The following is an 87,736-nucleotide window of genomic DNA, read 5'->3' as shown; positions in this document are numbered from 1 at the left end:
AAAATTGATAAAGAGTTCCAAGAAGTAAGTGGATATTCTATATACCGTGCGATTCAGAAGGCTAAAGAAATTGAAGAAGAAAAGCTTGTGAAAATGTAAAAAATATTTTGAAAAATAAAAACTGAAGTGATATAATGTGATAACAACTAAAAACGGACAATATAAATTGTCCGTTTTCTACTATCGATTACAAAGTGCATATAAAGGAAGGAGTGATTGCATCGTAGATTCAATCTTAGCAAGGAATTGTTCGTTGGTCATTGCTGAAAACTCCTCTGGTGATATATGAATACCAACTAATAATTCTGCTTTTTTTACAGTAGCTAGACGTTCAATCATCTTTTGTAAATCATTTGTTTCAAGTGTTTTATGTAATTTTACACTTGGTTTAGTATGGTCAATGGACCAAACGAAGTCCTTTGGAATATTTGTTTTTAAATCATTTATATGTTCTAAGAAGGCGTGAGCCGTCTCCACTTTTTGTGGACACTCATAGATTAAACCAAAGTATATGAAGGCATGAGTACCCCATAATCCAATTTGGAAATGTGGTAGCATTTTATATCCGCGTTTATTTGTTGAAAAAGCAACCCAAGTATCGTTTGGTGGATTGACTTTGCGACGTGCGTGTTTTGCTACATGATAAAAAAAGTTCTCATCAGTTTGTTTGGATAAATACGCTGCAAACTGTTCCCCTAAAGCTTCTAGCTTAGGATGAATGTTCGTTTTAATTGCACTCATTCGTTCTTCGAGACCATCAACTGTAAAGACCTCAAAATCAGTTGATTTGAATGTTTGTAGTGTCATGATTGTTCCTCCAACTCCTATTTTGCTTTTATTTTAGCATAGCTTGTACTATTCATAAAAAAAACAGCACAAAAAAATTTAAATAAAAAAATATAATTTTGTTGCATAGATGATTTATCCAACATAGTATAGTATAAAACAAAAAAATCAGAAAATTGAATCAATTCTAGTCCGAGGGCAGACGAATATTGGGAGGAGGCAAATAATATGAGACAGGTGATTAATGCGTTAAAGAGAACAGATGCTGAAAAGAGAATACCGGTGCTACGTTTGGAGCTAGATTATGAATTAGCGACTTTATATGATGCGATGATGGAAAATGATAAACAGAAAAAAGAAGAGTGTGTACAAAAGTTAGAAGTGTTAAGACTTGAAATGATTCGTTTAGAAGCGTAATAATAGTATATGTATAAAAAATTAGTTGGTGCGAACCTTATAAAGGGTTCGTTTTTTCTGTGAACAGTATAGATCGGAGTGTTTAAACATGCAAGAAGTATGGAAAGACATCGATGCACACGCCAAACAGTGGATTCGGGATGCGGGAGAGCGTTTAATGGCATCAATGAAAAAAGCACTTATTATAGAAACAAAATCAAATGCAGCTGATTTAGTAACAAATATGGACCGAGAAATAGAACAGTTTTTAATTGGGAAAATTAAAGAAACATTCCCACATCATCATATTTTAGGTGAAGAGGGCTATGGAGACGAGGTAACTTCTTCTGACGGGGTTGTTTGGTTAATTGATCCAATTGACGGCACGATGAACTTTGTTCACCAAAAAAGAAATTTTGCAATTTCAATTGGAATTTATGAGAACGGTATCGGAAAGATTGGACTTATTTATGATCCAGTTCATGATGAATTATATCATGCGTTAAAAGGGGCTGGAGCATTTTGTAATGAAGTACCAATACCTTTATTAGAAAAAGGTACTGTAGAGCAAGGTATTGTAGCTTTAAATGCGATATGGCTTACCGACAATCCATTGCTTAATATGGAAAGTATGATGGCACTTGTTAAGAAAGCAAGAGGCACGAGATCATATGGCTGTGCAGCTTTAGAGATGGTATACGTTGCAACTGGAAGAATTGATGCATATGTAACGCCTAGATTATCACCATGGGACTTTGGTGGGGGACAGATAATTGTAGAGGAAGTTGGAGGCAAGGTAACAACATTCTCCGGAGCGCCACTTTCTATCGTGGAGAAGAGTAGCGTATTAGTTGCGAAGCCAGGGGTGTATGAAGAAGTGTTATCGTTTATCCCGCTTTAATGGGCAGTAAGACCCCCACCTCAAATTTCAGCGAAAGCAAAGAAGTGAGGTGGGGGGCGGGCTATCCATAAAAGCCCGATTGGTAAGGGCTGATTAAAGTTTCACTTTATATCCAAGTAACAAAAAAAGTAAGAGGCTATATACAGGCTTCTTACTTTTTGACGTTATTGCGATTTACGCATTTTTCTTTTTGTTACAAAACCGTATCCAACTGTAACAAATGTGCCGATAATGCAAATAATAATACCGATTGGACTATTTTCAGCAATCATAATGCCGATACCGATTAAGAAAATAACACCGATAATTGCAGTTAATAAAAAGCGATATTGAATGTGTTCCATTTCTTCACCCTCCAATCTCATTTTACTTTCACAAAAGTAAGAATACAACTATATTTTCATTCTTGATTTTATTTTAATTGCTATTGTATCCCCTTCGCTCTTATAATAGAGAAGGATTAAAAAGACATTAGGAGTTGGACATGTTGAAAAAACGACAAGATTTACGCAATATAGCAATTATTGCCCACGTTGACCATGGTAAAACAACACTTGTTGACCAGTTATTACGTCAAGCGGGGACTTTCCGTGCGAACGAACACGTTGAAGAGCGCGCAATGGATTCAAATGATCTAGAAAGAGAGCGCGGTATTACAATTTTAGCGAAAAATACTGCGATTCACTATGAAGATAAAAGAATTAACATTTTAGATACACCGGGTCACGCTGACTTCGGTGGAGAAGTAGAACGTATTATGAAAATGGTTGATGGTGTTTTACTTGTTGTTGATGCATATGAAGGTTGTATGCCACAAACACGATTTGTTTTAAAGAAAGCTCTTGAGCAAAACTTAACTCCAATCGTAGTTGTAAATAAAATTGACCGTGACTTCGCTCGCCCTGATGAAGTAGTTGATGAAGTAATCGACTTATTCATCGAACTTGGTGCAAACGAAGATCAATTAGAGTTCCCAGTTGTATTTGCATCAGCAATGAACGGAACAGCAAGCTTAGATTCAAACCCAGCAAATCAAGAAGAGAATATGAAATCATTATTTGATACAATTATTGAACATATTCCTGCACCAATTGATAACAGCGAAGAGCCACTTCAATTCCAAGTAGCACTTCTTGATTACAACGACTATGTTGGACGTATTGGAGTTGGACGCGTATTCCGCGGTACAATGAAGGTTGGACAACAAGTTGCTTTAATGAAAGTAGACGGAAGCGTAAAACAATTCCGCGTAACAAAATTATTTGGTTACATGGGATTAAAACGACAAGAAATTGAAGAAGCAAAAGCTGGAGACTTAGTAGCTGTTTCTGGTATGGAAGACATTAACGTTGGTGAAACAGTATGTCCAGTTGAACATCAAGATGCGTTACCATTATTACGTATTGATGAGCCAACACTACAAATGACGTTCCTTGTAAATAACAGTCCATTTGCAGGTCGTGAAGGTAAATACATTACATCTCGTAAAATTGAAGAGCGTCTTCGTTCACAATTAGAAACAGATGTAAGTTTACGTGTAGATAATACAGAGTCTCCTGATGCATGGATCGTATCTGGACGTGGGGAACTACATTTATCTATCTTAATTGAAAACATGCGTCGTGAAGGTTATGAACTACAAGTATCTAAGCCAGAAGTAATTATTAAAGAAGTTGATGGCGTAAGATGTGAGCCTGTAGAGCGTGTACAAATCGATGTACCTGAAGAATACACTGGTTCTATTATGGAATCTATGGGTGCACGTAAAGGTGAAATGTTAGATATGGTGAATAACGGAAACGGTCAAGTTCGCCTTACTTTCATGGTTCCAGCACGTGGTTTAATTGGTTACACAACAGAATTCTTAACATTAACTCGTGGTTACGGTATTTTAAACCATACATTCGATTGCTACCAACCAGTACACGCTGGACAAGTTGGTGGACGTCGTCAAGGTGTTCTAGTTTCACTTGAAACAGGAAAAGCATCACAATACGGTATTATGCAAGTTGAAGACCGTGGTGTAATCTTCGTTGAACCAGGTACAGAAGTATATGCTGGTATGATTGTCGGAGAACACACTCGTGAGAATGACTTAACAGTTAACGTTGTGAAAATGAAACAACAAACTAACATTCGTTCTGCGACGAAAGATCAAACTTCAACAATGAAAAAACCACGCTTAATGACTTTAGAAGAATCATTAGAGTACTTAAACGATGACGAGTTCTGTGAAGTAACTCCAGAATCAATTCGTTTACGTAAAAAGATTCTTGATAAGAGCGAACGTGAAAGAGCTGCTAAGAAAAAGAAATCTGTAGAAGCGTAAAATAGTAAAACAGCTACCTTTAATTAAGGTAGCTGTTTTTTATGTTTATTTTTTAGAATATTTACTCTTTTTGTGGACAGTATTTTTTTCACAGGTTACTCTTGTATTAAGTACATAAAGAAAAATGGTTTGATTTATGAGGAAGGGGGATAAATGGTGTTAGAAAGAATGTCGTTTTTTGCGAAGTTATGTAAAGTTGATGAAAATCCAGAACTAGGGATGTGGTTACTGTATGGCGTCATTATTGTATTAAGTGCACTTGTGTATAATTTAGGTTTTGCAAGAAAACTATCTATAATAAAAAATATAGTGATATATGTATCGTTAGCGATTGGGTGTACAGTGTTAACTTTCTTTGCAGTTTTTTTACCTGTTGGAGAGGGGCTTGTTGTAGCAGCAATTGTACTTGGGATTTATAGGTTGCGATTACGTCAAGCAAGACAACAAAAAGCAGGATGAGGGGGGAAGTTTTATGCGTTCCGTACAAGATGCGTTATATAATTGGTTAACAATTAAAACAGTTGCTGAAGCACGTCCGGATGATAGTGCTGCAAAAGAAACGTATTTGTTATTTCAAAATATGATATATGAAGAACATAAATTGAGAAATGTGGAAGTTAAGAAGGACGAGGAAATGTATTTAGTTACATATGAAATAAATGGAGAAAGAAAATCTGTAAGGTTTCCATTAGAAGCTATTGATTGTTTTTTGGATCAAATGAATCGCGAACCTGAAAAATATAAATAAGTCCTTTATCATATTGATAAAGGACTTATTTATATTTTACCAATCGTCTTCGACTTTTTTATCACGATATAATCGGAAATTACCACTTGCATGACGTTCCATCGTACGTTCAGCAATTCGTTCCGAACATTCCATGCACATATATGTATGAATAGGGCGATTACGCAGTTTTTTTGCCATAGGATTTTCATCATCTAACATATCTTTTTTATCACAAATCATACATTTGACTCTCATTTCGTCACCTCAATACGAATTCTATCAGTATAAGTATATCATGGAAGTGTAATGTTTTTGAATAATAGCGGGAAAAAATAATATTTTCGCAATTCGAAAAATAGGTTATGATAAGGATATATGAAGTATATTTGGAGGTGGAAATATGGCGAATGTAGTAGAGCCCACATTAACAGATGATTTAGTACAAACATTACGTAAAGAGTGTATTGTTATGGTAGCGACAACAGATTTTGAAAAACAAGTTCCTAACGTAAGTGCTATTTCTTGGGTGTATGCAGTGAGTAAAACTAGTATTCGATTTGCAGTAGATCAACGTTCACGTATTGTGGAAAATATAAGACATAGTACTGGAGTGGTATTGACTATAATGGCGAATGAATCCGTATTTTCCATAAGTGGTGCAGGTGAAATTTTGACTGATAGAATGGAAGGCATTCCTCTAAAATTAACTGTAATAGAAGTAAATGTACAAGAAGTACGTGATGTTATGTTTTATGGTGCAAAACTTGCAATTGAGCCAACATATGAAAAAACGTATGATCTTCGTGCAGCTAAAAAGCTCGATAACCAAGTGTTAGCAGGAATGAAAGAATTATAAATGTGATAAATAAGAAAGTCAGTTATTAACTTTTGTAATCACTTATTGTGATTTTATGTTAATAATTATAATTAAAAGTAATATATTGAATAGAAATGAATAAAAAATAAATAAAAGGTTTAATGGCTATAAATTTCGATTCTACCTCGTTTATACGTTACATATAATTATAACAATGGTTCGTCCATATTTTATGGATGAAACCCTTGTTCTACAAATTTAAAAGTGGAGTCAGGGGGTAACAGGTTGGATAAAATTTATGTGTTAGATACGAATGTACTTTTGCAGGATCCTTTATCTATTTTTTCATTTGAAACCAATGAAGTAGTGATTCCAGCAGTTGTATTAGAAGAGGTTGATTCGAAAAAGCGTTATATGGATGAAGTAGGACGAAACGCTCGTTATGTATCTAAGTTAATAGACAAATTTCGTGAAATAGGAAAACTGCATGAAAGTATTCCGCTAGAAAACGGCGGTACATTTCGTATTGAATTAAATCATCGTTCGTTTGTCCAACTACAAGATATTTTTGTAGAAAAAACAAATGATAATCGAATTTTAGCTGTAGCAAAAAATCTATCTTTAGAAGAACAAGAAAAAGAGGACGGGAAGTCTGTTATTTTAGTAAGTAAAGACGTGCTCGTAAGGGTAAAAGCAGATGCAATAGGTTTAAAGGCGGAAGATTATTTAAGTGATCGGGTCATTGAAGTGGAAAATATATATTCAGGATTTTTAGAAGGATATATATCAAAAGAACAATTGGATTATTTTTATGAAAAAGGCGAATTGCCTTTATCCGAAATTGCAAATCATCCTTTTTATCCAAATCAGTTTGTAGTAATGAAAGATGCATTAGGTGGATCTAGTTCAGCACTAGGTATTGTGGATCATTTAGGTAAGAAGGTAAAAAAACTTATTTTTCACAATGAACAAGTATGGGGAATACGACCACGAAATGTGCAGCAAATTATGGGATTAGAATTGTTGCTTCGTGAAGATATTCCACTAGTCACGCTAACAGGGAAAGCTGGTACAGGAAAGACATTACTAGCTTTAGCTTCGGGCCTCATGCAAACGGAAGATTTAGGGTTATACAAAAAACTACTCGTTGCACGGCCAATTGTTCCAGTTGGGAAAGATATCGGTTATTTACCGGGAGAAAAAGAAGAAAAGTTAAGACCGTGGATGCAACCGATTTTTGATAATCTAGAGTATTTATTTAATACGAAAAAACCAGGAGAGTTAGATGCTATTTTAGCTGGAATGGGTTCGATAGAAGTGGAAGCTCTTACGTATATACGCGGGAGAAGTATTCCAGATCAGTTCATTATAATTGATGAAGCACAAAATTTAACGAAGCATGAAGTGAAAACGATACTAACGAGGGTAGGAGAAAAAAGTAAAATCGTATTAATGGGAGATCCTCAGCAAATTGATCATCCGTATTTGGATGAGTATAATAATGGTTTAACATATGTTGTAGAGAAATTTAAAGAGCAACGTATTAGTGGTCATGTGAAATTTGTAAAAGGGGAGCGATCTAATTTAGCTCAACTAGCAGCAGATTTATTATAAAAAGGAGTGAGCTAAAGCTCACTCCTTTTCTTTAAATAATTGTAAATTTGCGGATGTTACGGATTGGATTTTGTCTATTAGATCCATCATTGTAATATAAATGAACAGGTCCATCTTCTTTTAATGGTTTTCCTTTTTTTGAAAAACCAAGAATAGCATGTTTGACAGTTTCTAATGGAAGCGTTATTGTAGCATCTACTGTTTCGATCTCGACTTGCGTAGCGTCATCTGAAATTTCGGCGTTAGCAAGAAAAGGTTGAAATGGTATACCGAATGTTCCAGTAATTAGCTGTTCTTTTTTAAATTTCTTTACACTTTGTTGTATCGGCGGGAAAGCAGCACCATCACGGATTTCGCGATCCCAATGTTCCGAAGTGTTTTTTAAATAAGTTTCTAGTTCTGAAGTGTTTTCTCTCGTTTCATCAAAGTAAGTTGTCAAATCTACTTTTCGATCATCAAAGATCCAAACGGTTGGATCGATAGTGATTGGAAAACGAACTTTTCCATTAATAAATAAAATTTCGCTCATTGTTGTTCCCCCATTTGTGTTATACTCCCACTTTTCAGTATAATAGTATTAGACACTATTGTCACAAAAAATGTTTCTATTGCAATTTATTAAAACTATCGCTAATATTAATAGATAGGAGAGAGTAGGACGGAAACGGAGGGAATCAATTTGGCGTCTGAGACAGTATCAAATCATCAGGAAAAGGCACTAGCCCTTCTACAAGCGGATGCGGAGAAGATTTTAAGACTTATTAAGGTGCAAATGGACCATCTTACAATGCCGCAATGTCCATTATATGAAGAAGTGTTAGACACACAAATGTTTGGACTATCCCGCGAAGTCGATTTTGCAGTTCGCCTTGGTCTTATTTCAGAAGAACAAGGGAAAGCAATGTTAGGAGAGCTTGAACGTGAGTTATCTGCACTTCATGAAGCATTTACAAACAAACAACAATAACGGGTTCAAATAAGGGGGCTCAAACTGAAAAAGTTTGAGCTTTTTATTTGTATAATAAAGCAGGAAGAATCAATGTACATATGGAATACAACAATAATTAAATTGAAACAGAGAGAGGAAATGAAATGAAAAGAGTATGGAAATCAATGGATTATTCATTATTACTTCCTCTTGTTATCTTATGTGTGCTGGGAGTTATAATGGTATATAGTTCTAGTTCCATTGTTGCGATTTCGAGGTTTGATAAACCAGCAAATTTCTTTTTTAAAAGACAATTAATTACTTTAGCTGCTGGGACAATAGTATTAATAATTCTTGCTATTATTCCATATAAAGTGTGGAGAAAACGAATCTTTTTATTGGGAAGTTATGGAATTAGTGTAGCGTTATTAGCAGCAGCTGCCTTTTTTGCTAAAGCAGTAAATGGTGCAAATGGATGGATATTTGGAATACAGCCTGCGGAATTTGTTAAGATAACAGTTATTCTCGTATTGGCTCATTTCTTTGCGAAAAGGCAAGAAACGAATACGTCTGTTTTTAAAGGATCAGGACCAGTACTTTTGGGTGTTGGTTTAATCATGTTTTTAATTTTAAAGCAAAATGACTTAGGTACCGATATGTTAATTGCGGGAACAGTAGGAATTATGTTTCTTTGTTCAGGAGTTAATGTGAATTTGTGGATAAAGAGATTCTTGTTAACGTCTATAGTATGGGCTCCGGCGTTGTATTTCCTTGGGAGTTATAAATTAAGTCAGTACCAAAAAGCACGGTTTTCCGTTTTTCTTGATCCATTTAGCGATCCACAAAAGGATGGATTTCAATTAATAAATTCGTTTATTGGAATTGCTTCGGGAGGGCTAAATGGTAGAGGATTAGGAAATAGTGTACAAAAGTATGGTTACTTACCAGAACCACAAACGGATTTTATAATGGCAATTATATCTGAAGAACTTGGTTTTATAGGTGTGGCTATTATTTTAATCTGTTTATTACTTATAATTATTCGGGCGTTTAGAGTTGCACAAAAGTGTAAAGATCCATTTGGAAGTTTAATAGCTATCGGAATTGCAAGTTTGTTTGGAGTCCAAACATTTGTTAATGTTGGTGGTATGTCTGGATTGATACCACTTACAGGAGTTCCTTTACCGTTTGTTAGTTATGGCGGGAGTTCCTTATTAGCTAATCTACTCGCGATGGGGATATTACTCAATATTGCTAGTCATGTAAAACGACAAGAGAAACAACAGAACGAGACAGTTAAAGAAAGAGAACAAGGCGGACCACATCTTGTAGTTGTAAAATAAAACACATTGTGCTTTAGAGCGCGATGTGTTTTTTATTTTTAAGTATTTTTAAATATGATGTATTAATTTATCTTTTAGTTAAAGGGTATATCACATTAAGTTGAAAGTGATATACAATTAGGTTGTTACATAAGGAAGAGGTATGCTATACTATTTTTGTGAGACAAATTGCTCAGAAAACTTATCATTTGTTAAAAAATAAGGTATGATGGATAAAAATAAAGTGAAGCTTTCTAAGTATAATATAATGTAGAAAGTGAAGAACTTCACGCTCTTTATGGTGTGTATATATTTTATCTCTAGAGTGGTAGGAAAGTAGAGGGGGAAAATCATGACAAAGCTGCAACGTATTCAAAAAGTATTGGTAGCTAACCGTGGAGAGATTGCAATTCGTGTGTTTCGAGCTTGTTCGGAACTGGGATTAAAAACAGTTGCAATCTATTCTAAAGAGGATAGTGGTTCTTATCATCGTTATAAAGCCGATGAATCCTATTTAGTTGGGGAAGGAAAAAAGCCAATTGATGCTTATCTAGATATTGAGGGCATTATTGAGATTGCGAAAAGTAATCATGTAGATGCAATTCACCCTGGATATGGTTTCTTGTCAGAAAATATTCAATTCGCAAAACGTTGTGAAGAAGAAGGGATTATCTTTATCGGTCCAAAAAGTAAGCATTTAGATATGTTTGGAGATAAAGTAAAAGCAAGAACACAAGCGCAGCTAGCACAAATTCCAGTTATTCCTGGTAGTGATGGGCCAGTAGATTCATTAGAAGAAGTCGAAGAATTTGCCGAAAAGTATGATTACCCGATTATTATTAAAGCTTCCCTTGGCGGTGGCGGTCGTGGTATGCGTATTGTACGTACTAGTGAAGAATTAAGAGAATCGTATAATCGAGCAAAGTCAGAAGCAAAAGCAGCCTTTGGTAATGATGAAGTATACGTAGAAAAATTCGTTGAAAAACCTAAACATATAGAAGTTCAAATTTTAGCAGATGAAGAGGGCAATGTTGTTCATTTATACGAGCGAGACTGTTCTGTACAACGTCGTCATCAAAAAGTAGTAGAAATTGCACCTAGTGTGTCGCTTTCAGATGATTTGCGTCAGCGTATTTGTGATGCTGCTGTGAAATTAACGAAAAATGTAAATTATTTAAACGCAGGAACAGTTGAATTCCTTGTAAAAGATGATAATTTCTATTTCATTGAAGTAAATCCGCGTGTTCAAGTAGAACATACAATTACAGAAATGATTACAGGAGTCGATATCGTTCAATCACAAATTTTAATAGCTGATGGACATGCATTACATAGCAAAATGGTAGGTGTTCCAAAGCAAGAGGAAGTTGTTGTACATGGATTTGCAATACAATCTCGAGTAACGACTGAGGATCCACTAAATAATTTCATGCCGGATACAGGAAAAATTATGGCGTATCGATCAGGTGGTGGCTTTGGGGTTCGTCTTGATACAGGTAATAGTTTCCAAGGTGCTGTTATTACACCGTACTATGATTCTTTACTTGTAAAAGTTACAACATGGGCGCTTACTTTTGAACAAGCTGCTGCAAAAATGGAACGTAACTTAAAAGAATTCCGTATTCGTGGTATTAAAACTAATATTCCATTCCTAGAGAATGTAGTAAAACATAAAAACTTCTTATCAGGGGAATATGACACTTCATTTATTGATGCGTCACCGGAACTATTCTTGTTCCCCAAACGTAAAGACCGCGGAACGAAAATGTTAAATTATATCGGGACAGTAACAGTAAATGGCTTCCCAGGAGTAGGGAAAAAAGAGAAACCAATTTTCCCAGATGCTCGTATACCAAATGTATTACACTCAGAGCCAATCCAAAATGGAACGAAACAAATTTTGGATGAGCGTGGAGCAGACGGATTAGTAAAATGGGTACAAGATCAAAAACGTGTACTTTTAACGGATACAACATTCCGTGATGCGCATCAGTCATTACTTGCAACGCGTATTCGTACAAAAGATTTACACCAAATTGCAGAGCCGACAGCGAGAATGTTACCGAACTTATTCTCAGCAGAAATGTGGGGCGGTGCAACGTTTGATGTTGCATATCGTTTCTTAAAAGAAGATCCGTGGGAACGATTACTAGATCTTCGTGAAAAAATGCCAAATGTTTTATTCCAAATGTTACTTCGTTCTTCAAACGCGGTTGGTTACAAAAACTATCCGGATAATTTAATTCAAAAGTTTGTGGAGTGTTCTGCTCAAGCTGGAATTGATGTGTTCCGTATTTTTGATAGCTTAAACTGGGTAGAAGGTATGAGAGTTGCGATTGATGCTGTACGAGATACTGGTAAAATTGCAGAAGCAACTATGTGTTACACAGGGGATATCCATGATCCGTTACGTAGTAAATATGATTTAAATTACTATAAAAATTTAGCAAAAGAATTAGAAGCATCAGGAGCTCACATTTTAGGTATTAAAGATATGGCGGGCTTACTAAAACCAAATGCAGCATATGATTTAGTTTCAGCATTAAAAGAGACGGTATCGATTCCGATTCACCTGCACACACACGATACGAGTGGAAATGGTATATTAACGTATACGAAAGCAATTGAAGCAGGTGTTGACATTGTCGATGTAGCAGTAAGTTCTATGGCTGGTCAAACGTCACAACCAAGTGCGAACACGCTATACTATGCGTTAGGTGGAAACGAAAGACAGCCAGATGTTAATATAGATTCATTAGAAAAATTATCTCATTACTGGGAAGATGTACGTAAATACTACGCACCGTTTGAAAGTGGTATGAATGCTCCTCATACAGAGGTATATATGCACGAAATGCCAGGCGGACAGTATAGTAATTTACAACAACAAGCGAAAGCGGTTGGCTTAGGCGATCGTTTCGATGAAGTGAAAGTAATGTACCGCCGTGTGAATGACATGTTTGGTGATATTGTTAAAGTAACACCATCATCTAAAGTTGTCGGTGATATGGCATTATTCATGGTTCAAAATCACTTAACAGAACAAGATGTTTTAGAGCGTGGACATTCTATGGACTTCCCAGGATCTGTTGTTGAAATGTTCTCTGGAGATTTAGGACAACCATATGGTGGTTTCCCGAAAAAGTTACAAGAAATTATTTTAAAAGGGAAAGAACCATTAACAGTAAGACCAGGTGAATTATTAGAACCAGTAGATTTCGACGCGTTAAAAGAAGAGCTATTCCATAAACTTGGACGCGAAGTGACGATGTTTGATGTAGTTGCATATGCATTATATCCAAAAGTATTTATGGATTACGAAAAAGTTGCTGAGATTTATGGAAATGTATCTGTGCTTGATACACCGACATTCTTCTATGGTATGAGACTTGGTGAAGAAATCAATGTGGAAATTGAACAAGGTAAAACATTGATGGTTAAACTAGTATCAATTGGAGAGCCTCAGCCAGATGGGAATCGTGTTCTTTACTTGGAGTTTAACGGTCAACCACGTGAGATTGTTGTGAAAGACGAAAGTGTGAAAGCAACAGTTGCACAACGTGTGAAAGGAAACCGTGAAAATCCAAACCACATTAGCGCAACAATGCCAGGAACGGTTATTAAAGTAGTTGTAAAAGAAGGCGATGAAGTGAAAAAAGGCGATTCTATGGCAATTACAGAAGCGATGAAAATGGAAACGACAGTTCAAGCGCCGTTCAATGGTAAAGTGAAAAAAGTATATGTTAACGATGGAGATGCAATTCAAACGGGTGACTTACTCATTGAATTAGATCACTAAAATAAAAAAGAGTTGTGGAAACACAGCTCTTTTTTATTAAGAAAAAATACCTTGCCAATTCGGCAAGGTATTTTCATTTATTTTGTTTGTTTAGAAGTTGATGCAGCTTCTTTTGCATTCACTTTACTTCTTGTACCTAACATAACTAAATAGCATAGTACAGCAAACAAGCAAGAAATGAATAGTGAATGTAATAATGCCATTGATAAACTAGCATTTGTAAATACGACTAAAATTCCTACGATAGCTTGAAGTGTAACAAGGATAAATGAGATGATCCATCCCCAGTATACGACAGGCTGCTGTTTGTAATGGCGGATAGCGAGAATCATCGCGTATAGTATCCAAGCGAAAATTAACATCGCTGCAACTCTATGTCCCATTTGAACCCATTCATGTAATTGAGTTGGCATAGGTCTATTTTTGCTACATAAAGGAAAGTCTGGACAGGCTAAGCTAGCTCGTTCGTGACGTACTAAAGCCCCTGTGTAGACGACAATATAACTGTAAATTGTTACACCATAAATATGAAATTTCATTTTTTTATCCATAATAAGTGAACGTGCATCAAATTTTTGGTCAATTTCAAAGATAAGACACGTTAATAAAATGACAGAAGCAAATGAAATTAAGGAAATACCGAAATGGATAGCAAGTACAGCTGGCATTTGCCCCCAAACAACCGCTGCGGCTCCCATTAATGCTTGTGCAACTAAAAATACGAAGGATAAAATTGCTAACGTTTTTGTTTCGCGCACATGTTTATAATATTTCCAGGACAAAATACAAAGGAGAGTGACAAGAATTCCTGCTGATCCTGATGTAAGGCGATGACTTAGTTCAATAATAGTTTCCATTGATAAATTAGATGGAACAAATTCGCCGTTACAAAGTGGCCATGATTTACCGCACCCTTGGCCAGAGCCTGTTTTTGTAACTAAGGCGCCTCCTAATAAAACTATTAATAAATCAAGACTCGTAATGACTGCTAACCATTTAATAAAGCGTTGCAATCTCTTTCACCATCTTTCTGCTATGAAGTTATTGCGAAATATTTTCATTCCATTATGTATAGAATAAAACGCGCTAGTTCCTATGATATATAAAAAATAATAAAATAGCAAAGAAATGGAGGGGGAAGACAGGGAAGAGAAAACGGGTGTGGAAATAAGGTTTATAAGGAAATTTTTAGGTGAAAAATAGGCTATTTTGAAAAGAAATGGGGAGAATACGTGTTAAATATGACAAAAAAGTTTATTATAGAAGGTAACATCATGTTATGATATGGATAAGTAACAATTAAGTTTTTTATGTTCGACACAAAAAGTTCATGTTTTCTTCACAAAATGTTCGGGAAATATGATTTAATATATTGGAGTATGGGCGTAGATTAGTAGTAGAATGGGTTAACAATGTTTCTACTGTAATAATATTGCTATATAGAAGCGAAATATTTCAATTTGAAATAGGCGCAAAAAGAAAGATGAAAGTTTTAAGAGGGGGTTAAAGTGATGAACCATGCAACAAGTGAGCTGCATGATGAGTCTGCTGTTACAAGCGTACCGGAAACAACTCGGTTACAAGATTTAAAAGCGCTCGTTAAAATGGGGATTGTAAACTCAAATACACTTACTGTATTTACAGGATTTTGGTTGGCATTACACTTTAATGGATTAAGTGTAATGGACAATCTGGATAAGTTATTCTTTACAATCGTTGGTTCTGGATTAGTTATGGCAGGGGTATGTTGTTTAAACAACTACATTGATCGAGACATCGATCCATTAATGGAAAGAACAAAGACCCGTCCAACGGTTACTGGAAAGTATAAACCAGGATTTGCACTTACATTTGGACTAGTTATATTACTTCTTGGTTTTGTATTTTTATTATTAACAACACCAATGGCAGTCTTAATGGGATTTATTGGTGCTTTCACATATGTTGTTCTATATAGTTTATGGACAAAGAGAAAGTATACACTAAATACTGTTGTAGGTAGTATATCTGGTGCAGTTCCACCTTTAATTGGGTGGGCAGCAATCGATCCATCTTTAGGCCATCCAATTGCTTGGATGTTATTTTTAATTATGTTTATTTGGCAAATCCCACATTTCCTTGCATTAGCAATGAAACGTGTTGATGAATATCGAAACGCAGGAATTCCAATGCTTCCTGTAGTTCATGGATTTGAAATTACGAAACGCCAAATTATGATTTGGACAGTATGTTTATTACCACTACCATTTTATATGAGTGGACTAGGGATAACATTTATGGTAATTGCAACACTGCTTAACATCGGATGGATCGTTTTAGGTTTTTATGGCTTCCGTAAGAAAGATGACATCAAATGGTCTGTGCAAATGTTTGTTTATTCCCTAAATTATTTAACAATCTTATTTGTATCAATGATTGTAGTTACATTCTTCTAAGACAACGACATAATTGGATTTCTTTACGTTGAGATTTACTTTACTTAACTATAAAGTACAATCTAATTCACAAGGAAAGTGGGGGTTGTTTGTATGAAGAAACAGTGGCGACTGCTTTCGTTCGTTTCACTGCTGGCTTTACTGTTAGGGGGATGCGGTAAAGCCTTTCAATCTACTTTAATTCCGCAAGGAGAGGTAGCAAAAATGCAATATGATCTGCTCTTACTAGCAAGTGCGATCATGGTAGGAGTAGTACTAGTAGTTACTATTATTTTCTTATATGTAATTGTGCGTTTCCGACAAAAGAAAGGTCAGGAAGATTATATTCCGGAGCAAGTTGAAGGGAATCACAAACTAGAAATTATATGGACAGTTATTCCGATTATTCTTTTGCTAATCTTAGCTGTTCCGACGGTTACATATACATTCAAACTTGCTGATGTAAGTGCGATGGAGAAAAAGAATATTGATAAAGATACTATCGTTGTTGATGTAACAGCGAATCTTTATTGGTGGGAATTTTCTTATAAATCAGAAAAGATAGTAACTTCTCAAGATTTAGTCATCCCCACAGGTAAGAAAGTGTATTTGAATTTGAAGGGTGCCGATATTAAACATTCGTTTTGGGTTCCATCTTTAGCTGGGAAAATGGATACAAATACAGATAATGTGAACAAAATGTGGTTAAAGGCAGATAAATCGGGCACTTATAATGGTTTTTGTACAGAATTTTGCGGCCCATCACATTCTTTAATGCAATTCAAAGTGAAAGCTTTAGATGAAAGCGAGTACAAAAAGTGGCTTGCTGATATGAAGAAAATTGATGGGAAGAAAGAAGTAGCTTCAACAAAGGCGCAAGAAGGCCAAGAAATATTTAATAAAAGCTGTATTGGTTGTCACGCAGTTGGATCTAATGATAGTAGACCACCTTCCGCTCGTATCGCACCAAACTTAGCAAACTTTGCGGATCGCGATACAGTTGCCGGCATTGCTGAAAACAATGAAGAAAACTTAAAAAAATGGCTGAAAGATCCTGAAAATATGAAACCAGGAAATAAAATGACTGGTAAATATGGCAACTTAACAGACGATCAAATTGATGCATTAAATGCATATTTACAAACGTTGAAAGTTGAAAAGTAAAGAGGGATTATTCGCGAAGGGGAGGTTGAAAACGTGAGTTCTGTAGCAAAAAAACAGGGGATGGGTGCTGTCATATGGGATTATTTAACGACAGTAGACCATAAAAAGATTGCCATTCTCTATTTAATTGCAGGTGGATTGTTTTTTATAATAGGCGGAATAGAAGCTCTATTTATTCGCCTTCAATTAGCGATTCCTAACAACGCTTTTCTTGTTGGGGATGCTTATAATCAAGTATTAACTATGCACGGTACAACAATGATTTTCCTCGCAGCTATGCCACTCGTGTTTGCATTTATGAACGCCGCTGTACCACTTCAAATTGGTGCACGTGATGTAGCGTTCCCGTTTTTGAATTCACTCGGATTTTGGTTATTTTTCTTTGGTGGAGTATTTTTAAATTTAAGTTGGTTTTTAGGTGGAGCACCTGATGCAGGATGGACATCTTATGCATCTTTAGCTTTAGCCTCTAAAGGCCATGGTGTTGATTTTTATGTGCTTGGCTTGCAAATCTCCGGTATAGGTACATTAATTGGAGGTATTAACTTCCTTGTAACCATTATTAATATGCGTGCGCCAGGGATGACGTATATGCGTATGCCGATGTTTACATGGACGACATTTGTAACATCTTCATTAATATTATTTGCTTTTCCGCCGTTAACTGTAGGATTAGGCCTTTTAATGTTAGACCGCTTATTTGGAACAAGTTTCTTTAATCCAGCACTGGGCGGGAATACAATTATATGGGAGCACTTATTCTGGATTTTCGGTCATCCAGAAGTATACATTCTTATACTCCCAGCTTTCGGAATATTCTCAGAAATCTTCGCGACGTTTTCGAAGAAACGATTATTTGGTTATTCGTCGATGGTGTTTGCGACAGTATTAATTGGATTTTTAGGATTTATGGTATGGGCGCATCATATGTTTACCGTTGGGCTTGGTCCAGTTGCAAATGCTATTTTCTCGGTTGCAACAATGGCGATTGCGGTTCCGACTGGTATTAAAATATTCAACTGGCTCTTTACAATGTGGGGCGGAAGTATTCGTTTTACGACACCGATGATGTGGGCAGTAGCCTTCATTCCATCATTCGTAATGGGAGGAGTTACAGGTGTTATGCTAGCATCTGCACCAGCTGATTATCAATTTCATGATAACTATTTCGTAGTAGCTCACTTTCATTACGTAATTGTCGGCGGTGTTGTATTTGGTTTACTAGCAGGAGCCCATTATTATTGGCCACTGATGTTTAATAAAGTATTGAATGAAACGTTAGGAAAGATAACATTTTGGTTATTCTTTATCGGTTTCCATTTAACGTTCTTCATTCAGCATTTCCTAGGATTAATTGGTATGCCACGTCGTTACTACACATATCTTGAAGGTCAAGGGTTGGAAATGGGCAATATGATTAGTTCTATTGGAGCGGTATTTATGGCTCTTGGAACGATTGTTCTTCTATTCAATGTAATTAAAACAACAGTATCAAAAGAAAAGGCTGGTCGTGATCCATGGGATGGACGTACATTAGAATGGACAATGCCAGCACCTACACCAGAATATAACTTTAAACAATTACCATTTGTTCGCGGGTTAGATCCGTTTTGGATTGAAAAACGTGAAGGGAATAAAGAGATGACAGCGGCGGAACCAGTTGGTGATATTCATATGCCAAATCCATCATTTTCACCATTTATCATTTCTTTAGGATTGTTTATAGCGGCATTCGGTGCAATGTATATGCAGGGTGGAAAAGATAAGTTTTGGTTATTAGTAGCAATTATCGGTTTAATTATTACGTTTGGTACAATGTTCCTACGTTCAGTAATTGATGATCATGGATATCATATTCATAAAGAAGATTTAGAAGATAAGGGGGGCAAGGCGTAATGCATGTAGATGAAAAATTAACGAATGAAACATTTCCAGCAGAGCCTGAAAAAGCAACCCTTGAGGGGAAAAATAAGTTTGTCGGTTTTTGGTTATTTCTTGGAGGCGAAACAGTATTGTTCGCTTCCTTATTTGGCACATATTTAGCTTTAAAGAATTCTACAAATGGCGGACCAACATCTCAAGAGATGTTCCAAATGCCACTCGTTTTCATTATGACGATGCTTTTATTAACGAGTAGCTTAACGAGCGTATATGCGATGTACCATATGAAAAACTTTAATTTTAAGAAAATGCAACTTTGGCTACTGGTAACAGTGCTGCTAGGTTTAGGGTTTTTAGGATTTGAGATCTATGAGTTTTATCATTATACGCATGAATTTAAGCATACTATGAGAAGTAGCGCATTTGGTTCCGCGTTTTATGCTCTTGTTGGTACACATGGACTCCACGTATTGTTTGGATTGTGTTGGATTTTAACATTAATCTTTAGAAATGCGAAGAGAGGTCTAAATTTATACAATGCACCGAAGTTTTATGTTGCATCGATTTATTGGCACTTTATTGACGTAGTTTGGGTGTTTATTTTCACTGTAGTATATTTGATGGGAATGGTGGGATAAACAATGGCGATAAAGCAAACGAATAATCCTAAAGTTGATCTTGTTTATCGGAAAAGAAAAAGTGCGGAGGAAATGAAGCATCAAGTTATTACATTTGCATTAATGATTTTTTTAACATTAGTTGCATTTGTAGCAGTAGCATATCCGAAAACTTTTAGTCCGACTTTTTCAGTACCATTTATTTTACTATTAGCGGTGGTACAAGTAATTTTTCAATTGTATTATTTTATGCATATGAGTCATAAAGGACATGAAGCGGCAAGTTTCTTTCTTTATTCTGGTCTGTTGATCGGATTAATTACAATTTTAGCTTTTATGACAATTGTGTGGATTTGAAAAGTGGAGAATAAGGGAGCTTGTGTTGACACAGCTCCCTCTTCATGTTATGTGAACGGATAACCTTAAGAAGGTAGGTGTGAAAATGAGTAACTTGTGGATATTTGGTTTTCAAGCGCTATGGAGTCCAATCTTTTTACTATTTATGATTTCAATCCTTATTGGGTACTTTTTAATTATTGGGCCATATAGAATGCGATTTGAACATGCGACAAAGGTAAGTAAGAAGCAAGTTTTTTATTTTACGACTGGAATTGTTCTTTTGTATTTTGTAAAGGGAGGGCCTATTGATTTAATTGGTCATATTATATTTAGTGCACATATGTTTGAAATGGCAGTTATGTATATTGCCGTTCCGCCGTTATTGTTGCTTGGTATACCAGTTTGGTTATATCGCTATATTACTTCTTTTAAGTTCGTTCAAATTATATTGAAGATATTTGCTAAGCCACTTATTGCATTGTTTGTATTTAATGGCCTGTTTTCTTTTTATCATTTACCAGTTGTTTTTGATACAGTAAAACAAAGTCAAATTGCTCATCCTATTTGTCTTGCTATATTGTTCTTTACGGCAATCATGATGTGGTGGCCGATGCTAAATCCATTACCAGAATATCAAACGTTGAGTGATATAAAGAAACTTGGTTATATGTTTGCTAATGGTATATTATTAACGCCAGCTTGCGCGTTAATCATTTTTGCGACGGCACCATTATTTGCAACGTATACGGATCCGGCTGCTTGGATGAAGGCGATGGAATTATGTGTACCAGCGGGAACTTTATCTGATTTAAATATAACTGGACCAGAATTTTTACACTGGATGCCCGTCGTGCAAGATCAACAAACAGGTGGCATCATTATGAAAATTGTCCAGGAAATAGTGTACGGTACGATTATTGGTTATGTGTTCTTTCGATGGGCGCGTAGAGAGCGTGAAAAAGATAAAGAACAGTTGCAACAATTACCGCCATATTTACAAACGAAGTAAAAAGTGTATGGGTTTCCATACACTTTTTTAGTTTTACTAAACTTTTATAGATTGAATTTTCTGATTATTTATGTTAAGTTAGTGTAGGCATGTACTAAAAGTGGATATAAGATTTACTACTAGCTTTAATGCATAATAATTCCATGTGTAGTACAAGTTTTTTAGAGAGTTACAAATTTATATTGTTATCTTTAATAAAACAAGGACTATTTTAAGGGGGAATTTAAATGGGTAGTAGTGGAAGTATGGTAAAGCCAATTAGTGGTTTTTTAACAGCATTAATACAATATCCAGTACCGGTAGTAGAGTCACGTGCAGACATTGATAAACAAATTAAACAGATCATAAAAACAATTCATTCAACTAAAGCAGGGTATCCTGGATTGGAATTAATAGTATTTCCAGAATATAGTACGCAAGGGCTTAATACAAAAAAATGGACTACAGAAGAGTTTTTATGTACAGTCCCTGGGCCAGAAACAGACTTGTTTGCTGAGGCATGTAAAGAGTCTGAAGTATATGGTGTTTTTTCTATAATGGAAAGAAATCCTGATGGTGGAGAACCGTATAATACAGCAATAATTATTGATCCACAAGGTGAAATGATTTTGAAGTATCGTAAGCTAAATCCTTGGGTGCCAGTTGAACCTTGGAAGGCTGGAGATTTAGGTTTACCTGTTTGTGATGGACCTGGAGGAAGTAAATTAGCTGTTTGTATTTGTCATGATGGTATGTTTCCTGAAGTAGCTCGTGAAGCAGCTTATAAAGGCGCAAATGTCTTGATTCGTATTTCTGGATATAGCACACAAGTTAGTGAACAATGGATGTTAACTAATCGTTCGAATGCATGGCAAAATTTAATGTATACATTGTCGGTGAACTTAGCCGGTTATGATGGTGTATTTTATTATTTTGGTGAAGGACAAGTATGTAATTTTGATGGGACTACTTTAGTGCAGGGACACCGAAATCCTTGGGAGATTGTTACTGCTGAAGTATATCCAGAGCTAGCAGATCAAGCTAGATTAGGATGGGGTCTCGAAAATAATATATATAATTTAGGTTCAAGGGGATATGTAGCGACTCCTGGTGGGGTGAAAGAAAACCCATATACGTTTGTAAAAGATTTAGCTGAAGGTAAATATAAGGTTCCTTGGGAAGATGAGATTAAAGTAAAGGATGGAACTATTTATGGGTATCCAGTCAAAAAGACGATTCATTCTTAAGTAAGATAAATAGAACAAGCGCATCAATATGATGCGCTTGTTCTATTTACTCAATGATTTGGAATTCTTTTAACTCTTTTTCGACATTTTGTAGGAGTTGTTCGCTTTTTTGAAGTACATTCGTTGGGAAAATTTCACCATCACCATATTCAACGCCGTGAGGATAATAGTGTTTACCTAATAAAGGAGGAAGTAGCTTTATTTCAGCGTGTCTGCTACCAATGTCACCTTCAACAGCTAAACCTTGTACACGTAAATAATAAACATCGTTTAATATTTCGAATTTATAATCGTATGTAACTCGTTCATAATCCCACTGTCCAGCAAGTACAAAATGGTTCTTTTCCATAATCTCTGTTAATAGTGTTAAATCAACGACGGCTCCATTAAATTTTGTATTTGTAAATTGCATAAAATACCTCCTTTTTTAATGTTACATCATTATTTTTATAATAGTATGAATAATAAGAAAGTGCAATTCATATTGAGAGAAAAGGGATAATCCAGACTTTTTTTGCGAAAATATGATATAGTGAAAAGAGTACGGTACACACAAAAAAAGGAAAGAAAAGGATTTGTGTATATCTCAATTTTATGTTTTGTGCAGGAGGTATATCGATTGAAGAAATTATTGCGTATCGTAATGATTACAATTTTAATTTTAGCTGTTGATTTATACGGGAAATTACTCGTTTCACAATATATATTAACCCCATCTCAATCAAAGCAAGAAAATAAAATTGTGAAAAAGAAAAAACAAGTAAATGAAGACTCTTCCGATACGGTTTTAAATATGATTGGTGGGGACTCTGAAATTTTATTAGCGAAATGGGGCGAACCTTCTCGAATAGAGCCATCTGCTTACGGATATGAATGGTGGGTATACAATCAAGATTTATCTCAGTATGTTCAATTTGGGGTTGCTGAGCGTAAAGTTGTAACGGCGTATGTTGCTGGTGAGCAAGTTAAGGTGCCACCTTATTATATAAATGAAAAGTATGAAGATGTGTATAAAAAGAATCCACTCTCGCATGAGATTTCATTAAAAAGAGGGAAGAGTAGTTATCAATTTGAGTTATCTGATACTGAAGTGATGGAGCAACCATTAATACCAGTAGAAGATGGCTGGGCACAATTATATTTTGATCATTTTACGCATGAGCTTGTTGGTGTTCGTTATATGGATGACGAAACGTTATTACGTCAAAGACCGTATCAGCTCGTTTATTCAGGTGAATTACTGGCAGAACAACCATTAACTCCAGATAAAATGAAACAAATAGAGAATGGGAATATGCAACAAATTTTTGATTTAACAAATATTATTCGAAGTCGTCATAATTTACCGTTGTTAGCGTGGGACCAACAAACGGCAGAAGTGGCAATCGGTCATAGTAAAGATATGAAGGATAATAATTACTTTTCACACGATTCACCTACATTAGGTACGTTAGGAGATCGTTTACAACGCGGGAAAGTAGGATTTCAACTTGCCGGTGAGAACATAGCGGCGCAACATAGTGATGGAGTTGCTGCATTGCAAGGTTGGTTAAATAGTGAGGGACATCGAAAGAATTTATTGAATGAACAATTTACAGGATTAGGTGTTGGCGTATACGATAAGTTTTATACACAAAATTTTATTCGGAAATAAAATGAAACTGTAAATTGTGGATGGGAATCTTCCCCTATGCAAATAGTAGGATAAAAAGGTGCATGAATCGTCTAAAAATAGGCGAACCATGCGCCTTTTTTTTCTTATTATATAGTAGATATACATGAAGAGGTGAGGATTATGCCGACAACAAAAGGACCGTTACATCCATCGGTTCAACAGTTTAAAGAGTTTGTAAACCATCACCCTAAAATGGTTCATGAAGTTCGAAGTGGTCATAAAACTTGGCAACAGTTTTATGAGGAATGGTACTTACTTGGTGAAGAAGATCCAATATGGGCAACTTTTAGACCGGATGGAGCGCCTGCTTTTTCTTCGGTAAAAGAAAAGAAAAAAGAAAAAGGAAAAGAAAAGGATACTCGAACTGAAGAGGAAAAAACTGCTGATGTGATGGGACAAATGCTTTCTTTTTTTAAAAAGTTAGACGTGGAACAAATGCAACATCATTTAGCCAATGTGACGAGTGCTATTGGTAGTGTGCAACAAGTTTTTCAACAATTTCAAGGAAAACGCACGCAGCAAGAAGAGAGTACTTCCGAAAATAATCCATTTTTCTTTCAGAAGGATTAGGAGGAAAGCGGATGAGAGCAGAAATTATGGAGTTTATAAAGGCTGATGAGGATTTATCTCGCTATATTAGGGAGCAACCTTACTGGTATAGAAAACTAACGCGAAACCCTGAAGAAAAAGAGGCATTTGAGTTAGCAGCTATGCAACATTTCAAAAAAACGATACCAGATAAAGTTGAGAAATTCCAAAATCAATTGGCAGTTGCTTCCATTATGATTGATATGTTTCAGTATATGAAGCAGCAAAATGCAACATAATTGGAAGGGAAAACTATGTCCGTCATGCAGAACTTTTGATACAATAGAAGCGGATTATTTAAAAAGGAGTTGCAGCATGAGCATGACGGAAATTTGTTTAGTACGACATGGACAAACTGATTGGAATTTTCAAGAGATTATTCAGGGACGTGAAGATATTCCGCTTAATGAAGTGGGGAAGAAGCAGGCAAGTCAAAGTGCAGCTGCTTTGAAAGCGGAGGCATGGGATATAATTATAAGTAGCCCATTAATTAGAGCGCAAGAAACAGCTAAGGAAATTGCAGAGGCAACTGGATTACAATCAATTTTATTAGATGAGCGATTTGTTGAACGTAATTTTGGTGAAGCTTCTGGGAAGCCAGTTGCGACTGTTAGGGAATTAATTGCAGAAGGTAAAGTAGAAGGTATGGAGCAAGATGAAGAAATTGTAGCTCGTTGTTTTGCTGCGGTAAAAGACGTTGCAGAAACTCATTCTGGCAAACGTATTATTATTGTAGCCCATTCACATGCGATAAAAGCAATTTTACATGCAATTGCTCCGGAAGATATTTCGTTTAAGACACCGTTAAAAAACGCATGTATTAGTTATGTGAATGAAAATAGTGGGAAGTGGGATGTTCTTAAATACAACATTGCGGAACATATTAATGTATAAATGCGTACTGAAATTATTAAAAAATAGTTAGAATGATATCTTTCTGTTTAGTGAGACACTTCAATTAGTAGTTCTATTCTAAATGTGGTATGATAAATACTCGGAGGTGTCTCTCATGATTGTAGCGACGCTAGAAAGCGTATTAATATTAGATAAGGCAGAGCAGCTTGCAAAAGCGATCATCTGTTCAGATATAGCAGAAGATTACCGTAAATGTTATAAAGACTTGCATGAAGATATGGAAGTTCAGACGTTAATTCAGCAATTTACAGCGATGAAAGAACGATATGAGGAAGTGCAACGTTTCGGTAAATATCATCCTGACTATACTTTCGTTTCGACGAAAATGAGGGAATTGAAGCGTTCTGTAGACTTACATGATAAGATTGCAGCTTTTAAACGAGTAGAAACGGCTTTACAAAAGTTGTTAGATGAAGTGAGTGTAGCAATCGGTTCTGAGGTGTCCTCTTCCATCAAAGTTCCAACAGGAAATCCATTTTTTGATGCTGGTGGCTGTGGTGGCGGTTGTGGTACCGGCGGAGGTTGCGGTTGTAAAAAAACGGGGTAAATCACCCCGTTTTTTAGAAGATAGAAGAAAACGTATACAGAGTTTGTCCTGTAATGTCATAAATTTCTGATTGGTTTTCATAAAATATAAAATATATGTTTTTAAAAGGAGAAGATGGAGAAGATTATGTTCGGGCAACGACAAAGTATGATTGTTTATTTACATTCATTGAAACATGCCAAGATTTTAAGAAAATATGGTAACATACATTACATATCAAAACGTTTAAAATATGCAGTAGTATATTGTGATATGGAACAAATTGAGCATATGATGCAAAAGTTGAACAAACTTCCTTTTGTGAAAAAGATAGAACAGTCGTACCGCCCGTATTTAAAAACGGAATTTGAAAATTCACGTCCTGATCGGGCAAAAGAATACGATTATAGCTAATAGAAAAAATCCCCTGCTAATTTTAGCAGGGGATTTTTCATTTGAAATAACACATTATTTCATTGGAGGAATAAAATTATTCATTCGTAAAATACCAATTAAATGATTGAAAAACAGTTCTTTTTCTGGGAAAGTTGTGGATGGTTTTACCGTAAAGGTAGTCACTTTTTTTCCAAGTTGTTCTGCCGTTTCTTCAAATAAAATGACGCGTTTACTTTTTTTATTTTCAAGTACAGGAATGCCTTCACGACATATGTATAATGGTTGGAAATCACCAGTAGTAGTTGGTTTTAATATTACAACAAGTGAGCACACTTTTTTTTCATTTTTAATTGTTTCAAATTGTAACATATGTGTTATACGTTCTTGATTTGCTTTGGCAATTTCAAGTAATTCATATAAATCAGAGTAGCCCTCTCCGAGTTCTATAAAACGTTGAATCATATCTTTTCCTCCTCTTTCTTTTACTGTACCATCTCACTTTTTAAATGAAAAGTAGACAAAGAAAAAAAACCCTGCAAAGCAGGGCCCTTCTTATACTAGCATGTACTAGTAAGAAGGCAAAGGGAGAGGAGAAACCGGAGGAAGAACTTATGGGGAAACGTAAGTCTTCTCCGCGGTTGGCAACAACATCGAAGGTGATGTTGTTATAGTTATTTATGTCCAATCTAAATGAAGATATACATGATGAAATTAAATTTTATGTTGGGCTTTTTATTTTTCTTTTTTTTATTTTATGATAGGATAAAAAAGATAAAGTGAAACTTTAATCAGTGGGGGCATTTCCCACTGATTATTAGCCCGCACCAATCGGGCTTTTACTGCCCGTTAACGCGGGGTAAAGTGAAACGAATAGTTCGTGTTAGCGAATGGTGAGATGAATACATAAAAATGCAGAGCGGTTATTTTAAGTTAAGTTCTTCTAGTCTTCGTTGGAAGATGAATGGAATCGTAAAGTTTGGTAGCGGTTACCGAATGAAGAAGGGCTTTCTATAATTGCTCGATAGATTGAAATAAAGGTAGTGACAACAGATGAGAGTAGTTTCAGGAAAATGTAAGGGACACCCGCTTAAAGCGGTGCCAGGTAATACAACACGTCCAACGACTGATAAAGTAAAAGAATCCATTTTTAATATGATAGGCCCTTATTTTGATGGGGGTGTTGCTCTTGATTTATTTGGTGGTAGCGGTGGTCTTGGAATCGAAGCTATAAGTAGAGGGATTGATAAAGCGATTTTTGTTGATCGAGACAATAAAGCGATAAAGGTAATCCATCAAAATTTAGAAAGTTGTAGAATACAGGAACAAGCTGAAGTATATCGGAATGATGCAGAACGTGCGATAAAAGCACTTATAAAACGTGAAATATCATTTGATCTTATATTAATTGATCCTCCATATAAAGATCAAAAAATTATATCTTTAATTAGTGTAATGGATCAACATGGATTGCTACATAACGATGGTTTAATTATGGCGGAGCATGGTAATGATGTAGTTTTACCCGAGTCTATAGGAAGACTTGTAAAAGTGCGAGCTGAAAATTATGGTATTACAGCGATATCGATTTATAAGTATGAAGGTGAGGGGACGGAATGACAAGTATAGCTATTTCTTCGGGAAGTTTTGATCCAATTACCCTTGGGCATCTGGATATTATTAAAAGGGGAGCAAAAGTATTTGACGAGGTATACGTAGTAGTTTTAAACAACTCGTCAAAAAAACCGTTCTTTTCAGTGGAAGAGCGTTTAGATTTAATTCGAGAAGCAACAAAGGATATTCCTAATGTCAAAGTAGATTCACATAGTGGACTACTAGTTGAGTATGCAAAAATGCGTAATGCGAACGCGATTTTACGTGGATTACGAGCAGTTTCTGATTTTGAATATGAGATGCAAATTACTTCTATGAATCGAAAGTTAGATGAAAACATTGAAACCTTTTTTATTATGACAAACAATCAATACTCATTTTTAAGCTCGAGCATTGTGAAAGAAGTTGCGAGATATGGAGGAAGTGTAGTAGATCTTGTACCTCCTGTTGTAGAACGTGCTTTAAAAGAAAAGTTTCAAACCCCGTTAAAGTGAACGGGGTTTTTCTTTGTTGCTCCGAAAAAATAATAAGATGACATATACATATAAACAAAATAATGTAAATATCGGTCCGTAGTGTATAAAAGATGTCCAAATTTCATGCAGAATAGAAGAATGATTCGATAAAAAGACGGGGATATCTTTTTGCATAGGTGAAAAAGAGCTTACTTTTTCATAAAATGGTTTCCAAAATATAAAAGTAAAAATAGGAGCAAGAATACTTTGGATAATTCGTGCGAAAAAATAGGGCTTAAATCTAATGTCTGTTTCAGCTAATATGCTAGCGACTTGTGCCTGAATAGAAAGGCCGCTAAATGCTAAAATAAAGCTTGTTACCATAGCTTGCTGCAGGAGGGGTGTTTCAGTTATTTGACTAATCATTTGGCTTCCAAGTGTCATTTCAAACATGCCAGATAATATCGGGATACTAAATTCGGTAGTTAGTTGGAAGAATGATAAAATATGTTGCATAATAAAAGAAAGGGCTGCTGTAATATGAAATACAGTAATCATTTTATTTAAAACAGAGAATAAAATAATAAATCCACCAATCATAAGTAGCGTTTGAATAGAAGAAACGATAGCGTCCCCAAGTAATTTTCCTATTGGTCTTTTTTCTTGCATACGTGTCTCGTGTAGAATTGAAAAAGGGTTTTGAAAAGGTTGTTTTTTAGTAACATGTTTATCATGCTTGGAACTGTTGTTATTGCCGTAAAAACGCATCAGTAACCCGACAGCAAAATTACTTAAATAATGTGCAGCAGCTAATACGATTCCTAATTTCGGATTATTGAAAAAACCGATAGAAACAGCGCCAAAAATAAAAAGTGGATTGGATGAGTTTGTAAAAGATACGAGGCGCTCTGCTTCAATTTGTGTTAGCTGATTGCTTTTGCGCAGTCTAGCGCTTAATTTGGCGCCAGCGGGAAAGCCTGAAGCCATTCCCATTGCCCAAACAAATCCGCCTATTCCTGGAACGCGGAAAAGTGGTCGCATAAGTGGTTCTAATATAACGCCTATAAATTTTACAACACCAATACTAATGAGAAGTTCGGCAATGATGAAAAACGGTAAAAGTGAAGGGAATACAACTTCCCACCATATATTTAACCCTCGAATGGAAGCTTGTAAAGCAGCTTGGGGGTGGAGTACAAGAGAAAAGGTTAAAAAAAGTGTTGATATGGTAAGGAAAGCCGTTTTCCATTTTTCATACATGTAAGTAAATCCCCCTTTGTCCCAAAAAACGTTCATTTCAGTATACGTGGATACGTAGTGAATTTAGACCATAAGTATGAAAAAGGAACGAAAAAAATTAAAGGGTGAGAAAAGTGAAAGAACCGAAAATTGGCTTAGCTCTTGGATCTGGGGGCGCAAAAGGTTTTGCTCATATTGGTGTTATAAAGGTTTTAAGGGAAAATGATATACCGATTCATATGATTGCAGGAAGTAGTATGGGGGCTTTAGTAGGTACATTTTATGCTGCTAGTTCAAACGTTGAAAGACTGTATAAACTGGCAAATGTTTTTAAGAGGAAATATTATTTAGATTTTACGGTTCCGAAAATGGGATTTATTTCTGGAAAACGTGTCAAAGATATGATTAAAATGTTTACATATAATAAAAATTTAGAAGAATTAGATATACCGACGGCTGTTGTGGCTACTGATATCTTAAAGGGGGAAAAAGTTGTTTTTACAAGTGGTCCAGTTGCAGAGGCGGTGAGAGCGAGTATTTCTGTACCTGGAGTGTTTGTGCCAGAGAAAATAGATGGACGATTATTGGTAGACGGTGGAGTGATTGATCGCATCCCAGTATCGGTTGTGAAAGAATTAGGTGCCGATATTGTCATTGCTGTTGATGTATCCCCGATTAAAGTAAATGGAGAGGTTACGTCTATTTATGATGTAATTATGCAGAGTATTGAAATTATGCAACATGAGCTTGTGATAAATCGGCAAATTGCATCTGATTTAATGATGCGCCCAGCTGTAGAACAATTTAGTTCCCGGGCTTTTACAAACATTGAAGACATTATTCGAGTTGGAGAGGTAGAAGCGGAAAAGCATGTTGCAAATATTCATTTATTAATTGAGCAGTGGAAGGAGAAACATAATGTTTAAGCGTTTTCGGTTTATATATGCAATTTTAATAGGGGTTATATTGGCAATGTTACTTGTTTATGTACGCCTGCCGTATTATGTAACGAAACCAGGAATGGCTGCCAAATTAGAGCCTTACGTTCAAGTTGAAGGGGGAACAAAAGAATCTGGTGATTTTATGCTTGTTACGGTTTCAATGGGACCGGCAAATGTAGTGAATTTAATAGCGGCACAGTTTAATAAATATACACATATTTCAAAAGCGGAAGAAATATTGCAAAAAGGTGAAAGTGATGAAGAATATCAATTTCGCCAAAATTATGCGATGAAAGATTCGCAAAATGCAGCGATTTATAATGCTTATAAACGTGCAAATCGTACTGTTTCTTTTGAAAATAAAGGTGTGTTGGTTGCTGGTGTAGCGAAAGGGATGCCTTCAGAAGGAAAGCTTAAACTTGGAGATGTTATCATTGCCGTTGACGGAAAAACATTTGAAAAGACAGAACAATTTATTGAATATATGACAGGGAAAAAAGAAGGAGATACAGTAAATATTGAGTACAAGAGGGATGGGAAACAGTTAAAAGAAAATTTAAATGTAAAGACTATTCCGAATGGAAATGGACGTGTTGGTATAGGTGTTTCTATCGTTACGGAAAGAGAATTAGTGGTAGATCCGAAAGTGAAAATTGACTCTCATGAAATAGGCGGACCATCGGCAGGCCTAATGTTTACATTAGAAATATATAATCAACTGGTGGAAGATGATTTAACAAGAGGGCATGAAATAGCTGGAACAGGGACGATCAATGAAAAGGGAGAAGTTGGCCCGATTGGTGGTATTCAGCAAAAAGTGGTTGCTGCAAGTGATGCTGGTGCTGAAGTGTTCTTTGCACCAAATGAAAAAGGTGCGGAGAAATCGAATTATAAAGATGCACTTGAGGCTGCGAAAGATATTAAAACGAAAATGAAAGTTGTGCCAGTTGATACGTTGGATGATGCATTAATGTATTTGGAAAAAATGGGAAAGAAATAAAAAAACCTCTCTGAAAAGAGAGATTTTTTTATAGGAATTTTGCAGTTGTTTCATCGTAACGAATTGGGTGATGTGTTGCATCTTGTTTTAGTAGTTGTGTTCGTAATGGTTCTTGTATGATGGAGAAATATACAGAATTGGCTTTTCGCTCTATGTGTAAAGTAGGATGGTCAAATGTTTTTGTATGGGTAAGGATTGGAAGCTCTATTTTTTTCTTGTTTTTTGAAAGGTACGTTTGTCCTTTTTGTGACATGCCTAATAGACGAATGTATGGTGCATGTTGCTCTATATTTGCGCAATGTATTTCTTCTTTTGTTGTATTTGTTAAAATATGTGTACAAGCTCTTTGTAATCTAGTCCACGTATAACGTTTCGTTTTTAGCGCTTCCATGAATGAATGGAAGAAGGAACTGGTTTGTATTTTTGATAAAATACGATGCTCTAAACCTTCCTCAATTTCATATATATGTCGTAAGTCTTCTGGAGACATTGTCATAAGTTTGTATTTAAAAAATGAAAAGTATTGTTCCCAATTATGTAATGTCCCGTAGTTTTGTTTATAACTCGCTAAAAGAGAAGCAGTCGCTTTTGGGATGAAAGGCTCAACTTCTGTAAAGGAACTATTTTCACTAAAAAGTTGTTTGCGAATACTTGTTGCACTTGCAATATGTTGGTCGTTAAATGTTTCATCATGATAATGAGATGCGAATCTTTTTATCGTTTGTGCTTGCATAGAACTATTTTGCATTAGAATTGCTTTTATGTATTGGAAGCCTAAAATGTTATTTGGTTGTGACATGTCTATATTTTTTTCAGAAGATAAAATGTGTAGGAAAGCTTCAGATGTAGCTTTTGCGTAACTATTACCTGCGTTCATAAATTGCTTTACAAGACGATTAAAAGTCTTTTCTTCACTTTTTTGCACAGAGATGGTGTTATAAAAATTTTCGATTTGTCCATCTTCACTGCCGAAACAAATTTCAGAAACGTGTAGGGCGTTTAAAATAGAAATAGCGCCATTTGCAAAGGTTTCGGCCTTTTGCGTTGAAAAGGCATAAGGAAGCTCTACAACGAGGTCTACACCGCATGCTAAGGCCATTTTGGTACGATACCATTTGGATACGAGTGCTGGCTCACCACGTTGTAAAAAAGGGCCACTCATAACAGCGATTGTAATATCAGAGTGTGTTAACTTTTTTGTTTGTTGCACATGATAAGCATGACCGTTATGAAAAGGGTTATATTCAACAACAATACCACTGGCTTTTATGGTAATCTCTCCTTTCGATGTAGCATCTTTTTGAAAAACGTGATACTCTATATATTATTTACTATGATGACTTCATTATAGTGTAAAGAAAAAACATTGACAAATATAAAATGGCTAGCTATAATTTTGTTTGTTGCCTTGAGGTGATATGATATGAAATGGTCCATCCATCAATTGAATAAATTGAGAAATAAAGGATTGACATTGGATGAGATGGTAGATGTAAGTGAGCTAAAAGAGGTCGAGAAAGATATTCGTGAAATTAATCCTGTTCACGTAACAGGAAGAGTTGATTTTGGCTCCGGTAAGTTTACGTTCCATCTACATATAACTGGAAGCATGGTTTTACCATGTTCTCGCTCTTTAGTAGATGTGACATTACCATTTGACATTAAAACAACTGAGGTGTTCCAAACTTCACAAGAAGAATTTGAAACTGAAGCTGAAATTCATTGTTTAGAAGGAGAAGTACTTGACTTACTGCCCGTAATCAAGGAAAATATACTTTTGGAGATTCCAATGCAAATTTTCAGTGATGATGTTTCTGGTGGAGCACCGACGCAAGGTCAAGACTGGCAAGTGATTTCGGAAGAAGACAAAGAAAAGCCTGTTGATCCAAGATTGGCAGGACTTGCAAAGTTTTTTGACAAATAATCGGAAGACTGGTTCAGGCCTTCATATGAAAATAACTATTTCTTTTAAGGAGGTGGGAAGAATGGCTGTACCTTTTAGAAGAACTTCTAAAACAGTAAAAAGAAAGCGTCGTACGCATTTCAAATTATCAGTACCTGGTATGGTAGAGTGCCCAAGCTGTGGTGAAGCGAAATTAGCTCACCGTGTATGTAAAGCATGCGGTACTTACAAAGGTAAAGAAGTAATCAGCAAGTAATTGCGGGAAAATAAACGTAGAAGATATCTTCTACGTTTATTTTTTTTTGTCTTATTCTTCATTTGTTGTATTCTATCTTTTCTAGTAACTGCATATGTTTAATAAAAAATGCATAGGGAGGACTAGAGAGATGGCGACAACAAGACAAGATGCTTGGACTGATGATGAAGATTTGCTTCTGGCAGAAGTAGTACTCCGGCATATTCGAGAAGGTGGAACGCAATTATCTGCCTTTAAAGAAGTGGGAAGACATTTATCTCGTACACCAGCAGCATGTGGCTTTAGATGGAATTCTTACGTTAGAAAGCAATACAAAGAACGTATTGAAGAAGCGAAGCAACTGCGTAAAGTGGAAAATTATGAAGTGAAAGAGACGAAGGTATTAGAACCTACGTCAATTACATTGAATGATGTTATTGATTTCTTGCAAAATTATAAAGATGAAAACTCTTTAGTGGTGTTGCAACAGCAAATTGAATCGTTACAAACAGAGAAAGAGAGCCTGTTGGAGCGATTATCAGTATATGAGGAAGAATATAGAACGTTGCTTGATTATATCGATCAAAAAAGAAGTGTAATGGTAGCGGAAAGAAATAGCGCTCGTTCGAATGGGAAATTAGAGAAGTTAAAGAAATAAAAAAACAGCTGCTATGTAGCTGTTTTTTTATTTCTTATGCAGACTCTTCGTTTGTAACCGCATTCAAATTTGTTTCTGGGTGCCAAACGTAAAAATCACCATCAGGTACTGACACAGGTTGGAAATTTAATTTATCCCAAAAACCAGCTGAATGGATACGTGCGATCGTTTTAATTGGGAACTGCAGTCCCTTCGCATAATTTACAAGCATTTCTCCGAATCCTTGTTTTTGGAAAGTTGGTAATACTTCAAGTTTATAAAGTTCTAGGTAAGTACCTGTAATTTCGAATGGTTCCCCGCCGTTCCTTTTCATGTATAGACTCATACGTGCAATGAGTGATCCGCCGTAATAAATACCGTAAAATGGAGATTCACTATTGTTTTCAATAATGTTTGCTTGTAATTCTTCTAACATGGATAGTTCTTGAGCTCCGCAGCCTTTAAATTTTTTAAACTCGTCTAATGTTTTATAATTGATGAGCAAGCGCTCAACTTTTGGGAATCCCATAACATCACATCCTTTTTGTCTCATTGAATGCAGAAAAGTGAAAATATTTATAATAATATTATAACTCATTTTTTTATTTTTATGAAGATGATAGTGTATTTCTTTTATTATTTTTTTGAGGATTTGCTAAACTAAGAGTAGAAGCATAGTAATAAGTAGTATATACATATTGAAAGAAGAGGTGGCATTTGATCATCTTTAGTTAATTATGATTCCGTATGAATCGGGGGTTCGCGGAATAAAAGAGGAGGGGAAAAAGGGACTTATGTATCGTGTTCAGATGAGTTCCTTGTGTGAAAATGAAAATTGGAGTTGTGGGACCGGGAGCTATTGGTCTATTGTATACATTTTATTTACAAAAAAGTAATCAAGATGTTACGTTGTTTACAAGGACAGCTAAGCAGGCTGACGAATTAAATATAACGGGTGTAACTTGTATTAGGGAGGGGAAACGTGAAACTGTATTCCCGCCAGTATTACCAATAGAAAGTATGCTAGACCAGCAGCTAGATTATATATTTATTGCTGTTAAGCAATATCATATAACTGACATACTACCTTTTGTGCGAGGGAAATCCTCAGTAGTCTTTTTGCAAAACGGAATGTCACACCTTCATGCTATGCAGAAAATAGAGAATGAAAATATTGCAGTTGGAATTGTAGAGCATGGTGCAAAAAAAGAAGAAAGACATACCGTTTATCATACAGGGATAGGTGTAACGAAGTTTGGAATCGTGCGCGGTCGGTCTATACATTTTGAAAAAATGTTTAATTGCTTTCCTTTTCCGCATTTTCCAATTCGAATAGAAGATGATTGGAAGGGTGTTATGCACAAAAAATTAGTAGTGAATGTATGTATCAATCCATTGACGGCATTATTACAGGTCAAGAACGGGGAATTGATTACGAACCCGTTTTTTTATCAGATGATGGAGCAAGTATTCCAGGAAGTCGTTTTTCTCGTTAAAGAAGAAAAAGAAATGGTATGGGAAATGGTACGTCATGTATGTGAAAGAACGTCTCATAATACATCATCTATGCTGGCAGATGTAAGGGCGAATAGACAAACAGAGATTGGTGCGATTGTTGGATATGTATTAGAAGAAGCGAAGAAACAGCAACGATCCGTTCCGACACTTCAATTTTTGTTCGACGCAATAAAAGGATTAGAAGTAAAAGTATAAGTGTAATTCTTTGCTTTTACGTGAAACATTGACTACAATGTGGATTGGTGAGAGAACAGGATACGAAAGGAAGAATTATATGGAGATAAAAGAAATCTCTGTTCCGCAACAAGGTGTTGTAGCGGACTATATGAACGGTAAAAAAGAGATACAGTCGTGTTTTGATTATATGTTAACAGAAGATGCTTTTAAACAGCGTGTACAAGATTTGCGTGAGAGGGAGTTTTTCCGCCAAGATTTAGTAGCGCATTTATTAGAATATAATACAAAATTACAAGCGGGAGAAGCTACAATTCAAAATGTAAAAGCGCTTGAAGATGAAGATACATATGTTGTTATAGCTGGACAACAAGCTGGGCTATTAACTGGGCCACTTTATACGATTCATAAAATTATTTCAGTTTTACAGCTTGCGAAGGAAAAGGAAGAAAGTTTAGGCGTTAAAGTTATTCCTGTTTTCTGGATTGCTGGTGAAGACCATGATATGGATGAAATTAATCATACTTTTGTAACGAAGAATAAAAAAATAAAAAAGACCATTTTTCATGATCGTAATCCGAAAAAGGCGAGTGCTTCAGAGTCTGAGCTTTCTTTGGAAGACTGTAGAAAGTGGATTGAAGAAATTTTTAAAACATACCCTGAAACGAATTTTACAAAGGATGTACTGCGATTTATTGATGATTCTTTAGGGAAATCGAATACGTATGTAGATTTCTTTGGTCACCTTATTATGAAAATGTTTATGAATTCTGGTTTAATTCTTGTCGATTCGCATCATCCTGAATTAAGAAAATTAGAAGTGCCGTTTTTTAAACAAATTGTAAGTAAGTATAAAGAAGTGCAAGAGGGGCTTCATAACCAACAGGAAGTAATTAAAGAATTAGGATATAAGCCAATTATTGAAACAAAGTCTAATGCAGTACATATATTCATGGAAATTGATAATGAGCGAGTGTTGCTTGAAGACAATCAAGGGAAGTTTGTTGGGAAGGATGGGACGTATTCCTTTTCATATGAGGAATTGATTGAAGAGATGGAAAGAAGCCCAGAGCGCTTTAGTAATAATGTTGTAACGCGCCCTCTTATGCAAGAGTATGTATTTCCTACGTTGGCGTTTATTGGAGGTCCAGGGGAATTAGCTTACTGGAGTGAATTACAACAAGTCTTCCATACTATCGGCTTCCGAATGCCGCCTGTCGTTCCTCGTATTACAATTACTTATATTGAGAGGGATATAGCGACAGATTTACACGATTTACAATTGCAAGAGAGTGACCCGTTTTTAAATAACGTAGATAAGTTGCGTGAAAACTGGCTATCTAATCAAATAGAGGAACCGATAGATGAACGATTTGTAGAGGCGAAAAAAGAAATAATTGATATTCATAAGTCATTACAACAGTTTGTGAAGAAAATAGATCCTGGATTAAGTTCGTTTGCAGGGAAAAATGAGTTCAAAATTAATGAACAAATTGAACTGTTGGAAAGAATGTTGAAAAGAAATGTTGAGAAAAAACATGAAGTGGAACTAAATAAATTCCGTCGTATACAATTTGCAATCCGTCCATTGGGAGCGCCACAAGAGCGTGTGTGGAATGTATGTTACTATTTAAATCAGTTCGGTTTAGATTTCGTTGATCGTGTAATGGAAAAACCGTTTTCTTGGAATGGAAAACATCATGTTATAAAACTATAGAATCTTGCTCTTAGGAGCAGGATTTTATTTTTATCCCGTTGAATTTACTGTGAAGTGAAATTTTTCTGAATTATTAATTTTAAAAAACTAATATCGTAATTATGCAGGATACTTAAATATATGACAAAATAGCACAAAATGTAAACGTATTATTATCTTTTTCGACAGTTTTTTATTTAAATTCCCGCAAAAGATGATAAAATTTAGTATATAATAAAAGAAAATAGCGATTTGTATAGTATGCTGCCTTTGTAGGCAAGTTAAATGAGTCGTTCTTTCATAGTATTTCGTTCTCTAGTCGTGAAATATGCGTTTAGAGGAGGAGATACATTCAACATAATTAATTGGAAAAAGAGTAGGTGCAACAATGTTTAATCACGTAACAGTGCTTTTGAAGGAAACAGTAGATGGCTTAGATATAAAGCCAGGTGGTACATATGTAGATTGTACACTGGGGGGAGGAGGACATAGTTCTTATTTATTATCCCAATTAACTGAAGGCGGAAGATTAATCGCGTTTGATCAAGATGAGATAGCAATTCAAAATGCGAAAGAAAAATTCTCTTCATACGGTGAGCAGTTCATAACAGTAAAGAGTAATTTCCGTTACCTATCTGAAAAACTACAGGAATTAGGTATAACAGAAGTAGACGGTATTTTATTTGATTTAGGTGTTTCATCCCCGCAATTAGATACACCAGAGCGTGGCTTTAGTTACCATCATGATGCACCGTTAGATATGCGAATGGATCAAGATGCCCCATTAACAGCCTATGATGTTGTAAATAGTTGGTCATATGAACAACTTGTAAGAATTTTCTTCCAGTATGGCGAAGAGAAATTTTCAAAACAAATAGCAAGAAAAATTGAAGCGTATCGTGAGAATAAAGCTATTGAAACGACAGGGGAATTAGTAGAACTAATTAAAGAGGGTATTCCAGCTCCTGCTCGTAGAACGGGTGGACATCCTGCGAAGCGAGTGTTCCAAGCGATTCGTATTGCGGTAAATGATGAATTGAAAGTATTTGAAGAAGCGTTGGAATCTGCAATTGAGATGGTCAAGCCAGGCGGAAGAGTGAGTGTTATAACATTCCATTCTTTAGAAGACCGTATTTGTAAAACGACGTTTAAGCGAAATAGTACAACGCCACAATTGCCACCAGGATTACCGATTATTCCTGATGAATTTAAGCCGAAATTAAAGCTTATTACAAGAAAACCGATTTTACCTTCTGATATAGAGTTAGAAGAAAATAATCGAGCGCGTTCTGCGAAATTGAGAATCGCTGAAAAACGATAAAAAGGGGAGAGAGGTATGAGTAACTTAGCTGTAAAGTACAAGCAACAAGCGCAAGAAGAGGTTCAGATTCAAACGCCCCCACAGCAGATGGTTCAGCCGAAAGCTAAAGCGAAGATTACAAGAATCGAAAAACTGTTGTATGTAGCGTTTATTGGCTTTTTATTGTATGCCTGTGTAGCGTTTATTGGAAATAAAGCAGGCCTTTATCAAGTTAATGTAGAAGCTGCGACAATAGAACAAAAAATTGTACAGCAGCAAAAAGAAAATCAAGAGTTACAGGCTGAAGTAGAGAAGTTAAGTCGTTATGAACGAATCGCTGAAGTTGCAAAAAAACACGGGCTAGAAATTAATGCGAATAATGTGAAAGGCCTCAAATAAGGCAATAGGTGTGAAGGGAAAATGAAGAGAAATATGACTAAATTTCATACCAATAAGGGAGCAGGGTATTTTATGATTTTATTCCTCCTGCTCTTTTTGCTGTTATTAGCCCGATTTTTTTACATACAAGCGACAGGAACAGTGCATAATCAGGATTTAGATACACTTGCTAAGCAAAAACATAGTAAAACAGGAGTTCTGGAAGCGAATCGTGGGACGATTTATGATCAAAACGGTCATGTGTTAGCGCAAGATGCAAACTCTTATAAACTTGTAGCGGAACTAAAAGGTGCGAAGCCTGTTGAGAATAAAGAGGATACTGCTAAGAAAATTGCGGGCGTACTTGGAAAAGATGAAGAGAAGATTTTAGCTATTTTAAATAAAGAGGGTAGAAGTCAAGTAGAGTTTGGGAAATTAGGTAAAGGCTTGACGAAAGAACAGAAAGAACAAATAGAAGCATTGAAATTACCAGGTATATCTTTTATTACTGAAAATGCAAGAGTGTATCCGAACGGTGATTTTGCATCTTATGTTGTAGGTCATGCGAGACCTGATGAAAAGGGAATCGCTGTAGGTCAATTTGGTTTAGAAAAGAGTTTGAATAAGTATTTAGGTGCTTCCAATGGAGAGGTAGCTTATACAGGCGATCGTAGAGGCGTATCTCTTGACGGTGGAAAAGTGAATGTGAAGGCACCTAAAAATGGAGATAATGTATATTTAACACTCGACCAGCGTATTCAAAGTTATTTAGAAGATGCAATGAAAGAAGCGAGTAAACATTATGAGCCAGAAAGCTTAATAGGAATTGTTGCGGATCCCAAAACAGGGAAAATATTAGCGATGTCTAGTAAGCCTAGTTATGATCCGAACCAAGAGAATAATAATTATTTTTATAATGACGCAATTGCAAATGCATTTGAACCTGGATCAACAATGAAAATTTTTACACTAGCAGCAGCTATTAATGAAGGTGTGTATAAGGGACAAGATTATTATCAGTCTGGTACATATCAAGTCGGGAACCGCAAAATAAAAGATCATAATGGCGGCGCTGGATGGGGATCTATTACTTTTGATGAAGGGGTAGAGCGTTCTTCCAACGTAGCGTTTGCAATTTTAGGGGATCAAAAACTTGGTCCAGACCGTTTCCGAAAGTATATTCACGCTTTCGGATTAGATGAAAAAACGAATATTGATTTACCTGGTGAAGGTTCAAATACCATTTTATTCGATCAGCAAATACAGCAAGTAACGACAGCTTTTGGACAAGGTTCTACTGTAACACCAATTCAGCTTGTACAGGCTGCAACTGCTATAGCAAATGATGGGAAAATGATGAAACCTTATACAATTGATAAAATTGTAGATCCGATAACAGAGGAAGTAAAATTAGAACATAAACCAGAAGAAGTGGGAAAACCTGTTACAAAAGAGACAGCAGCGCAAGTAAGACAGTTATTAGAGCGTGTTGTTACATCACCGAAAGGAACAGGAACTGCTTACAAAGTCGATGGATATTCAGTTGGTGGTAAAACAGGAACAGCACAAATTCCGGATGGAAAAGGTGGCTATATGACGGGAAGAGAGAATTATATATTCTCGTTCTTAGGTATGGCACCTATGGACAATCCGCAACTTGTTGTGTATGTAGCTGTTAAAAAGCCGAAATTGAAAGATGATGAGAGCGGTGCACAACCTTTAGCTGATATTTTTAAATATGTAACGAAGAATAGTTTAGAGTATTTAAAGATTAAGCCTAATGAAGTGAAAGATCCGAAGAAATATGTGAAAGAGCAACAAACTGCTGTTCCAGATGTAACGGGAAAAACGATGGAAGAAGCGAAAAAAGCCATTGATAAAGCAAAACTTCGTCCAATCGTATTAGGTGAAGGGAAAGTGCAGCAACAAGTACCGAAAGCGACTGAACAAACATTGAAGGGTGATCGAGTGTTCTTAGTGGGAGATCAACCTACAATGCCGAATATACAAGGCTGGGCACTTCGTGATGTTATGAATTTAGCAAAAACATTAAAGCTTAACTTAAAACCTACTGGTACCGGATATGTAACTGAACAAAGTGTGCCAGAAGGAACATTGTTGCAACCTGGTACAGAGTTAGGTGTAACACTTGTGCCGCCACTTGAACCACAACAAGAAGCAGAAAAGCCGTAATGGTAAAAGAGAAGAAGTTCTAATTAAATAAGTACAAGCATATATTGGAACAAGCTAGGCGTAAGGGAGGCTTGTTCCAATATGCGTGTATCAAATGTAACAGTTAGAAAACGACTTATTTTTATACTTATATCAGGTATACTTATTTTCACTATCATCGATATTCGTCTTGGATATGTGCAATTTTTTCTTGGGAATATGTTAACGGATCGTGCGAAAGATTCATGGAGTCGTAATATTACTTTTGAGCCTGAACGTGGGAAGATTTTAGACCGAAATGGTGTGGAACTTGCTACGAATAAAAGTGCTCCAACTGTCTTTGTTGTACCGAGGCAAATTGAAAAACCAGCAGAGACTGCAGAGAAGTTAGCTGCAGTATTAGGTGTGGAAAAAGATGAGATCTATAAGAGAATTACAAAAAAAGAATCGATTGTAAGGTTAGATAAAGGCGGAAGGAAAATATCACATGATAAAGCGAAAGAGGTAAGAGGATTAAGTTTGAAAGGTGTTTATATCGCAGAAGACTCTATCCGGTACTATCCATTTGGTAACTTTTTATCACACGTGTTAGGGTTTGCTGGTAGTGATAACCAAGGTCTTATGGGACTAGAAAAATACTATGATAAAGAACTAAATGGTGATGAAGGTCATGTGCGTTTTTTTGCAGATGCAAAAGGACAAAGGATGCCTAATGTTGGGGATGATTTCAAAAAACCAGAAGCTGGTTTGAATTTAGGCTTAACAATTGATGCACGTATTAATAGAATTATGGAAAGAGAAATGAATATTGCAGAGTCGACATATAATCCAGATGGTATGATTGCAATTGCGATGAATCCGAAAAATGGTGAAATTTTAGGTATGTCGAGTCGGCCGAGCTTTGATCCAGCAGATTTTCAAAGTGTTTCTCCAGAAGTGTATAATAGAAATTTACCAGTATGGAGTACGTATGAGCCAGGTTCAACATTTAAGATCATTACGTTAGCCGCAGCTTTGAATGAAAATTTAGTAGACTTAGAGAAAGATACGTTTTATGATGATGGAGCAGCTGAAGTTGGTGGAGCTAGATTGAAATGCTGGAAAGCAGGAGGTCACGGTAGTCAAACGTTTTTAGAAGTAGTTCAAAACTCTTGTAACCCAGGATTTATTGAACTGGGTGATCGCCTTGGTAAAGACCGATTGTTTAAATACATTCGTAATTTCGGCTTTGGACAGAAGACCGGAATTGATCTGCAAGGTGAAGGTAGTGGGATTTTATTTAATTTAGATAAAGTCGGTCCAGTTGAGCAAGCAACAACTTCATTCGGTCAAGGTGTTTCTGTTACGCCAATCCAACAAGTAGCGGCAGTAGCAGCGGCTGTAAATGGTGGAACTTTGTATCAACCGTATATAGCTAAAGAATTTATTGATCCGAAAAACAATCAAGTTGTAAGCAAAAAGACACCTGTAGCAAAAAGAAAAGTTATTTCCAAGGAAACTTCAGAGAAAGTTCGGTATGCATTAGAGAATGTTGTAGCAAAAGGATCTGGTAAAGGTGCTTTCATTGATGGGTATCGTGTAGGTGGGAAAACAGGTACGGCTCAAAAAGTGAAAGATGGTAAATATTTAGAGAATAATTATATTGTATCTTTTATCGGTTTTGCTCCAGCAGATGATCCAGAAATTGTTGTATATGTTGCTGTTGATAATCCGAAAGGTGTAACGCAATTTGGTGGAGTAGTAGCTGCTCCAATTGTTGGGAATATTCTTCGGGATGCACTTCCTGTTATGGGAGTGAAACCGAGAAAAGAACAAGTTGAGAGAGAATATAAATGGGGCGATATACCAACTGTGGAAGTTCCGAATTTAATTGGTATGAAAAAGAAAGACTTACAGACGCAACTCGTCGATTTGAAGCTTGATATAAGTGGAGACGGAGAGAAAGTCATTAAGCAGTCCCCAGAAGCAGGAGCTAAAGTGAAAGAAGGCTCAAAAATTAGAATTTACTTCGGGAATTAAAGGTAACCTAGTACGTTTTATGGTACAATTGGTGGAAGTGGGTTCTTTATAGAAGAGTTACTTAATTTGAGGCCGTAAGAGTCTCAGTTATAAATAGGTCTATTTATTAGACACAGTAGCACTTACCTCCTATTTTATATAATTAGGAGGTAGCGTGTTGCTTATTAATAAAAGAGATAAATACACAATGTAGAGAGGGTTTAGTGAAATGAAGTTGCATACACTTGTATCATGTTTGCATGATTTTCCAGTTGTTCCAAAAGAAAATCCAGAAATCACATCTATAGAAGCTGATTCACGTAAAGTGAAAGAAGGAAGCTTATTTGTATGTATGAAAGGATATACGGTTGATAGCCATGATTTTGCTAAGCAAGCAGCGGCACAAGGAGCGGCTGCTATTGTTGCGGAAAGACCAATTGATGTTGACGTTCCAGTTGTACTTGTGAAAAATACTTTTCGTTCGTTAGCGGTTTTAGCTGATTATTTTTATGGTCAACCAACACACAAGTTACATTTAATCGGTATTACAGGTACAAATGGAAAGACAACAACATCGCATATTATGGATGAGATTATGCGCGCACATGGTCATAAAACGGGGCTAATTGGAACGATTAATATGAAAATCGGTGATGAAACATTTGAGGTGAAAAATACAACACCAGATGCACTAACACTTCAACAGACGTTTGCAAAAATGGTTGAACACGGTGTGGATAGCACAGTAATGGAAGTTTCGTCACATGCTTTAGATCTTGGCCGTGTACACGGATGTGATTACGATGTAGCAGTGTTTACAAATTTAACACAAGATCATTTAGACTATCATAAAACGATGGAAGAATATAAACATGCAAAAGGGTTGCTATTTGCGCAACTTGGCAATAGTTATAATCATAATCGTGAAAAATACGCGGTATTGAATAACGATGATGCTGTAACAGCGGAATATATGAGAAGTACTGCAGCAACTGTTGTAACGTATGGAATTGATACAACAAGTGATGTTATGGCCAAAGATATCGTTATGACAAGTGGTGGAACTACATTTACGCTTGTAACACCGTATGAGAGTGTAAATGTTACGATGAAATTAATTGGGAAATTTAATGTATATAACGTACTAGCTGCGACAGCGGCAGGACTTGTTTCTGGTGTAAGTTTAGAAACAATCATTGATGTAATAAAGGAACTAGCTGGAGTTCCAGGACGTTTTGAAGTAGTTGATGGTGGACAAAATTATACAGTTATTGTTGATTATGCACATACACCAGATAGCTTAGAAAATGTATTGAAAACAGCAAAACAGTTTGCAAAAGGTGACGTATATTGCATCGTCGGTTGTGGCGGTGATAGAGATAGAACGAAGAGACCAATCATGGCAAGTGTTGCAACACGATATGCAACTCACGCCATTTACACTTCAGATAATCCAAGAAGTGAAGAGCCAGGAGCTATTTTAGATGATATGGTACATGGTGCAAATGGAAATAATTATAAAGTAATTATTGATAGAAAAGAAGCGATATACCATGCAATTGCTAACGCAAAAGCTGAAGATATCATCATTATTGCTGGTAAGGGTCATGAAACATATCAAATTATTGGTAAAGATGTTCATCATTTTGACGATCGTGAAATCGCTAAAGAAGCAATTACAGAGCGTTTAAACAACGAAGAGTAACAACGTGAGAGGAGGACTACATGTGCTTGAGCAAGGTTTATTAGTAACGGCTGGGGTAGCATTCTTAATTTCTGTTGCCCTTTCGCCATTGTTTATTCCATTTTTAAGAAAATTAAAGTTCGGACAGAGTATTCGTGATGAGGGACCAAAATCACATCAAAAAAAATCAGGGACACCGACAATGGGTGGTATCGTCATATACGTATCTATGATGGTAACTTCACTTATTATGGCGATTAAGTTTAATCATTTAGGTGCAGAGGTATCGTTATTACTATTAGTGACATTTGGTTACGGATTGATTGGATTTTTAGATGACTACATAAAGGTAGTTAAGAAGAGAAATCTTGGTTTAACATCAAAACAAAAATTAGTAGGTCAGCTTGTTATTGCTATTGCGTTCTTTTTAATTGGAAAAGGGCAAGCGTTCCACACATACATCATGATTCCGGGAACGGATGTTAAGTTTGAATTAGGTTGGGCGTATTTTGTACTTGTACTATTTATGCTTATTGGTGGATCAAATGCAGTTAACTTAACTGACGGTTTAGATGGTTTATTATCAGGAACAGCTGCTATTGCATTTGGAGCATTTAGTATTATTGCTGTGGCACAAGAGCAATTTGGAGTAGCGATATTCTGTATGGCAGTTGTAGGAGCTGTACTTGGATTTTTAGTATTCAATGCGAATCCAGCAAAAGTGTTTATGGGAGATACAGGTTCATTAGCTTTAGGTGGAGCCATTGCAGCTGTAGCAATTTTATTAAAACAAGAATTGCTACTTGTAATCATTGGCGGAGTATTCGTAATGGAAACTTTATCGGTTATTATTCAGGTTATTTCGTTTAAAACAACAGGAAAACGTGTCTTTAAAATGAGTCCATTACACCATCATTATGAATTATGTGGTTGGTCAGAATGGCGTGTTGTTGTGACGTTTTGGTCTGTAGGATTTTTATTAGCTGTGTTAGGAATTTATATCGGGGTGTGGATGTAATTGAAAACTGTAACTGAATTTCAAAATAAGAATATTCTTGTATTAGGCATTGCAAAAAGTGGTTATGCAGCAGCTACATTGTTACAAAAGTTAGGGGCAAATGTTATTGTAAATGACGGAAAGCCTTTAGCAGAGAATGTACTTGCTGCAGAATTACAAGCAAAAGGAATGGATGTTGTATGCGGTGGTCATCCTTTAGAATTATTAGAGAGAAATATTTCTCTTGTAGTAAAAAATCCAGGAATCCCGTATTCTAATCCAATATTAGTTGCTGCGAAAGAAAAGCAAATTCCAATTGTTACGGAAGTTGAATTAGCATATCGTATTTCAGAAGCACCATTTGTTGGGATTACGGGGTCTAACGGTAAAACGACGACGACAATGCTTACATTTGAAATGCTAAAAGAAGGACAAAAGCATCCCGTAATTGCAGGGAACATTGGAACTGTTGCGTGTGAAGTAGCACAGGATGCAAAAGAAAATGAAGTTGTAGTTACAGAGCTTTCATCGTTCCAATTGATGGGAGTAGAATTGTTCCAACCTAAAATTGCTGCGTTTTTAAATTTATTTGAGGCCCATTTAGATTATCATGGGACGAAAAAAGAATATGGCTTAGCAAAAGCAAATATTTTTAAAAACCAAACAGAAAATGATTATAGTGTAATAAATGCAGATGATGCAGATGTGATGGCTTTATCTGCTTATAGTAAAGGTCAAAAAGTACTGTTCTCAACAACGAAAGAAATTGAAGATGGTGCGTGCATAAAAGATAATGCTCTTTATTTTAAAGGCGAAAAAGTTGTTGAAGTAGGCGATATCGTTTTACCTGGTCAACATAATTTAGAAAATATTTTAGCAGCGATGAGTATCGCAAAATTATTGGGTGTTTCTAATGAAGCGATTACGGCAGTTTTAAAACGTTTTACAGGTGTAAAACATCGTTTAGAATATGTAACAACTATAAACAACCGTAAGTTTTATAATGACTCAAAAGCAACGAATATGTTAGCGACAGAGAAAGCTTTATCTGCGTTTACACAACCGACTGTGTTATTAGCAGGTGGGCTGGATCGTGGAAATGAATTCGATGATTTAATTCCGTATTTCAAAAATGTTAAAGCGATTGTAACATTTGGACAAACAGCTCCAAAATTAGTAAGAGCTGCAGAAAAAGCGGGATTAGATACAATTGAAAGTGTCGATACTTTAGATGAAGCTGTAGTGAAAGCTTATGCTCATTCTACAGATGGCGATGTAATTCTTCTTTCTCCAGCATGTGCAAGCTGGGATCAATTTAAAACATTTGAAGAAAGAGGAGACATTTTTATACAAGCTGTGCATAAACTTATATAAAGTAAATCAAAACATCAGTAGGCTAACACCTACTGATGTTTTGTTACATAGGGCAAAAGTTTCTGCCTAAAGAGGTGGTGTTTATGGGTAATGAAGAAAACGCCTGATTTTATTCTCATCATCGTTACACTTGCGTTGTTAACAATCGGAATGATTATGGTTTATAGTGCGAGTGCAGTTTGGGCCTCTTATAAAATGGGGGACTCATTCTTTTTTGCAAAAAGGCAATTGCTATTCGCAGGTCTTGGTGTAGTGGCTATGTTTTTTATTATGAAAATTGATTATTGGGTGTGGCGTACGTATTCAAAAGTAATTTTGCTAGTTTGCTTCATTCTTCTTATTCTCGTTCTTATTCCTGGAGTAGGTCTTGTTCGAGGAGGAGCGCGAAGTTGGATTGGAATCGGGGCATTTTCCATTCAACCGTCCGAATTTATGAAGTTTGCGATGATTATTTTCTTAGCGAAATTTTTAGCGGAACGACAGAAATTAATTACTTCTTTTAAACGTGGTTTACTACCAGCTCTAGGTTTTGTATTTCTTGCTTTCGGAATGATTATGTTACAGCCGGACCTTGGTACAGGAACGGTAATGGTTGGGACATGTATCATTATGATATTTATCTCAGGAGCAAGGGTCTTTCACTTTGCAATGTTTGGTTTGCTTGGTGTAGCAGGATTTGTAGGGCTAATTGCATCAGCACCGTATCGGATGAAACGTATTACATCATATTTAGACCCGTGGTCAGATCCGCTTGGAAGTGGATTTCAAATTATTCAATCGTTACTCGCAATTGGACCAGGTGGACTATTCGGGCTTGGACTTGGACAAAGTAGACAAAAGTTTCTTTATTTACCTGAACCGCAAACAGACTTTATATTTGCAATCTTATCCGAGGAATTAGGTTTTATTGGTGGTTCATTTGTGTTATTATTATTTAGTCTATTATTATGGCGTGGGATTCGTATAGCTTTAGGAGCGCCAGATTTATATGGTACGTTTTTAGCAGTAGGTATTGTGGCGATGATTGCGATTCAAGTAATGATTAATGTTGGTGTTGTAACAGGATTGATGCCTGTTACGGGTATTACTTTGCCGTTTTTAAGTTATGGTGGATCAAGTTTGACATTAATGTTAATGGCAGTAGGTGTATTATTAAATATAAGTCGCCATTCTCGCTACTAAACCCTGTTTTATAAGACAGGGTTTTTCGTATGTGTACGAAGAAACAATATGTATATAGAAATAAATACGACTGTAATAAGAAAAAGAGAAGCGGAGGAGTTAGTAGTGCGTGTATTAGTAAGTGGTGGGGGCACTGGAGGTCATATTTATCCGGCTCTTGCTTTAATAAGAGAAATAAAAAAATTAAATCCGGAAGCAAGGTTTTTATATATTGGTACGGAGAATGGGTTAGAGAGCACAATCGTGCCCAAAGCAGGTATACCGTTTCAATCTATTGTTATAAGTGGATTTAAGCGTAAAATATCGTTAGATAACGTGAAAACGGTGATGCGCTTCCTAAAAGGTGTACAAGATAGTAAACGATATATTCGTCGTTTTAATCCAGATATTGTAATCGGAACGGGTGGATATGTATGTGGACCTGTTGTATATGCTGCGGCAAAATTAGGTATTCCAACTATTGTACATGAACAAAATAGTGTACCTGGTGTAACGAATAAATTTTTAAGCCGCTATGTTGATAAAGTTGCAGTTTGTTTTGAAGCGGCTGCAGAACATTTTCCGCAGTCAAAAGTGGTCATGACAGGAAACCCAAGAGCGTCAGAAGTAATGGATCAAAATGGAATGAAAGGAAAGCGTTCAGTAGGTTTATCTCTTCCTAAAAAATCTGTGCTTATTTTTGGTGGCAGCCGTGGGGCTAGACCAATTAACGATGCTTTCGTAGAGGCAATTGAACAGTTTGGAAATAAAAGTTACGAAATATTGTATGTAACAGGTGAAGTTCATTACGACAAAGTGATGGATGCAGTGAAGCAAAAAGGGAATCCGAATAATGTTATTATTAAACCTTTCATTCATAATATGCCAGAAGTACTTACAGGTGTAGACCTGGTTGTCTCAAGGGCTGGAGCAACAACACTTGCAGAATTAACAGCGTTAGGTAAGCCAAGTGTGTTAATTCCGAGTCCTTATGTAACAAATAACCATCAGGAAAAAAATGCACGTTCTGTTGTCGATAAAGGAGCAGCAAAAATGTTGCTTGAAAAAGATTTAACAGCTGCAACACTTATTCGTGATATTGACGAGATTTTATTAGATGCACAAACATTACAAAATATGAAGCTTGCTGCTGGGCAATTAGGTATTCCAGATGCAGCAAATAAGTTGTATGAAGTAATGAATAAGCTTGTAAAAAAATAACGTTAGGTGAACGCCCTGCATACTACTGTAATAAGGATGCTTAGTATGGGGGAGATTGTTTATGGAGCAATTAGTAAATGAGCTTATAGAAGCAAATGTTGGTCGTGTGTTAGTGGATGAACCGTTAGCACGTTATACAACTATGAAAATAGGTGGACCAGCTGATATTTTAATTGTGCCAAAGCATGTTGCCAGTATTGAAAAAACGTTGCAGTTAGTAAAGAAATATAAAACAAAGTGGACTGTAATTGGTCGCGGTTCGAACCTTCTCGTATCTGATCTGGGTATAGAAGGTGTCGTTATTCGTTTAGGAGAAGGATTAGACCACTTAGAAGTCGAAAAACATAGAGTAAGAGTTGGTGGTGGGTATCCCCTGATTAAATTATCAACTTTACTTAGTCGTCAAGGGTTAGCTGGTCTGGAGTTCGCAAGTGGTATTCCAGGAAGTGTTGGCGGTGCAGTGTATATGAATGCAGGAGCACATAAATCGGATATATCAAACATATTATCAAAAGCTCTTATTTTGTTTGAAGATGGAACAATTGACTGGTTAACGCATGAAGAAATGGAGTTTTCCTATCGTACATCTGTATTGCAAACGAAACGCCCTGGTATTGTTTTGGAAGCTGAGTTTCAATTACAGATAGGAGAGCGTGAGGGAATTGTAAGTGTCATGCAAAAGAATAAAGATTACCGTCGTGAAACACAGCCATGGAATCACCCTTGTGCAGGAAGTGTGTTTCGGAATCCAATTCCATACTTTGCAGGAGATTTAATAGAGAAGGCGGGGCTTCGTGGTTATCAAATAGGTGGAGCTCAAATTTCTGAAATGCATGGGAACTTCATTATTAATACTGGTGGAGCTAGCGCGCAAGATGTATTATCTTTAATAGCATTAGTAAAACAAACAATCAAGGATAAATTTAGCGTAGAAATGCATACAGAAGTAGAAATCATTGGAAGATAACGGTTATTCGTTCCGCTCATTATCATTTATGTTATAATAAGAAGATAAGAACGGCATGAGGAACATGCCGTTCTTTATGTTACGTAGGGGGATCGTACATGAAAAATAGTAAAGTGATTAAACTACAGGATCGTGTACCAAAGTTAAAAAATCAGCAGAAAAAAAACAAGAAAAATGTTAATCATCGGTTGATTTTATACATATCAATTTTATTTTTATTAGTGCTCTTTTTAATTTATTTTCGGTCTCCGCTTAGCAATATAAAAAAGATAAGCGTGTTTGGAAATCATTATATGACAGATGAACAAGTGATGAAGGAATCAGGTGTGACATATGATACAAGTTATTTCCGAGTGACAGCACATAAAGCAGAAGAAAACTTAACGAAACGAAAAGAAATTAAAGCAGTAAATGTAAAGAAGCGTTTTCCAAATAAAATTGACGTTCATATTGAAGAATATTTAACGATTGGTTATATAAACAAAGATGGGAAATTACAACCGTTATTAGAGAACGGGAAAACACTTGATGTACTCCCGAACGGAAAACTTCCTGTTGCAGCGCCAATTTTTGAACCTTTTAAAGAGGAGAAAATGAAGGAGTTAATTGCTGAGCTTGAAAAACTAACACCAACTATTTTAAGGTCTATTTCTGAAATTCGTTATTCACCGACAAATGCGAATGAAGACCACCTTACTTTATATATGAATGAAGGGTATGAAGTGAGCACTACGATTCAAAATTTCGCAAAACGTATGGAAGCTTATCCACTAATGATAAAGCAAATTGAACCAGGTAGAAAAGCTCTAATTCATTTAGAGGTAGGAGCATACCTTAAATATTTAGATGGTGAAGAAAAGGAACAGTAAAATAGCATTTTTTATAATTGTATAAACGTAATTAAGGGACATACGTTCGGTTTGATGTATCTGAATTTACAAGAATGGTTCATTTGATGAAAAATATGTAAAAATTCTTAGATTCATACTAGGATTGGTACAAGTTTCACTTTTCTATGAGTACATCTTAGTGTAGACTTATACTTGGCGGTAATCTTTACACTTGAAATAGAATTATTTCAAGATAAGCAGTTATTCACAGTTTACTGCGATATTCTTAAATGAATGTTAAATAAAAATAAGAAAAATATAGGGTTAAAAAAGGGAAACGTATAAAGACGTTGAATATTTTTCTTATAAATAGTAAAGTTGCGATTGTTGTTCCATATATTGAGTTGTATGGTATAAATAAAGAAGGAGGTGCCAAAGAATGAACAGCAATGAAATATATGTTAGTCTTGACATCGGTACATCCAATGTTAAAGTCATCATTGGTGAAATGGTTAATGACAGCTTAAACATTATTGGTGTTGGAAATGTAAAATCAAATGGTTTAAAGAAGGGATCGATAGTTGATATAGACGAGACTGTTCGATCAATTAAAAAAGCAATTGAACAAGCTGAGCGCATGGTGGGAATCCACATTGAGCAAGTTGTAGTAGGTGTCAATGCAAACCAGGTACAGCTACTTCCTTGTCACGGAGTAGTCGCTGTTTCAAATGAAGATCGTGAAATCGGGAATGAAGATGTCTTACGCGTTCTAGATGCAGCACAAGTTGTGTCAATTGCTCCAGAACGTGAGTTTATTGATGTGGTACCTCGACAGTTCATTGTAGACGGTCTTGACGAGATTAACGATCCGCGCGGGATGATCGGTGTAAGATTAGAAATGGAAGGTACACTTATTACAGGCTCAAGAACTTTACTACATAACCTACTTCGTTGTGTAGAAAAAGCAGGTCTTGAAATTGTTGATATTTGTCTTCAACCTTTAGCGGCTGCAACAGTTGCTATATCTTCAGATGAAAAAAATAGAGGAGTAGCCCTTGTTGATATGGGGGGAGGATCTACAACTTTATCTATTTTTAAAGATGGAGAGTTACAAGCGACGAGCGTATTACCATTAGGTGGAGACCATATAACGAAGGATATTGCGATTGGGTTGAAAACTTCAACAGAAAATGCAGATCAAATTAAGTTGAAATATGGACATGCTTTTTATGATACAGCGTCTGAAGAAGAGATGTTTACGGTTCCTATTATGGGAAGCGATCAAACAGAACAATATTCTCAGTTGGAATTATCGGATATAATAGAGGCTCGTGTAGAGGAAATTTTAATGTTTGTTCAAGATGAAGTGCGTAAGTTAGGAGTAAAGCAAGTAGCTTCTGGTTATGTACTAACTGGTGGAATTGCTTCTATGCCAGGTGTTCTTGATCTTGCATATGATATTTTACATGAAAATGTTCGTATAGCAACTCCTGATTATATTGGCGTGCGTGAGCCCCAATATACAAGTGGAGTAGGATTAATTAAACATTCTTATCAAAAAGCTAAGTTGCGTGGGAAAAATGTGCAGGAAAAACAAGAGCATTTTGAACCAGTACCAGCACCAGCGCCAACGCCGGTACAACAGCAACCTGCGAAACAAAAAACGCGTAATCAAAACAATAATAATCAAAATGATGACCGTATGATGTCAAAAGTAAAACGTGTATTCCGTTATTTATGGGATTAAAATTGGACACGAAAAATGAGGTTCTAGGGGGATTTCGACATGTTAGAGTTTGATACTACTCAAGATCAATTAGCGAATATAAAAGTTATCGGTGTCGGCGGTGGCGGAAACAATGCTGTAAACCGTATGATTGAACACGGTGTACAAGGTGTAGACTTTATCGCTGTGAATACTGATGCACAAGCATTAAATCTATCAAAAGCTGAAACGAAAATGCAAATTGGTGGAAAATTAACACGTGGACTTGGTGCAGGTGCAAACCCTGAAGTAGGGAAAAAAGCTGCAGAAGAAAGTAAAGAACAGATCCAAGAAGCACTTCGTGGTGCTGATATGGTATTCGTAACTGCTGGTATGGGCGGCGGAACTGGAACTGGTGCAGCTCCAGTTGTTGCTCAAGTGGCAAAAGAATTAGGTGCATTAACAGTTGGTGTTGTAACACGTCCATTTACATTTGAAGGACGTAAGCGTGCGACACAAGCGGCATCTGGTATTGCGGCATTTAAAGAAAATGTAGACACACTTATTGTAATTCCAAACGATCGCTTATTAGAGATTGTTGATAAAAACACACCAATGTTAGAGGCATTCCGTGAAGCAGATAACGTATTACGTCAAGGTGTTCAAGGTATTTCTGATTTAATTGCAACACCAGGTTTAATTAACTTAGACTTCGCAGACGTAAAGACAATTATGTCTAATAGAGGTTCTGCTTTAATGGGTATTGGTTCTGGTAATGGAGAAAATCGTGCTGCTGAAGCTGCGAAAAAAGCGATTTCTAGTCCATTATTAGAAACATCTATTGATGGAGCTCAAGGTGTTATCATGAACATTACGGGTGGAGCCAACTTAAGCTTATATGAAGTACAAGAAGCGGCAGACATTGTAGCTTCAGCTTCAGATCCAGAGGTAAATATGATCTTCGGTTCGGTTATTAATGAAGGATTAAAAGATGATATCGTTGTAACTGTAATTGCAACGGGTTTTGATGATACAATTGCAACTCAACCACCAAAACCAATTATCCGTCCGAATGTGAATCACACGCAACAACAGCAACAGCCAGTAGCTCAACCACCAAAACAACGTGAAGTAAAACGTGAAATGAAGCGTGAAGAGCCGGTTGTACATGAGCGTCATTCAGATTCAGATGATATCGATATTCCAGCATTCTTACGTAATCGTCGTAGACGATAAAAGAAAAGGAGCATTTATGCTCCTTTTTTTGTTTTATACAGGGAAAAGATCTGCTAAGCAGGTCTTTTTTTATTGTAATTTTTTATTCCGCTCTTTGCTGGGTAGCCCAATTGGTGCGTACAGATTAAGGTTTCACTTTATCCCGCTTTAATGGGCAGTAAGACCCCACCTCAAAATTCAGCGAAAGCAAAGAAGTTAGGTGGAGGTCGGGCTGCCCATAAAAGCCCGATTGGTGAGGGCTAATAATCAGTGGGGGATGAAGAAAACCCCCACTGATTAAAGTTTCACTTTATATGTAAGAAAAAAATATAGCATTCTATGAAACATATACTTTTATTTTTTACCGACAGATTATGTCTAGAAAGCACAAAATAACAAAAAAACACCTCCGCAAATTGACACACTTTCCTATTGGATATGCATTATACTAGTCTCAACTTAAAAAAAGAGGTGAATTGTTTGGTTGTTTACGCCGACGTTGTTTGGTTGTTAAACGCCTGCATTGATTTTCTTTTACTTTTATTAACAGCTACCGTGTTAAAAAAGAAGATCAAAAGATGGAGGCTTGTGTTAGGGGCATTGATAGGTTCAACCATTGTTATTTTTGCCTTTACTCCTTTTGCTTCTGTGATGACACATCCAATTATGAAACTACTGTACTCGTTACTTATTGTGTATACAGCATTTGGGTTTACAACATTTAGAAATTATGCACAAACTGTTTTTACTTTTTACTTTGTAACCTTTATGGTTGGCGGAGGGTTAATGGGCACTCATTTCTTTTTGCAAACGAATGAAATGGTAAATGGGTTGGTTCAATCTCAATCAATTTCTTACGGTGACCCAATTAGCTGGTTGTTTGTTATTTTTGGTTTTCCAGTCATTTATTATTTTTCTAAAAAGCGGATTGAAAGCGTAGAGGTTACAAAAATACACTATGATCAAATTGTGAAATTGAAAGTTCAATTAGCTGAAGAGGAGCTAGAACTTGCAGGCTTAATTGATAGTGGAAATCAACTTTACGACCCGTTAACGAAAACACCTGTTATGATTATGCATATTTCATCGTTAGAACATTGTTTGCCAGCTTGGTTAACAGAACAAATTTATTCCAAAACAGAAATTCCTCAAATACCAGAAAATGATTCTGGGTGGGCGACAAAATTACGCTTAATTCCTTTCCGAGCAGTGGGAGTAGAAAGTCAATTTTTATGGGCAATTAAGCCAGACAGTGTACAAATTTATCATGAAGGAAGTTCTATTGTTGTGAACAAAGTATTGATTGGGTTAAATACACAACAGTTGTCAACCAATGGAGAGTATCAATGTATTTTGCATCCGAAAATGTTAATTTCACAAAAAATGGTAATCGCTTAATAATGGGAGGCGGGATAATATGATGAAATTAAAATTTTATTTAGTATACCTTTGGTATAAAGTATTGCTGAAATTAGGAATTAAGACCGATGAAATTTATTACATTGGTGGAAGTGAAGCGTTACCACCGCCGTTAACGAAAGAAGAAGAGGAAGTTCTTTTAAATAAATTGCCAAAAGGAGATCAGGCGGCAAGATCGTTACTGATTGAACGCAACTTACGGCTAGTCGTATATATAGCAAGAAAATTTGAAAATACAGGGATAAATATTGAAGATTTGATTAGCATTGGAACAATTGGTCTTATTAAAGCGGTAAATACATTTAATCCAGAAAAGAAAATAAAATTAGCAACATATGCCTCACGTTGTATCGAAAATGAAATTTTAATGCATTTGCGCAGGAATAATAAAAATCGTTCAGAAGTTTCTTTTGATGAACCACTTAACATCGATTGGGATGGAAACGAACTTTTATTATCAGATGTATTAGGTACAGACGATGATATTATTACAAAAGATTTAGAAGCAACTGTGGATCGTCATCTTCTAATGAAAGCATTACATCAATTAAATGATCGTGAAAAACAAATTATGGAACTTCGGTTTGGGCTTGCTGGAGGAGAGGAAAAGACGCAAAAAGATGTAGCGGATATGCTTGGGATTTCACAGTCATACATTTCGCGTTTAGAAAAAAGAATCATAAAAAGATTACGAAAAGAATTTAATAAAATGGTGTAAAGAGTAAGACCAGCCGTTATCTAGGCTGGTCTTATTCTCTTTAGTTGTATGAGGAAGGACAACTAAAATGAAAAATGAAGAGAAAACCGCATGCATAAAATCCCCTTCAAAGGAAATACTTTACACTGTACAGCAACTCCCGATAGGAGGGAACACTTTGACGAGAAACAAAGTAGAAATTTGCGGTGTTGATACAGCTAAACTTCCCGTACTAAAAAATGATGAAATGCGTAAATTATTTCGTGAAATGCAAAGTGGAGAGATAAGCGCAAGAGAGAAATTAGTGAATGGAAACTTACGTCTTGTACTGAGCGTCATCCAAAGATTTAATAACAGAGGAGAATATGTTGACGATTTATTTCAAGTTGGTTGTATCGGACTTATGAAATCCATTGATAACTTTGATTTAGGCCAAAATGTAAAATTTTCAACGTATGCTGTGCCGATGATTATTGGGGAAATACGCAGATATTTGCGTGATAACAATCCGATTCGCGTATCTCGCTCCTTACGAGATATTGCGTATAAAGCGTTACAAGTAAGAGAAAAGTTGATTGCAGAAAATTCAAAAGAACCGACAGCAATGGATATTGCAAAAGTGCTTGAAGTGACTCATGAAGAAATTGTTTTTGCTTTAGATGCAATTCAAGATCCAGTTTCATTATTTGAGCCGATTTATAACGATGGGGGAGATCCTATCTTTGTTATGGATCAGTTAAGTGATGAAAAACAAAAGGACGAGCAGTGGGTTGAAGAGTTAGCTCTAAAAGAAGGAATGAAGCGTTTAAATGATCGTGAAAAAATGATTATTCGAAAACGTTTCTTCCAAGGAAAAACACAAATGGAAGTTGCAGAAGAAATTGGGATTTCTCAAGCGCAAGTGTCACGTTTAGAGAAATCAGCTATTAAACAAATGAATAAAACGATTCAAGGATAAGGTTTCACCATTTATGGTGAAACCTTTTTATATGTCATATAGTTTGTTTGCGCTCATAGTAGGGGAGCTGTGTTCATATAATGAAAATAATATGAGGTTGGCAAGAGGGTGCTTCCTGTTCATTTGAGAAACAATGTTTTTTCGATTCGTCATATATAAGGGAGAGGATGAAAGTGATACGAATTTCGGAATTACAGATGAAAGATATAATAAATGTTTCAGACGGAAAAAGACTGGGTAATATTGGAGATATCGAAATCGATATGAACACAGGAAAAATCGAGTCTATTATTATTTCCAAACAGGCACGTATGTTAGGGATCTTTGGGAAAGATATAGAAATTGTAATTCCTTGGAAAGAAATTGTGAAAATTGGGGAAGATGTCATACTTGTTAGAGTAAATTCTGTTAATTCTGTAACAGAATCAATACAAACACCGACAATTTCATAAAGAATATTACAAATTCCTCTTTTTTTTCTGTTAGGATTATGAAAAAATAAAAGTATGGTAAAATAGACAGGAAGTACCATGCTTTTTTATGTTATTTTAATTAAAAGGAGCCGCTATTATGAGAGAGCCATTTAAATATGTGGACGGTATACTGTATTTACAAGCGTGGAAAGAACTTGGGAACATTACTGCTGGATTTACGACAAAAGATGGTGGGGTAAGTACGGACTCCTTTCATGCGATGAATTTAGGATTACATGTGAATGATATTGCGGAGAACGTTCATGAAAATAGACGCATTTTAGCAAATAAGTTACAAAAACCATTAGAAAACTGGATTTGCTCTGAACAAGTTCATGATCATCATGTTGAAAAAGTGGGAGAACAGGAAAAAGGAAGTGGCGTTTATTCATATGAAGACGGTATTTCAAAAACAGATGGCATTTATACGACTAATAATGATGTTCTTCTAACATCTTGTTACGCGGATTGTGTTCCGCTCTATTTTTATGCACCATCACATGGTATGATAGGACTTGCGCATGCTGGATGGAAAGGGACTGTAAAAGAGATTGCAAAAGAAATGATTCAAAAATGGAATGCAGAAGGGATTTCAAGTGATGAAATTCATGTTGCAATTGGACCAGCAATTGGATCTTGTTGTTACGTTGTTGATGATCGAGTGTTAACAGCAGCAGAGCAAGTAGTAAACGGTTCTGTCCCTTATAAAAAAATTTCTGACGGACAGTATGCAATTAATTTAAAAGAAATTAATCGTATATTATGTTTACAAGTAGGTATAAAAGAAGAGAATATTGTAATGTCATCTCTTTGTACAAGCTGTGAAGAGCAACTCTTTTTCTCTCATCGTCGTGATCAAGGTAAGACGGGGAGAATGTTGAGTTTCATAGGTTTTAAGGAGGAAGAAAGCAAGTGACAGTACAAACAAATTTAACAACTGTAAACGAATCAATTAAACAATCTTGCGCACGAGCAGGACGTTCGTTGCAAGATATTAAACTCGTTGCGGTTACAAAAACGGTAGGAATTGAAAAAACAAACGAAGTAATTGAAGCAGGAATTATCGATTTAGGTGAAAATAGAAATGAAGGTTTCTTACAGAAGTACGAACATTTCGGTTCAAAAGTGAATTGGCATTTTATTGGATCATTACAAACGAGAAAAGTAAAAGAAATCATTAATGAAATCGATTATTTACATTCATTAGATCGTCTTTCACTTGCAAAAGAAATTCAAAAACGTGCGGATAAGAAAGTGAAATGTTTTATTCAAGTGAAAACATCATCTGAAGAATCAAAGCAAGGATTGGCAATAGAAGAAACCGTTTCTTTTATTCAAAGTTTGCAAGAATTGGATAAGATTGAAGTGGTTGGACTAATGACAATGGCTCCGTTTACAGAAGAAGAGGAAGAAATCAGACGCTGTTTTAAGACATTACGTATGCTACAAACAGAGGTGCAGGAGTTAGAATTATTACATGCGCCATGTAAAGAACTATCAATGGGAATGTCTAATGATTACACCATTGCAATTGAAGAAGGTGCTACATATATTCGTTTGGGGACGATTTTAGTAGGAAAAGCGTAAAAGGAAGGAGAATCTTATTATGAGTTGGTCAAAAGTAAAATACTTCTTTTTTGATACACCTGAAGAAAAAGAAGCAGCTCAATATAGTTATGAAAAGGAGCAAACAGACATGAAGAAGCAGCAAGATCCGCCAGAACAACAAGATGTTACGTTTCCAAAAGCGCAAACGAAACAAAATGTTGTGAGCATTGAAACAGCGAAGCAATCTTCAAAAGTTGTTTTATTAGAACCACGCACATATTCGGAAGCGCAAGGAATTGCGGACCATTTAAAAGGTAGACGAGCTGTTGTGATTAATTTACAACGAATGTCTACGGATCAAGCTGTACGTATCGTTGACTTTTTAAGTGGTACTGTATACGCTATAGGCGGGGACATTCAAAAAATAGGACCGAAAACATTTATGTGTACGCCTGAAAATGTAGATATAGTTGGTGCAATTTCAGAGTTATTCGGTGAAGAAGAAGACACAAATATAAAGAGGTGGTAATACGCCATGGAAACAGTTTTAAGGCTTTTAGTTACTGCTATCGAGATTTACTCGTGGGCACTTATTATTTACATTCTCCTATCATGGTTCCCAGGTGCAAAGGAATCAACTTTCGGAGATTTTCTTGCCCGTATTTGTGAACCGTATTTAGAACCATTTCGCAGATTTATTCCGCCGCTTGGTATGATTGACATCTCACCACTTGTTGCGATTTTTGCGTTGAGACTTGCTACAAGTGGTTTAGTAACTTTATTCGGCTATTTCTTATAGTAAGAGGTTAAATACATGAGCATCTACGAGCATTTTAGACCTGATGAAGTGGTCTTTGTGGATAAAGTGTTAGAGTGGAAGCGAGCAGCGGAGTACCATCAAGTGAAGTTAACAGACTTTCTTGATCCAAGACAACAACAAATTGTCACTATGGTAATAGGACAAGGAGATGTTGCTGTACAGTTTGATGGTGCAACGTCTCAAGCAGAGCGCAAAAGAGCACTCATTTATCCGGACTATCTAGTAGTAAATGAAGAGGAATTTCAAGTAGAAGTATTGGAAATTGACTATCCTTCCAAGTTTTATACGCTAGAGCATAGGCAAATATTAGGTACATTTATGTCTCTCGGTTTAACGAGAGAAAAATGTGGTGATATTTTGCTTCAAGAAGATCGTGCCCAAATTGTAGTCGCGAAAGAAGTTGTATCTTATATTGAGATGAACTTACAATCTATAGGAAAAGTGAAAGTCTCCTTATCACCAGTGCAAGGGGAAAAAATTCTACAGATACAAGAAACGTGGGGGGAGAAATCCGGAACAGTTTCTTCACTTCGTTTAGATGTTATGTTAGCTGAAATGTTACATATATCTAGGCAAAAAGTACAACCTTTCATAAAAAATGGTTTAGTAAAAGTGAATTGGAAAACAGTGGAGCAAACCTCTTATGAATGTTATCCAGGAGATGTTTTTTCAGTGAGAGGATATGGACGCAGTAAATTGTTTTCTGTAGAAGGTAGAACAAAGCGCGACAAATGGAGAATTTTGTATGGTATACTAAAATGATTGGTTTTTTAGAAGGAAATCCTCCTATTTTGTCGAAGAAAAGATATAATTGAAAGAGGAAATTTAGATAACTACTTGGAGGTGGCGTTGTGCCGTTAACACCATTAGATATTCATAACAAAGAATTTGGTCGCGGATTCCGTGGCTATGATGAGGATCAAGTAAATGAGTTTCTTGATCAAATTATCAAAGATTATGAATTAGTCATTCGTGAGAAAAAAGCTTTAGAAGAACAAGTTGCGCAATTAGAAGGGAAGTTAGATCATTTCTCTAATATTGAAGATACGTTAAACAAATCTATCGTTGTTGCACAAGAAGCGGCGGAAGAAGTAAAACGTAATGCGCAAAAAGAGGCAAAATTAATCGTACGTGAAGCTGAAAAGAATGCAGACCGTATTATTAACGAAGCTTTAGTAAAATCAAGAAAAGTTGCTTTTGATATTGAAGAGCTAAAGAAACAAGCGAAAGTATTCCGCACTCGTTTCCGTATGTTATTAGAAACACAGCTTGAAATGTTAAACAACGATGATTGGGATAAACTAATTGAGTTAGAAGACGAAGTAGACGAGCTGTTGAAAAAAGAAGAAACAGTGTAAGCTTGACGTTTTTCTCATTATTACATATAATTTTAAACAACATATTTATTAAGAAAAACGAAGATAGGGATAAGTACCTTTTTCATACCTTATATAGCGAACTGAGGATGGTGTAAGCTCAGGATAAGGAGATAATGGGAATATCACCCTGGAGTTCCGCGCTGAACAAATAGAGTAAGCGTAGGCGTATATTCGCGTTAAGAATATAAAGAGGATTGTATACATACGTATAGAATCTACTAGGGTGGTACCGCGGGAGACTTTCTCGTCCCTTTTTGGGATGAGAAAGTCTCTTTTTTATTCCGTTTTTTAGGTCTTTCTTTTATACATGTAAGGAGGAATTGAGCATGGAGTACAAAAATACATTACTAATGCCAAAAACAGAGTTCCCAATGCGTGGGAATTTACCAAAACGTGAGCCTGCAATGCAAGAAAAGTGGGCGGAAATGAATATTTATGAAAAGGTACAAGAACATACGAAAGGTCGTCCTTTATTTGTACTGCATGATGGACCTCCATATGCGAATGGTGACATTCATATGGGACATGCATTAAATAAAGTATTAAAAGACTTTATCGTTCGTTATAAATCAATGACTGGTTTCTGTGCACCATATGTCCCAGGTTGGGATACACACGGTTTACCAATTGAACAAGCTTTAACAAATAAAGGTGTAAAGCGTAAAGAAATGACAGTTGCTGAGTTCCGTAAGTTATGTGCAGAGTATGCATATGAACAAGTAGAACGTCAGCGTGAGCAATTTAAGCGTTTAGGTGTACGTGCTGATTGGGATAACCCATATATTACTTTAGAGCCAGCTTATGAAGCACAACAAATTAAAGTGTTTGGTGATATGGCGAAAAAAGGTTATATCTATAAAGGACAAAAACCAGTTTATTGGTCACCAACGAGTGAATCAGCATTAGCGGAAGCTGAAATTGAATACCAAGATAAAAAATCTGCATCTATTTACGTAGCATTCCCTGTAAAAGATGGAAAGAACGTATTAGAAGGTGATGAGAAATTCATTATCTGGACAACAACACCTTGGACGTTGCCTGCAAACTTAGGTATTTCTGTTCACCCAGAACTTGAATACAGCATCGTGAAAGTAAATGATGAAAAATATATTATTGCTTCTGAATTATTTGAGACAGTTGCAAAAACGTTAGAGTGGGAAAACGCTGAAGTTGTAAAAACGGTAAAAGGTAGTGAACTTGAGTATACAGTTGCAAAGCATCCATTCTACGATCGTGATTCATTAGTTATGCTAGGAGATCACGTAACAACAGATGCAGGTACAGGTTGTGTTCATACAGCACCAGGACACGGGGAAGATGACTTTATTGTTGGTAAAAAGTATGGCTTAGAAGTACTTTGCCCAGTTGATGATAAAGGTGTATTAACAGAGGAAGCACCTGGATTTGAAGGCTTATTCTATGATAAAGCTAACAAGCCAATTACAGAAAAATTAGAAGAAGTAGGCGCATTACTGAAACTAACATTCATTACGCATTCATATCCACATGATTGGAGAACGAAAAAACCTATTATTTTCCGTGCGACAGCACAGTGGTTTGCATCTATTGAAGCATTCCGTAAAGAATTATTAGAAGCTGTTGCGGAAACAAAATGGGTACCAGCATGGGGCGAAACTCGTCTTCATAACATGGTTCGTGACCGTGGTGACTGGTGTATTTCTCGTCAACGTGCATGGGGTGTGCCAATTCCTGTATTCTATGCTGAGAATGGTGATCCAATTATTACGGATGAAACAATTAACCATGTAGCTGATTTATTCCGTGAACACGGTTCTAACGTATGGTTCGAGCGTGAAGCGAAAGATCTATTACCAGAAGGATTTACACATCCAGGTAGCCCAAATGGTGAATTCCGTAAAGAAACAGACATCATGGATGTATGGTTCGACTCAGGTTCTTCTCACCAAGCGGTATTAGAAGAGCGCGATGACTTACAACGTCCAGCAGATTTATATTTAGAAGGATCTGACCAATATCGTGGTTGGTTTAACTCTTCATTATCGACAGCAGTTGCTGTAACAGGAAAAGCGCCATATAAAGGTGTACTAAGCCATGGTTTCGTATTAGATGGTGAAGGCCGTAAAATGAGTAAGTCGATTGGAAACATCGTCGTACCGAAGAAAATTATGGATCAATTAGGCGGAGATATTTTACGCTTATGGGTATCTTCTGTTGACTATCAATCTGACGTACGTATTTCGGATGATATTTTAAAACAAGTAGCAGAAGTGTATCGTAAAATCCGTAACACATTCCGTTTCTTATTAGGAAACTTAGACGACTTTAAGCCAAGTGAAAATACAGTACCTGTAGCTGAACTTCGTGAAGTAGATCGTTATATGTTAGTGAAATTAAATGACTTAATTACAAAAGTAAAAGAAGCATATGAGACATACGACTTCGCTGCTGTATATCATGCAATTCATAACTTCTGTACAATTGATTTAAGTTCATTCTACTTAGACTTTGCAAAAGACATTTTATACATTGAAGGTGCAAACCATGAAGATCGTCGTGCAATTCAAACTGTATTATATGATGTTCTTGTTGCATTGACGAAACTTGTAACACCAATCTTACCGCATACAGCTGATGAAGTATGGCCATACATTCCAGGTGTAACAGAAGAAAGTGTACAATTAACTGATATGCCAGAAGCTGTACAATTAGATGGTGCAGAAGCATTAAAAACAAAATGGGATGCATTTATGACATTGCGTGATGACGTATTAAAAGCGTTAGAAGTAGCTCGTAATGAAAAGGTAATCGGTAAGTCATTAAATGCAAGCATTACGCTATATCCAACTGCAGAAATGAAAGCTATGTTAGAGTCTATTAACGAAGACTTAAAGCAATTATTCATCGTTTCTGAGTACAAACTTGGTGGCATGATGGAAGAAGCGCCAGCAGATGCACCGAAGTATGAACATACAGCGGTTGTTGTTGCTCAAGCAACTGGTGAAACATGTGAACGTTGTTGGGTAGTTTCAGAAACAATTGGTAAAGATGCTGAACATGAAACATTATGTGAGCGTTGTGCAACGGTTGTTAAAGAAAATTATGTAAAATAATAAGGGGTGACTGCACGTAAAGTGCAGTCATTTTTTTGGTTAACAGTATATTGAAATAACTTTCACTCTCTTTCCTATGAAGGAAAAATGTGTGAGAGGTAAGCATATAAATTTCGGACACACTAATCGTACATTGCAACTGGGAGGAATGTACACGTGAATGAAATGTATATGGAAATCAAAGAAGAATTGCAATTGATGCGAAAAGAGTTACAAGAGAGGCTAGCTAAAGAGGTTATGTACAAATATAATACAGAGTTTAGCGAAGAACTTGGGTATGAAATTAAGGAAGAGATAAAGAAAAAACTATTATTACATGATATAAAAGAGGATTTAAAAGATGTAGAACGTGCATTATTTAAAATGGAAATAGATATGTATGGTATTTGTGAAGACACAGGGAGAGTAATATCGGTAAAACAAATGAAAACGATGCCGACTGCACGTACCATTCATGAATTTTTCTATGAAAAAGTAAATGTATGAATGGGCACAACGATATTATATTACCTTTTTTTAATTTATTTTATTCTTCTATAAAGGTTCATTGTGAAAAGGTTGCAGCTATGCTAAAATTTTGAGGTACACTGTCTTTGTGGGGGAAATGAAAATGATATATTATGTAATAGCGTTATTTGTCATTGCCATCGATCAAATATCGAAATGGCTAATTGTAAAGAACATGGAATTGGGTACGAGCATTCCGATTATCGATAATGTATTATACATAACATCACATCGAAATAGAGGAGCTGCCTGGGGCATTTTAGAAAATAAAATGTGGTTTTTCTACATTATTACAGTCGTTTTTGTAGCATTTATCGTATTTTATATGAAAAAATATGCAAAAACAGACAAGCTTCTAGGAATTTCATTAGGTCTAATTTTAGGCGGAGCAATTGGTAATTTTATTGATCGTGTATTTAGACAAGAAGTAGTGGATTTCATTCACGTGTATATTTTCTCGTACAACTATCCAGTATTCAATATCGCTGATTCGGCATTATGTATTGGTGTTGTATTAATTATTATTCAAACATTATTAGAAGGCAAGAAAACGAAGGAGTAATTGAATGAGTGAAGTAGTACAAGTAACAGTTGCAGAAGAACAAAAAAATGAGCGAATTGATAAATTCGTTGCAGCAATAAATAATGAATGGTCACGTACACAAGTACAGCAATGGATTAAAGATGACGTTGTGACAGTTAATGGAAAAGCTGTAAAAGGGAATTATAAAGTTAGAGAAAATGATGAAATTACAGTGACGATTCCTGAGCCAGAAGAGTTAGATATTCAGCCAGAAGATATGAACTTAGAAATTTATTATGAAGATGCAGATGTACTTGTTGTTAATAAGCCGCGTGGTATGGTTGTACATCCAGCACCAGGTCATACAAGTGGTACACTTGTGAACGGTCTTATGCACCATTGTACAGACTTATCAGGCATTAATGGTGTGATGCGTCCAGGTATCGTGCATCGTATTGATAAGGATACATCAGGCCTATTAATGGTTGCTAAAAATGATATGGCACACGAATCACTTGTAAATCAACTTGTAGCAAAAACAGTAACGAGACGTTACAAAGCGATTGTACACGGTGTAATTCCGCATGATAAAGGTACGATTGATGCTCCGATTGCTCGTGATAAGAAAGAACGTCAAAGTATGACGGTTGATGAAAATGGTAAGCATGCTGTTACGCATTTCCAAGTGTTAGAGCGATTCAAAGATTTCACACTTGTAGAATGTCGCTTAGAAACAGGGCGTACACACCAAATTCGTGTTCATATGAAATATATTGGCTATCCACTTGCAGGAGATCCAAAATATGGACCAAAGAAAACATTAGACATGAATGGACAGGCACTTCATGCAGGAATTTTAGGATTTGATCACCCTCGTACTGGTGAATATATTCAGTTTGAGGCACCGATTCCAGAAGTGTTTGAAGACGCATTAAATATTTTACGAAAATAGTATTGACAAATCATAAGAAAACTGAGATACTGACAACAGTTAAATAATGATCCTTTAACACAGCCCCGTGAGGTTGAGAAGGTAACGGTTTGAAATGCATAGGGTATGCTGTACCCTTTTTTCAAAAGTCCTCTCGCACACGCTGAGAGGACTTTTTTTATACCATTACTCTCACGCAAGAAAAAAGCTTGGAGGTGTAGAGCATGCAAGAGAAAGCTGTCGTTTTAGATGACCAAATGATTCGCCGCGCTTTAACACGAATTAGTCATGAAATCGTGGAACGAAATAAAGGTGTCGATAATTGTGTTCTTGTTGGAATTAAAACTCGTGGAATTTTTATTGCACAACGTTTGGCAGAACGAATTGGTCAAATTGAAGGAAAAGAAATAGAAGTTGGAGAGCTAGACATTACGTTATATCGTGATGATTTAACGCTACAATCGAAAAATAAAGAACCACTTGTAAAAGGTTCTGATATCCCTGTAGATATTACGAAGAAAAAAGTTATCCTTGTAGATGATGTATTATATACAGGCAGAACAGTTCGAGCAGCAATGGATGCTCTTATGGATTTAGGTAGACCATCACAAATCCAACTAGCGGTTCTTGTTGATAGAGGTCATCGTGAACTACCAATTCGCGCTGATTATGTAGGAAAGAACATTCCAACATCAAGTGAAGAGCGTATCGAAGTTGATTTGCAAGAGACAGATCAACAAGATCGAGTAAGCATATACGATAAGTAAAGCCCTTTTAAATGTAGTCCTGTGAGGCTGCCAAAGGGTCTTGGCTTTCATATGTCAAATTTGGCATACGAAAGTGTAGGACTCTTTGTGCACAGGCACAAAGAGTTTTTTTATTGCAAAGATTTAAACTGAAGGAGGATGTAACAATGGAACAAAAGCCAGTGTTAGACGTTAATGAAGTACCGAAACCGGGAAAATGGTTATTTTTAAGTATACAACATTTGTTCGCAATGTTTGGATCAACAGTGCTTGTTCCGTTTTTAACAGGATTGAATCCGTCAGTAGCATTAATATCAAGTGGATTAGGAACGTTAGCGTTTCTTCTTATAACGAAAGGTCAAGTACCTGCCTATCTTGGATCATCATTCGCCTTTATCGCACCGATTATAACAGCGAAAACGGCAGGGGGACCCGGAGCAGCAATGCTTGGTGGTTTGCTAGCAGGACTTGTATACATCTTAATCTCACTCGGAATTAAGAAATCAGGATCAGAGTGGATTATGAAATTACTACCACCAATCGTAGTTGGTCCAGTAGTAATGGTAATCGGGCTAGCTTTAGCACATACAGCAGTTAACATGGCGATGAATGGTGCGGATGGCAAATATAGCTTTACACACTTTTCAGTAGCATTAGTAACATTAGCAATTACAATTATATGCTCAATATTCGGAAGAGGATTTTTCAGTATCATACCAGTGTTACTTGGCATTATCGGCGGATATATTTTCGCTTACTTCCAAGGGCTAGTAGACTTAAAGCCGGTAGCTGAGGCAAAATGGTTTGTTGTACCAGATTTCACAGTACCATTTGTAACATACACACCAGAGTTTTCATGGAAGATCGTACTCTTGATGGTACCAGTTGCACTAGTAACAATTTCAGAACATATCGGACACCAAATTGTACTAGGAAATGTTATTAAAAGAGATTTAATTGAAAAACCTGGTTTACACCGTTCAATCTTCGGTGATGGAGTAGCAACATTAATCGCATCACTAATCGGTGGACCACCGAATACAACGTATGGTGAAAACATCGGTGTGCTAGCAATTACAAGAGCGTACAGTGTATACTTATTCATCGGTTCAGCCGTATTCGCAATCATGTTCGGGTTTATCGGTAAGATTTCTGCACTGATTCATTCGATACCAACACCAGTTATGGGTGGTGTATCAATCTTACTATTCGGTGTAATCGCATCAAGCGGATTACGTATGATGGTAGACGATAAAACAGATTTAAGTGACAAACGAAACTTAATGATTGCATCAGTAATATTAGTAATCGGTATTGGTGGAGCGGTACTTCACGTAGGAGAATCATTCCAAGTAGAAGGAATGGCACTAGCAGCAATTGTAGGTGTACTGTTAAATTTACTACTACCGGAAACGAAACAAATAAAACAATCTAAGCAGATTGCTTCATAATAATAACCTTTTAATTCAGTCCTGTGAGACCGGAAAGGGTGGCTTCTTTCTTGCACCCTAGTCTCACATGACTAGGGTATTTTTATGCAAAGGTTGTTATAAAAATACAAAAGTGGTAACATAAAAATCAGAAAGATGAGGGATGACGATGAGCCATTTGTTAACGATGAGTGAATTATCGGAAGTAGAAATTTCAGAAATCCTAAAAGACGCAGAAGATTTTGCGAATGGGAAAGAAAGCAAAACGACAGAGCAAACTTTTGTTGCGAACTTGTTCTTTGAGAATAGTACGAGAACAAGATTTAGCTTTGAAGTTGCTGAGAAGAGATTAGGACTTGATGTTTTAAACTTTTCAGCTGATGCATCTAGCGTACAAAAAGGAGAAACATTATACGATACGATAAGAACACTAGAATCAATCGGAACAAAAGCAGTGGTCATCCGCCACGAGCAAGATCGCTACTTCGATGAACTAAGAGATCAGGTGAATATTCCAATCTTAAACGCTGGAGATGGATGTGGAAACCACCCAACGCAGTGCTTACTCGACCTTCTTACAATTAAACAAGAGTTTGGAAGATTTGAAGGATTGAAGATTGCGATAGTAGGAGATGTTCGTCATAGCCGAGTAGCACGTTCGAATGCAGAAGCATTAACGAAACTGGGTGCAACAATTTACTTCGCAAGTCCAGAAGAGTGGAAAGATGAAGACAACACATTTGGAACATACAAACCATTAGATGAGCTTGTTCCAGAAGTGGATGTAATGATGTTACTTCGTGTACAACATGAGCGTCATGATCATTATGAAACAGACATTATGAAAGAGTATCATGAGAAACACGGATTAACAGTGGAAAGAGAACAGCGTATGAAAGAAGGAAGCATTATTATGCATCCAGCTCCTGTAAACCGAGATGTTGAAATTGCAAGTGAACTTGTTGAGTGTGAGCGTTCACGCATATTTAAACAAATGGAAAATGGAGTTTACGTAAGAATGGCTGTACTAAAACGCGCCTTACCAAATGTATTAGGAGGAATGAAACATGAATTACTTGTTTAAAAATGGTCGTTATATGAATGAAGAAGGAAAAATCGTAGCAACGGATCTTCTCGTACAAGACGGTAAAATCGCTAAGGTAGCAGAAAATATTACGGCAGATAATGCTGAAGTAATCGATGTGAACGGAAAGTTAATCGCACCTGGATTAGTAGATGTACACGTACACCTTCGTGAACCAGGTGGTGAACATAAAGAAACAATTGAAACAGGTACACTAGCAGCGGCAAAAGGTGGATTCACTACAATTTGTGCAATGCCAAATACACGCCCAGTACCAGATTGCAGAGAACATATGGAAGACTTACAAAATCGTATTAAAGAAAAAGCGCATGTTAACGTATTACCATATGGAGCAATTACAGTACGTCAAGCGGGTTCTGAAATGACGGATTTCGAAACGTTAAAAGAACTTGGAGCATTTGCTTTCACTGATGACGGTGTAGGCGTACAAGATGCTAGCATGATGTTAGCTGCTATGAAACGTGCAGCGAAATTAAATATGGCAGTAGTTGCGCACTGTGAAGAGAATACTCTTATTAATAAAGGTTGTGTACATGAAGGGAAGTTTTCTGAAAAACACGGATTAAACGGTATCCCATCAGTATGTGAATCTGTACATATTGCAAGGGATATATTGCTTGCTGAAGCGGCGGATTGTCACTATCACGTATGTCACGTAAGTACGAAAGGCTCTGTACGTGTAATCCGTGATGCAAAGCGCGCTGGAATTAAAGTAACAGCAGAAGTAACACCTCATCACTTAGTGTTATGTGAAGATGATATCCCATCAGCTGATCCTAACTTTAAAATGAACCCACCGCTTCGTGGAAAAGAAGATCATGCAGCATTAATTGAAGGTTTATTAGATGGAACAATCGATATGATTGCAACTGATCATGCACCCCATACAGCAGAAGAGAAAGCACAAGGAATTGAAAGAGCACCATTCGGGATTACTGGTTTTGAAACAGCATTCCCACTTCTATACACAAACCTTGTGAAAAAAGGAATTATTACACTAGAGCAGTTAATTCAATTCTTAACAGAAAAGCCAGCTGATACATTCGGCTTAGAAGCAGGTCGCCTGAAAGAAGGTAGAACAGCTGATATTACAATTATTGATTTAGAACAAGAAGAAGAGATTGACCCAACAACATTCTTATCAAAAGGAAAAAATACACCATTCGCAGGTTGGAAATGCCAAGGATGGCCGGTAATGACAATCGTTGGTGGTAAGATCGCATGGCAAAAGGAGAGTGCATTAGTATGAAAAGACAACTTATCTTAGAAGATGGAACAGTATTAATTGGAACAGGTTTCGGAGGAGAAATCGAAAAGTCAGGTGAGGTTGTATTTACAACAGGAATGACTGGATATCAAGAAACATTATCTGATCCATCATATTGCGGTCAAATTGTAACATTCACGTACCCATTAATCGGAAACTACGGCATCAACCGTGACGATTTTGAATCGATTCACCCATCTGTAAATGGTTTAATCGTAAACGAAATTTGTGATCACCCATCAAACTTCCGTAATGAAATTTCGTTAAATGACTACTTAAAAGAAAGAAATATCCCAGGATTAGCAGGGATTGATACGAGAAAATTAACGAGAAAAATTCGTCAATACGGTACATTACGCGGACGCCTTTGTAATATGGATGCAGATGTAGAATACATCGTGAGCCAATTAAAAGCGACAGTATTTACAGATCATGTAAAACGCGTATCAACGAAAGATCCATACCCAAGCCCAGGCCGCGGACATCGCGTTGTACTAGTAGACTTCGGTATGAAACATGGTATTTTAAGAGAATTAAATAAACGTGATTGTGATGTGATTGTAGTTCCTTACAACACAACAGCTGAAGAAATTTTACGCCTTAGCCCAGATGGAATTATGCTAAGTAACGGACCTGGGGATCCAAAAGATGTACCAGAAGCAATTGAAATGTTAAAAGATATTATCGGTAAAGTTCCTTTATTCGGAATTTGCCTAGGACATCAATTGTTCGCTCTAGCATCTGGTGCGAATACAAGTAAGTTAAAATTCGGCCACCGTGGTTTAAACCATCCAGTAAAAAATCTTGCAACTGGAAAAGTAGCAATTACATCTCAAAACCATGGTTACGCAGTAGAAGAAGAATCAGTTGAAAATACAGAACTTGAAATTACACATGTTGCTTTAAATGATGGAACAGTAGAAGGTCTTCGTCATAAGAAGTTCCCAGCATTTACAGTACAATACCATCCAGAAGCTTCAGCGGGACCAGAAGATGCAAATGATTTATTCGAAGATTTCTTAACAATGATTGAAAACTTCAAGAAAGAAGGGGAAGAGTTATGCCAAAACGCCTAGACATTAACACAATTTTAGTAATCGGATCAGGACCAATTGTAATTGGGCAAGCAGCGGAGTTTGACTACTCTGGTACACAAGCTTGTCAATCTCTTAAAGAGGAAGGTTACAAAGTAATCCTTGTTAACTCTAACCCAGCAACAATTATGACTGATACTGCAACAGCAGATAAAGTATACATTGAGCCTTTAACATTAGAATTTGTAAGCCGAATCATTCGTAAAGAACGTCCAGATGCAATCTTACCAACATTAGGCGGTCAAACAGGTTTAAACATGGCTGTTGAACTTGCAAAATCAGGCGTACTTGAAGAGTGCGGAGTTGAAATTTTAGGAACAAAATTATCAGCAATCGAGCAAGCGGAAGATCGTGATTTATTCCGTACATTAATGCAAGATTTAAATGAACCAACACCACCAAGTGAAATCATTCATAACCTTGATGAAGCATATGGCTTTGTAAAAGAAATTGGTTATCCAGTAATCGTTCGTCCAGCATTCACATTAGGCGGAACGGGCGGCGGAATTTGCCATAACGAAGAAGAGTTAATTGAAATCGTAACAAGTGGTTTAAAACATAGCCCAGTAACACAATGTTTATTAGAGAAAAGTATTGCTGGTTGTAAAGAAATTGAATATGAAGTAATGCGTGATTCAAATGATAACGCGATTGTAGTATGTAATATGGAAAACATCGATCCAGTTGGTGTTCATACAGGTGATTCTATTGTTGTAGCACCGAGCCAAACGCTAAGCGACCGTGAATACCAAATGTTACGTAATACTTCATTACGAATTATTCGTGCACTAGGAATTGAAGGTGGATGTAACGTTCAGCTTGCATTAGATCCATATAGCTTCCAATACTATGTAATCGAAGTAAACCCACGTGTAAGTCGTTCATCTGCATTAGCATCTAAAGCAACTGGATATCCAATTGCGAAATTAGCAGCGAAAATTGCAGTCGGCTTAACATTAGATGAAATCGTAAACCCAGTAACACAAAAAACTTACGCTTGCTTCGAGCCAGCATTAGACTATGTTGTTTCAAAAATTCCACGTTGGCCATTTGATAAGTTTGAATCAGCGAACAGAACACTTGGAACGCAGATGAAAGCAACTGGTGAGGTTATGTCAATCGGACGTAACTTAGAAGAATCATTATTAAAAGCGGTTCGTTCTTTAGAACTTGGCATTTATCACTTAGAATTAGACCACTTAAAAGAACTTGATAAAGAAACAATGAAAAAACGCATTATTAAAGCAGATGATGAGCGACTGTTTATCGTAGCAGAAGCAATTCGTCAAGGTGTAACGAAAGAAGAGATTAACGAATGGTGTGAAATGGACTTCTTCTTCTTACAAAAAGTTGAAAACATCGTAAATATGGAACGCGAAGTAAAAGCGAATGTAGGAAATATGGAAGTACTACAAACTGCAAAAGAAATGGGCTTCAGCGATCATTACATCGCAGCAGCTTGGAACAAAACGGAGCGCGAAATTTACGATATGCGTAAAGAAAATAATATGACGCCAGTATTCAAAATGGTAGATACTTGTGCGGCAGAGTTTGAATCTGCAACACCGTATTACTACAGCACATACGCTGAGGAGAACGAATCAATTGTAACAGATCGTAAGAGTGTAGTAGTTCTAGGATCTGGTCCGATCCGCATTGGTCAAGGTGTTGAGTTTGACTATGCAACAGTTCACTCAGTATGGGCAATTAAAGAAGCTGGATATGAAGCGATTATCATTAACAATAACCCAGAAACTGTTTCAACAGACTTCAGTATTTCTGACAAATTATACTTTGAACCATTAACGATTGAAGATGTAATGCACATCATCGATTTAGAAAAGCCAGAAGGTGTTATCGTTCAGTTTGGTGGACAAACGGCGATTAACTTAGCGGCGAAATTAGAAGAACATGGTGTGAAGATTTTAGGAACATCACTTGAAGACTTAGACCGTGCAGAAGATCGTGATAAATTCGAAGCTGCTTTAACAAAACTTGGTATCCCACAACCAGTTGGTAAAACAGCAACGACTGTAGAACAAGCGGTAGCAATCGCAGAAGAAATTGGTTACCCAGTATTAGTAAGACCATCTTACGTACTAGGTGGACGTGCGATGGAAATCGTATATCGTCAAGAAGAACTACTGCACTACATGAAAAATGCAGTTAAAGTTCACGCAGATCACCCAGTATTAATCGACCGTTACATGGTCGGTAAAGAAATTGAAGTAGATGCAATTTCAGACGGTGAGAATGTATTCATTCCAGGTATTATGGAACATATTGAACGCGCTGGAGTTCACTCGGGTGACTCAATTGGAGTATATCCACCACAAAGCTTATCTGAAAAATTAAAAGAACAAATTATTGAACATACAATTGCACTTGGAAAAGGATTAAACATTGTTGGATTACTAAATATCCAGTTTGTAGTATTCGAAGATCAAGTGTACGTAATTGAAGTAAATCCACGTGCGAGCCGTACAGTACCATTCTTAAGTAAAATTACAGGTGTACCAATGGCAAACGTTGCAACGAAAGTTATTCTAGGGCAAGACCTAGTAGAGCAAGGATACGGAACGGGCTATCACCCAGAAGAGAAAGAAGTATATGTAAAAGCTCCGGTATTCTCATTCGCGAAATTACGCTCAGTGGATACAACATTAGGACCTGAAATGAAATCAACAGGGGAAGTAATGGGTAAAGATTTAACGCTTGAAAAAGCATTATATAAAGGGTTAGTTGCTTCTGGAATTAACATCCCAACGCACGGATCAGTAATTATTACTGTAGCGGATAAAGATAAAGAAGAGGCGATGGAAATTGCAAAACGTTTCCATGAAATCGGCTATAACTTATTAGCAACAGCTGGAACAGCACAATCGTTAACAGAGCAAAATATCCCAGTACAAGTTGTAAACAAAATTGATTCTGAGGACTACAACTTACTAGATATTATCCGTCAAGGAAAAGCACAGTTTGTAATCAATACATTAACAAAAGGCAAACAACCAGCGCGTGATGGTTTCCGCATTCGCCGTGAATCAGTAGAAAATGGTGTAGCTTGCTTAACATCACTTGATACAACGAGAGCAATCTTACGAGTATTAGAATCTATGACATTCTCAGCTCATTCAATGAAAGAAATTACGCAAACAAAGCGTCACGAGGTGGTACATGCATGATGCAAAAGCAAAATATGATCGTCGTTAATCAAAAAGAAATCGCAAAGAACATTTACGAATTAGTGCTTCAAGGAACTTTAGTACAGCAAATGAACGAACCAGGGCAGTTTGTACACATTAAGGTGGCAGAGGGCATTGCGCCCCTTCTGCGCCGCCCAATTAGTATTTGTAATGTAGATCAAGAGAAGAACGAATTTACAATGCTATATCGTGCGGAAGGACAAGGGACAAAAACATTAGCAACTAGAAAACAAGGTGAAATGGTAGATGTATTAGGACCATTAGGACACGGTTTTCCTGTAGAAGAAGCAGAAGCTGGTCAAACAGCTTTACTAGTAGGCGGGGGAATTGGTGTACCACCACTTTATGAATTATCACAGCGCCTCGTTGCAAAAGGTGTACGTGTGATTCACATCTTAGGTTTTCAAACGAAAGATGTAGTTTTCTATGAAGAAAAATTTGCAGAACTTGGTGATACGTACGTTGCGACAGTAGACGGTACACACGGTACAAAAGGATTTGTCACAGATGTAATTGATCATTACGGAATTGACTTTGATATTCTTTATTCATGTGGTCCGTTAGCGATGCTTCGTGCATTAGAAGGACGTTACAAAGAGAAAAAAGCCTATATTTCATTAGAAGAACGTATGGGCTGTGGTATTGGAGCTTGTTTCGCATGTGTATGCCACTTACAAGAAGATCCAAGTGGACATTCTTACAAGAAGGTGTGTAGCGACGGACCAGTATTTCCAATCGGGGAGGTTGTACTATGAACAGATTGCAAGTTGAATTACCGGGATTATCATTAAAAAATCCAATTATACCAGCATCTGGATGCTTTGGGTTTGGTCGTGAATATGCACAGTTTTACGATTTAAGTGTACTAGGATCAATCATGATTAAAGCGACGACAGAACAACCACGCTATGGAAATCCTACGCCTCGTGTTGCTGAAACACCGGGCGGCATGTTAAATGCAATCGGACTTCAAAACCCAGGATTAGAAAAAGTAATGAATTCTGAATTACCATGGTTAGAACAATTTGACCTTCCAATTATTGCAAACGTTGCAGGTTCACAAGCTGAGGATTACGTAGCGGTTGCAAAGGAAATTTCTAAAGCGCCTAATGTCCATGCGCTAGAATTAAATATTTCTTGTCCAAACGTAAAAACAGGTGGTATCGCCTTTGGTACAAATCCTGAAATTGCTGCTGATTTAACGAAGCGAGTAAAAGAGGTTTCTGAAGTACCTGTATACGTGAAGTTGTCGCCGAACGTGGCAAACATTGTGGAAATTGCAAAAGCGATTGAAAATGCAGGTGCAGATGGTTTAACGATGATTAATACATTGCTTGGTATGCGTCTAGATTTAAAAACAGCTAAACCAATTTTAGCAAACCGTACAGGCGGATTATCAGGTCCTGCGATTAAGCCAGTAGCAATTCGTATGGTACATGAAGTAAGTCAAGCGGTTAACATTCCAATTATCGGAATGGGTGGTATTGAAACAGCGGAAGATGTAATCGAATTCTTCTACGCTGGCGCAAGCGCAGTTGCAGTAGGTACAGCGAACTTTATCGATCCGTTCGTATGTCCGACAATTATTGAAGAGTTACCAGCATTACTAGATGAATTAGGATTTGATCACATTTCGGAATGTCAAGGAAGGAGCTGGAAGCAAACATGTCACAGTCGTTAATCGTTGCACTAGATTTTCCAGGGAAACAAGATGTAGAACAATTCTTGCGCCACTTTGAAGGGGAAGAGTTATTTGTCAAAGTTGGTATGGAGTTATTTTACAAAGAAGGCCCTGCAATTATTACGTACTTAAAAGAAAAAGGACATAAGATTTTTCTGGATTTAAAACTTCATGATATTCCAAATACAGTAAAAAGCGCTATGCGTAGCCTAGCTAGTCTAGATGTTGATATGGTAAATGTTCATGCTGCTGGGGGAAGCAGTATGATGAAAGCTGCGATTGAGGGATTAGAGGAAGGTAAGCAAGAAGGAAAAGAGAGACCGATTTGTATTGCAGTTACACAACTAACAAGCACTTCGGAAGCTATGATGAAAAAGGAGATCGGCATTGAGAAAACGTTAGAAGAAGCGGTTGCTCATTATGCAAAACTAACGAAAAAAAGTGGACTTGATGGCGTTGTTTGCTCAACGCTTGAAGTTCCAAAACTACGTGAAGTATGCGGAAATGAATTTGTAACAGTAACACCGGGGATTCGTCTTGCGAGCGATGATGTAAATGACCAGGTGCGCGTAGCAACACCGAAACGTGCGAGGGAACTTGGCTCAAGCTATATCGTAGTTGGACGTAGTATTACAAAAGCAGAAAATCCGCTTGAAGCGTATAAAACAGTAAAACAACAGTGGGAAGGTGTAACAGTATGAAAAAAGAAATCGCATCGCATTTATTAGAAATTGGAGCAGTATTTTTACAACCGAATGATCCATTCACATGGTCTTCAGGTATGAAATCACCAATTTATTGTGATAACCGTTTAACTTTATCTTATCCGAAAGTACGTCAAGCAATCGCAGCTGGATTAGAAGAGTTAATTAAAGAGCACTTCCCAACTGTAGAAGTTATTGCAGGAACAGCAACTGCTGGTATTGCGCACGCTGCATGGGTAAGCGATCGTATGGATTTACCAATGTGCTACGTACGTAGTAAAGCAAAAGGTCACGGTAAAGGGAACCAAATCGAAGGAAAAGCTGAAAAAGGTCAAAAAGTAGTAGTAGTAGAAGACTTAATTTCAACTGGCGGTAGTGCTATTACATGTGTTGAAGCACTTCGCGAAGCTGGCTGTGAAGTATTAGGAATCGTATCAATCTTCACATACGAGCTTGAAGCAGGAAAAGAAAAATTAGAAGCAGCTAACGTAGCATCATATTCTTTAAGCGACTACAGTGCATTAACTGAAGTAGCGGCAGAAAAAGGTATGATCGGACAAGCTGAAACGAAAAAATTACAAGAGTGGCGTAAAAATCCAGCTAACGAAGCTTGGATCACAGCGTAACACGAAAAAAGACGACTGCGGGGGAACGCGGTCGTCTTTTTTATACTATTGTTAGAACTTCATGTAAAGAACATATAGTAGGAACATCACATTTGAGTTGCAAGTTATCCCGATTTAACCATATCCCTTGCATTCCAGCTGCTGTACTACTAATTGCATCTGTCTCTAATCGATCACCAATATAATAGCAATCTTTCATTTCAAGATTCGATTGTAATACAGTTCTTTGAAAAATTTCAGGGTCTGGTTTCGATACACCAATTTCACTAGAAGTAAATATGTATTTGAAATATTGTAGAATGTTTATAGCAATTAACTTTTCGACTTGTTGCTCATATTCACCGTTGCTAATGATACCTAATGAGTGTCCTTTTTCCTGTAAGGTCTGTAATGTATAGTTTACATCTTCAAACGCATTCCAGTTGTTCTTATATAGTTCTATATATTGATTGAATCTGTGCTGAGATTCCTCGGGTGATAAGTTTAATCCATATGTTTTAAATAAATGATACATTCGCATCCCTTGTTGTTCTTGAAAAGATAATTCCTTGGATAAAAATTTGTTGAAATATTCTTCGGATAATTCATGCCAGACTTTTGTGGCCTCTAATTCATTACCTGAAAAAATAGTACTATATACTTGAAAGAAATCTATAATACCATTTCTTTCAGCGGCCTCATAATCAAGTAAAGTTCCATCGACATCAAAGAAAATCATATGACAATCTCCTCGTTAATAACTATTTAGCGCTGTCCGCAACTTCATGTCCTCTCACAAACAATAAAGTCATATAAGAAACAATAAATGAGAAGATGCTATACATGCCAACCCAAAAGAAAAACTTCGGAGTAAAGGCGATAACACCTATTATTAAAAAACTAGCAAACGTTACAATCGGCATGACGTAATACGTTTTCGTTTTGCGTGTTCCAATAACAGATACGATAAAGATAAATAATGGACAAATTAATAAGACGAAAATCAATTCATTCATAGGTATGTCCCCTTTTCTAATTGCAGTAATCTGTTTCTCGTAAACGTTTTGAAATAATTACTCTCCTAATATAATTTCGCTAAGTAATAACGAATCCCTCTTGAAAACTGATAATTCATGATGAATTTTACAAGCAAAAAACGTAAGCAAGAGAACACATGCTTACGTTATAGGATAAACATCGCAACAATTGTGGTGACAATTAAGCCGATAACAACCGGTAAAAAGTTTCGGCGTGCAAGTTCAAATGGATCGACCTTACAAATAGCAGCGGCAGGAATAAGTGCCCAAGGAATTAACGTCCCGCCCCCGGTCCATATAGCTGAAATTTGCCCGAGTGCTGTTAATGTAGCTGTTCCATGTCCAAGTGCTGTTCCGAAAAGATTGGCAATTGAACCAGCAAGTGATATACCAGAAAAGCCAGATCCATCTAAGCCGGTAATGGCACCAACGATAGTTAATGTCCCTGCCGATACATATTGATTTAAAGGAACAGTTTGAGACAAAGCGATTCCTAAGTCGTTAATGATTCCGTGTGAACCTTTCGGTAAATAGTCTCCGATAATTTTCACAAAACCGCTATCTCCTAAATAAAAGAGTGCAGCGATTGGGATAACTGGACCAAAGATTTTAAAGCCAAATTGGAGCCCTTCTATAAAATAATCGGTCGTTTTATTTAGTCCATTTCCTTTGTAAGCGATGAGAGAAATGATGATAATCATAATAACAGTGGTCCCACCGATAAGTGCAGTTGCATCGCTTCCTTGTAGTTTAAATTGAATCATGCAAAGGATATCGATGGCATATACGATCGGAATACAAATAGCGAGCCATTTTTTTGTCCGAGGAGATAATGAAGTGAGCGTTTTAGAAGACGCAGTTGATGGAATAGATTCTTGTATAGAAGATAATCCTGTATGAAATTCTTTTCGTAAGAAGAAAAATGCGACGGAAGTTGTCACTATGCCCATAACAATTACGAGAGGAACACTGGCAGAAACAACGCTAGAAACAGGAAGACCAGCAGCGTCCGCTGTTAATTTTGGTGCACCTTGAATAACGAAGTCACCAGATAAGGCGATGCCGTGTCCGAATAAGTTCATAGCGATGGCAACTCCAATTGGCGGAAGGCCAACGCGTACAGCAACCGGTAATAAAATAGCTCCCATTAAGGCGACAGCGGGAGAAGGCCAAAAGAAGAAAGAAATTGTCATCATCAAAAGGCCAATAATCCAGTAGGCGAGGGTAGGGGTACGGATCATCTTTGTAAATGGTGAAATCATTGTATCATTTATACCGGTATGAACGAGTAAATTGCTCATGGATACGATAATGGAAATGATTAATATAGTTGGTAATAGCTCAGTAATGGCGTAAATAAAACTTTGAAAAATGCTGCTAACGGCAAGAGGGATAGAACTTGTAGCAGTTAATGCTAATAAAAAGATAAAAACGATACAAATAATCGTCGTATCCTTTCGGAAAATAAAAAAGGTAATAATGGTGAGTAAACAAATAACATAAAGAGCGTGTAATAGCGTTAATTCAACTCCCATAACATTCACATCCTTTAGGCATTCGTGTAGTTTATTGTATGAAAGCGGTGAAAGTATGTGAGTATAGGAAAAAGAAAAAGTGAAATTTCATGTACTGTAATGGTAAGAATAATAAATGGATGTTACAATACAATTAATCCTAAAAATGGAATTAAAGGAGGACTTATGCACAAAAAAATTGGATTTGTGGGATTCGTTATATCTTGTAGTCTATTAATCATTTTAAACTTGTTTACAAACAATGAATGGATCAGTATTATACCTGTTTTCGGATTTGTTTTTGTACTGTTATATAACTGGGATGATATGAAACAATATAGTAAGAAAAATATTGGAATTATGATAGGTAGTATTGTTGTTTGCTCATTTTTCGTAGGGGTTATTTTAATAGAAGGGCAGAAACAAATGGAGAAAATGTCTATTTTTCAAGAGTGGATGTCTTCTGCGAAGGGGCTTTATATTGTCATTGTAGTTGTTGTTTTTCTAAGAATTGTTATAAGGATAACAAGTTACATATTAAAGGGAAAGTAGAATGGTGGAGTATGAATGAGAGAGAAAATTGGGTATTATGGTGTGCTCGTTTGTTTGCTATTATCAGTTATTTCAGGACAATTTCTTAACAGTGCATGGGTGCCAGTTATATTATGTATAGGGGTGTTGGTTTTTGCTCCTATGTATCGCTGGGACGAGTGGAAAGCATACAGCCGAAAAAAGAAAATTGTTTTCAGCATCGAGTTTGTTATTATAATTAGCACGATTCCATTTTTGTTACTGAAGGGAAATGAGATAATAGATGGGATTGTAATGTTTCAAGGCTGGTTGTTTATTGCAAAATTACTATATTTAATGTGTGTTTTAATAGTGGTAGCGCTAGTCGCTAAAAAAGTAAATGAAAAGCTATTTGCTAATGAATAAAAAAAGTGCCACCTTATTCGGTGGCACTTTCTCATTTTATTGAATGAGCTTTTTGCATCTTCTTAATTAAACGAATTTGTCCGCGATGATTGATTTCATCTTCAAATACGTGAAACCACTTAAAATAGTTATTTGCTTGTTTGTCATACCAAAAGTCTGTCGTTTTAAACAGCCATTCATCAGGTAACCATTGGAATGTTTCAATTGTTTTGGAACGTACTTCTTGTAATGTATCAATATAAAATTCTATAGAGTTTCCTTTTATTTTCTCACGTCCAAGAGCTTCTAACTCGAGGCCAGGTAACCATCTTTCTAGTTCGGACTCCGTTGGTTCGCGGTCTTCAAAAGTATGAATCTGGTAGTGAAATTCAACAGCAGCCATGTGATATAATAGCATGCCGATTGAATTTGCTTCCTCATTATATAAATAATCAAGTTCTTCCATTGTTAAATCTTCCACCGCTTGCATTGTTGTATAGCGAGCATAATTCATCATGGAAACTATTTTGGAAAATTCAGGATGTAAACCATCGATTTTATCTATTACAAAGTTCAATTACAATTCCCCCTCTTTAAACAAATACTCCAGAGAAGGCATTCTATGTGCAGAGAAAAAATCCTGTTAAAAATTTCGAAATATTAACAAGGGATTACAATTAGTTCTCTATTTGATTTTGTAATAACTTCATATCCATCTTTTTTAATGACGATATCATCTTCAATTCTACAACCGCCCCAGTTTGGTATGTAAATACCTGGTTCAACTGTAACGACCATACCTTCTTCTAAAATAATCTTACTTTCTTGGGATAGGCGAAGTGGTTCGTGAATTTCTAATCCAAGACCATGACCAGTAGAATGTCCAAAATATTGACCGTATCCATGCTCAGTAATGTAGTTTCTCGTTATATCATCGATACGTTTTGCAGTTTCTCCAGGTTTAATCGCTTCGGTCCCGCGTTTTAATGCTTCTCGTACAATATTGTATATCTTTTTAAATTCTTCTGATGGTTCCCCGATTGCTACAGTACGTGTTATATCGGAACAGTATCCGTCATAAAGTGCACCGAAATCTAATGTAACGATGTCGCCTCGTTCAATTATTTTATTTGATGCAACTCCATGTGGAAGAGAAGAGCGAACGCCAGAAGCTACAATAATTTGAAATGATGAAGAGGCAGCACCTTTTTTTCGCATGAAAAATTCTAACTCATCTCGTACATCATGTTCACTTATTCCCGGTTTTAGAAACGTAAGAATGTGGTGAAATGCTTCGTCCGCGATATTGGCTGCAATTTTCATTGTTTCTATTTCAGACGTGTCTTTAATGATACGAATATTTTCGATAATTTCGCATACTTGAATCATTTCCGCCTGTACGTATTTTTGCAAGTTGTTATATTGTTGCAATGTCATGTTGTTTTCTTCAATTCCAAGTTTTTGAATGTTTAATTTCGATACTTGATTTGCAACTTCTTCCTCTAAAATTCCTTTATGCATAATAATTTCAGCATCTTGTATTTGTGACTTTGCTTGATTTATATAGCGGAAATCTGTTATAAAAACAGCTTGATCGGCAGAGAGTAAGACGACGCCAGCACTACCTGTAAAGCCTGTTGCATATTGGCGGTTTTCTTTTTTTGTAATAAGTAACCCGTCAATTCCGTACTTATGTAGTTGTTTTTGGATATTAGTTATTCTTATATTCATTTTAATGCCTCCTTTTTATATTTAATAAAGCAAAAATTGTGCCAATATACTTATTGACAATAAAAGAGAAGAGGGAGTTTTGTGTCAAAAAAACTAGACAAATATAAAATGAGGATGTAAAAAATTTATACAGTAATGTAAACTTGCACATTATAATCTTTGAATTCTAATATTATATTTTTTGTATAAATAAATGGCGATAATTGGTATAATAAGAGGTCGTTATGTTTTCTTGTAGATAAAGGTGCGTAACGAATAAATAGGAATAAGGAATGTGAGTATATGAAGAAATTAAGTAAAGTCATGTCATTTTGCTTCGCTGCTAGTATGCTAGTTGTAACAGCGTGTGAAAAAAGTGAAATCAAAGTTCAAGCAAATGAAACGATTGAACAGCTTGATGAAGCGCCAGAAGTGACAGAAAAAGAAGCGAAAAAGATTGTAAGAAAGAGTGTAGATGCAATAGCAAATGCATTTAGTGAGATGGAAAAAGAAAATGGATGGAGTCGAAATAATCCTGGAGATTTGGCGACAGCGAAAAAAGGAGTTAAGGGATTAGTTACAGAAAAATTTGTAGAGAACCAGCTTCCTAATTCGCTTGAAACATTTAATAGATCTAGAGAGACAGATATGTTGCCATTCCCTATTAATATTGAACCAGAAATGAGATTAACGTATACACAGAAAGATAAAAATTTAACGATTGAAACGATTATACCTTCAAATGATATGGGAAATGAAGCAGAGATATGGGAATTTATTTTCGTTTATAAAGATGGAAAATGGTTAATGGATAAATGGTCATCGCATACACCGAGAGATTTAAAACTTACGAAGGAAGAAGCTAGTGAGTTTCTGAAAATTCGAGGCTTTAAGAATGTCGATTTTGTTAAAGAAGAAAACAGTGGTGACAAAAAATATATTTTTAAAGAAAATACTAGATCAATAGCTGTGGATGCAAAAACATCGGTTATTATATATAATTTAGATGAGCAAAAGCAGGAAAAAGAAGCGAAAGAAAATAGTAGTCAAGAACACGAAAACATTAAGGAAAATAACATGAGTATGCATGCTACTTCTAAAGAAGAGAAGCAGACTAAAAAAGAAACTTCGTCAGCAGTAGGTAAAAGTAAGGTTTTAAATGAGTTAGCGGCTCTAGAAAACCAAGAAAAACATACAAATGTCATGTCAACAAATGACATAGTAAATGAAATAGAAGGAAATTATGAACTGTGGGATAATAAACTAAATGAAATTTACAGTACATTAAAAAATACGATGTCCCCTGATGCATTTCAGTCATTAAAAACGAAACAAATTGCGTGGGTTAAAGAAAAGGAAAGTAAGGTTAAAGCAATTGGTACTGATACAAATAACGGGACGATGAGACGTATAGATGCTTCAGAAGAGAAATACAAGATGACAAAAGAAAGATGTTATGAATTAGTGAATGGGTATATGAACTAGTTTGAACGAATATAAAAATGCGTTGCTTATGAGCAACGCATTTTTATATTTAAGCTTTTAATTTCATTACAGTATCAGCATCTGGTGTTACATAAACAGTTTGCTGATTGTCGTACGTAACAAAACCAAGTCTTGCACCACTCGGCTTTTTCACATGGCGTATTTTGGTGAAATCAACAGGTACAGAACTAGACTCTTTTGCTTTACTGTAATAAGCAGCAATTTTAGCAGCTTCTAGTAAAGTTTCTTCAGCAGGTTCTAAAGAACGAATGACAACGTGAGAACCAGGTATGTCTTTCGTATGTAACCAAATCTCATCACGACGGGCAAATTTCGTTGTTAAATAATCATTTTGTTTATTATTTTTACCGACGAAAATCTCTGTGCCATCACTTGCTACATATTTATCTAATACTGGTTTAGTAGGCTTTTTCTTTCCGTTTTTCGTTTTACGATTGCGCATATAACCTTCTTCAGCTAATTCCTCACGAATTTCTTCAATATCTTTTGAAGAAGCAGCTTCCATTTGTTGAAGTAAGCTATCAAAATAAAGAATTTCTTCCTTTGTTTTTTCGATTTGTTCTTCTACAACAACAACTGAATTTTTCGCTTTTTGGTACTTTTGGAAATAACGTTGTGCATTTTCAGATGGTGTTTTTAAAGGATCTAATGCGATTTTTACAGTTCCACCATTTTCATCATAATAGTTAACGACTTCAATATCTTTATCGCCTTTTTTCAAAGCGTACATATTGGCTGTAAGTAGTTCTCCAAATAGTTGATATTTATCTGCTTTTCCAGCATCTTGTAATGTTTTTTCTAGTTTAATGAGTTTTTTCTCATTTTTATTTTTTTCGTTTTGCATAAAGCGCTCTAAATCATGAGCTTGTTGTTTTACACGGTCACGCTCTGCTTTTCCGAAAAAGAAACGGTCTAGCAATTCACTAACAGATGAGAATGTCTTGTCTTCTCCTGCTAAGTGCGCAAGAGGGAAAAGATAAAAGAATTCTTTCCCGTTTGAAGTAGTCATTGTTGGTGAATATGTATGAGTTAATAATGGTTTTTGTATGGAGAAAAATGCGTCAGCTAATGCTTTTTCATTTACCATACCTGCTTTTTTCACTACTTCTTTTGCGAATAATGGTGATATTCCGGTAAAGGTTCCGACTAGCTGTTTATCCATGTTTCCAGATAGAAAGTCTAGCGGTCTAATAAATTCATCATTTGTTTCGATCTGAAGTGGGTTAATTTTATGTTGTGCTGGTGGTGCAATATATTCAGCCCCAGCGTATACAGTTCGATGTCGGTTTACTGCTAAGGAAACGTGTTTTAAACTATCTAAAATATTGTTTGTTTTTGTGTCTACTAAAATGATGTTACTATGTCGTCCCATAATTTCAATTACTAATGTTTTTAGCGATTCATCACCAATTTCATTTCTGCTACGAACAGTGATTTGAATAATACGCTCTAAATCAATTTGTTCAATTTTTTCAATAAATCCACCTTCTAAATGCTTACGAAGAAGCATACAGAACATTGGTGGAAGTGCAGGTGAATCATAATTTTGATTTGTTAAGTGTAAACGTGCATATGTCGGATGAGCGGAAAGAATCAGTTTTTGATTTTTTCCGTTTGCTCGAATATGTAATAAAATCTCGTATTTTGAAGGTTGATATATTTTTGAAATTCTTCCCGTGTAAAGAGAATTTGCAATTTCATGTGTAATCGCTCTTGTAAATAATCCATCGAATGCCATAAATGAACACTCCTTTCTAACTAAAAGTTAATTATAGCATTTTTTTGGACGAGGCTGAATAAGCTTTCAATAGAGTATGTCTGGAATCAGGAGGTCGATAGCAGGATGAACTGGTATGGAATGCGTGCACATGAAGTGGAAGAAAGAACGAATACGAATGTGAAGGTTGGACTTACAGAAAAAGAAGCAGAAGGGCGAATAAAAAAATTTGGTACAAATGAACTAGATGAAGCGAAAAGGCCTTCTGCACTAATGGTATTTTTGGCGCAATTTAAAGATTTTATGGTGCTTGTTTTGTTTGGTGCAACAATCGTTTCGGCCTTTTTAGGGGAATACATTGATTCTATT

Annotated in this window: 90 protein-coding genes and 1 other annotated feature (1 of these 91 running past the window's edge); of the genes, 74 read left to right on the top strand and 16 right to left on the bottom strand. The window is 36.3% G+C overall.

Features of this window, described 5'->3' with window-relative positions; genetic code table 11:
* Window positions 1–99, top strand: a 99-nt coding sequence (locus tag MR079_RS01460; RefSeq protein WP_242293335.1) for a UPF0223 family protein, incomplete at its 5' end; no start/stop codon positions are given.
* Between the two features lie 81 nt (window positions 100–180).
* Here MR079_RS01460 and MR079_RS01455 read toward each other — a convergent pair.
* Window positions 181–807 (bottom strand): YktB family protein, encoded by a 627-nt coding sequence (locus MR079_RS01455; RefSeq protein ID WP_242293334.1) that lies wholly within the window; start codon window positions 805–807, stop codon window positions 181–183.
* A gap of 207 nt (window positions 808–1,014) precedes the next feature.
* Between MR079_RS01455 and MR079_RS01450 the strand changes: the two genes are divergently transcribed.
* Both MR079_RS01450 and MR079_RS01445 read left to right on the top strand, forming a co-directional pair.
* The gene (locus MR079_RS01450) at window positions 1,015–1,203 is read left to right on the top strand and encodes a hypothetical protein (RefSeq protein ID WP_001250168.1); all 189 of its coding nucleotides are present in this window, start codon (window positions 1,015–1,017) and stop codon (window positions 1,201–1,203) included.
* A gap of 88 nt (window positions 1,204–1,291) precedes the next feature.
* Complete coding sequence (locus MR079_RS01445) at window positions 1,292–2,083, top strand: inositol monophosphatase family protein (RefSeq protein ID WP_087954450.1); 792 nt, start codon at window positions 1,292–1,294, stop codon at window positions 2,081–2,083.
* A gap of 164 nt (window positions 2,084–2,247) precedes the next feature.
* Here the strand turns inward: MR079_RS01445 and MR079_RS01440 are convergent, their stop codons facing one another.
* Complete coding sequence (locus MR079_RS01440; RefSeq protein ID WP_000400127.1) at window positions 2,248–2,427, bottom strand: DUF5325 family protein; 180 nt, start codon at window positions 2,425–2,427, stop codon at window positions 2,248–2,250.
* Between the two features lie 140 nt (window positions 2,428–2,567).
* Here MR079_RS01440 and typA point away from each other — a divergent pair, with 140 nt between their 5' ends.
* The 3 genes from typA (at window position 2,568) to MR079_RS01425 (ending at window position 5,160) form a co-directional block, all read left to right on the top strand.
* Window positions 2,568–4,412, top strand: a complete 1,845-nt coding sequence (gene typA, locus MR079_RS01435) for a translational GTPase TypA (protein ID WP_000914763.1) — start codon at window positions 2,568–2,570, stop codon at window positions 4,410–4,412.
* A 156-nt stretch (window positions 4,413–4,568) separates the two neighbouring features.
* Window positions 4,569–4,871, top strand: a complete 303-nt coding sequence (locus tag MR079_RS01430; RefSeq protein WP_242293333.1) for a YlaH-like family protein — start codon at window positions 4,569–4,571, stop codon at window positions 4,869–4,871.
* Between the two features lie 13 nt (window positions 4,872–4,884).
* Complete coding sequence (locus MR079_RS01425; protein WP_139866891.1) at window positions 4,885–5,160, top strand: hypothetical protein; 276 nt, start codon at window positions 4,885–4,887, stop codon at window positions 5,158–5,160.
* Window positions 5,161–5,196: 36 nt separating this feature from the next.
* Here the strand turns inward: MR079_RS01425 and MR079_RS01420 are convergent, their stop codons facing one another.
* Entirely contained in the window at window positions 5,197–5,397 is a 201-nt protein-coding gene (locus MR079_RS01420; RefSeq protein ID WP_001995040.1) for a YlaI family protein, read from the bottom strand.
* A gap of 145 nt (window positions 5,398–5,542) precedes the next feature.
* On the opposite strand from MR079_RS01420, the gene MR079_RS01415 reads away from it, so the two are divergent.
* Complete coding sequence (locus MR079_RS01415) at window positions 5,543–5,998, top strand: pyridoxamine 5'-phosphate oxidase family protein (RefSeq protein ID WP_000024588.1); 456 nt, start codon at window positions 5,543–5,545, stop codon at window positions 5,996–5,998.
* A 246-nt stretch (window positions 5,999–6,244) separates the two neighbouring features.
* Complete coding sequence (locus tag MR079_RS01410) at window positions 6,245–7,573, top strand: PhoH family protein (RefSeq protein ID WP_000358083.1); 1,329 nt, start codon at window positions 6,245–6,247, stop codon at window positions 7,571–7,573.
* A gap of 31 nt (window positions 7,574–7,604) precedes the next feature.
* Here MR079_RS01410 and MR079_RS01405 read toward each other — a convergent pair whose 3' ends face one another.
* Window positions 7,605–8,102 (bottom strand): molybdopterin-binding protein, encoded by a 498-nt coding sequence (locus tag MR079_RS01405; RefSeq protein WP_139866893.1) that lies wholly within the window; start codon window positions 8,100–8,102, stop codon window positions 7,605–7,607.
* Window positions 8,103–8,252: 150 nt separating this feature from the next.
* Between MR079_RS01405 and MR079_RS01400 the strand changes: the two genes are divergently transcribed.
* The 3 genes from MR079_RS01400 (at window position 8,253) to pyc (ending at window position 13,622) form a co-directional block, all read left to right on the top strand.
* Window positions 8,253–8,540, top strand: coding sequence for an Fpa/YlaN family protein (locus tag MR079_RS01400; RefSeq protein WP_000135697.1), 288 nt, complete (start codon window positions 8,253–8,255; stop codon window positions 8,538–8,540).
* 125 nt (window positions 8,541–8,665) lie between these two features.
* Entirely contained in the window at window positions 8,666–9,844 is a 1,179-nt protein-coding gene (locus tag MR079_RS01395) for an FtsW/RodA/SpoVE family cell cycle protein (protein WP_087954453.1), read from the top strand.
* A 331-nt stretch (window positions 9,845–10,175) separates the two neighbouring features.
* Window positions 10,176–13,622: a pyruvate carboxylase gene (gene pyc, locus MR079_RS01390; protein ID WP_139866897.1), complete on the top strand. Its 3,447-nt coding sequence runs from the start codon at window positions 10,176–10,178 to the stop codon at window positions 13,620–13,622.
* Between the two features lie 77 nt (window positions 13,623–13,699).
* Here the strand turns inward: pyc and ctaA are convergent, their stop codons facing one another.
* Complete coding sequence (gene ctaA / locus MR079_RS01385) at window positions 13,700–14,635, bottom strand: heme A synthase (protein ID WP_001188737.1); 936 nt, start codon at window positions 14,633–14,635, stop codon at window positions 13,700–13,702.
* A 498-nt stretch (window positions 14,636–15,133) separates the two neighbouring features.
* Here ctaA and ctaB point away from each other — a divergent pair, with 498 nt between their 5' ends.
* The 7 genes from ctaB (at window position 15,134) to MR079_RS01350 (ending at window position 22,272) form a co-directional block, all read left to right on the top strand.
* Window positions 15,134–16,057: a protoheme IX farnesyltransferase gene (gene ctaB, locus MR079_RS01380; RefSeq protein WP_001015058.1), complete on the top strand. Its 924-nt coding sequence runs from the start codon at window positions 15,134–15,136 to the stop codon at window positions 16,055–16,057.
* Window positions 16,058–16,150: 93 nt separating this feature from the next.
* Window positions 16,151–17,200, top strand: a complete 1,050-nt coding sequence (gene coxB / locus MR079_RS01375; RefSeq protein WP_000745271.1) for a cytochrome c oxidase subunit II — start codon at window positions 16,151–16,153, stop codon at window positions 17,198–17,200.
* A 60-nt stretch (window positions 17,201–17,260) separates the two neighbouring features.
* Entirely contained in the window at window positions 17,261–19,096 is a 1,836-nt protein-coding gene (gene ctaD, locus MR079_RS01370; protein WP_011040617.1) for a cytochrome c oxidase subunit I, read from the top strand.
* A complete protein-coding gene (gene ctaE, locus MR079_RS01365) occupies window positions 19,096–19,719 on the top strand; it encodes a cytochrome c oxidase subunit III (protein WP_000557861.1) in 624 nt (207 codons plus the stop codon). Before ctaD ends, ctaE begins: the two co-directional genes overlap by 1 nt.
* A 3-nt stretch (window positions 19,720–19,722) precedes the next feature.
* Window positions 19,723–20,055, top strand: coding sequence for a cytochrome c oxidase subunit IVB (gene ctaF / locus MR079_RS01360; RefSeq protein ID WP_000985703.1), 333 nt, complete (start codon window positions 19,723–19,725; stop codon window positions 20,053–20,055).
* 85 nt (window positions 20,056–20,140) lie between these two features.
* On the top strand, window positions 20,141–21,046 hold the full coding sequence (ctaG, locus tag MR079_RS01355) for a cytochrome c oxidase assembly factor CtaG (RefSeq protein WP_139866899.1): 906 nt from the start codon (window positions 20,141–20,143) through the stop codon (window positions 21,044–21,046).
* Window positions 21,047–21,273: 227 nt separating this feature from the next.
* Window positions 21,274–22,272 carry a formamidase gene (locus MR079_RS01350; RefSeq protein WP_000535791.1) on the top strand — a complete coding sequence of 333 codons (999 nt, stop codon included), beginning with the start codon at window positions 21,274–21,276 and terminating at the stop codon, window positions 22,270–22,272.
* A gap of 46 nt (window positions 22,273–22,318) precedes the next feature.
* On the opposite strand, the gene MR079_RS01345 is transcribed toward MR079_RS01350, so the two are convergent.
* Window positions 22,319–22,684 (bottom strand): YugN family protein, encoded by a 366-nt coding sequence (locus MR079_RS01345; RefSeq protein WP_001160939.1) that lies wholly within the window; start codon window positions 22,682–22,684, stop codon window positions 22,319–22,321.
* A 207-nt stretch (window positions 22,685–22,891) separates the two neighbouring features.
* Here MR079_RS01345 and MR079_RS01340 point away from each other — a divergent pair, with 207 nt between their 5' ends.
* From MR079_RS01340 to MR079_RS01315, 6 genes are all read left to right on the top strand, one after another.
* On the top strand, window positions 22,892–23,926 hold the full coding sequence (locus MR079_RS01340) for a CAP domain-containing protein (protein WP_242293332.1): 1,035 nt from the start codon (window positions 22,892–22,894) through the stop codon (window positions 23,924–23,926).
* Between the two features lie 141 nt (window positions 23,927–24,067).
* A complete protein-coding gene (gene ylbD / locus MR079_RS01335) occupies window positions 24,068–24,517 on the top strand; it encodes a YlbD family protein (protein ID WP_001143334.1) in 450 nt (149 codons plus the stop codon).
* An 11-nt stretch (window positions 24,518–24,528) separates the two neighbouring features.
* Complete coding sequence (locus tag MR079_RS01330) at window positions 24,529–24,774, top strand: YlbE-like family protein (RefSeq protein ID WP_001200990.1); 246 nt, start codon at window positions 24,529–24,531, stop codon at window positions 24,772–24,774.
* Between the two features lie 82 nt (window positions 24,775–24,856).
* On the top strand, window positions 24,857–25,429 hold the full coding sequence (locus MR079_RS01325; RefSeq protein ID WP_139867111.1) for a histidine phosphatase family protein: 573 nt from the start codon (window positions 24,857–24,859) through the stop codon (window positions 25,427–25,429).
* Window positions 25,430–25,544: 115 nt separating this feature from the next.
* On the top strand, window positions 25,545–25,997 hold the full coding sequence (locus MR079_RS01320; RefSeq protein WP_000634351.1) for a YlbF/YmcA family competence regulator: 453 nt from the start codon (window positions 25,545–25,547) through the stop codon (window positions 25,995–25,997).
* A gap of 126 nt (window positions 25,998–26,123) precedes the next feature.
* Window positions 26,124–26,390, top strand: coding sequence for a YlbG family protein (locus tag MR079_RS01315; protein WP_002080814.1), 267 nt, complete (start codon window positions 26,124–26,126; stop codon window positions 26,388–26,390).
* A gap of 54 nt (window positions 26,391–26,444) precedes the next feature.
* Here the strand turns inward: MR079_RS01315 and MR079_RS01310 are convergent, their stop codons facing one another.
* Window positions 26,445–26,834 (bottom strand): DUF7147 family protein, encoded by a 390-nt coding sequence (locus MR079_RS01310; protein ID WP_000616011.1) that lies wholly within the window; start codon window positions 26,832–26,834, stop codon window positions 26,445–26,447.
* 588 nt (window positions 26,835–27,422) lie between these two features.
* On the opposite strand from MR079_RS01310, the gene rsmD reads away from it, so the two are divergent.
* Both rsmD and coaD read left to right on the top strand, forming a co-directional pair.
* Window positions 27,423–27,989 carry a 16S rRNA (guanine(966)-N(2))-methyltransferase RsmD gene (gene rsmD / locus MR079_RS01305; RefSeq protein ID WP_061685628.1) on the top strand — a complete coding sequence of 189 codons (567 nt, stop codon included), beginning with the start codon at window positions 27,423–27,425 and terminating at the stop codon, window positions 27,987–27,989.
* Window positions 27,986–28,477 carry a pantetheine-phosphate adenylyltransferase gene (gene coaD, locus MR079_RS01300; protein WP_000200598.1) on the top strand — a complete coding sequence of 164 codons (492 nt, stop codon included), beginning with the start codon at window positions 27,986–27,988 and terminating at the stop codon, window positions 28,475–28,477. Before rsmD ends, coaD begins: the two co-directional genes overlap by 4 nt.
* Here the strand turns inward: coaD and ylbJ are convergent.
* The gene (gene ylbJ / locus MR079_RS01295) at window positions 28,469–29,698 is read right to left on the bottom strand and encodes a sporulation integral membrane protein YlbJ (protein WP_242293331.1); all 1,230 of its coding nucleotides are present in this window, start codon (window positions 29,696–29,698) and stop codon (window positions 28,469–28,471) included. The genes coaD and ylbJ overlap by 9 nt on opposite strands.
* Window positions 29,699–29,811: 113 nt before the next feature.
* Between ylbJ and MR079_RS01290 the strand changes: the two genes are divergently transcribed.
* Together MR079_RS01290 and MR079_RS01285 are read left to right on the top strand one after the other, a co-directional pair.
* On the top strand, window positions 29,812–30,603 hold the full coding sequence (locus MR079_RS01290) for a patatin-like phospholipase family protein (protein WP_000662598.1): 792 nt from the start codon (window positions 29,812–29,814) through the stop codon (window positions 30,601–30,603).
* Window positions 30,596–31,618: a SepM family pheromone-processing serine protease gene (locus MR079_RS01285; protein ID WP_000476306.1), complete on the top strand. Its 1,023-nt coding sequence runs from the start codon at window positions 30,596–30,598 to the stop codon at window positions 31,616–31,618. Before MR079_RS01290 ends, MR079_RS01285 begins: the two co-directional genes overlap by 8 nt.
* A gap of 28 nt (window positions 31,619–31,646) precedes the next feature.
* On the opposite strand, the gene MR079_RS01280 is transcribed toward MR079_RS01285, so the two are convergent.
* Window positions 31,647–32,888, bottom strand: a complete 1,242-nt coding sequence (locus MR079_RS01280; RefSeq protein ID WP_396022953.1) for a nucleotidyltransferase — start codon at window positions 32,886–32,888, stop codon at window positions 31,647–31,649.
* A gap of 153 nt (window positions 32,889–33,041) precedes the next feature.
* On the opposite strand from MR079_RS01280, the gene MR079_RS01275 reads away from it, so the two are divergent.
* The 3 genes from MR079_RS01275 (at window position 33,042) to MR079_RS01265 (ending at window position 34,414) form a co-directional block, all read left to right on the top strand.
* Window positions 33,042–33,542, top strand: coding sequence for a YceD family protein (locus MR079_RS01275; RefSeq protein WP_000872145.1), 501 nt, complete (start codon window positions 33,042–33,044; stop codon window positions 33,540–33,542).
* 61 nt (window positions 33,543–33,603) lie between these two features.
* Entirely contained in the window at window positions 33,604–33,777 is a 174-nt protein-coding gene (gene rpmF / locus MR079_RS01270; RefSeq protein ID WP_001984764.1) for a 50S ribosomal protein L32, read from the top strand.
* Between the two features lie 130 nt (window positions 33,778–33,907).
* Complete coding sequence (locus tag MR079_RS01265) at window positions 33,908–34,414, top strand: RsfA family transcriptional regulator (protein WP_000246478.1); 507 nt, start codon at window positions 33,908–33,910, stop codon at window positions 34,412–34,414.
* Between the two features lie 34 nt (window positions 34,415–34,448).
* Here the strand turns inward: MR079_RS01265 and MR079_RS01260 are convergent, their stop codons facing one another.
* Window positions 34,449–34,922 (bottom strand): N-acetyltransferase, encoded by a 474-nt coding sequence (locus tag MR079_RS01260; protein ID WP_000506707.1) that lies wholly within the window; start codon window positions 34,920–34,922, stop codon window positions 34,449–34,451.
* Between the two features lie 293 nt (window positions 34,923–35,215).
* On the opposite strand from MR079_RS01260, the gene panE reads away from it, so the two are divergent.
* The 39 genes from panE to pyrE all read left to right on the top strand — a co-directional run bounded on the left by panE (window position 35,216) and on the right by pyrE (window position 78,989).
* Window positions 35,216–36,106 (top strand): 2-dehydropantoate 2-reductase, encoded by an 891-nt coding sequence (gene panE, locus MR079_RS01255; RefSeq protein WP_242293329.1) that lies wholly within the window; start codon window positions 35,216–35,218, stop codon window positions 36,104–36,106.
* 79 nt (window positions 36,107–36,185) lie between these two features.
* Complete coding sequence (gene bshC / locus MR079_RS01250) at window positions 36,186–37,802, top strand: bacillithiol biosynthesis cysteine-adding enzyme BshC (protein ID WP_242293328.1); 1,617 nt, start codon at window positions 36,186–36,188, stop codon at window positions 37,800–37,802.
* Between the two features lie 367 nt (window positions 37,803–38,169).
* Window positions 38,170–39,102: a 16S rRNA (cytosine(1402)-N(4))-methyltransferase RsmH gene (gene rsmH / locus MR079_RS01245; RefSeq protein WP_000481789.1), complete on the top strand. Its 933-nt coding sequence runs from the start codon at window positions 38,170–38,172 to the stop codon at window positions 39,100–39,102.
* Between the two features lie 15 nt (window positions 39,103–39,117).
* Window positions 39,118–39,480, top strand: coding sequence for a cell division protein FtsL (gene ftsL, locus MR079_RS01240; RefSeq protein ID WP_000067081.1), 363 nt, complete (start codon window positions 39,118–39,120; stop codon window positions 39,478–39,480).
* Between the two features lie 21 nt (window positions 39,481–39,501).
* Window positions 39,502–41,652 carry a penicillin-binding protein gene (locus tag MR079_RS01235; protein ID WP_439195122.1) on the top strand — a complete coding sequence of 717 codons (2,151 nt, stop codon included), beginning with the start codon at window positions 39,502–39,504 and terminating at the stop codon, window positions 41,650–41,652.
* Between the two features lie 81 nt (window positions 41,653–41,733).
* Window positions 41,734–43,650 carry a stage V sporulation protein D gene (locus tag MR079_RS01230; RefSeq protein WP_139866913.1) on the top strand — a complete coding sequence of 639 codons (1,917 nt, stop codon included), beginning with the start codon at window positions 41,734–41,736 and terminating at the stop codon, window positions 43,648–43,650.
* Window positions 43,651–43,858: 208 nt separating this feature from the next.
* Window positions 43,859–45,334, top strand: a complete 1,476-nt coding sequence (gene murE, locus MR079_RS01225) for a UDP-N-acetylmuramoyl-L-alanyl-D-glutamate--2,6-diaminopimelate ligase (RefSeq protein ID WP_139866915.1) — start codon at window positions 43,859–43,861, stop codon at window positions 45,332–45,334.
* Window positions 45,335–45,356: 22 nt separating this feature from the next.
* The gene (mraY, locus tag MR079_RS01220) at window positions 45,357–46,331 is read left to right on the top strand and encodes a phospho-N-acetylmuramoyl-pentapeptide-transferase (protein WP_000893058.1); all 975 of its coding nucleotides are present in this window, start codon (window positions 45,357–45,359) and stop codon (window positions 46,329–46,331) included.
* Window positions 46,332–47,684 (top strand): UDP-N-acetylmuramoyl-L-alanine--D-glutamate ligase, encoded by a 1,353-nt coding sequence (gene murD, locus MR079_RS01215; RefSeq protein WP_000860122.1) that lies wholly within the window; start codon window positions 46,332–46,334, stop codon window positions 47,682–47,684. It begins immediately after the preceding gene.
* A gap of 90 nt (window positions 47,685–47,774) precedes the next feature.
* A complete protein-coding gene (gene spoVE / locus MR079_RS01210; RefSeq protein ID WP_000753510.1) occupies window positions 47,775–48,866 on the top strand; it encodes a stage V sporulation protein E in 1,092 nt (363 codons plus the stop codon).
* Window positions 48,867–48,971: 105 nt separating this feature from the next.
* A complete protein-coding gene (gene murG, locus MR079_RS01205; protein WP_139866917.1) occupies window positions 48,972–50,066 on the top strand; it encodes an undecaprenyldiphospho-muramoylpentapeptide beta-N-acetylglucosaminyltransferase in 1,095 nt (364 codons plus the stop codon).
* Between the two features lie 61 nt (window positions 50,067–50,127).
* Window positions 50,128–51,033, top strand: a complete 906-nt coding sequence (gene murB, locus MR079_RS01200) for a UDP-N-acetylmuramate dehydrogenase (protein WP_139866919.1) — start codon at window positions 50,128–50,130, stop codon at window positions 51,031–51,033.
* Window positions 51,034–51,131: 98 nt separating this feature from the next.
* On the top strand, window positions 51,132–51,902 hold the full coding sequence (divIB, locus tag MR079_RS01195; protein ID WP_000798234.1) for a cell division protein DivIB: 771 nt from the start codon (window positions 51,132–51,134) through the stop codon (window positions 51,900–51,902).
* Between the two features lie 400 nt (window positions 51,903–52,302).
* Window positions 52,303–53,610 carry a cell division protein FtsA gene (gene ftsA / locus MR079_RS01190; RefSeq protein WP_001087553.1) on the top strand — a complete coding sequence of 436 codons (1,308 nt, stop codon included), beginning with the start codon at window positions 52,303–52,305 and terminating at the stop codon, window positions 53,608–53,610.
* Window positions 53,611–53,649: 39 nt separating this feature from the next.
* Window positions 53,650–54,804: a cell division protein FtsZ gene (ftsZ, locus tag MR079_RS01185; RefSeq protein WP_000888991.1), complete on the top strand. Its 1,155-nt coding sequence runs from the start codon at window positions 53,650–53,652 to the stop codon at window positions 54,802–54,804.
* A 459-nt stretch (window positions 54,805–55,263) separates the two neighbouring features.
* Window positions 55,264–56,181: a sigma-E processing peptidase SpoIIGA gene (spoIIGA, locus tag MR079_RS01180; protein WP_242293326.1), complete on the top strand. Its 918-nt coding sequence runs from the start codon at window positions 55,264–55,266 to the stop codon at window positions 56,179–56,181.
* Between the two features lie 19 nt (window positions 56,182–56,200).
* Window positions 56,201–56,920, top strand: a complete 720-nt coding sequence (gene sigE, locus MR079_RS01175; protein WP_000976948.1) for an RNA polymerase sporulation sigma factor SigE — start codon at window positions 56,201–56,203, stop codon at window positions 56,918–56,920.
* A gap of 157 nt (window positions 56,921–57,077) precedes the next feature.
* Window positions 57,078–57,857: an RNA polymerase sporulation sigma factor SigG gene (sigG, locus tag MR079_RS01170; protein WP_000197753.1), complete on the top strand. Its 780-nt coding sequence runs from the start codon at window positions 57,078–57,080 to the stop codon at window positions 57,855–57,857.
* 167 nt (window positions 57,858–58,024) lie between these two features.
* A complete protein-coding gene (locus tag MR079_RS01165; RefSeq protein WP_014893538.1) occupies window positions 58,025–58,309 on the top strand; it encodes a YlmC/YmxH family sporulation protein in 285 nt (94 codons plus the stop codon).
* Between the two features lie 118 nt (window positions 58,310–58,427).
* Window positions 58,428–59,246: a peptidoglycan editing factor PgeF gene (gene pgeF, locus MR079_RS01160; protein WP_139866923.1), complete on the top strand. Its 819-nt coding sequence runs from the start codon at window positions 58,428–58,430 to the stop codon at window positions 59,244–59,246.
* Window positions 59,243–59,917 (top strand): YggS family pyridoxal phosphate-dependent enzyme, encoded by a 675-nt coding sequence (locus MR079_RS01155; RefSeq protein WP_016718318.1) that lies wholly within the window; start codon window positions 59,243–59,245, stop codon window positions 59,915–59,917. Before pgeF ends, MR079_RS01155 begins: the two co-directional genes overlap by 4 nt.
* Window positions 59,918–59,936: 19 nt before the next feature.
* The gene (locus tag MR079_RS01150) at window positions 59,937–60,407 is read left to right on the top strand and encodes a cell division protein SepF (protein WP_000119138.1); all 471 of its coding nucleotides are present in this window, start codon (window positions 59,937–59,939) and stop codon (window positions 60,405–60,407) included.
* A gap of 6 nt (window positions 60,408–60,413) precedes the next feature.
* The gene (locus MR079_RS01145) at window positions 60,414–60,677 is read left to right on the top strand and encodes a YggT family protein (protein ID WP_000450919.1); all 264 of its coding nucleotides are present in this window, start codon (window positions 60,414–60,416) and stop codon (window positions 60,675–60,677) included.
* A gap of 15 nt (window positions 60,678–60,692) precedes the next feature.
* Window positions 60,693–61,460: a YlmH family RNA-binding protein gene (locus MR079_RS01140; RefSeq protein ID WP_000029728.1), complete on the top strand. Its 768-nt coding sequence runs from the start codon at window positions 60,693–60,695 to the stop codon at window positions 61,458–61,460.
* Window positions 61,461–61,549: 89 nt separating this feature from the next.
* Entirely contained in the window at window positions 61,550–62,056 is a 507-nt protein-coding gene (gene divIVA / locus MR079_RS01135; RefSeq protein WP_001131612.1) for a septum site-determining protein DivIVA, read from the top strand.
* Window positions 62,057–62,107: 51 nt separating this feature from the next.
* Window positions 62,108–62,332, top strand: a binding site (T-box leader).
* Between the two features lie 71 nt (window positions 62,333–62,403).
* Window positions 62,404–65,169 carry an isoleucine--tRNA ligase gene (gene ileS2, locus MR079_RS01130; RefSeq protein ID WP_242293325.1) on the top strand — a complete coding sequence of 922 codons (2,766 nt, stop codon included), beginning with the start codon at window positions 62,404–62,406 and terminating at the stop codon, window positions 65,167–65,169.
* 156 nt (window positions 65,170–65,325) lie between these two features.
* Complete coding sequence (locus MR079_RS01125; RefSeq protein ID WP_001004663.1) at window positions 65,326–65,655, top strand: TraR/DksA C4-type zinc finger protein; 330 nt, start codon at window positions 65,326–65,328, stop codon at window positions 65,653–65,655.
* A 124-nt stretch (window positions 65,656–65,779) separates the two neighbouring features.
* Complete coding sequence (gene lspA, locus MR079_RS01120; protein WP_000642177.1) at window positions 65,780–66,238, top strand: lipoprotein signal peptidase LspA; 459 nt, start codon at window positions 65,780–65,782, stop codon at window positions 66,236–66,238.
* 4 nt (window positions 66,239–66,242) lie between these two features.
* Window positions 66,243–67,151: an RluA family pseudouridine synthase gene (locus MR079_RS01115; protein WP_242293324.1), complete on the top strand. Its 909-nt coding sequence runs from the start codon at window positions 66,243–66,245 to the stop codon at window positions 67,149–67,151.
* A gap of 203 nt (window positions 67,152–67,354) precedes the next feature.
* The gene (pyrR, locus tag MR079_RS01110; protein ID WP_001156487.1) at window positions 67,355–67,897 is read left to right on the top strand and encodes a bifunctional pyrimidine operon transcriptional regulator/uracil phosphoribosyltransferase; all 543 of its coding nucleotides are present in this window, start codon (window positions 67,355–67,357) and stop codon (window positions 67,895–67,897) included.
* A gap of 146 nt (window positions 67,898–68,043) precedes the next feature.
* Window positions 68,044–69,327, top strand: a complete 1,284-nt coding sequence (gene uraA / locus MR079_RS01105) for a uracil permease (RefSeq protein WP_000435928.1) — start codon at window positions 68,044–68,046, stop codon at window positions 69,325–69,327.
* Between the two features lie 148 nt (window positions 69,328–69,475).
* Complete coding sequence (gene pyrB / locus MR079_RS01100) at window positions 69,476–70,390, top strand: aspartate carbamoyltransferase (RefSeq protein WP_242293323.1); 915 nt, start codon at window positions 69,476–69,478, stop codon at window positions 70,388–70,390.
* Window positions 70,374–71,660 (top strand): dihydroorotase, encoded by a 1,287-nt coding sequence (gene pyrC, locus MR079_RS01095; RefSeq protein WP_001108374.1) that lies wholly within the window; start codon window positions 70,374–70,376, stop codon window positions 71,658–71,660. Before pyrB ends, pyrC begins: the two co-directional genes overlap by 17 nt.
* Window positions 71,657–72,754, top strand: a complete 1,098-nt coding sequence (locus MR079_RS01090; RefSeq protein WP_000828682.1) for a carbamoyl phosphate synthase small subunit — start codon at window positions 71,657–71,659, stop codon at window positions 72,752–72,754. Before pyrC ends, MR079_RS01090 begins: the two co-directional genes overlap by 4 nt.
* On the top strand, window positions 72,739–75,957 hold the full coding sequence (gene carB / locus MR079_RS01085; protein WP_139866933.1) for a carbamoyl-phosphate synthase large subunit: 3,219 nt from the start codon (window positions 72,739–72,741) through the stop codon (window positions 75,955–75,957). Before MR079_RS01090 ends, carB begins: the two co-directional genes overlap by 16 nt.
* Window positions 75,954–76,733, top strand: coding sequence for a dihydroorotate oxidase B electron transfer subunit (gene pyrK / locus MR079_RS01080; RefSeq protein WP_000983358.1), 780 nt, complete (start codon window positions 75,954–75,956; stop codon window positions 76,731–76,733). The genes carB and pyrK overlap by 4 nt, the downstream gene beginning before the upstream one ends.
* On the top strand, window positions 76,730–77,659 hold the full coding sequence (gene pyrD, locus MR079_RS01075; RefSeq protein WP_001081057.1) for a dihydroorotate oxidase B catalytic subunit: 930 nt from the start codon (window positions 76,730–76,732) through the stop codon (window positions 77,657–77,659). The genes pyrK and pyrD overlap by 4 nt, the downstream gene beginning before the upstream one ends.
* The gene (gene pyrF, locus MR079_RS01070; RefSeq protein ID WP_242293322.1) at window positions 77,644–78,360 is read left to right on the top strand and encodes an orotidine-5'-phosphate decarboxylase; all 717 of its coding nucleotides are present in this window, start codon (window positions 77,644–77,646) and stop codon (window positions 78,358–78,360) included. Before pyrD ends, pyrF begins: the two co-directional genes overlap by 16 nt.
* Window positions 78,357–78,989, top strand: a complete 633-nt coding sequence (gene pyrE / locus MR079_RS01065; RefSeq protein WP_000711449.1) for an orotate phosphoribosyltransferase — start codon at window positions 78,357–78,359, stop codon at window positions 78,987–78,989. The genes pyrF and pyrE overlap by 4 nt, the downstream gene beginning before the upstream one ends.
* A 40-nt stretch (window positions 78,990–79,029) precedes the next feature.
* Here the strand turns inward: pyrE and MR079_RS01060 are convergent, their stop codons facing one another.
* The 3 genes from MR079_RS01060 to MR079_RS01050 form a co-directional block, all read right to left on the bottom strand.
* Window positions 79,030–79,707: an HAD family hydrolase gene (locus MR079_RS01060; RefSeq protein WP_242293321.1), complete on the bottom strand. Its 678-nt coding sequence runs from the start codon at window positions 79,705–79,707 to the stop codon at window positions 79,030–79,032.
* Window positions 79,708–79,729: 22 nt separating this feature from the next.
* Window positions 79,730–79,984 carry a YbeF family protein gene (locus tag MR079_RS01055; RefSeq protein ID WP_139866935.1) on the bottom strand — a complete coding sequence of 85 codons (255 nt, stop codon included), beginning with the start codon at window positions 79,982–79,984 and terminating at the stop codon, window positions 79,730–79,732.
* A 167-nt stretch (window positions 79,985–80,151) separates the two neighbouring features.
* Window positions 80,152–81,540 carry a hypothetical protein gene (locus MR079_RS01050; protein ID WP_139866937.1) on the bottom strand — a complete coding sequence of 463 codons (1,389 nt, stop codon included), beginning with the start codon at window positions 81,538–81,540 and terminating at the stop codon, window positions 80,152–80,154.
* A gap of 99 nt (window positions 81,541–81,639) precedes the next feature.
* Between MR079_RS01050 and MR079_RS01045 the strand changes: the two genes are divergently transcribed.
* Together MR079_RS01045 and MR079_RS01040 are read left to right on the top strand one after the other, a co-directional pair.
* A complete protein-coding gene (locus MR079_RS01045; protein ID WP_313897255.1) occupies window positions 81,640–82,071 on the top strand; it encodes a YoqO family protein in 432 nt (143 codons plus the stop codon).
* 15 nt (window positions 82,072–82,086) lie between these two features.
* Window positions 82,087–82,455, top strand: a complete 369-nt coding sequence (locus MR079_RS01040) for a YoqO family protein (protein ID WP_139866939.1) — start codon at window positions 82,087–82,089, stop codon at window positions 82,453–82,455.
* 31 nt (window positions 82,456–82,486) lie between these two features.
* Here MR079_RS01040 and MR079_RS01035 read toward each other — a convergent pair whose 3' ends face one another.
* Entirely contained in the window at window positions 82,487–83,011 is a 525-nt protein-coding gene (locus MR079_RS01035) for a DinB family protein (RefSeq protein ID WP_242293320.1), read from the bottom strand.
* Between the two features lie 83 nt (window positions 83,012–83,094).
* Complete coding sequence (locus tag MR079_RS01030) at window positions 83,095–84,165, bottom strand: M24 family metallopeptidase (RefSeq protein WP_139866943.1); 1,071 nt, start codon at window positions 84,163–84,165, stop codon at window positions 83,095–83,097.
* Window positions 84,166–84,447: 282 nt separating this feature from the next.
* Between MR079_RS01030 and MR079_RS01025 the strand changes: the two genes are divergently transcribed.
* Window positions 84,448–85,629: a lysozyme inhibitor LprI family protein gene (locus MR079_RS01025; protein ID WP_242293319.1), complete on the top strand. Its 1,182-nt coding sequence runs from the start codon at window positions 84,448–84,450 to the stop codon at window positions 85,627–85,629.
* 49 nt (window positions 85,630–85,678) lie between these two features.
* Here MR079_RS01025 and MR079_RS01020 read toward each other — a convergent pair whose 3' ends face one another.
* Window positions 85,679–87,388, bottom strand: a complete 1,710-nt coding sequence (locus MR079_RS01020) for an Rqc2 family fibronectin-binding protein (protein ID WP_242293318.1) — start codon at window positions 87,386–87,388, stop codon at window positions 85,679–85,681.
* 105 nt (window positions 87,389–87,493) lie between these two features.
* On the opposite strand from MR079_RS01020, the gene MR079_RS01015 reads away from it, so the two are divergent.
* Window positions 87,494–87,736, top strand: partial view of a calcium-translocating P-type ATPase, SERCA-type gene (locus MR079_RS01015; protein WP_001104744.1) — the 5' end (the start) only. 2,481 nt of this gene lie beyond the right edge of the window; 243 of the gene's 2,724 nt are visible here — the first part of the coding sequence; its start codon is at window positions 87,494–87,496; the stop codon falls past the right edge of the window.

This window comes from Bacillus cereus group sp. BfR-BA-01381 (assembly GCF_022663555.1).
GTDB lineage: Bacteria > Bacillota > Bacilli > Bacillales > Bacillaceae_G > Bacillus_A > Bacillus_A pacificus.
The sequence above is the reverse complement of the archived record's forward strand: the minus strand, read 5'-3'. Positions and strand labels throughout refer to the sequence as shown.

Coding starts and splice junctions, on each gene's coding strand:
- MR079_RS01440 (WP_000400127.1), bottom strand. CDS start 2,427: ATGGAACACATTCAATATCGCTTTTTATTAACTGCAATTATCGGTGTT.
- ctaF (WP_000985703.1), top strand. CDS start 19,723: ATGGCGATAAAGCAAACGAATAATCCTAAAGTTGATCTTGTTTATCGG.
- MR079_RS01415 (WP_000024588.1), top strand. CDS start 5,543: ATGGCGAATGTAGTAGAGCCCACATTAACAGATGATTTAGTACAAACA.
- MR079_RS01060 (WP_242293321.1), bottom strand. CDS start 79,707: ATGATTTTCTTTGATGTCGATGGAACTTTACTTGATTATGAGGCCGCT.
- ylbJ (WP_242293331.1), bottom strand. CDS start 29,698: ATGTATGAAAAATGGAAAACGGCTTTCCTTACCATATCAACACTTTTT.
- MR079_RS01325 (WP_139867111.1), top strand. CDS start 24,857: ATGACGGAAATTTGTTTAGTACGACATGGACAAACTGATTGGAATTTT.
- MR079_RS01425 (WP_139866891.1), top strand. CDS start 4,885: ATGCGTTCCGTACAAGATGCGTTATATAATTGGTTAACAATTAAAACA.
- MR079_RS01395 (WP_087954453.1), top strand. CDS start 8,666: ATGAAAAGAGTATGGAAATCAATGGATTATTCATTATTACTTCCTCTT.
- carB (WP_139866933.1), top strand. CDS start 72,739: ATGCCAAAACGCCTAGACATTAACACAATTTTAGTAATCGGATCAGGA.
- MR079_RS01025 (WP_242293319.1), top strand. CDS start 84,448: ATGAAGAAATTAAGTAAAGTCATGTCATTTTGCTTCGCTGCTAGTATG.
- pyrF (WP_242293322.1), top strand. CDS start 77,644: ATGTCACAGTCGTTAATCGTTGCACTAGATTTTCCAGGGAAACAAGAT.
- ylbD (WP_001143334.1), top strand. CDS start 24,068: ATGCCGACAACAAAAGGACCGTTACATCCATCGGTTCAACAGTTTAAA.
- sigE (WP_000976948.1), top strand. CDS start 56,201: ATGATGAAATTAAAATTTTATTTAGTATACCTTTGGTATAAAGTATTG.
- MR079_RS01045 (WP_313897255.1), top strand. CDS start 81,640: ATGGTAAGAATAATAAATGGATGTTACAATACAATTAATCCTAAAAAT.
- murE (WP_139866915.1), top strand. CDS start 43,859: ATGAAGTTGCATACACTTGTATCATGTTTGCATGATTTTCCAGTTGTT.
- ftsZ (WP_000888991.1), top strand. CDS start 53,650: ATGTTAGAGTTTGATACTACTCAAGATCAATTAGCGAATATAAAAGTT.
- pyrE (WP_000711449.1), top strand. CDS start 78,357: ATGAAAAAAGAAATCGCATCGCATTTATTAGAAATTGGAGCAGTATTT.
- MR079_RS01455 (WP_242293334.1), bottom strand. CDS start 807: ATGACACTACAAACATTCAAATCAACTGATTTTGAGGTCTTTACAGTT.
- pyc (WP_139866897.1), top strand. CDS start 10,176: ATGACAAAGCTGCAACGTATTCAAAAAGTATTGGTAGCTAACCGTGGA.
- pyrC (WP_001108374.1), top strand. CDS start 70,374: ATGAATTACTTGTTTAAAAATGGTCGTTATATGAATGAAGAAGGAAAA.
- MR079_RS01050 (WP_139866937.1), bottom strand. CDS start 81,540: ATGGGAGTTGAATTAACGCTATTACACGCTCTTTATGTTATTTGTTTA.
- MR079_RS01230 (WP_139866913.1), top strand. CDS start 41,734: ATGCGTGTATCAAATGTAACAGTTAGAAAACGACTTATTTTTATACTT.
- pgeF (WP_139866923.1), top strand. CDS start 58,428: ATGAGAGAGCCATTTAAATATGTGGACGGTATACTGTATTTACAAGCG.
- MR079_RS01330 (WP_001200990.1), top strand. CDS start 24,529: ATGAGAGCAGAAATTATGGAGTTTATAAAGGCTGATGAGGATTTATCT.
- MR079_RS01350 (WP_000535791.1), top strand. CDS start 21,274: ATGGGTAGTAGTGGAAGTATGGTAAAGCCAATTAGTGGTTTTTTAACA.
- rsmH (WP_000481789.1), top strand. CDS start 38,170: ATGTTTAATCACGTAACAGTGCTTTTGAAGGAAACAGTAGATGGCTTA.
- MR079_RS01115 (WP_242293324.1), top strand. CDS start 66,243: ATGAGTGAAGTAGTACAAGTAACAGTTGCAGAAGAACAAAAAAATGAG.
- MR079_RS01315 (WP_002080814.1), top strand. CDS start 26,124: ATGTTCGGGCAACGACAAAGTATGATTGTTTATTTACATTCATTGAAA.
- murB (WP_139866919.1), top strand. CDS start 50,128: ATGGAGCAATTAGTAAATGAGCTTATAGAAGCAAATGTTGGTCGTGTG.
- MR079_RS01345 (WP_001160939.1), bottom strand. CDS start 22,684: ATGCAATTTACAAATACAAAATTTAATGGAGCCGTCGTTGATTTAACA.
- ctaB (WP_001015058.1), top strand. CDS start 15,134: ATGAACCATGCAACAAGTGAGCTGCATGATGAGTCTGCTGTTACAAGC.
- pyrK (WP_000983358.1), top strand. CDS start 75,954: ATGATGCAAAAGCAAAATATGATCGTCGTTAATCAAAAAGAAATCGCA.
- spoVE (WP_000753510.1), top strand. CDS start 47,775: ATGAAGAAAACGCCTGATTTTATTCTCATCATCGTTACACTTGCGTTG.
- bshC (WP_242293328.1), top strand. CDS start 36,186: ATGGAGATAAAAGAAATCTCTGTTCCGCAACAAGGTGTTGTAGCGGAC.
- pyrB (WP_242293323.1), top strand. CDS start 69,476: ATGAGCCATTTGTTAACGATGAGTGAATTATCGGAAGTAGAAATTTCA.
- coaD (WP_000200598.1), top strand. CDS start 27,986: ATGACAAGTATAGCTATTTCTTCGGGAAGTTTTGATCCAATTACCCTT.
- MR079_RS01165 (WP_014893538.1), top strand. CDS start 58,025: ATGAAAGTGATACGAATTTCGGAATTACAGATGAAAGATATAATAAAT.
- MR079_RS01260 (WP_000506707.1), bottom strand. CDS start 34,922: ATGGGATTCCCAAAAGTTGAGCGCTTGCTCATCAATTATAAAACATTA.
- pyrD (WP_001081057.1), top strand. CDS start 76,730: ATGAACAGATTGCAAGTTGAATTACCGGGATTATCATTAAAAAATCCA.
- MR079_RS01285 (WP_000476306.1), top strand. CDS start 30,596: ATGTTTAAGCGTTTTCGGTTTATATATGCAATTTTAATAGGGGTTATA.
- MR079_RS01445 (WP_087954450.1), top strand. CDS start 1,292: ATGCAAGAAGTATGGAAAGACATCGATGCACACGCCAAACAGTGGATT.
- ftsL (WP_000067081.1), top strand. CDS start 39,118: ATGAGTAACTTAGCTGTAAAGTACAAGCAACAAGCGCAAGAAGAGGTT.
- pyrR (WP_001156487.1), top strand. CDS start 67,355: ATGCAAGAGAAAGCTGTCGTTTTAGATGACCAAATGATTCGCCGCGCT.
- MR079_RS01040 (WP_139866939.1), top strand. CDS start 82,087: ATGAGAGAGAAAATTGGGTATTATGGTGTGCTCGTTTGTTTGCTATTA.
- MR079_RS01020 (WP_242293318.1), bottom strand. CDS start 87,388: ATGGCATTCGATGGATTATTTACAAGAGCGATTACACATGAAATTGCA.
- MR079_RS01090 (WP_000828682.1), top strand. CDS start 71,657: ATGAAAAGACAACTTATCTTAGAAGATGGAACAGTATTAATTGGAACA.
- MR079_RS01150 (WP_000119138.1), top strand. CDS start 59,937: ATGAGTTGGTCAAAAGTAAAATACTTCTTTTTTGATACACCTGAAGAA.
- rpmF (WP_001984764.1), top strand. CDS start 33,604: ATGGCTGTACCTTTTAGAAGAACTTCTAAAACAGTAAAAAGAAAGCGT.
- typA (WP_000914763.1), top strand. CDS start 2,568: ATGTTGAAAAAACGACAAGATTTACGCAATATAGCAATTATTGCCCAC.
- coxB (WP_000745271.1), top strand. CDS start 16,151: ATGAAGAAACAGTGGCGACTGCTTTCGTTCGTTTCACTGCTGGCTTTA.
- MR079_RS01055 (WP_139866935.1), bottom strand. CDS start 79,984: ATGAATGAATTGATTTTCGTCTTATTAATTTGTCCATTATTTATCTTT.
- ctaG (WP_139866899.1), top strand. CDS start 20,141: ATGAGTAACTTGTGGATATTTGGTTTTCAAGCGCTATGGAGTCCAATC.
- MR079_RS01145 (WP_000450919.1), top strand. CDS start 60,414: ATGGAAACAGTTTTAAGGCTTTTAGTTACTGCTATCGAGATTTACTCG.
- uraA (WP_000435928.1), top strand. CDS start 68,044: ATGGAACAAAAGCCAGTGTTAGACGTTAATGAAGTACCGAAACCGGGA.
- ctaD (WP_011040617.1), top strand. CDS start 17,261: ATGGGTGCTGTCATATGGGATTATTTAACGACAGTAGACCATAAAAAG.
- MR079_RS01420 (WP_001995040.1), bottom strand. CDS start 5,397: ATGAGAGTCAAATGTATGATTTGTGATAAAAAAGATATGTTAGATGAT.
- lspA (WP_000642177.1), top strand. CDS start 65,780: ATGATATATTATGTAATAGCGTTATTTGTCATTGCCATCGATCAAATA.
- ftsA (WP_001087553.1), top strand. CDS start 52,303: ATGAACAGCAATGAAATATATGTTAGTCTTGACATCGGTACATCCAAT.
- ileS2 (WP_242293325.1), top strand. CDS start 62,404: ATGGAGTACAAAAATACATTACTAATGCCAAAAACAGAGTTCCCAATG.
- rsmD (WP_061685628.1), top strand. CDS start 27,423: ATGAGAGTAGTTTCAGGAAAATGTAAGGGACACCCGCTTAAAGCGGTG.
- MR079_RS01405 (WP_139866893.1), bottom strand. CDS start 8,102: ATGAGCGAAATTTTATTTATTAATGGAAAAGTTCGTTTTCCAATCACT.
- MR079_RS01450 (WP_001250168.1), top strand. CDS start 1,015: ATGAGACAGGTGATTAATGCGTTAAAGAGAACAGATGCTGAAAAGAGA.
- MR079_RS01030 (WP_139866943.1), bottom strand. CDS start 84,165: ATGAATATAAGAATAACTAATATCCAAAAACAACTACATAAGTACGGA.
- MR079_RS01140 (WP_000029728.1), top strand. CDS start 60,693: ATGAGCATCTACGAGCATTTTAGACCTGATGAAGTGGTCTTTGTGGAT.
- ctaE (WP_000557861.1), top strand. CDS start 19,096: ATGCATGTAGATGAAAAATTAACGAATGAAACATTTCCAGCAGAGCCT.
- MR079_RS01310 (WP_000616011.1), bottom strand. CDS start 26,834: ATGATTCAACGTTTTATAGAACTCGGAGAGGGCTACTCTGATTTATAT.
- MR079_RS01275 (WP_000872145.1), top strand. CDS start 33,042: ATGAAATGGTCCATCCATCAATTGAATAAATTGAGAAATAAAGGATTG.
- MR079_RS01320 (WP_000634351.1), top strand. CDS start 25,545: ATGATTGTAGCGACGCTAGAAAGCGTATTAATATTAGATAAGGCAGAG.
- MR079_RS01265 (WP_000246478.1), top strand. CDS start 33,908: ATGGCGACAACAAGACAAGATGCTTGGACTGATGATGAAGATTTGCTT.
- MR079_RS01235 (WP_439195122.1), top strand. CDS start 39,502: ATGAAGAGAAATATGACTAAATTTCATACCAATAAGGGAGCAGGGTAT.
- divIB (WP_000798234.1), top strand. CDS start 51,132: ATGAAAAATAGTAAAGTGATTAAACTACAGGATCGTGTACCAAAGTTA.